This is a genomic window from Burkholderia sp. AU16741, from assembly GCF_002223345.1.
GTDB lineage: Bacteria > Pseudomonadota > Gammaproteobacteria > Burkholderiales > Burkholderiaceae > Burkholderia > Burkholderia sola.
This window is the reverse complement of the sequence record NZ_NKEZ01000011.1, coordinates 455334-570676: the sequence shown is the minus strand read 5'-3', so window position 1 is coordinate 570676 and position 115343 is coordinate 455334. Positions and strand designations below refer to the sequence as shown.

The following is a 115343-nucleotide window of genomic DNA, read 5'->3' as shown; positions in this document are numbered from 1 at the left end:
TATCGTCATGCGCTGCCGGGCGAATCGGAGGCGCAGTTCGCCACACGCTGCGCCGAGTCGCTCGAGCAACTGATCCTGCGCGAAGGACCCGACACGATCGCCGCGTTCTTTGCCGAGCCGATCATGGCGTCGGGCGGCGTGATCGTGCCGCCGGCCACCTATATGGAAAAGATCCAGCGCGTGCTGAAGCGGTACGACATCCTGCTCGTGGCCGACGAGGTCATCTGCGGGTTCGGTCGCACCGGCAACATGTTCGGCTCGGAAACCTTCGGCATGCAGCCCGGCATGATCGTCGTCGCCAAGCAACTGTCGGCCGGCTACCTGCCGATCTCGGCGTTGATGGTCAACGACGCGATCTATCGCGCGCTCCTGGCCGAAAGCGAGAAGATCGGTACCTTCGGGCACGGCTTCACGTACAGCGGCCATCCGGTTTGCGCGGCCGTCGCGCTCGAGACGCTGCGCATCTACGACGAAGACGGCGTGCTCGACCACGTGCGCAGCGTGATCCCGCATTTCCAGCAGCGCGTGGCCGATCTCGCCGGGCATCCGCTCGTGGGCGAGGCGCGCGGGGCGGGGCTCCTCGCCGCGGTCGAACTGGTCGCCGACAAGGCGACGAAAACGCCGTTCCCGCCGTCCGAAGGCGTGGCCGCCCATGCCGGCGAGCGGGCGCTGGCGTACGGCGTGATCACGCGCGCGTTGGGCGATGCGTTCAATTTCTGCCCGCCGTTGATCATCACGCACGACGAAATCGACCAGTTGTTCGATGCGTCGAAACGGGCGCTCGACGACACGCTCGCGTGGCGCCGGTCGCTGTCCGCACGTTGAATCAGGAGAACACCATGAGGAATTTCGAACAACCTGGCCGCTCGCTCGTCATGTCGACCGGCGCGATGGCCGCGACGTCGCATCCCGCGTCGACGCTGGCTGCCGTCCGGATCCTGGAATCGGGCGGCAACGCGATGGACGCCGCGATTGCCGCGTGCGCGGTGCAATGCGTCGTCGAGCCCGGCTCGACCGGCATCGGCGGCGACTGCTTCGCGCTCTATTCGCGCGGCGGCGGCGACGACATCGTCGGCTTCAACGGGTCGGGCTGGGCGCCGGCCGCCGCGAGCGTCGAGCGGCTGCGCGCGCTCGGCGTCACGTCGATCGAGCGCCACTCGCCGCACGCGGTGACGGTGCCCGGCGCGGTCGACGCATGGGCGACGCTCGTGCGCGATCACGGCTCGCTGCCGCTTTCCGCGTTGCTTGCGCCGGCGATCCGGCTCGCCCGAGACGGCTATGCGGTCGCACCGCGCGCGGCGGCGGACTGGGCGCATCAGGCGCAACTGCTGTCGCTGGACGCCACGAGCCGCGCACAGATGCTGGTTGGCGGCCACGCGCCGCGCGCGGGCACCGTGCATCGGCAGCCGCTGCTCGCCCGCACCCTCGAGACGATAGCGCAGGCAGGCTCGCGCGTGTTCTACGAAGGCGAGGTCGCGGAGGACATCGTCGCCCGCCTGCGCGGCATGGGCGGCCTGCACACGATGGACGACTTCGCGGCGTTCCATGGCGAATACGTGAAGCCGATCACCGCGCGCTTTCGCGGCTACGACGTGCACGAGTGTCCGCCGAACGGGCAGGGCGTCATCGCGCTGCTGATGCTGAAGCTGCTCGAAGGATTCGACGCGAACGACGATCCGCTCGGCGCCGAGCGGCTGTACCGGGAGATCGATGCCGCGCGCGTCGCGTATGCGCTTCGCGACGTGCTGCTGGCGGACCCGCGCCTTCGGCCGATGGATGTCGAGATGCTGTTGTCGGAGGCGTCCGTCGAATCGCTGCGCACGCGCATCGCGGCGCTGCACGCGATCGGCGCACCGGTCGCGGCGTCGGTGGAGCACAAGGACACGGTCTACATCTGCGTGGTCGACAAGGATCGCAACTGCGCGAGCTTCATCAACTCGCTGTTTCACCCGTTCGGCAGCGGCATCATGTCCGAGGAAACGGGTGTGATGCTGCACAACCGCGGCCAGAGCTTCACGCTCGAAGCCGGCCACCCGAATGCGATCGCGCCGCACGCGAGGCCGATGCACACGATCATTCCAGGTATGGTGACCCGCGACGGCAAGGTGCAGATCGCGTTCGGCGTGATGGGCGGTCATTATCAGGCGATGGGGCATGCGCACTTCCTGTCGAAGGTGCTCGACTACGGCCTGGACCTGCAAACGGCGATCGACCTGCCGCGGATCTTTCCGCGGCCAGGCACCGATCACGTCGAGGTCGAATGCACGATGCCCGCGGCGGTGCGCGAAGCGCTCGCGCGACGCGGCTTCAACCTCGTCGCACCGAGCTCGGCGATCGGCGGCGCGCAGGCGATCCGGATCGACTGGGAGGCCGGTACGCTGATCGGCGCGTCCGACCATCGCAAGGACGGATGCGCGCTGGGCATCTGACACGGGCGTCCGCGTTATCGGCACACGAAAAAGGGGTGACGCATCATGGAGAGGCAGTCAGTCGTGCGCGGAGATGGTGAGATCCGGCGCGAATCGCCATACCGTTCGTCGAAGGAGAACACCTACGCGGGCGTGGTTGCGGACATTCCCGCGCTCGTCGCCGCGACGTTCGGGGCGGCCGAGCGCTACAACAACGGCTCGGTGTTCGTCGCGTGGCAGGCTTCGCCCGCGCTGCTGTTCGAGACGGGTTAAAACTACCTGAAATCGCACGGCGATTCGTCGGCCACGTACCAGCAGGTCACGCTCGCGGCCGACTACGCGCTCAGCAAGCGCACGGATCTCTATGCGACGACGAGCTACGGGCATGCGTCGGGCAGCAACGGCGCGGGCCCCGCGCAGGCGGTGATCGCGGACGCCTACGTCGATGGCGGCAAGGCGACCCAGGAGCTTGCGATCGTCGGCATTCGCCACCGATTCTGATCGAATGCGCCGCGCATCATGGCCGCGGCGCGCCCCACGCGGCCGTCACGTCGCCGCCGAGCCGCCATTCGCCGAACGAGCGGCGCGGGAGGGTTCGGCCTGGACGCTGGACCGAAGGCAGTCTGGCGCCCGAGGCTTTCGCCCGGCTTTCCAGCGTGAGCCGTTGTCGCTCCGATCCGGCAAGCCGCCGGTGCGATGCATGGCGGTCACGACGGCTTCGCATGACATGCAATACGCTATTCTGTCGTCCTCGACCATCCGCCCGATCCGATGAAGCGTCCGTCGTTTTCCACCCAACTCGTCATGCTCTGGGCACTCGTCGCGGCGCTGTGCGCGACGCTGGTCGCGGTCGTCTGGATCACGGCGAGTTCCGCCGAGAGTCAGCAGGTGGCCAGCGCGAAGGCCGCGGGCGCGTCGGCATGCGAAGCGGTCGCGTCGCGTTACAGCGCGTCTTCCGCGTCGGCGGGCGCCGGGCCCGCCCCCGAGCTGATGCACGCGATCCTCGACATCGTGCTGTCCCGTGCGCCCGACATGGAAGGCGGGTTCTGGATGCCCGACGCCGCCCCTGCGGCGAGCGGCTTTCTCGCGTATTCCTTTCCGACCTATCAGGGTAGCGGCGTCAAACACGACGTTCCGGAAGCGGAAACGCCGCTGATCCTCCGCACGCTGCGCGCCGCGGCCGCGACGCATGCCGCGACGGCGAACGTCGTCGAAGGCGCGCAGGATGCCGTGATCGCGGCGGCCTGCCCGGTACGCGGCGGCTCGGGGCTGTACGTGTGGATGCTGACGCGTGCGCGCCCGCCGCTGGGCCGGCACGGTGAGTTGCTGGCAACGGGCCTCGCGGCCGTGCTCGCCGTGATTCTGGCGATCGCGGCGGCGCTGGCCGTGGCGCTGCGCCGATGGAAGCGCAATCTCGCACGGATCGAGAGCGGGCTGGGGCCCGACGGGCGCGAGCATCACCTGCCGTACGTCGGCGAACCCGATCTCGACCGCGTGATCGATGCGTTCAACGAGCGGGCGCGGCGCGCCGACTTGCTGAAACAGCAGGCCGACGAACTGCGCACGCGCCTCGCGCAGGCCGAACGGTTCGGCATGCTGGGCAAGCTGGCCGCGCAGGTCGCGCACGAGATTCGCAATCCGATGGGCGCGATGCGGCTGAAGGCGGAGAACGCGCTGGAGGGCGATGGCCGGCGGCAGCAGGACGCATTGCGCGTGATCCTCGCGCAGATCGAGCGCATCGATGCGCAATTGTCGAGCCTGCTCGCGCTGACGCAGCCGGTGCGCCCGCATGCGACACGGGTCGACGTCGACGCGTGGCTCGCGCAGGCCGTCGACGCGCACCGCGAACTCGCGCAGCGGCAAGCGATCGATCTGACGCTGTCGCTCGCGGGGCAGGGCGAACGGCTCGCGTGGCCGTCGGATTTTCCCGCTTTCGATCCCGACCAGATGCGGCGCGCGCTCGACAACCTGCTGCTCAACGCGCTGCACCACGCGGGCGACGGCGGCGCGGTCACGCTCGCCGCCGAGCGGCGCGCGTTCGCCGGGCGCGACTGGCTGTGCCTCACCGTGTCGGACAGCGGCCCCGGCGTGCCGGCCGCGCAGCGCGAGCGGATTTTCGAACCTTTCGTGACGGGCCGCGCGGATGGCACGGGCCTCGGCCTTGCCGTCGTCCGCGAAGTGGCGGCGGCGCACGGCGGTCACGCGCGCCTCGACGGGGGTGCCGCATTCGTGATTGAAATTCCATGGCAAACATCCTCATAGTCGACGACGACGCGGCCTTTCGCGACAGCCTCGCCGAAACGCTCGCCGATCTCGGTCATCGGGCCGTCGAGGCCGCATCCGGCCGCGCCGCGCTCGGCACGCTGCGCGACGGCGGCGGCAACGGTATCGAATGCATCTTCCTGGACTTCCGCCTGCCGGATCTGGACGGGCTGGCCGTGCTCGCGCAACTGCGCGACGATCCCGCGCTGGCCGCGATTCCGGTCGTCATGCTGACGGCCCATGCGACCAGCGACAACACGATCGAAGCGATGCGGCTCGGCGCATTCGATCACCTGACGAAGCCGATCGGCCGTCGCGACATCGCGCAATTGCTCGAACGCATCGTGTCGGCGAATCAGCCGCCCGCGCTCGCGCCGCCCGACGACGGTTTCGCGGGCGAACCTTCGGCGGACCGACCGCGACTGCTGGGCGTGAGCGCCGCGATGCGCGACGTGCAGAAGCAGGTCGGCCGCGCCGCGATGAGCGACGCGACCGTGCTCCTGACCGGCGAGACGGGCACGGGCAAGGAGGTGGCCGCCCGCGTGCTGCATGCCGCGTCGGCCCGGCATGCGGGGCCGTTCGTCGCCGTGAACTGCGCGGCCATCCCGGCCGATCTGCTCGAAAGCGAGTTGTTCGGGCATCGTCGCGGCGCGTTCACGGGGGCGCATGCCGATCGCGCGGGGCGCCTCGTCGAGGCCGATGGCGGTACGCTCTTTCTCGACGAGATCGGCGACATGCCCGCCGCGATGCAGGCGAAGCTGCTGCGTGCGCTGCAGGAGCGCCAGGTAACGCCGCTCGGCGCGGATCGCACCACGGCAATCGACATTCGCGTCGTGACCGCGACGCACCGCGACCTGGCCGCGGCCGTCGCGAACGGCACGTTCCGCGAAGATCTCTTCTATCGGCTGAACGTCATTCCGCTGCACCTGCCGCCGCTCGCGGAACGTGTGGCCGACATCCTTCCGCTCGCCGCGCATTTCCTCGGCAGCGCGGCGGGCATGCGCGCGCTGCATCTGACGAACGACGCGCAGCGCGCGCTGCTCGATCACCGCTGGCCGGGCAACGTGCGCGAACTGCGCAACGTGATGGAGCGGGCGGCCGCGCTCGCTCCCGGGCCGGCCGTCAGCGCGGCCGATCTAGGCCTGGCCGCCGTGCCCGCGCGCGAATCGGGCGCCGAGGCGGTGCCGGCGCACCTGCTCGACATGCCGCTGCCCGATGCGCTGGCGATGCTCGAGCGCGCGGCGATCCTGCGCGCGCTCGAGCGCGCGAACGGCAATCGCGCGGAGGCCGCGAGGCAGCTCGGGATCGGCCGCCAGTCGCTCTATGCGCGCATGGCGAATCTCGGGATCGAGCGCGACGACTAGTTATCCGTTACGACTGTCGGGAATGCAGACAGGCGGTGACGCGACGTGTCGGGAAATCCGACATGTTGGCCGCGCGTCGTCGTTCGGCGCACGGCCGCGCGGCGCGTCGCGGGTTGGCACGGGTATTGCAAATACCGATGCATCGCAACCCGTCGCCGGAGCCCGTCATGAAGTCGTACCTGCCTGTCGTTCGATCGCGGCCGCCGCGCCGTGCCGCCGTTCGCCGGTCGTATCGCATGCTTTGCGCTGCCGCACTCGTTGCCGTCGCAACGGTCAGCCTCGCGCAGGTGCCGCCCGCGCCGCGCGCGGAAGACCCGGCCGACGCCATGCCGCCGCCGCCTCCTGCGCCTCCTCGGCCGCGCGCGCTTGCGCCTGCCGGGCCAGGAAACGACACCGCATCGGATGCGCTGGTGTCCGGCACGCTGTCGCGCCTGACGATCAATCCGGAAGGCGCCGTCGACGGCTTCGTGCTGACCGACGGCACGCTCGTCCGCCTGCCGCCGCATCTCGGTTCGCAACTGACGGCGCTCGTGCGGTCGGGCCAGCGTGTCACGGTAGCCGGCGAACGACGCGCCGACGACGAAATCCGCGCACGCGTGGTTCGCAACGACGGCACCGGCGCGTCGCTGTCCGATCAGCCGCCCCCGCTCGTCGCGCCCGTGCCGCCCATGCTGCGCGGCGTCACCCTCGCCCGCCTGAGCGTGTCCGGCGTCGTGCGCCGCGTGACGCGCGCGCCGCGCGGCGAGCCGGACGGCGTGATCCTCGACAGTGGTGCGATCGTCAAGCTGACCGTGCCGGCCGCCCAGCAATTCGGCGCGCTGCTCGTCCCCGGCGAGCGCGTGGCCGCGGTCGGTTACGGCACGCGCAACGCCTACGGCGAAGCGTTGCAGGCGACGGCGTTCGGCGCGCCGGGCCATGTCGTGAATCTCTATGACGACGTCGCGCGTTGATCGCGCGACGCTGTTCCCCCCATCCATCGAAAGGAGTCCTGCCATGCATTGGATCGATCCCGCCTGCCTGCCCGAAACGCGCGGCCGCGTCACGCAGTTCCTGCTCAATCCGCACGGAGAAATCGACGGCCTGATCCTGAACGGCGACCTCCAGGTTCACGTGCCGCCGCATTTGGGCCGCGAACTGGTACGCCATATCGCGGTCGGCGACCGCATCCGCGTGCGGGGCGTCAAGCCGCGTCGCGCGGCGATGATCGCGGCCGTGCAACTGACCGGGCGCGACGGCGTCGACATCGTCGACGACGGGCCCGCGCACGCCGCGCCGCCGAAGCCGGCGCACGCCGCTCGAAAACCGATGGAACTGAGCGGCGAAGTCGCGTTTGCGCTGCACGGCCCGAAAGGCGAGTCGAACGGCGCGTTGCTGACGAGCGGCGTCGCGCTGCGGGTGCCGCCGCATGCGGCTGAGGCGCTGCACGATTATCTGCGTCCCGGTGTCCATGTGCAGGCGTGGGGGCACGGCGTCGTCACGCCGCACGGCACGACGCTCGACGTGAGCGAGATCGCCGAGCTCGTCGATGCGGATGCCGAATGATCGCGCGACGGTGAGACGACCATGAGAGCGGCACGCGCGCTCGAAGCGCTCAACTTCTTCCTCGCCGACGTGCAGGCCGGCATCGGCCCGTTCATCGGCGTCATCCTGCTGTCGCGCGGCTGGGGCGCCGATGCGATCGGCTCGGTCATGACGCTGGCCGGGCTCGCCGCGATGGCCGCGACGCCGTTGGCCGGCGCGCTCGTCGATGCGGTGCGCGCGAAGCGGGCGCTGATCGTCGTGGCCACCGCGGTGACGGCGCTTGCGTCGCTGACGATGATGTTCGTCCACAGCTATTCGGCGGTGGCGGCGTCGCAGGTCCTGGCGGCGGTCAGCGGCGCGGTGCTGGCGCCGGCCGCCGCGGGCGTGACGCTCGGCATCGTGCGCCGGCAGGGTTTCGACCGGCAGTTCGGGCGCAACCAGATGGCGAACCATGCCGGTAACGTCGCCGGTGCGGCGCTGGCCGGGTGGCTCGGCTGGCATGTCGGGTTCGACGCCGTGTTCGCGCTCGTCGGCGTGTTCACGGTCCTCGCCATCGTGAGCACGCTGGCGATTCCCGGGCACGCGATCGATCATGCGTCCGCACGTGGCCTCGATCCTGCCGGTGCCGCACCGGGAACGGATGCCGCGCATCCGCATGCGTCGGCCGCGACGTCGACGTCACGTGTCGGCGGCCTGCGCACGCTCGCCGACAACCGGCCGCTGGTGCTGCTCGGCGCATCGCTCGCGCTGTTTCATCTCGGCAATGCCGCGATGCTGCCGCTCTACGGAATGGGCGTCGTCGTCACGCATCGCAGCAACCCGAGCGCGTTCACCGCACAGACGATCGTCATCGCGCAGTTCGTGATGATCGCGGCGGCGTGGCTCGCGCCCCGGCTGATTCGCGCGCACGGTTACTGGCGGGTGTTGCTGTTCTCGTACCTCGTGCTGCCGGTGCGCGGGCTGGTCGCCGCGGCGTGGATGAGCGAAGCGGGCGTGTGGCCGGTGCAGGTGCTCGACGGCATCGGCGCCGGCCTGCAAAGCGTGGTCGTGCCCGCGCTCGTGGTTCGCCTGCTGCACGGCTCCGGGCGCGTGAATGCCGGGCAGGGCGCGGTCGCGACCGCGCAGGGTATCGGCGCGGCGCTCAGTCCCGTGCTGGGCGGCGTGCTCGCGCAACACTTCGGCTATCCGGCCGCGTTCGTCGTGCTGGGCGCCGTGTCGACGGGCTCGCTCGCGCTGTGGCTCGGCCATGCGCGCTCGCTGAGCAGCGTGTGCGGCAAGCCCGCCGATCTATCGGCGACATCGTCGTGACGGCGATGTCGATTCCCCTGCCTCCGTCCACTTGCCCATGAATCCTGTTTCGCTTGCCTGGCTGATTTCCGCGCTCGCCACCGTGGGCGTCATCACGCGTCCGTTCGGTTGGCCCGAGGCCATCTGGGCCGTGAGCGGCGCGCTGCTGCTGGTCGTGTTGAACCTGTTGCCCGCCGCCCAGGCGCTGGACGCCGTCGCGAAAGGCGGCGACGTGTACCTGTTCCTGACGGGCATGATGCTGCTGTCCGAGGCGGCCCGTCGCGAGGGGCTGTTCGACTGGGTCGCGACGCACGTCGTCAATCTCGCGCAGGGCTCGCCGCGGCGGTTGTTCGCGCTGATCTACGGGGTCGGCGTCGTCACCACGGTGTTCCTGTCGAACGATGCGACCGCCGTCGTGCTGACGCCCGCGGTCCTTGCCGCCGCGCGCCGCGCGAAGGCCGACCCGATGCCGCTGCTGTACAGCTGCGCGCTCGTCGCCAATGCCGCGAGTTTCGTGCTGCCGATTTCGAATCCGGCGAACCTGGTGCTGTACGGTGCGCACATGCCGGCGCTCGGCGTCTGGCTTGCGCATTTCGCGGCGCCGTCCGTCGCGTCGATCGCGTGCACGTTCGTCGTGCTGAGGATCGTGCAGCGACGTGCGCTGTCCGGTCATTGCGAATCCGGGCTGCCGGTGCAGCCGCTGACGGGCGGCGGACGCATCGCGTTGGCAGGCATCGCCGCAACGGCCGTCGCGCTGATGGCGGTGTCGGTCGCCGATCGTCCGCTCGGATTGCCGACCGCGCTGGCGGGCATCGTCACGGTCGCGTGCGTGGTAATTCGGGATCGCGCGGCAGGCGTGCCGATCGTTCGCGCGATTTCATGGAGCGTGCTGCCGCTCGTCGCGGGGCTGTTCGTCGTCGTCGAGACGCTCGACCGGACCGGTGCGGTGCGCGCGCTGGCCGGCCTGCTGCGCATGCTGATGCAAAGCGGCGAGCACGTCGCCGCGGGCGTGGCCGGCGTCGCGGTCGCGCTGGTGTCGAACGGGGTCAACAACCTGCCCGCCGGGCTGATCGCGAGTTCGACGATCCACGCCGCGCATAGCCCGCAAACGGTGGTCGATGCGATCCTGATCGGCGTCGATCTCGGTCCGAACCTGTCGATCACCGGATCGCTCGCGACGATTCTGTGGCTGACGGCGATCCGGCGCGAAGGGTTGCAGGTCGGTTTCCGCGAATTTCTCGCGGTCGGCGCGTGCGTGATGCCGCCTGCGTTGCTGCTCGCGCTGGGCGCGCGGTTCGTGGTGGGCGGCTGATGAGCGATGTGCGTCGCGTCAGCCGTCCCGGCCGGCCTAGAACGAGTACGCGAGCGATGCGAACAGGCTGCGCGGCGCGCCCGGCGCGACCCACAGGCTGTTGTACGAGCTCACGTAGGTGGTGCGATTGAACAGGTTGTTCAGCACGACCGAGGCACGCAGGTGTTTGTTGACCTGAACGTAGCCGTTGAGCTGGACGGTCGCGTAAGCCGGCAGCTCGAAGCCGTCCTGCGTGTTGGCCGTGTTGCCGGCGCGACGCCCGACGTAGATGACGCCGGCGCCGGCGCCGGCCTTGTCCGCGAACGGCAAGGTCGTCTCGTACATCAGCAGCGCGCTGCCGCTCAGCCGCGGGACGTCGACGAGGCGTGAGCCGGGCGCCAGCACGGTATCGCGCGTGACCTCGGCGTCGACGTACGCGAAGTTGGCGATGCCGCGCAGGCCGTGGCCGAGATCGCCGCTCCATTCGAATTCGACGCCGCGGCTGCGCACTTCGCCGGCCGCGCGCGAGAAGCCGGCATTCGCCGGATCGGCGGTCAGCACGTTGCGCTTGGTCACGTAGAACGCCGAGACGGTCGCGAGCGAGCGCGCCCCCGCCCATTTCGCGCCGGCTTCGTAGCCGTGGCCCTTTTCGGGATCGAACGCGTTGCCGCCGACGTCCGCGCCGTTGTTCGGCCGGAACGAATACGCGGTGTTCGCATAGAACGACCACGCGGGGCTCATTTCATACACGATGCCGATACGCGGGCTCACCGCGGTCTGCAACTGGCTCGTCGTCACGCCCTTCAGGCGGTTGTCGATCGACTGGTGGAAGCGATCCCAGCGCAGCCCGGCCAGGATCTTCCAGTGCGGCCCGAACGCGAGCGTGTCCTGCGCGTAGACGCCTTGTCCGTCATCGCGTTCGAGCAGGTTGGTCGCGGTGCGCGGCGTCGGCGCGGGCTGGCCGTAGACTGGATCGAAGATGTCGATCGCATACGGCGCCGCGGCGCTCGGCGTGGAGCGCGTGACGAACTGGTCGTAGTTGAAGCGATACGCGTCGACGCCCATCACGAGCGTATGGCCGATGCCGCCCGTGCGGAACGAGCCGGTGGTTTCGACGCGACCTTGCAGGTCGTTCGAGTGAAACGCGACTTGCCGGTAGCGGCGCCACAGCGTGCGGCCGTCCGGCTGCAATGCGAATGCCTCGGACGAGCGCCCCGACAGGTCGGTGTTGCGCTGCGCGACGCCGGCATTGATCGACCAGCTGGAATCGATGCGATGCTCGAGCGTGAACTGGTGGCCCGTGTTGCGCACGTCGTAGTCGCCGTCGCGCGGCTCGCCGAGAAAGCGCGACGCGGGGATCACGCCGAGCTGGCCGTTGACCGCCAGCACGCCGCGGTCGAGCGGCGCGCGCTGACGCGCGCTCTCGAATTCGTAGTGGAGCGTCGTGTCCGCGCCGATGTCCCACGTGAACGACGGCGAGAACAGGTAGCGTTTGCTCGACACCGTATCGCGGAAGCTGCCGTTGTTCTCGTTCATCGCGACGAAGCGGTACGCGAGCGATTTCGTGACGGGGCCGGTCGAATCGAGGGTCTGGCGCAGCGCACCGTAGCTGCCGGCCGACACGCCGACGGTGTTCGCGCGTGTGAACTGCGGCTGCTTCGTCGTATAGCTGATGATCCCGCCCGGATCGCCGCGGCCATACAGCGCGGACGCCGGCCCCTTGAGCACTTCCATGCGCTCGAGGTTGACGGTGTCGCGCGGCACGCTCATCCCGCGATTCCACGAAAAGCCGTTGACCAGATAGTCGGTGCCCGACGTGTTGCCGTCGCCGGCAAAGCCGCGCACCGCGTAGTTGTCCCACAGGCCGCCGAAGTTGTTCTGGCGCGAGACGCCCGCGACCCAGTCGTAAAGATCGTCGCCGCGCGTGGCGGCCACGGTCTGGATCAGCTTCGTGTCGACGCTGCTGACCGCGAACGGAATCTCCATCACGTCGGCCTCGCTGCGCGTCGCGCTCGTCGATTCACGCGTGCGAAACGGCGCCGTCGCGCGTTGCGCGGAGATTTCGATGGTCGGCAGCGACGTTTCCTGCGCGTCGGCGGCGCCCATGCCGGCCGTGCCGACGACGATGGCCATCGGTGCGGCCGCCCAGTTCCTCCTGCTCATACATCTCCTTTTCGTGTCGTTCGCGTTCGGGCACGGCGGGCGGCCTTGCGCCGACATCTGTGTTCCAAACAGTACATTTGCGCGGCAATTTAATGCAAATGAGAGGCATTTGCAATCGTAATTTTGAGATCGGATGAGGGTGGGGAAACGGTGCACGGCACGCAGGCGGTCGATCGGGCGTGAGGGTTTCGAAAAATTCCGAATTACGGGAAATGAATCGTTTCGTGGGGGCGATCGGATAGCGCCTTGATCTCGTTTGAACGGTGTAGATATAAGAAATGTCGGGTAAACGTGTCCCTTCGTGGCTCGAAAAAGTGAAATGGGTTGTTTGACAAATCCCGTAATTCGGGATTACAGTAAAAACACTTCAGCCAAACCCGTCGAGCAGCCGCATGAACATCCCACAGTTGAACAGCGATACCGAAGCAAGAAGCGGGGCGAGCGTCGTGCTCACCACCGCGCGAGACGCCGGCGTCGACGTCTGTTTCGCCAATCCCGGCACGACCGAAATGCCGTTCGTCGGTGCGCTCGACACCGTGGCCGGCGTACGGTCGATCCTCGGGCTGTTCGAGGGCGTGTGCACGGGCGCGGCCGACGGCTATGGCCGCATGACCGGCAAGCCCGCGATGACGCTGCTGCACCTTGGGCCCGGCCATGCGAACGGCATTGCGAACCTGCACAATGCGCGCCGCGCCCGCACGCCGATCCTGAACCTCGTCGGCGATCACACGCGCGAGCATCTGAAGTACGACGCGCCGCTCACGTCGGACATCGAATCGCTCGCCCGTCCGGTGTCGGTGTGGTATCGCAGCGTGGCGCGCGACACCGATCTCGCGACGGATACGGCCGACGCGATTTCGGCCGCGATGGGCGCGCGGCGCGGCGTCGCGACCCTCGTGCTGCCCGTCGATCTTCAGTCGGCCGGCGTGCGCGGTGCGGTGTGGCCCGCCGTCGTGCGCCCGGCCGCGGTGTCGTTCGATGCCGCTCGGGTCGAACAGGTCGCCGATCTGCTGCTCAGCGGTCATCGCGCCGTCCTGCTGATGGGCGCCCGCGCGCTGTCGGCGCGCGGGCAGCGCGCGGCGGCGCGCATCGCGGCGGCCACCGGCGCGACCTGCTTCAGCGAGACTTTTCCTGCGCGGGCGGAGCGCGGCGGCGGCCTGCCGGACATCGACCGCCTGCCTTATTTCCCCGAACCGGCGCTCGCGGCGCTGGCCGGCCGGCGCGTGGTGCTGGCCGGCGCGCTCGCGCCCGTCACCTACTTCGGCTACGAAGGTATTCCGGGCGAACTCGCGCGGCCCGAGGACATCGTGACGCTGGCAACACCGGGCGACGCGGCGGACGACGCGCTGGAGGCGCTGGCCGATCGCATCGGTGCGTCGACGAACGACGAGGGTGTGCATGTCGAGCGCTGGCGCGTGGAGGATGGCCCGCTCACGCCGCAGGCCGTCGGCCGCGTGCTCGCGAACGCGTTGCCCGACCACGCGATCGTGTCGATCGAGGGCGGCACGTGCGGCTATCCGTTCGTGACCGCATCGGCGCGTGCGCGGCGTCACACCATTTTGACGAACACGGGCGGCGCGATCGGCCAGGGCCTGCCGGTGGCGCTCGGCGCCGCCGTCGCGTGCCCGGACCGCCGCGTGTTCGCGCTGCAGTCCGACGGCAGTGCGCAGTACACGATCCAGTCGCTGTGGACGATGGCGCGCGAGCGTTTGCCGATCGTGATGCTGATCGCATCGAACCGGCGCTACGGGATCCTGCAGACCGAACTCGCGCGCAGCGGCTTGCCGGCCGACACGCCGCACGCGAGCCGCCTGACGCAACTGGACGATCCGCCGATCGACTGGCTCGCGCTGTCGCGCGGCTACGGCGTGCCGGCCCAACGCGTGAGCGATGCGCATGCGCTGGTGCAAGCGCTCGACGACGCGCTCGCGCACACCGACGGGCCGACGCTCATCGAAATGCAGTTGTCCTGATCGCGCAACCGGCTCCTTTCTTCAATCTCGACTCTCACCTTTCATCGACATGGATCTGCAACTGCACGGAAAAGCCGCATTCATCACCGGCGGCAGCATGGGCATCGGCAAGGCGGTCGCGCTCGAACTGGCGCGCGAAGGCGTCAACGTCGCGATCGCCGCGCGTCGCCTGGAACACCTGGAAACAGCGGCCGCCGAAATTCGCGCGGCGCTCGCGCCGTTCGGCGACGCGGCCGGCGCAATCCTGCCCGTCACGGTGGACACGACCGACATGGCGTCGATCGACGCGGCGATGGCCGCGAGCGTCGAGCGCTTCGGCCGGCTCGACATCCTGCTGAACGGCGCCGCGCATCCGGGCGGGCTCGTGCGCGCGGAGCTGGAGCACGCCGATCCGCAGGGGTTGCTGCAGGACATCGACATCAAGGTGGTCGGCTATCTGCGCTGCGCGAAGGCGGCCGCACCGTACATGCGGGCCAACGGCTTCGGCCGGATCGTCAACATCGGCGGCCTGACGGGGCGCGGCAGCAAGCAGCTGTCCGGCATGCGCAACGTGGCGATCGTGCACCTGACCAAGACGCTGTCCGACCAGCTCGGCCCGTTCGGCATCACGGTCAACACGATTCATCCGGGCGTCGTCGAGACGCCGCACATCCACGAGCTCTACGAAAAGGAAGCGCAGAAGCAGGGGCTCACCGCCGCGGAAGTCGAGGCCAACTACGTGAAGGTCACGCCGATCCGCCGCGTGCTGCAGCCGGAAGAGATGGGATGGATCGTCGCGTTTCTCGCGTCGCCGAAGTCCGGCTCGATCACCGGCGAGTCGATCGGCTGCGACGGCGGGCTCACGCGCGGCATTTTTCTCTGACACAAGGAGCACTTCATGACCGCAACCGTACTGGTCGCCACCGCCGGGCAAGGCATCCTGCGCTCGAACGACGACGGCAAGACCTGGCATCGCCTCGGGCTCGCCGAACCGATCGAGTTCGACGGCATCGTGCGCGCGCTCGCGGTGTGCCCCGCGACGCCGTCGCGCGTCTATGCCGGCGCCGATTCGGGGCTGTGCATCAGCGACGATGGCGGCGCGCACTGGTTCCGGCCCGACAACCTGCTGAACGGGCAGACGGTCTGGTCGATCGCGATCGATCCGGCGAACCCGGCGGTGCTCTATGCGGGCACCGGCGCGCCGTCGCGCGCAGCGCTTTACAAGTCGAGCGACGCGGGCGTGACCTGGGCGAGAACGGCGCCCGAGTTTCCGGAGTTTTGCTCGGGCGTCAATCGTCCGCGGCTGCTGACGATCTGCGTGGATCCGGACGACAGCCGCAACGTCTGGTACGGCGTGGAGGAGGGCGGCGCGTGGCGCAGCCGCGATGCCGGTGCGAGCTGGACGCGCGTGGACGGCCCCGGCACCGCGATCCGCAATAGCGACATTCATGCGATTGCGATCCTGTCCGCCGCGCAAGGCCGGCCGAAGACCACGGTGCTGCTGACGGTCAACGCGGTGTACGTGAGCGAGGACGACGGCCTGACGTGGGACGGCAAGCTGTCGCGCGACCGCTTCGACGGGCTGTACTACACGCGCACCGTCGTGCAACTGCCGGCGCCGGAAGGCGACCTGCTGATGGCGATCGGCGACGGCACGCCGGGCAGCCGCAGCCGCATCTACCGCTCGACCGATCGCGGCCATGCGTGGCACGAGACGGATCTGCACACGCCGCCGAACTCCACGTTTTGGGCGTTCGGCGTGCATGCGGCCCAACCGGCGCTCGTGTATGCGGGCACCAAGTACGGGCACCTGTTCCGCTCGCGCGACGGCGGCCGGAACTGGACCAAGGAATGGCGCGATTTCAGCGAGATCACGGCGGTGGCATGGACCCCGTTCGAGGCGCCGCTGGCCGCCCACGCGCAGTCGACCCACTGAGCGGAGCAAACGATGACACCGTCCGATATTCGGCAACACGCCGAGCGTGCGAACGCGAGCGGCCTGCCGCTGCCGACGCCGCGCGTGCAGCGCACCCACCTGTCGCTGTTCGTGCGCGACCCCGTTCGCTCCAGCCTCTGGTACGCCGACGTGCTCGGCATGACGGAAACCGCGCGCGACGAGCAGTGGGTGTTCATGTCGTTCGGCCAGAAGCACCACGACATCGCGCTGATTCGCGCGGCGTCCGATGCGGAACTCGGCACGATCGGCCTGCAGCATTACGGCCTCGAAATCGCCGGCGGGCTGACCGAATTGCGCCGCCTGTACGGGATGCTGATTCGCCGCGACGTGCCGATCGTCAAGATCACCGATCACAAGGTCGGGATCGGCGTGTATTTCACGGACCCCGACGGCAACCGGCTCGAATTCTTCTGCGAAATGGTCACGGACGACGAAGAAGGCAAGCGCGTGCTGCATCGATACAACGCGCCGAGCGATCCCGTCCAGCTCGAACCGCTGTTCGACTGAGCGACTGAGTCGCCGCCTTTCCCTCCGCATCATCGACGTTTTATACAGGAATGCAAATGAGCAAGACCGCCAATTTCGAAGGCTTTCACATCCGCAAGTGGTACACGCAGATCGAGGATTCGCTCGCGAACGAAACCGGGCAGCTCGCGGACGGCGAGCCGTTGCGCAAGATCGTGATCGCCGCGGCCGTTCACAACCCGTACGCGGGGCGATTCAGCGAAAACCTCGACGATCTCGTGCGTCCGTCACCCGCGCTCGGCAAGGAGTTTGCGCGACGCATCGCGTCGCTCGCCGACGGCCGTGCGATCGAGAGCTACGGCAAGGCGTGCCTGGTCGGTTCGGCCGGCGAATACGAACACGGCAACGCGTTTCTCACGTCGATCTTCGCGGAGCCGATCCGCGCGGCGCTGGGCGGCGGCAAATCATGGGTGCCGTCGAGCGGCAAGCGCGGCCCGATCAATACGGTGATCGACGTGCCGCTCGCGCACAAGGATGCGCTCTACGTGCGCTCCCACTACGACACGGTGACGTGCCTGTTTCCCGATGCACCGAACGACGACGAAGTGCTGGTGATCTTCGCGTTCGCGACGCGCGGGCGGCTGCATGCACGGCTCGGCGGCCTGAAGGCGAGCGAGATCGTCGGTCGCGACGGTCTGGTCTGAGCGCATGCCGGCCGGGGAGCACATGATGAACACGGCGTCCGTCAACGAGGGATGGATCGACAACGAGGGATTGCGGCTGCACTACGTGAGCTGGGGGCGCGACGATGCGCCGACCGTGGTGATGCTGCACGGCTTGCGCAGTTACGCGTATACCTGGGCGCCCGTCGCCGCTGCGCTGGCCGACCGCTACCGGGTCGTCGCGCTCGATCAGCGCGGACGCGGGCTGAGCGATTGGGATCCGCAACGCAATTACTACGCGGCGGCCTACGTGCGCGATCTCGACGCACTGGTGCGTGCACTCAGCCTGCGACGATTCGTGCTGGTCGGGCACTCGATGGGCGGCGCCAATGCGTTCGTCTACGCGGCGGCGCAGCCGGAACGGCATGCCGAACGGCTCGCGGGCCTCGTGATCGAGGACATGGGCCCCGGCGCGTCGGCCGGCTCGGCGGGTTCCGAGCGCATCAAGCGCGAGCTGCGGGAAACGCCGGACGCGTTCTCGTCGTGGGACGACGCACGCGCGTTCTGGCGACGCCAGCGGCCGAACATCGCGGAATCCGCGCTCGATTCGCGCATCGCGCACTCGCTGAAAAAAGGCGAGCACGGCCGGATCGTCTGGCGACACGACGCGCAAGGGATTGCGGCCGCACGGCTGGCCGCGACGCCGGAGCAGCTCGTCCATCTGTGGCCGCTAATCCTCAACCTGCACGTACCCACGTTGCTGTTGCGCGGCGGCGACTCGGATTTCCTGTCCGCCGACGTGGCGGCCGAGATGGCGGCCGCCAATGCGGAAATCGAGCGGATCGACATTCCCGGCGCGACGCATTACGTGCACGACGATCAACCCGATGCGTTCAATCACGCATTGCGATCGTGGCTCGATCGTCTCGACGATCCTGCATGGCGCAGCGGAGGCGCGGGCGAATGAAAGCGAACAACCGGAACCGGACGTCGGTCGCGATCGTCGGCGCGGGCCCGAACGGCGTCGCGATGGCGAATCTGCTCGGCCTTTATGGCGTCGCGACGGTGATCATCGAGAAGGCGGCGGACGTCGTCGATTTTCCGCGCGCGGTCGGCATCGACGACGAAGCATTGCGGATGTTCCAGACCGCGGGGCTCGCCGACGAATTGAGCCGCGACATCATCCAGAACGTGCCGTTGCGCATGTTCAAGGCGAACGGCGAATGCTTTGCCGACATCCGCCCGTCGATGCGCGAATTCGGCTGGTGGCGGCGCAACATCTTCATGCAGCAACTGGCCGAACACACGCTGCGCGCCGGGCTGGCGCGCTATCCGCACGTATCGTTGCGGACTGGCGAGGAAGTGGTCGGTGTCGAACAGGACGACCGATGCGTCACGTTGCAGGTGCGCGATGCCGACGGCCGGCAGTATGCGCTCGACGCCGACTACGTGGTGGCGGCCGACGGCGGGCGCAGCCCGATGCGCGACTGGCTCGGCATCAAGCTGGCCGGCACGACGCACCCGATCAAATGGGTCGTGGTCGACGTGAAGAACGCCGGGCTCGAGCAGCCGTGCACGGCGCTGAACTGCGACCCGCGCCGCCCGAACGTGTGCATCTATCTGCCGTTCAATTTCCGGCGCTGGGAGTTTCTCGTATTCCCGCACGAGGACGCGGAGGCGATCGCCCGGCCCGAATCGATCCGCGCGCTGATCGCGCCGTACGTCGACGACGTCGATCGTATCGAGATCGTGCGCGCACGGACCTATACGCACCATTCTCGCGTGGCCGAGCGCTTCGTGGCGGGCCGCGTGGCGCTCGTCGGCGACGCCGCCCACCTGAGCCCGCCGTGGATCGGCCAGGGCCTGAACGCGGGCTTGCGCGACGTCGGCAATCTCGCGTGGAAACTGGCGGGCGTCGTGAACGGCACGCTGGATCCCGGCGTGATCCCGACCTACGAATCGGAGCGACGCGACCACGCGAAGGCGATGATCGATCTCGCGGACACGTTCGGCGCGATGCTGATGCCGACCAACCGGGTCGTCGCGTTTCTGCGCGACCGGTTCCTCGGGCTCGCGCGGTATGCGCCGGGCCTGAAGGACTACGTGCTGCAGATGCGCTTCAAGCCGATGCCGAGCTATACGCGCGGCGTCGTGCTGCCGGGCGCGCCGGGCGACGCGGCGGGCAGGATGATCGCGCAGCCCGACGTCGAAACGGCCGACGGCGTGCGGCGCAAGCTCGACGACGTGCTCGGCCCATGGTTTTCGATCGTCGGCTGGCAATGCGATCCGCAGGCGTGCCTGAGCGACGACGATCGCGCGTACTGGACGGCGCTGGGCGGGACCTTCGTTCAGGTCAATCGCTCGCGTAGCGGGACGGGTCGCGCACGGCGCGTGACGAGCGCCCACGACAGCGTGTGCGTCGAGGATGTCGACAACGCGCTGGCGGCATGGTTCGACCGGCATCGCGGCCCGCTCGTGGTCGTGCGCCCCGATCGCTACGTGGCGGCGCAGACGGACGCCGCCGGCATCGCAGGCGTGACCGCGGCGTTCCAGGCGTTCGCACCGCGACAACGGGAGACCGCGGATGTTGGTTGAGCAACGCACCTATACGCTGGTGCCGGGCGGCGTCGCCGAGTACCTGCGGCTCTATGCGGAGTGCGGCCGCGCTGCGCAAGAGCACGCGCTCGGCACGATGGTCGGCTGTTTCGCGACGGAAATCGGACCGTTGAACCAGCTCGTCTATCTGTGGGCGTTCGATTCGCTGGACGATCGGGCGCGACGTCGTGCCGTGCTGATGGCCGATCCCGAGTTCAGGACGTTTCGCGGCAAGGTCCGGCATCTGCTCGTCCGGCAGGAAAACCAGATCCTCCGACAGGAAATCGGCGGCCTGCTGCGCGCACCGCCGCCGGCCGCGTGACGCGGTCGCCGTGCCGGCCCATCGTGCAATCTCTACCGAGGTATCCGTCTTGATCCCGTTTACGCCGCTGACTTCCCGCATGACGCCTGATGCGCAACGCGATTACGCGTCGCTCCATCTATATATCGACGGCCGGTTCCTTCAGGCCGACGGCCGGCGCACGCAGCCCGTTCTCGATCCGGGAACCGGCAGCGTGCTCGGCGACTTGCCGCATGCGACGCCGGACGATCTCGACGCCGCGGTGCGCGCCGCGCATCGTGCGTTCGCGACGTGGCGCCGCGAGTCGCCGCTCGCGCGCTCGGATATCCTGCGCCGCGCGGCTGCGCTGGTGCGCGAGCGTGCGCCGGCGATCGGCCGCCACATCACGATGGATCAGGGCAAGCCGCTTCGCGAGGCGATCGCCGAGGTCGTGTCGTCCGCCGAGCAGCTCGAATGGCATGCGGAGGAGGGGCGTCGCACGTACGGCCGTGTCGTGCCGTCGCGCTCGCCGGACGTCGCGCAGATGGTGTTGCGGGAACCGATCGGAGTGTGCGCGGCGTTCTCGCCGTGGAATTTTCCGTTCAGCCAGGCGATGCACAAGATCGCGGCCGCGCTTGCGTCGGGCTGCACGCTGGTGCTGAAAGGGCCGGAGGAATCGCCGAGCGCGATCGTCGCACTCGCGCGCATCTTTCACGATGCGGGCCTGCCCGCGGGTTGCCTGAACATCGTCTGGGGCGTGCCGGCCAACGTGTCCAGGCAACTGATCGAGTCGCCGCTCGTGCGCAAGATCTCGTTCACGGGTTCGGTGCCGGTCGGCAAGCAACTGGCGGCGCTCGCCGCGTCGCACATGAAGCGCATGACCATGGAGCTGGGCGGGCATGCGCCCGTGCTGGTCTGCGCGGACGCGGAAATCGAACGCGCGGCGGCGATGCTGACCGCGTACAAGTTTCGCAATGCCGGACAGGTTTGCGTGTCGCCGACGCGCTTCTTCGTGCAGCGCCCGGTGTTCGACCGGTTCGTCGGCGCGTATCTCGAGGCGGTCGACAAGATTCGCGTCGGCTACGGGCTGGAAGAGGGGACCACGATGGGGCCGCTTGCGCACGCACGACGCGTATCCGAGATCGACGCGTTCGTCGCCGACGCGAAGGCGAAAGGGGCGGAGATTGCCGCGGGTGGGACGCGCTTGCCGGGGGCGGGGCCAGGGCACTACTTCGCGCCGACGGTCGTGCTGGGCCCGGCGCGCGACACGCGGCTGATGAACGAGGAGCCGTTCGGTCCGATCGTCGGGATCGTGCCGTTCGACGCGCTCGACGATGCGCTCGACGAAGCCAACCGCCTGCCGTTCGGCCTCGCGTCGTACGCGTTCACGACGTCGGCGCGCGATGCGCACCGGATCGGCCGGGCGCTCGAGGCCGGCATGGTCAACATCAATCACTTCGGGATGGGGCCGGCGGAGATCCCGTTCGGCGGCGTGAAGGACAGCGGTTTCGGCAGCGAGGGCGGCACGGAGACGTTCGACGGTTACCTGGTCACCAAGTTCATCACGCAGATGAACTGACCGTGCGCACGTGGGCGACCGGGCACGGCATCGTGCGCGATGCCGCGCGCATGCTCAGGTCGCGTCGCCGATCTCGGCGGTGGCGTCGATCAGGAGCTTGCCGAGCACGTGTTCGTCGAACAGCGCGAAGTGTTCGGCGCGAAAGACCAGCGACAGGCTGCTGTTGACCTCGCCGCTGCTGGCGGTGCGAATCGGCGCGGCGATGCCGACGAACCCGGCGTCGAGCTCGCCGCGCGAGATCCAGTATCCGGCCTCGACGATCTGCTGGCAGGCGCGCCAGAACTGCGTCCAGTCGGCCGCGAACTCGCCCAGCTCGGCGTTGTGCCGTTCGTGCAGGCGCTTCAGCCGGGCGCGCGACATCGCGGCGACGATCACTTTCGACGAAGCACCCTGGAACAACGGCATGATGCGGCCGCGGCCGAAGCCCAGTTGCAGATTCTCGGCGCCGGTTTCGTGCATCACGTTGATGATCTGCTCGTCGAACAGTGTCGACACGAGCGCATCGCCGCCGGTGACGTGAACCAGCTTCTGGATCACGGGCTTCGCCGCGGTGAGCGTCGGGTCCGACTGCCGCATGTTGTAGTCGAGATGAATGATGCGCGGGCCCAGCGTATAGCGGCCGTTGGTGCCGACGAGCAGGCCGACCGATGCCAGTTCCTTCACGTAGCGATAGCACGTGGTGCGCGAAAAGCCCATGTGTTCGGCGATTTCCTCGGCGGTCATCGACGTCGCGGACGAAGAAAAGACGTCGAGGATGGACAGCATTTTGGTGAGGCTCGACATGACGTAATCCGGGCTCAGACGGCTTGCGGCTATGGAACGTAAACGGCGAAGGCGGTTTCGGGTTGCCGCGCTGCGGCACGGCATGTAGCGCCGCGGGCGACAGGCCGTAGTCTAACTTAAGTCGTGCGGGCGGCAACGGGAACCGCAACCGCATCGATGCATATGCGGTCAGCATGCCGGCCGTGGCCAGGTGGTGCGTTTCGACGCCGATTGATAGGGATTCCTATTTTGAGCGATGCAATCGCACTGCATCGATGTCGCTGCCGCGCCGGTCGGTTCACGCGCGCATCGGCCGGGAAAATTCGATGAGGAGAAGCAGATGAAGGGGTGGCTCAGGATGGTGGCATGGTGCGGCTGCGGTGCCGTTGCACCGACATTCGCGCAATCGAGCGTGACGCTCTACGGTTCGCTGGACACGGGCGTGACCTATACGAGCGACGTGGCGTCCGCGCCGCGTGGCGGGCGTCAGCTCGCGTTGCAGGCCGGCGTGTCGCGCAACGACGTGTGGGGCCTGACGGGCAGGGAGGATCTTGGCAGCGCGAACTATGCGGTCTTTCGGCTCGAAAGCCAGTTTCAGACCTCCGACGGCGCGCTGACCGTGCCGGGCGCCGCGTTCGGTTCGCAAGCGTACGTCGGGCTCGGCGGCGACTGGGGGACCGTGACGCTCGGGCGCCAGTTCGATTTCGTCGGCGATCTCCTGCCGGCGTTCGCGATCGGCGCGAACACGCCGGCCGGTTTGCTCGCGTGGGGCTTGCCGGCGAACGCGTCGGCGGGCGGCGCGCTCGACAACCGCGTGTGGGGCGTTCAGGTGAACAATGCGGTGAAGTACGTGAGCCCGACGTTCGGCGGTGTGGCGTTCGGCGGCCTGTGGGGCTTCGGCAACGTGCCCGGCACGGTCGCGCGCAGCAGCGTGCAAAGCGCGATGCTGTCCTACACGCAAGGCGCGTTCAGCGCCGCGCTGGCTTATTTCGGCCAGCATGACGTAACTGCCGGCGGCAATCTGCGTAATTTCTCGGGCGGTGCCGGCTACAACGTCGGGCCGTTTCGCGTCTTCGGCATGGTGTCGGACGTGCGGATCAGCGCGGCCGCGCCGCTGCGGGCCACCACCTATGACGCCGGGCTGACCTATGCCGTCACGTCGTCGTTGCAGCTGGGCGGCGGCTTCCAGTACCAGCAGCGCGGCGGCGACGTCGGCTCGGCCAACCAGGTCACGTTGAGCGCCGACTATTCGCTGTCGAAACGCACCGGCCTTTACGCGGTATTCGCACGCGGGCACGACAGTGCGTATGGCGCGCAGGTCGAGGCGGCGCTCGGCGGGGCGGCGTCCGGCTCGACGCAGACCGCCGTTCGGCTCGGGTTGCGGCATCAGTTCTGACGACGCGCGAGAAACACGGGCTGTCGCGTCCGTCGCGCGAGAGCCCGTGTTTTCCCACTCGGTTCAGAAGCGATGCATCATCCCGACGCGCAGCGCCAACTGGTTGCGGCCCGACGATTGTCCAGCGGTGCCGAGCACGTGCGCGTAGTCGAAGTCGGTGCCGGTATGGCCGGTCGCATGCTGGTACGCGCCCTGGACGTACGTCGAGGTCCGCTTGCTCAGATCGTAGTCGAGCATCATCGACACCTGGTGCCAGTTCGGCGACGCATCGCCCGCCGCCGTCGCGACGTGTGCATGCGTGTAGGTATAGGCGGCGCCGAGCCAGACGTCCGGCCGGAAGAAATACTGGCCGTTGACCTCGAAGTTGTCGAATTTCCACGCGTTCTGCGAGCCTGCGGCCGGCTGGTTCGCGAAGTAGAGATTCGATTCGGGGTCGGTCACGTCGACGTGCGAATACGCGGCGGACAGCGTCAGCTTGTCGCTGAACTTGTACGATGCGCCGGCATCGATGTTCTGCTGCGAGCGGCCGCTGAAGACGGTGTCGTCGCTCGACAATGCCCCGCCCGCGGTCGCGCCGCCATGGTTGGCCTTCAGGTACGCGACGGCGGCGGAGAACGCACCCGCCTGGTACTGCACGGCGGCGCTATAGACGCGGTTCCGCGCGAAGCCGCCCGCCTGGTTCGCGAGCCCGTAGAGCACTTCGCCCTTGAAGCCGGCGTAGGAAGGCGACACGTACTTGACGCTGTTCTGGATGCGGTAGTCCCAATCGGCGTTGTCGTTGTCGTACGGGTGCGCGCCGAAATCGCCGAGCCAGTTGCCGGTGGCCGTGAACGGGCTCCACATGTCGAGCGTGGGATCGTACTGGCGGCCGAACGTGAGCGTGCCGAACCGGTCGGAATCGAGGCCGACGTAGGCCTGCCTGCCGAACATCCGCGACGTCACGCCGAGCGCACCGTTGCTCGCGTTGAAGCCGTTCTCGAGCTGGAACAGTGCTCTCAGCCCGCCGCCGAGATCCTCGGTGCCTTTCAGCCCCCAGTTGCTGCCGACGGTATCGCCGCTGACCATCTGGTAAGCCTTGCTGCCGCCCGCGTTGCTCGTGAAATTGACGCCTTCGTCGATCAGGCCGTACAGCGTCACGGTGCTTTGCGCGTGGGCCGTCAGGCCGAATCCCATCGCGCTCGCGGCCGATACGGCCGCCATCATCTTCTTCATCGTCGATCTCCAGGTGTGGCGGCCCACGCGGCGTGGTGCGATTTCAGACGGCATACGCCAGCATCGGACGCGTTCAGTGGGTCCGCTTGTCGTTAGTAAAACGAAATATAAAATTTGAAGAAAAGAGGTCCGCGCGACTGGGCGGACCGAATGACGAACCGCGCAGGGTGCGCGGTTCCGCGTGGCGTCGGCGCTACAGCATCCGCCGCAGCACGTCGTTTTCCGGGTTGCGGTCGAAGAACCGGTGTTTCAGCGCGCCAAGGACATGCAGCACGATGAGCGAGAGCAACGTATAGGCGAGCGTCTTGTGCAACCACTGAAACGCCTCGAACCAATGGTCGTTCTTCGGCAGCAGCTCGGGTACGCGGAAAAAGAAGAACGGCACGCCGTCGCTCTGCGTATACGTGCTGGACATCGAATAGCCCATCAGCGGCACGATGATCGCGAGCGCATACAGCAGGTAGTGGCCGATCTTGGCGAGCTTGCGGTCGAGCGTCGGCAGCGTGGAAGGCAGCGGCGGCAACGGCTTCATCGAGCGAATCGCCAGTTGCGTGACGATCACCAGCAGCGTGAGCACGCCGAACTCCTTGTGCGTCGGGTAGTACCAGTCGAACTTGGCCGGCAGGTTGTCGTCGAGCCGGACCATCGTCCAGCCGGTCCACAGTTGCGCGCCGATCAGGATCGCCCTGACCCAGTGCAGCAGCCGAAGCGCGAGCGGGTATTTCTCCGCGGGGAATGCAATGGCCTGGTTGTCCATTTGACTTGTCTTCCTTTGAAACGACACTGCGACAGGCGGGATGCCGATCGTCGATTTCGACGTCCCGCGGCGATCTTCGTCGAACCGAGGCCGGATGGCGATACGCACGGACCTTCGACGAAAGGCCCGTGCGCCAGGCTGTTTCGCGAGGTCAGGCGATCGCGCGCGAATCCGCGCAGCACTCCTGCAATGCCTCGCGCAGCGTCACGGCCATGAAGTCGGCTTCGCCTTGCTGCAGCGTCAGCGGCGGCGACATCACCAGCTTGTTCGCGATCGCGCGCACCAGCACGCCGCGCCGGCGCGCGGCATCGGCCACGCGGGCGGCGAACCCCTTGCCCGGATCGAGCGGCGTGCGGCTGGCCTTGTCGGTCACCAGATCGAGCGCCAGCATCAGCCCCTTGCCGCGGACGTCGCCGACGGTTTCGAAGTCGGCCTTCAGCGGCAGCAATTGTTCGAGCAGGCGCTGCCCGACCCGTGCCGCATTGCCCGGCAGATCCTCGGCCTCGACGATGTCGAGCACCGCGAGCGACGCGGCGCACGCGAGCGGATGCCCGCTGTACGTATAGCCGTGCATGACCACGTGCGAGAAGCCCGCGCCGTGTTCGATCGCGTCGGCGATCCGCCCGTTGTACAGCGTCGCGCCGAGCGGCACGTAGCCGGCGGAAATGCCCTTGGCGACGCACAGGATGTCGGCGGCGACGCCCCAGCCGCGGCTGCCGAGCAGGCTGCCGGTGCGGCCGAAGCCGGTGACCACCTCGTCGGCGATCAGCAGGATGCCGTTGCGGTCGCACACGGCCCGCACGCGCGCCCAGTAATCGGCCGGCGGGACGATCAGGCCGCCCGCGCCCTGCACCGGCTCGGCGACGAACGCGGCAATGGTCTGCGGGCCGTGGAACGCGATCGTTTCCTCGAGCTGCCGGATGCAGTGCTCGACGAGCTGGTGCGGATCGTCGCAATTCCACGGATTGCGATAGAGCCACGGCGTGTCGAGCAGCACGCAGCCGGGCAGCAGCGGGCCATGATTGTAATGGTAGACGCCGTTTCCGCCGATCGACGTGCCGCCCATGTGCACGCCGTGATAGCCGTTGCGCAGCGACAGGAATTTCGTGCGCGACGGCTCGCCCGCGGCGACCCAGTACTGGCGCGCCATCTTGAGCGCGGTCTCGATCGCGTCGGAGCCGCCGCTGCCGAACATCACCCGCTGCATGTCTTCCTGCGCGAACATCGCGCACAGGCGGTCGGCCAGATCGTAGACGCGCGGATGGGCGACGCCGTCGAAGGTCTGGTAGTACGACAGCTCGTCCATCTGCCGCGCGATCGCGCTTTTCACTTCCGGGCGGTTGTGGCCGACGTTGACGTTCCAGAGTCCGCCGACGCCGTCGAGCATGCGGTGGCCGTCGACGTCGTACACGTAGTTGCCGTCGCCGCGCTCGATGATCACGGTGGGCGTCGTATGCCCGGCGGCCGCCGAGCTCATCGGGTGCCAGAATCGTTTTTGACGCTTTTGATAGTCCATGGTGTCTCTCGTCTCTCTTACGAAGTGCTTGAACAGGGGGCGGCGCGGTGTGCGCCGCAGGATCACAGGGCTGCGGTGACGATCTTTTCCTCGAGGTACGAATCGAGCGCGGCCTTCGACAGGTCGCGCCCGATCCCGCTTTGCTTGGTGCCGCCCCACGGCAGGCGCGCGTCGATCGGGCTCCACGCATTGATCGCGACCGCGCCGACGTCGAGCCGCTCGGCTACACGGTGCGCGGTGCCGACGTCCTGCGTCCACACCGACGCGGACAAGCCGAACGGCGTGTCGTTGGCGATGCGAACGGCGTCGTCCTCGGTCTCGAACGGCATCACCATGCCGACCGGGCCGAACACCTCGTCGCGGGCGATCCGCATGCCCGGATGGACACCGCCCAGAATCGTCGGGCGCATGAAGCAGCCGCGCGGCGGCACCTGTTCGTCGCCGGCGAGCATCACCGCCCCTTCGGCGAGCGCGCCGTCGACGAGCGCCCGGACGCGCGCGAGGTGGCGCGGGTTGATCAGTGCGCCCATCTGCACGCCTGGCTCCGAGGGCGGACCGACGCGCATCGCGCGGGCCGCGTCGGCAAGCCGTTCTTCGAGTGCCTGCGCGATCGAGCGGTGCGCGAGCACGCGCGAGCCGGCCGCGCACGTCTGCCCCTGGTTCGCGAACATGCCGGCCATCAGCGACGGAATCGCACGGTCGAGATCGGCATCCGCGAACACGATTTGCGCGGCCTTGCCGCCGAGTTCGAGCGTGACGCGCTTGAAGGTCTTCGCTGCCACGCCCGCGATCGCGCGCCCGACTTCGGTGCTGCCGGTGAAGCTGATCTTGTTGACGAGCGGGTGCGCGACCAGCGCGGCGCCGACTTCCGCGCCCACGCCGTGGACGATGTTGACCACCCCGGCGGGAAGGCCGGCTTCGCACACGAGTTCGCCGAGCCGGGCGACGGCCAGCGGCGCGTCCTCCGACGGCTTGATGACCACCGGGCAGCCGGCCGCGAGCGCCGGCGCGAGCTTCCACACCGCGATCATCAACGGCGCGTTCCACGGGATGATCAGACCGGCGACGCCGACCGGTGCGCGCCGCGTGTAGCTGAGCGTCGGGCGGCCCATGAAGCCGTCGGTCGGAATCGTGCGGCCCTCGAGCTTGTCGGCCCAGCCGGCGAAATAGCGCAGCGTGTCGATGCACATCGGGAGGTCCATCATCCGCATCTCGGCAAGCGGGCGCCCTTGTTCGACGGCCAGGCATTCCGCCAGCGCGTCACGGTCGCGCTCGACCAGGTCGGCCAGCCGAAGCAGCCAGCGGGCCCGGGCCGGGCCGCCCGCGCGTGCCCACGCGTCGCCGTGCAGCGCGGTGTGCGCGGCACGCACCGCGCGATCGACGTCTTCGGCGGTCGATGCGGGCACGGCGGAGACGTAGTCGCCGGTCGCCGGCGCCAGCTTTTCGAAGGTACGGCCGGCCGCTGCGTCGCAATGCCTGCCGTCGATCAGATTCTGAATTTTCATCATGGTGTTCCGTGTTTCCGAGGGGCGAATCGTCGGGCCGAACGGGTGAGGGCGATGGCAACTGCCCGCGGCGCGGCTTCGACGTCGCATTCACTGTATGTCGATGAAAACGCCCGCCTTGTCCGCTATCGGCAATCGTTGCGGCGCGAGCGGGATAGGGAATACCCGCGCCGGCGCGACGCATGGCGGGTCGCGTCGGCAGCGGGAAATGCTCGGGGAGGGCGCAACGAGACGACGGTGCGGCGCGGCACCGTCCGGACGGCGGTTACTGGGCGGCGCGCCCGAGTTCGCGATACAGGTCGGGGTCGCTGCGCTTCAACCGCAGCGCGGCGCGGATGCCGAGCGCGCCGACGGCGACGAGGAAATACGGAAACATCGCGACGAAGGTCGAATCCGATCCGCTCAGCACGGACAGGTTGCGCACGACCAGCACGAGGCACGCGCCCAGTGCGATCACGCTGACGAGCGGCGCGATCAGCCGATGCACGACGCCGGCGTCGCGGTGATCGCGCGCGAAGAACGCGATCACCGACGCCGCCACCAGGATCTGCACCGCGATGATGCCGATCGTGGCCAGCGCGCTCATCCACGAGAACACGACCGCGAACGGATCGAGGCGGAACGCGGCCGACCCGACGATGGCCGCGAGCGCGATCGACGTCTGCACCTTGCCGGCGACGTCCGGGCAACGATGCACGGGGCACGTATGGCCGAGCTTGCGCCACAGCACGCGTTCGCGGCCCATCGCGTAGAAATAGCGCGTGATCGTGTTGTGGAACGACAGGATGGCCGCGAACAGGCTCGTGACGAGCAGCACGTTCATCGCGTCCGTCGCGATGCCGCCGAGCAGCCGGCCGCTGACGGCAAACCAGAGATTGGCCGGATCGCGCGCGGCCTGCGCGGCGATCGCGCGCTCGCCCCACGCCTCGACGATCGCCCACGACGACAGCGCGTAGAACGCCATGATGAGGATCACGGCGAGGTACGTGGCGCGCGGAATCGTGCGCTTCGGGTCGCGCGCCTCCTCGGAGAAGATCGCCGTCGCCTCGAAGCCCATGTACGAGCCGAGCACGAACACGAGCGCGGTGCCGAGCCCGGGCGCGAACACCATCGCGGGGCTGAACGGTTTCGCGCTGAAGCCGCCGGCGCTCGCGCCGTGCACGACGATCGCGAGATCGAGCAGCATCACGATCGCGATTTCGCCGATCATCAGCATGCCGAGCAGCCGGCCGCTGAACTCGATGCGACGCGCGCCGCAGAAGTGGACCGCGACGACGCACGCGAGCGCGAACGCCCACCACGGCACGTCGACGCCGTAGTGCCGCTGGATGCTGTCGTTCAGGAAGAAGCCGAACATGCAGTAGATCGCGATCTGCACCGCGTTGTACGCGACGATCGCGACGAACGCGCCGCCCACGCCGGCGGGGCGTCCGAGTCCGTTGGCGATGTACGCATAGAAGGCGCCTGAATTGGAGATGTGCCGGCTCATCGCGGCATAGCCGATGCTGAAGATGAGGTACATGATGCCCGCCAGCACGAATACGCCGGGCACGCCGGGGCCGTTGCCGAGCGAGAATGCCGCGGGCGTCGCGCCGACCATCGCGGTGAGCGGCGCGGCCGCGGCGACGACGAAGAAGACGATGTGGGAGAGTCCGACGGCGTTCCTGCTGAGCCCCGCTTCGGACCGGGGTGACGATTCGTTCATGAGTAGTCCCGCTGGCCGGATCGTCCGTCAGGAGTCGACACCGGCATGCCTGATCGATAGCCCCGTGCCGCGCGCCGATCCTGACGCGCCGGCAAGCGATGCCGACGTTCGCCGACGACACGGGTGTGCGCTTGGACGGCCGCTCGATGCGGTGCAGCGAGCATGCGAGCAGGGCCGACGACAAAAATTTACGGTGCCGAAAAAACGGGCGTTGTCCGTAATCGGCAATCCGCATGCGCGGCGGCGGCAGGGGATTACCCGCATGCGGCGCCGCCATGCGCCCGCTGCGGGCTCAGCTCAGGCGCGGCGTATGCGACGGCAGCTCGTGGAAATGCTGCTGGTAGTAGGCGGAGAAGCGTCCGAAGTGGCAAAAGCCGAATTGCGCTGCCGCGTCGCCGATCCGTATCGTGTCGGGCGTCGTCATCAGGAAGCGGCGCACGGCGTTCAGCCGGATCGAGCGGAGGTAGGCGGTCGGCGTGGTGCCGACCACGTTCTGGAAGCTGTATTGCAGCGTGCGGCGGCTGATCCGCAGATGGTGACAGAGATCGATCACCGTCGGCACGTCGTCGGATTCCAGCGCGATTTCCTGGCTGCGGCGCACGATGTAGCTTTGCGTCGAGGCCGACGGCAGCGCACCGGCATCCGGGTCGTCGGGTTGCACGAGGTCGAGCAGGATGCCGACCAGACTGTGCGCGAGCACGCGTTCGTCGAACGCATCGCGGGCGGTGAGCGAACCGCTGTCGAGCGCCTGGCCCAGTACGCGTTCGAGGCCGTCCAGTGCGTTGCGGTAGCGCGCGGGCGAGATCGGCAGCACGGGCTGCTTCAGGAAACGCGCGGGCAGGTTCGCGAGTTCATCCACCTCGCGATCGGCCGCGAGCGTGCGGTCGATCGTGAAGGCGAGCACCTCGGTGTCGCACGGCAGATGGGCGACGAACTCCTCGCCGCCGCGCAGCGTCAGCAGGCTCGGGCGCTCGACGGTGCGCCCCTGGACCACGGGCGCGACCGCACTGGCGATCGGCAGCGCGAAGCAGAGCCGGTCGCGCGGCGCGAGGCCGTGCTGCATCACGCGCTGGTTGATGCGTTCGCGAAAGACGTGAAAACGCTGGCCGGCGACCTGGCGCAGCGTGGTCGTCGCGGTGCCCGGACTGATCTGGTCGTAGTGCTGCGACCAGTTCACGATCGCCTGGGAATGGAGGAACACATCCGAGAAGCACAGTGTTTCAGCGCGCAGGTTCATGGCGTGGCGAATGCATCCCGTTTCAAATTCGATGCCGGCCGAAGCCGGCTCATGCTGCCGGCGCGGGCAGCGCGATCGCGCCATGCGCGCGCGGCCCGGATGGCTTCCGAACGCGCGGTGCAATGCGGTCAGTCCTGCCGACGATCATATCCAGAAAAAAACACCGCGTGACGCGATCGAAGAGCCTGCGGGCGCTGGTCGAGCGAACACCCCCGCGGAAGGTGACGGAGCGTAACTAAATCGAAAGAAATGCGGGGGTGCCGGGCGATATCGGCCAGCGAATGTCGTTGACAACCATATTTTTTATTAATCTCATTATAAGGGATTGAGTTTATTTATGAGGTGGGGTTTACATAGGGTGTCCCGCGCGACCTGGTAACGTGGGCTTCATGGTCAAGGCGATCGAGAGGGGTCTAGAATTTATTACAAAACTGACGAATGAAGGCCGACAACCTGACACAGGCGGCATGCAACGGCTCGCCTCGTGTTAACTACCAATAAATCCCGAAATACGGGATTTGTATAATTGTCCCGCCACGCCTCGCCTGTTCGTGACGCATGTCCACATACCGGGAGCGGTCCATGTCCGAGTCACCCCCTGCCATGTTGTATCGTCGGATCGCGCTGCGCGTGATTCCGTTTCTGTTCGTCTGCTACGTGATCAATTTCGTCGATCGCGTCAACATCGGTTTCGCCAAGCTGCAGTTCCTGCAGGACCTCGGCTTGAGCGAAGCCGTATTCGGCTCCGCGACGGCCATCTTCTTCATCAGTTACGCCGCCTTCGAGGTGCCGAGCAACCTGGTGCTGGCGCGCATCGGCGCGAGCCGCACGCTGATGCGAATCATGGTGCTGTGGGGCCTGTGTACCGTGGCGCAGATGTTCGTGACCGGCAGCGTGTCGCTGTACGTGGTGCGCTTTCTGCTCGGCGCCGCCGAGGCCGGCTTCTTTCCGGGCCTGATCCTGTACCTGTCGTACTGGTTTCCGGATGCGGTGCGCGCCCGCGTCAACAGCGTGCTGCTGCTTGCCGTGCCGGTCGCGGGGATGATCGGCGGACCGCTGTCCGGCTGGATCATGGCGCACCTGCAGGACACGATGGGGTTGCGCGGATGGCAGTGGCTGTTCCTGATCGAGGGATTGCCGGCCATCGCGCTCGGGCTGGTCGCGCCGCTGATGCTGAGCGACCGGCCGGAGCGGGCGGCATGGCTGTCGCCTGCGGACCGGCAGGCGCTCTTGCGCGATCTGGACGCGGAGCGCGCGTCGGCCGTCGTCGGCCATGACCGGGCGGGCGTGCTCGACATCGTTCGCAACGCGCGCGTGCTGGGGCTTGCGGCGATCTATTTCTGCGTCTACGTCGGGATGGGGACGGTGACGTTCTGGTCGCCGACGGTGCTGAAGGCGGCCGGGGTGGCGAGCGTCACCGGAATCGGTTGGTTGTCCGGACTGATTTCCGTGTTCACGATGATCGGCAACGTGGCGATCGCATGGAGTTCCGACCGATACGGCGAGCGCCGCTGGCATACGGTGGCCTGCATGCTCGTCACCGCGTGCAGCCTGCTGCTGCTGCGCTTCTCGGTCGGCCATGTAGGGATCACCGTGGCCTTGCTCGCGATCGCGCAGCTGTGCGCGTTCACCGTGCCGATCGTGTTCTGGACGATTCCGGCTGCCCAGCTGACAGGCCGGGCGGCGGCAGCCGGCATCGCGGTGATCAGCATGCTCGGTTCGCTCGGCGGCGCGTTCAGTTCGTGGCTGGTCGGCGTCCTGTTCGCACGTACGGGCGCGCCGTATGCAGGGTTCGCGGTGGTCGCGGGGCTGCTGGTGGTCGGCTCGGTGCTGGTGACGAGCCTGGTGCCGCGCACGCTGCCGTCGCGCCGCACGGCGAGCGAACGGGCCGCGTGGCAGGGCGTTGAATAGCGCGTAGCCGAGGCTGCGCGTTCGCCGACGCGTGTCCGCGCCAGCGCACGCTCAATCCGGATCGGCTTTCAGCCCACCCTCGATCCACCGCGCTTCGGATGCGCGAAGGTGCGCGCGAATGGCCGTCTGGGCCGCGATCGGATCGCCGGCCTGCAACGCGAGGAGCACGTCCTCGTGCTCGCGCACGGCGGCGGTCCACGTTTGCGGATTCTCCGCGTGGCCGCGCATCGCGGTCGCGATCGGGTCGTGACGGCTGTCGAACAGCTCGCCGACGAAGCGGGTGAGCACCGAATTGCCGGCGGCTTCCGCGATCAGCATGTGGAACTGCCGGTCGGCTTCGACCGGTGATTTGCCGGCTTCCGCGAGCCGCTTCATGCGCTGCACCGTGCGGCGCAAGCGCTCGAGCATCGCCGCCGTCATCCGCGCGGCGGCCAGCGCGGCGACGCTGCCCTCGACGGCCGCGCGCGCCTGCATCAATTCCGACGGACTGTCGCCGAGCGTGACCATCGTGCCGACAGCGTCGGCCGCCGTGTCGCGCACATAGACGCCGGAGCCCATCCGGATTTCGATCTGGCCGCCGATTTCCAGCGCGATCAGCGCCTCGCGAAGCGACGGGCGCGATACGCCGAGCGTCAGCGCCAGCTCGCGCTCCGGCGGCAGCCGCTCGCCGATGGCGAATTCGCCCTGACGAATCAACGCGACGATCTGGGCCGCGACCGATTGGTAAAGCCGCTTGGGTTCTGTCGATTTCATCCGATTGATAGGGATCGATGCGCTTTGGGCGAAAGCGCGTGTCGCGGAGTCTATCACGCTTGCCGCATCGCCCCGTGTGGCGGCGCGTTCCTCCGGATGTCCGGGTTTTCACTATTGGTAAGATCGGATGTGAATAGTTAAATTGGCTTGACCAAAAGTGGTTTGATTGCTGTAATTCATCCAAATTGGACTGACCGGATAGTGCCGAGGTCGATCCACCCCAAGGAGACGCAATGGCAATGCCTCGCAATCTGCCCGGTCAGGCCGCGCACGACGAAGCGGACCGGGAGATCCTGCGCCTGGACGGGATTCGCAAGCGCTTCCCCGGCGTCCTCGCGCTCGACGGGATTCGCCTCGACTTGCGCCGCGGCGAGGTGCATGCGGTGTGCGGCGAGAACGGCGCGGGCAAATCCACGCTGATGAAAATCATCAGCGGCCAGTACCTGCCCGACGACGGCGTCGTTCACTATCGCGGCGCGCCGGTGCGGTTTCGTTCGGCTTCCGAAGCACAGGCGGCCGGCATCTCGATCATTCACCAGGAACTCAATCTCGTTCCGCACCTGAGCGTGGCGGAGAACCTGTTCCTCGCGCGCGAGCCGCGGCGCGGGCCGTTCGTCGATACGAAACGCATGAACGCGGATGCGGCGCGCTGCATCGCGCGCATCGGCCTGAACGTGGCCCCGACGACGAAGGTCGGGGTGCTGTCGATCGCGCAGCAGCAGATGGTCGAGATCGCGAAGGCGCTGTCGCACGACGCGCGCGTGCTGATCATGGACGAGCCCACGTCGTCGCTGACGGAAGCGGAGACGGTGCAGCTCTTTCGCATCATCGAGGAACTGCGCGCGGACGGCGTCGCGATTCTGTATATCTCGCACCGGCTCGACGAAATGGCGCAGATCGTCGATCGCGTGACGGTGCTGCGCGACGGGCGCCACATCTCGACGGACGATTTCGCCGACGTGAGCATCGACGACATCGTCGCGCGCATGGTCGGACGCACGCTCGACGACGCCTATCCGTCGCGGCAATCGGTGCCGACCGACGAGGTGCTGCTCGACGTGCGGGACCTGCGCCGCGACGGCGTGTTCGGGCCGGTGTCGTTCGCGCTGCGCCGCGGCGAGATCCTCGGTTTCGCCGGATTGATGGGCGCGGGGCGCACCGAGATCGCCCGCGCGATCTTCGGCGCGGATCGCATCGACGGCGGCACGATCGCGCTGCACGGCCGGCCCGTGACGATCCGTTCGCCGCGCGAGGCGATCCGGCACGGCATCGCGTATCTGTCGGAGGACCGCAAGAAGGAGGGGCTCGCGCTGCCGATGCCCGTCGCGGCGAACCTCACGCTCGCGAACGTGCGCGGCATCACGTCACGTTTCGGGTTCCTGCGCTTCGACGACGAACTCGACGTCGCGCGCCGCTACGTGCAGGACCTCGCGATTCGCACGCCGTCCGTGCACCAGCGCGTGCGCAACCTGTCCGGCGGCAACCAGCAGAAGGTCGTCATCGGCAAATGGCTCTACCGCGGCTCGAAGATCCTGTTCTTCGACGAGCCGACACGCGGCATCGACGTCGGCGCGAAATTCGCGATCTACGGGCTGATGGACCGGCTCGCGGCCGACGGCGTCGGCGTGGTGCTGATCAGTTCTGAACTGCCCGAACTGCTCGGCATGACCGACCGGATCGCCGTTTTTCACGAAGGTCGATTGACCGCATTTCTCGATACGAAACACACCAGTCAGGAGGAGATCATGCACTACGCGTCGGGGCGTTCCCATGCTTGAAATGACATCCGATCGAAGCCAGGCCGACGAGCGGGCGGCGCGACAGCGGCGGCGCGACCTGATCCAGAAGTTCGCGGCGCTGGGCAGCCTCGTCGTGCTCGTGTTCGCGTTCTCGATATCGAGCGCGGCGTTCTTCTCCGTCGACAACCTGATGACCGTCGGCCTGCAGGTCACCTCCATCGCCTATCTGGGCGTGGCCGCCACCTGCGTGATCATCACCGGCGGCATCGACCTGTCGGTCGGCTCGGTGCTCGCGCTGGCCGGCGTCTGTGCCGCGCTGCTGGTCAAGGTCGGCGTGCCGGTGCCTGTGGCGATGGCGGCCGGCATCCTGGTCGGCGCGCTGTGCGGGCTCGTCAACGGCATCTGCGTGACGCAGATGGGCCTGCCGCCGTTCATCGCGACGCTCGGCATGATGCTCGTCGCGCGCGGCATCGCGCTGCAGATCACGGGCGCGCGGCCGGTATCGGATCTCGGCGACGCGTTCGGCGCGCTCGGCAACGGCGCGCTGCTGCGGATCTCGCACATCGGCGCGGACGGCTTTCCCGACACGACCTTTCCCGGCATTCCGTATCCGGTCGTGATCATGGTCGTGCTGTTCGTCGTGGTGTCCGTGCTGTTGTCGAGAACGTCGCTCGGCCGTCACATCTACGCGGTCGGGTCGAACGCGGAAGCCGCGCGGCTGTCGGGCGTGAACGTGCAGGGCGTGAAGCTGTTCACCTACGTGCTGTCCGGTGCGCTCGCGGGCGTGACCGGCTGCGTGCTGATGTCGCGGCTCGTCACCGGGCAGCCGAACGAAGGCGTGATGTACGAGCTCGACGCGATCGCCAGTTCGGTCATCGGCGGCACGTCGCTGATGGGCGGCGTCGGCACGATCTCCGGCACGGCGATCGGCGCGTTCGTGATCGGCGTGCTGCGCAACGGCCTGAACATGAATGGCGTATCGAGCTTCATCCAGCAGATCATCATCGGCGTCGTGATCCTCGGCACGGTGTGGATCGACCAGTTGCGCAACCGCCGGCCCTGACCGGCAGCAAGCAGTCCCTACCAACGAGAAGCGGAGCGAGACATGAACAAATCCATCCTGCTGGCGGCATCGGCGTGCGTGTTCGCGGTGTGCAGCAGCGGCGCGTATGCGGCGGGCGGCGAGATCGCGGTGATCGTCAAGACGGTCAATTCGAACTACTGGCAGAACGTGCAGAAAGGCGCGAAGGCGGCGCTCGACGGCGCCAAGGGCTACACGATGACGTTCCAGGGGCCGGCGGCCGAATCCGACATCAGCGGGCAGGTCAACATGGTCGACAACGCGGTCACGCGGCATGTGGCGGCCATCGTGCTCGCGCCGTCCGATCCCGATGCGCTCGTGCCCGCGATCAAGAAGGCGTGGGAAGCGCACATCCCGGTCGTGCTGATCGACTCGGCGATCGCGGACGCCGGCAAGCCGTACTACCAGGCGTTCCTGTCGACCGACAACGAGAAGGCGGGCGCGCTGTGCGCGAAGGCGCTGATCGACCGCGTCGGGCAGTCGGGCAAGATCGCGATCATGTCGTACGTGCCGGGCGCGGGCTCCGAGGTCAGCCGCGTCGGCGGGTTCCGCAAATACATCGAGAGCCATTCGAAGCTGCAGATCGTCGGCCCGTACTACTCGCAATCGCAGATGGCGACCGCGCTGAACCAGACGACCGACGTGCTGTCGGCGAACCCGGACCTGAAGGGCATCTTCGGCGCGAACGAGCCGACCGCGGTCGGGATGGGCCGTGCGCTGAAGCAGTCGGGCAAGGCGGGCAAGGTGGTGGCGATCGGATTCGACGGCAACGAGGATCTGCAGGGCTTCGTGCGCGATGGCACCGTGCAGGCGATCGCCGTGCAGGGCTCGTGGCAGATGGGGAACCAGGGCGTGCGCACCGCGCTCGACGTGATCGAGCACAAGCCCACGCCGAAGCTGATCGATACCGGCGTCGTGATGGTCGACAAGCAGAACCTCGATTCGCAGGCGGCGAAGAACGTCCTGTACTGATCCCTTTTCCCCGTATCCAGTCACGCCTCATGAACGCACACGATACGCGCACCTTGCCGCGCAGCGGGCTGACGGTGTCGGCGCTCGGCCTCGGCTGCTCGCAGCTCGGCGGCCTTTATCGGCCGATGGCGGCCGCCGACGCCGCCGCGCTCGTCGACGCCGCGTGGGCGGCCGGCCTGCGCTATTTCGACACCGCGCCGTACTACGGCTACACGCTGTCCGAGCGGCGCGTGGGGGCGGGGCTCGCCCCGCGCGAGCGCCGCACGTTCACGCTCAGCACGAAGGTCGGGCGGCTGATGCGCGCCGACGCGAGCGTGCGCCCCGGCGACGACGGCTGGGCCGAGCCGCTGCCGTTCCGGCCGGTCTACGACTACAGCTACGACGGGATCATGCGCTCGCACGACGACAGCCGGCAACGGCTCGGGCTCGCGCGCGTCGACATGCTGTACGTGCACGACATCGGCGCGATGACGCACGGCGATCGTCACGCGCACTACTGGGAGCAGTTGACGCGCGGCGGCGGGTTTCGCGCGCTCGACGCGCTGCGCTCGGGCGGCGAGATCGGCGCATTCGGCCTCGGCGTGAACGAATGGGAAGTGGCGGCCGACGCGCTGAACGAAGCGGCGCTCGATGCGGTGCTGCTGGCCGGCCGCTACACGCTGCTCGAACAGACGGCGCTCGAACCGCTGCTCGACGCGTGCGCCCGTGACGGGACGGCAATCGTGATCGGCGGCGTGTTCAATTCCGGCCTGCTCGCCGGCAACGGCAAGTTCAACTATGCGGACGCGAGCGCCGACGTGATCGACAAGGCGACGCGGCTCGGCGCGCTGTGCGAGCGCTTCGACGTGCCGCTTCCCGCCGCCGCGCTGCAGTTTCCGTTCGGCCATCCGGCCGTCGTGTCGTGCGTGGTCGGCGCGCGCAGCGTGGCGCAGTTGCAGCAGAACATCGACTGGTTCGAGCGCCCCGCGCCGGCCGAACTGTGGGACGCGCTGCGCGACGAAGGGCTGATCGACGCGCACGCGCCGGTGCCGGGAGCACGCGCATGACCGCACGGATCGACGCCCATCAGCACTACTGGCGCATCGGCGCGCGGGCCGGCTGCTGGCCGCCGGCCGAACTCGATGCGATTCACCGGGATTTCGGCCCCGCCGATCTGGCGCCGCTGCTCGATGCCGCGCGCATCGATACCACCGTCCTCGTGCAATCGTTGCCGAGCGAAGCCGACACGCGCTTTCTGCTCGATCTCGCGGCTGACACGCCGACCGTCGGCGCGGTGGTCGGTTGGGTCGACCTGAAGGCCGACGACGCACCGGCGCGGATCGCGGCGTTTGCATCCGCACCGAAGGCGCGCGGCCTGCGACCGATGCTGCAGGATCTGCCCGACGACGCGTGGATCGACGATCCGCGGCTGGATCGCGCGGTCGCCGCGATGCTCGAGCATGCGCTGAGTTTCGATGCGCTGGTGATGCCGCGCCATCTCGATGCGCTGCATGCGTTCGCGCGACGCCATCCGGAGCTGCCGATCGTGATCGATCACGGCGCGAAGCCGTTCATCGAGCGCGGCGAATTGCAGCCGTGGTTGTCCGCGATGAGCCGGCTCGCGCGCCTGCCGAATCTTCATTGCAAGCTGTCCGGCCTGTGGACCGAAGCGGGGCCGTCGGCCGGCGCCGATGCCGCCCGCACGCGCACGCGGCCGTACGTCCACGCGCTGGCCGAGCTGTTCGGGCCGACGCGCTTGATGTGGGGCAGCGACTGGCCGGTGCTGCGGCTGGCGTCGGCGTGCGGCGGCTACGGCGAATGGCTGGCCGCGTGCGAGGACGATTGCGCGCGGTTGCTCGGCGCCGCGGCGCTGGATGGCCTCTTCGGCGGCAACGCGCGCCGCTTCTACCGGATCGACACCGCACGCCACGACGAATGAACCAGAACGAAAGGAACCCGACATGCTCAGCGTGATTTGCGAATCCCCCGGCGTGCTGCGCGTGCAGCATCGCGAACCGCCCGTGCGCGGCAGCGGCGAAGTATTGTTGCGCGTGCAACGGGTCGGCATCTGCGGCACCGACCTGCACATCTTCACCGGCAACCAGCCGTACCTCGACTATCCGCGCGTGATGGGCCATGAGCTGTCGGCGGTGGTCGTCGAGGCGGAAGCCGAGTCGGGGCTCGCCGCCGGCGACGCGGTGTACGTGATGCCGTATCTGTCGTGCGGGCATTGCATCGCCTGCCGTCACGGCAACACGAACTGCTGCGTGAACATCAAGGTGCTCGGCGTGCATCGCGACGGCGCGTTGACCGAATACCTGAGCGTGCCCGCGCAGTTCGTTCACAAGGCCGACGGCATTTCGCTCGACCAGGCGGCGATGCTGGAATTTCTCGCGATCGGCGCGCATGCGGTGCGGCGCGCGGACGTCCGCGCCGGGCAGCGCACGCTGGTCGTCGGCGCCGGGCCGATCGGCATGGCCGCGATGATCTTCGCGAAGCTGCGCGGCGCCGACGTCACGTGCCTCGACACGCGGGCCGACCGTCTCGCGTTTTGCCGGCAGCATCTGGCGGTCGATGCGGCGGTGGAGGTGGGGGAAGGCGACACGGAGCGTCTCGCGTCGTTGACGAACGGCGAGTATTTCGATGCGGTATTCGACGCGACGGGCAATCTCGATGCGATGAATCGCGGTTTCGAATTCGTCGCGCACGGCGGCAAATATACGTTGATCTCGATCGTGCGCGGGCACGTCGCGTTTTCGGATCCCGAATTCCACAAGCGGGAGACCACGCTGCTCGCGAGCCGCAATGCGACGGCCGAGGATTTCGCGACGGTGCTCGACGCGATGCGCGCGGGGCGCATTCCGGACCGCGCGCTGAACACGCACCGGATGCGGCTCGACGAGGTGCCGGACGCGCTGCCGCGTTTGCTGGATGCGGGGCAGACCGTCGTGAAGGCGCTCGTCGAATGCTGAGCGATCGAATCCGTCGTGCGGAGCGCATGCGATGACGCCACCGATCCTGCAGTTCGGCACGAGCCGCTTCCTGCTCGCGCACGTCGACCTGTTCGTCTCGCAGGCGCTGGACGACGGCAACGCGATGGGCGGCATCGGCATCGTGCAGACGACCGGCAATCCGGCCAGCCGCGCTCGCATCGACGCGCTGCGCGCCACCGGTCGCTATCCGGTACGGATTCGCGGGCGCGAGCGCGGCGGCGTGGTCGACGAAGTCGTCGAGTGCCACGCCGTACATCGTGCATGGGACGCCGAGCGCGACTGGGCGGAGATACGCGACGCCGCGATCGAGACGGTGCGCGTGATCGTGTCGAACACCGGCGACGCAGGCTATCGCGCCGATCCGCGCGACACCGCGGACCTGCTGGCCCGGCCCGAGCACCCACCGCACGGTTTCCCGGCGAAGCTGCTCGCGCTGCTGCATGCGCGCTGGCAGGCGCGGCCCGATGACGGCGTTTCCATCCTGCCGTGCGAACTGGTGACGAACAATGGCGACACGCTGCGCGACATCGTGCTGGGCCTCGCGCGCCAGTGTCGGCTGCCCGACGCGTTCGCCGACTATCTGTGCAACCGCTGCGTATGGATCAACTCGCTCGTCGACCGCATCGTGTCCGAGCCGCTTCATCCGGTCGGCGCGATCGCGGAGCCTTATGCGCTATGGGCGATCGAACGACGTGCGGGCATGGCGCTACCGTGCACGCATGCTCGGATCGTCGTCACCGACGATTTGCGCAGCCACGAGCGGCTGAAGCTGTTCTTCCTCAATCTCGGGCACAGCTGGCTCGCGGAGCAGTGGCTCTCGGCAGGGCGTGACGCATCGGAAACGGTGCTGGACGCGATGAACGATGCGCGGCTGCGCGATGGTCTCGAAGCCGTGTGGCGCGATGAAGTCGCGCCGGTGTTCGTCGCGCTGGGGTTGCGGGAAGCCGCGGAACGCTACGTCGACAGCGTGCGCGAGCGCTTTCTCAATCCGTTTCTCGCGCATCGCATCGCCGATATCGCGGTGAACCATCGCGAGAAGGTGGCACGGCGGATCGAGCCGCTGCTCGCACTCGCGGATTCGCTGGCGCTGCCGGCCGAACAATCGCGGTTGCGGCAACTCGTCGCCCGCCATGAGCTGGCGGCCGGCGCTCCAGGGGCCGGCATCGCAACGACAGGAAGAGGTACATCGTGACACAACCGGCAATCGTGATCCTTCACGGCAACGACAACGTCGCCGTCGCACTCGACGCGCTGGCGCCCGACGTGCCGATCGACGTGCGCGGCGCACCGCTGCGGCCGGCGGCCGCGGTGCCGGCCGGCCACAAGGTCGCCACCGCGCCGATCGCGCGCGGCGACGCGATCGTCAAATGCGGGCAGCCGATCGGCGTCGCGCTGCGCGACATCGCCGCGGGCGAGCACGTGCACGTGCACAACGTCGGGATGCCTGATCGGCATGCGCGCGAGGATGGGCCTGCGGGCGACACGCACGACGTTGCGGCGGATCGCCGCGACACCTTCGACGGATTCGTGCGGCCCGACGGCAGCGTGGGGACCCGCAACTACGTCGGCGTGATCGCGAGCGTCAACTGTTCGGCGAGCGTCTGTCATGCGATCGCCGATGCATACCGGCACGGCGCGCTCGATGCGTTCGGTCACGTCGACGGCGTCGTCGCGATCACCCATCAGAGCGGCTGCGGGATGTCCGCGAGCGGGGACGGCATCGAACTGCTGCGGCGCACGCTCGTCGGCTATGCACGGAACCCGAATTTCGCCGGCGTGCTGCTCGTCGGCCTCGGCTGCGAGGTGAACCAGGTCGGCGCGCTCGCGGAACGGCTCGACGCGGCGGCGCCCGGCACCGTGCGCACGCTGGTGATCCAGGACGAGGGCGGCGTGCGCGACACCGTGGCCAAAGGCGTGTCGATCGTGCGCGAGTTGGTGGAGGCGGCCGACGGCGCGCGTCGCAGCGTCGTGCCGGCCTCGCGGCTGACGGTCGGCCTGCAGTGCGGCGGGTCCGACGGCTACTCGGGCATCACCGCGAATCCGGCGCTCGGCGCGGCCGTCGACCTGCTGGTCCGCAACGGCGGCACCGCGATTCTGTCCGAGACCCCCGAGATCTATGGTGCGGAGCACTTGCTGATCGCGCGGGCGGCCTCGCGCGACGTGGCCGAGCGCCTGCTCGGCCGGTTGCAGTGGTGGGAGCGCTACGTCGCCGACAACGGCGGCGAAATGAACAACAACCCGTCGCCCGGCAATCTCGCCGGCGGAATCACGACGATTCTCGAGAAATCGCTCGGCGCGGTGTCCAAGGGCGGCCGCTCGCCGTTGCGCGCGGTCTACGACTATGCGGAGCCGGTGCGGCAAGCCGGGCTCGTGTTCATGGACACGCCCGGCTACGACCCGGTGTCGGCCACCGGGCAGATCGCCGGCGGCGCGAATCTCGTGTGCTTCACGACGGGCCGCGGTTCGGTATTCGGCTCGAAGCCGGTGCCGACGATCAAGATCGCGACGACGAGCGGCCTGTTCGAGCGGATGCAATCGGACATGGATTTCGACAGCGGCGGGATCGTCGCCGGTTCGCTCTCGGTCGACGAAGCGGGCGAGCGGCTGTTCCGGCTGATGCTCGACGTCGCCTCCGGGCGGCGATCGCGCAGCGAGGACAACGGCATCGGCGAACGCGAATTCGTGCCGTGGCTGCGCGGCGCGGTCATGTGACGCGCGAGGCGACGTGCGGCCGCGCGCGCAATCGGACAGCGAAGGAGAAGCCGCGATGGAAACCAGCATGAGCGAGCCGGCGATCGGCGAAGCCGGTCACGACGGCTCGCTGTCGGAACTGGAGAAGGGGTTGCTCGGCGAAGCGCTGCGGTTGCTCGCCGAGACGCGGGCCCGTGCGCTGGAGCTCTGCGTGGAGGTCAGCCGGCGGCAGGGCGCCGCCGCGCCGGACGTTCACGATTTCAACCTGCCGACGATCATCGAACTGCAACGGCGCTTCGGTACGCGATCCGGCCCGGACGGCGCCGGCATGGCAGCCTCCGGCCGCCTCGCGTAGCCGAAGCCGAAGCCGCCCGTGGGCGGCGCCGTTGCAGGAACGATCTTCGCTGCCGGTTACGCCGCCGACAGCTTGATCGACACGCCCGTCGCCGTGTAGACCGGCGTGGCCTTGAACCCGTCGACCGTCACCGTCGCGAACTTCGCGGCACCCGCCGCACCGTCGATCAGCGCGATGGTGTCGCCTGCCTTCGGTGCGTAGCCGTTCACGAATTTCACGTGCAGCGTGCCGCCCGTGACGGTGAGCGGGCCGCCCACGCGCAGAAGCCCACCGCCGTTGCCGTCGATGTCGAGTTCGAGCGTCGTGTTGTCGAGCTGCGTGTAGCGGGTGGCGATCGTCACCGGCGCGGCCGCCGCGATCCGCACGCTGCCGCCCGAGCCGACGTACACGTCGCCCGTGCCGAACGCCGTCGGCGACGCGGCCGCCAGCGTGCCGCCGCTCACCTGCGTGCCGCCGGTGTAGGCGTTGTTGCCCGCCAGCGTCAGCGTGCCGCTGCCTTGCAGCGTCAGCTTGCCGGCGCCCGCGACGTCGTTGCGCCACAGGTCGGCGGCATTGAGCCCGCCCTGCGACGCATCCATCGACACGATCACGTTGCCGTTGAACGCGCCGTAGCCGTCGGCGGCCGTGAACAGGTTCAGGCGGCCCCAGCCTTCCGCATCGTCCATCACCGGATAGCCGGACGACAGTTCGGTCGTCTTCAGCACGACGCGTCGCTGGTCGGCGCTCAGATACGGGAAGCGCGTCTGCAGCAGGATCTCCGCGCCCTTCGGCACGACCGGCGGTGCGTTCGTCGATTCGATCGCGCTGAAGCCGAACGTCATGCGGCGCAGGAACGCGGCTTTGTTCGCCGTGTAGTCGGCGAACCGGTCGGTGGCCGTCGTGCCGGAGCGCGCGAATGCGGAGAACGTCGTGGCGCTCGTCCCCGTCAGTTGTTGCAGCGTCTGATGGGCTTGCGTGTAGGCGGCTTGCGCGTCGCTGGCATACGCGGTCAGGTTCGCCGCGCTGACGGCCATCGCGAGCATGCGCCCGCCGATCACGTCGAGCGGCGAATGCATGCCGGCGAGAATCCGGTTCTCGCCGAGTTCGAGGCCGCGGCTGACCATTTCCTGGAAGCGTTCCGGCACGAGCCACGCCATCGTCGTCGCATCGCGCATCGCTTCGGCCGTGTGGCCGCTGATGAAGCCGCCGTCGGTCGCGGGCGTCGTGCTTTCGGCCGGCACGAGCGTCGGCGCGACGACCACGCTGGAGCTCCAGCGGTACGGGCGCGCATATTTGAAGAAGCGCTTCGACGGTTCGGTCGATGCGTTGTTGCCCATTTCGTTGAGCAGGTCGACGACCTTCCCGAAGCTGGCGTTGCCGCTGCTGCTGCCGACGCCGACGTTGTTGCCGGAGTCGTTGTACAGCACGGTCGTCGCATCGGCGGGCACGCTGGTGATGCTGGTCGTCTGCTGGGCCGCGGTGCGCCATGCGGCGGTGAGCGGGCCCATGCCGTCGGTCACGCTGTATCCCTTGCCGCGCCGGTCGTCGTAGTACGCGGCATCGGCCTGCTGCGGCGTGCGGGCGGTCGTCGCATTGACCACGTACTGCACGTTGGCCGACAGCACCGCATCGTTCAGGATCGTGCCGCACGGCACGCCGCTGTTCGGCAGGCCGGAGCAGGTCGACGGCGAGATGGCCGGGAACGCGCCGTTCGCCGGCGCGCTCACGCCCGCGTCGACCAGCATCGTCGCCGGCTGCCAGAGATCGAGGAAACGGCTCAACACGCGCACCGCGGCGTTGGTCGAGAGCGTCGCATAGCGCGCATCGCCGCGCTGGTTGGTCGCGATGTTGTCGACGAAAGCGGGCGCGCTCGGGATCGGCGCGCTGTCGACGAAGCCGGGGTCGGCGGGCGGCGCCGGAACGGCCGCGGCGATCGTGGCGGTCGGCGCGACGTCGTCGCCGCCGCCGCAGGCAGCCAATACGAGCGCACTCGACAATGCCGCGACGTGCAGCGGGAAACGGCTTGGTGACGCAAACATGCACAACTCCATCCTGAGGGTAGAAGACGGAGGATTGTGGTGAGCGATCGTTACACGGTCGTTACGGAATTGTTTCGCGTCGTACGCAGCGGGCGAAAATTCCCACTATCTGGTTAATTTCCTGTACTGAACATGACGGACGCCGGAATCGATGCGTCGTCCGTCACCGATACAGGGTGGCGGGAGCTGGCTTACGCGCTTGCCGTGCGCGTGTCCAGCCGGAACAGCGAGACGGCCTCGGCAAGCCGGTTCCCCTGTTCCTCGAGCGATTTCGAGGCGGCCGCTGCCTGCTCGACGAGCGCCGCATTCTGCTGGGTGACCTCGTCCATTTGCGTAATGGCGAGATTGACCTGCTCGATGCCGCGGCTCTGTTCGCTCGACGCCGCGGCGATCTCGCCCATGATGTCGGTCACGCGCGAGATCGCGTGCGTGACCTCGCTCATCGTGTCCCCCGCGGTGTTCGCGATATGCGAGCCGTCCTGGATTTTCCGGACCGATTGCGAGATCAGCTCGCGAATTTCCTTCGCGGCGCTCGACGAACGCTGCGCGAGACTTCTGACTTCGCTCGCCACCACCGCGAAGCCGCGGCCCTGTTCGCCGGCGCGGGCGGCCTCCACGGCCGCGTTGAGCGCGAGGATGTTGGTCTGGAACGCGATCCCTTCGATGATCCCGGTGATCTCGGCGATCTTGGCGGAACTCGAGCTGATGTCGGTCATCGTGTCGACCATCAGGCCGACCGCCGAGCTGCCGCGCTGCGCGACCTCCGATGCGTTGTTGGCCAGGCCGCTTGCCTGTTGCGCATTGTCGGCGTTCAGGCGCACGGTGGACGTCAGTTGCTCCATGCTCGACGCGGTTTCCTGCAACGACGCGGCCTGCTGTTCGGTGCGGGAGGACAGGTCCTGGTTGCCGGACGCGATTTCGCCGGCGCCGGTCGCGACGTTGCCCGATGCGGTACGGACTTCCGAGATCAGGCGGATCAGGTTCGCCTGCATGTCGCGCATCGATGCCAGCACGCTGCCGGCCGGCGCGGCGCCGGTCGCGGATTCGGCGCCGAGATCGCCGGCGGCGATATGGCCGGCGATATCGCTGAGCACGGCGGGCTCGGTGCCCAGCGCGCGCAGCAGGCCGCGGGTGATGAAGAGGCCCGAGAGCGCGGCTGCTGCTGCGGCGGCGATGCAGATGGCGATCAGCATCAGTCGGCGCGAGGTATAACGGTCGTCCGATTCCTTCACCAGTTGGTCGGCCCGCGAGCGCGAGTACTTCGCATACGTGTCGGTGGCCGCCACAAGCTGCGCCAGCAGCGGTCGACACTGTTCGTTGATCATCGTGATCGCCTGGTCGCGCCGGTTGTTCGCCGCCGCGTCGACGATGGCGCGCGCCACGGGGCCGTACTGCGTCTCGATCGCCCCGATTTGCCGAACCAGTTCGCGAGACTTGTCGGACGCGCCGCTTCCGTCGCGGACCGCATTCGTCAGTTCGCTCATCAGCATGCCGACTTCGCGGTCGGCCTGCAGCGCCGCTTCCTTCTCGAGGTCCGCATCGCGCGGGCTGGCCGCGAGGACCTGGTTGCGGGCGGCGATCGCGCGCCGGTCGACGGCGAAGCGAATCTTGTCCGCCAGGTTCGCGCGGGCGTTGGTGCCGTTGACGTAATTCTCGAAGGCATCGTTTGCGTTGCCGAGCGAGATGATGCCGAGGAGCGAGACGAGCACGACCAGGCATGTAAGAAGTCCGAAAGCCATGGTCAGCTTCATGCGAACCGTCAATCGTCGATCATTCATAGGAGGAATCCAGTTGGGAGTATCAAATAGATTTCCTGATTAACGGAATGGAGAACGAACAGTTTAGGACGGGCTCTCCGGGCAATCGTTTGCGTGTTGCCTGACGTCAAAAAAAATTCGACCGCGGTCCGCGTTCGTCACGCCGAGCGCGCGAACGGCTCCGGATCCGCACGCTACAACCGGTATCCATGTTCGCGCTTCGCGCGATAGCGCGTCTTGCGGCCTCCTGCGTGCCGCCGTCCTGCCGGCATCGCTCAACTTCCCGCCTCCGGTGCCGTTAAACGGATCAGGGTCGCCCTGTTCAGCGATCCAGTTCAATCACGCGGTAACGGAGACCGAAGTCATCATGCTGTCATCAATTCGCGCACGGATACTGGCGACGTGTGTCGCCATCGTAGTGACGGCGCTGGCCGTCACCGGTGGGCTCGTCTATTACGTCGTCAAGACCCACAACGACGAGGCCATCGACCAGAATCACAAGTCGATCCTCGCCGGCCACGCGCTGGCGATCGACGAATGGGTGGCCAGCCGGTCGCGCGAAACCCAGGCGCTCGCGGATACGATCACGATCGGCGAGGGCGACCCGGTGCCGGCGTTGAAGCTGCTCGGCAAGTCGGGCGGCTTCGAGGTGCTGACGCTCGGCCTGCCGGACAAGACGGCGTTCTCGAACGTGCCGCTCGCGCCCGGCTACGATCCGACCGGGCGGCCCTGGTACAAGCAGGCCGTCGGCGCGGGCCATCTGGTCGTGACGGCGCTCTACCGCGATGCGACGAGCGGCAAGCCGGCCGTCGCGTTCGCGGTGCCGGTGGTGCGCGACGGCGCGGTGAAGGGCGTGCTGGCAGCCAGCCTGTTCATGGAGAGCGTGAGCTCGATCGTGACTTCCGTTCACCCGACGCCGGCGAGCTTCGCGTTCCTGGTGGACAAGGGCGGCCGCGTGATCGCGTCGGCCAAGACCGACCTGATCATGAAGCCGGCCACCGGTCTGTCGCCGGAACTCGATGCCGATCGCCTCGGCGCGCTGCAGACGGCGTCCGCGCCCGTCGCGGTCGATATCGACGGCGCCGCCAAGCTGATGCGCGCACAACCGATCGCCGGCACCGACTGGTCGCTGGTGCTCGCGCTCGACAAGGGCGACGTGACGGCCGGCATGCGCGCGGTCGCGACGACGACGCTGTTGGCGATCGTGATCGTGGCCGGCATCGCCGCCGCGCTCGTCGGCGCGATGACGAACGCGGCCTTCAAACGCATCCTGATGGTGCGCGACGCGCTCACGGACGTTTCGAGCGGCAGCGGCGACCTGACGAAGCGCTTGCCCGCCGACGGCGCGGACGAAGCCGCGCAGATCGCGCGAGCGTTCAACGCGTTCGCCGAGAAGATCAGTGCGATCCTGTTGCAGATTCGCGAGTTCAGCACGTCCGTCAACCTCGCGAGCGCCGAGATCGCCCAGGGCAACCAGGATCTGTCGGCCCGCACCGAACACGCGGCGTCGAGCCTGCAGGAAACGGCCGCGGCGCTCGAGGAGATCGCGGGCACGGCCCGCAATTCGGCCGATGCGGCGAGCCAGGTGAACCGTCTGGCGGAATCGGCGTCGGATGTCGCGCTGCGGGGCGGCACGGTCGTGCGCGACGTCGTCTCGACGATGAACGACATCACGCAGGCGTCGGCAGAGATCGCCAACATCGTCGGCGTGATCGACGGCATCGCGTTCCAGACCAACATTCTCGCGTTGAACGCCGCCGTCGAGGCGGCCCGCGCGAACGAGCACGGCCGCGGCTTCGCGGTCGTCGCCGGCGAGGTGCGTGCGCTCGCGCAGCGCAGCGCGCAGGCCGCGCGCGAAATCAAGCAACTGATCCACTCGTCGGTCGAGAAGATCGAGGGTGGCTCCGGGCTCGTGCAGACGGCCGGTGCGACGATGGACGAAATCGTCGACGGCGTGCGCAACATCACGAGCGTGATCGCCGAAATCAGCGTGGCCGCGAAGGAGCAGAGCACGGGGCTCGAGCAGGTGAATCAGGCGGTGTCGCAGCTCGACGATACGACGCAGCAGAACGCGGCGCTGGTCGAGCAATCGGCGGCTGCCGCGACGTCGCTGCGCGAGCAGGCGGCCCGGCTCGCGCAGACGGTCGGCGAGTTCAAGCTGGCGGAGCGTGCGGTGCCGGCGTGATGGCCGGGTGAACCGGGCCGGCGAGCGCCGGCTTCGTCCGCCGCACCGGGGAGCAGGGTGGCGCCGCGCGGCCGGCCCGGCCGGCATGCCCGCCGGCAACGGGCAGGATCGCGCCCGTTGCCGGCGCCGGTCCGCGGAGGCGTCGCTCACGCCGTGGCTGACCGCGATCGATCGCGGGCGGGCAGGCCGATATCGCTGTCGTGTCGTTCAGGCAAGCAGCCCGCGTGCCGCGAGATTCGCGTACAGCGCGCGCACGCCGAAGGTCCACGGCGCGATCTCCGTGCAAAGCCGCACGGTGTTGACGAGTGCGCCGAGCGCGGGCGTGGAGATCGTGACGCGGTCGCCGAGGTGATGCGTGAATCCGCCGCCGGGCGCGTCGCGATCCTGGATCGGCGAGAACATCGTGCCGAGGAACAGCATGAAGCCGTCCGGATACTGATGATGCGCGCCGCAGGTCTGCGCGACGAGGTCGGCCGGGTCGCGGCTGATCTCGCGCATGTGGCTGATGCCGTCGAGCACGAAGCCGTCGTCCGCGCCGTCGACGCGCAGCGACACGCTGCATTGCCGCACGCTGTCGAGCGTGAAGCCGTCGTCGAACAGCCGCACGAACGGGCCGATCGCGCACGAGCCGTTGTTGTCCTTGCATTTGCCGAGCAGCAGCGCCGAGCGGCCTTCGACGTCGCGCAGGTTCACGTCGTTGCCGAGCGTCGCGCCCACCGGCCGGCCGTCGCTGGCGACCGCCAGCACGATCTCGGGCTCCGGGTTGTTCCACACCGATATGGGCAGCAGCCCCACGTCCGCGCCGAAGCCGACCGCCGACATCGGCTGCGCCTTGGAGAACACCTCGGCATCCGGGCCGATGCCGACTTCCATGTATTGCGACCACGCGCCGCGGCGCTCGAGTTCCGCCTTCAGGCGCAGCGCGGCTTCCGAGCCCGGCACGATCTTCGACAGGTCGGTGCCGATGGTCGTGGCGATGGTGTCGCGCACCTCCCGTGCTTTGGCCGGATCGCCGCCGGCCTGTTCCTCGATCACACGCTCGATCAGGCTTACGGCAAAGGTGACACCGCATGCCTTGATCGCCTGCACGTCGCACGGCGCAAGCAGGTGCGTCACGCCCGGCGTGCCGTCCAGCGCCGCCTGCACCAGCGGCTCGACGCGCCCGAGCGATTCGCCGGCAGCGGTGCGCGCGATGGCGAGCGCATCGGCGCGGTCGAACAGGTCGGCGGTGGTCGGCACGGTGCGCGTGATGTCGAACACTTCGCCGCCGCGCACGGCGACGACGCTCGGGCCCGCGTGGGCGCCGTCGTGCCGCCAGACGCGGCCGATCAGCAGCGCGTGGTCGAGGTCGTGCGGCAGGCAGTCGGAAACGGAAGGAGTACGCATGGTCAGCTCGGCAAGAGTCGGGGGCGGTGGGGTCAGTGCGAATGGCGCGGATTGCCGCGCTGCTCGATCACCTTCAGGTACAGCGTGGCCGGTTCGAGGCAGCCGCCGGTGGACAGCTGGCCGACGAACCGGCGATAGAGTTCCTGCCACGGCGTTTGCGCCTGCGGCACGGTGAAGCTGGCGGTTTCGCGGCGGCGCGCGAGTTCGTCCTCGTCGACGAGCACGTCGACGCTGCGGCGATTCAGGTCGACGCGCACGCGATCGTTCGTGCGCAGCAGCGCGAGGCCGCCGCCGACCGCGGCTTCCGGCGACACGTTGAGGATCGACGGGCTGGCCGACGTACCGCTCTGGCGTCCGTCGCCCAGGCACGGCAGCGACGTCACGCCGCGCTTCACCAGTTCGGCGGGCGGCGCCATGTTCACGACTTCGGAGCTGCCCGGGTAGCCGACCGTGCCGCAGCCGCGGATCACGAGGATGCAGCGCTCGTCGATGTTCAGCGCGGGATCGTTGATGCGCGCGTGATAGTCCTCGGGGCCGTCGAACACGATCGCGCGCGCTTCGAACGTATTCTCCGCGCCCGGCTCGGAAAGATAGGTCCGGCGGAACGCGTCGCCCACCACCGACATCTTCATGATCGCGCTGTCGAAGAAGTTGCCCGACAGCACCATGAAGCCGGCGCCATGCTTGAGCGGCGCGTCGGGCGTGCGGATCACGTCGCGGTCGGCGTCCTGCGCGGTGTCGGCGATCTCGCCGATCGCGCGGCCCGATACGGTCAGGCAGTCACGCCGCAGCAGGCCGGCCGCGTCGAGCTGGCGCAGCACGGCCGGCACGCCGCCGGCGCGGTGGAAGCTCTCGCCGAGGTATTCGCCGGCCGGCATGCAGTTCACGAGCAGCGGCACCGATTCACCCAGGCGCTGCCAGTCGTCCAGGCTCAGTTCGACGCCCATGTGGCGCGCAATCGCGATCAGGTGCGGCGGGCAGTTGGTCGATGCGCCCAGCGCGGAGGCCACGACGATCGCATTCTCGAATGCCGCGCGCGTCATGATCGTCGACGGGCGAAGGTCTTCGCGGACGAGCTCGACCGCGCGCTTGCCGGTCGCGTAAGCCATCTGGCCGCGCTCGCGATAGGCGGCGGGAATGCTCGCGCAGCCGGGCAGCGACATGCCCAGCGCCTCGGCGAGGCTGTTCATCGACAGCGCGGTGCCCATGGTGTTGCAATGGCCGATCGACGGCGACGAAGCCGTGGTCAGCTGCATGAAGCCTTCGTAGTCGATCTCGCCCGCCGCGAGCAGGTTGCGCGCATGCCAGATCACCGTGCCCGAGCCGACCCGCTTGCCCTCGTGCCAGCCGTCGAGCATCGGGCCGCCCGACAGCACGATCGCGGGCATGTCGACGGTGGCCGCGGCCATCAGGCACGCGGGCGTGGTCTTGTCGCAGCCGGTCGTCAGCACCACGCCGTCCAGCGGAAAGCCGTGCAGCACCTCGACCAGCCCGAGGTAGGCGAGGTTGCGGTCGAGCGCGGCGGTGGGCCGGCGGCTCTGCTCGGCCAGCGGATGCACGGGGAACTCCATCGGAATGCCGCCCGCGTCGCGGATGCCGGCCTTGGTGCGCTCGGCGAGCTCGATGTGGTGGCGGTTGCACGGCGCGAGGTCGCTGCCCGTCTGCGCGATGCCGATGATCGGGCGGCCCGACTGCAGTTCCTCGCGCGTCAACCCGTAGTTCATGAAGCGCTCGACATAGAGCGCGGTCATGTCTGCGTGCGCGGGGTCGTCGAACCATTCCTGGCTGCGCAGGCGGCGAGGGGTGTGTGACATGGCAGGCTGTCTCCTGAGGACCTTTTTCATTTTGCGTGCCGGATGATACCGGTAACATCGCTTGGATGTTAGCACGGGTTTTTTGCGTCACGGAAGGGATTTCGTGCGCGCGTGGCGAAGGCGTGGGGTAGGGGCGGTACGAGGCCGCACGCGTCGCGTACTGGAATGCGCGCGGCCGTCGGCCCGTCAGGCGCTTTCCCGCGCGATGATCGTGTAGTCGATGCGAATGCTTTTCGATTCGGTGCGCTCGCCGCCGTCGCGCGCTTGCAGCGCCGCCAGCAATGCTTCGCCGGTGCGCAGCCCGATGCCGTACGCGTCGACCGATACGGTCGTGATGGTCGGGTGGCAGCACGTCGCGACTTCGAAGTTCCCGAAGCCGGCCACGGCGATGTCGGCAGGCACGGCGAGCCCGCGCCGGTGGCACTCCATGATCGCGCCGAATGCGGACATGTCGCTCACGCACATCACCGCGTCGGTATCCGGCCATTGCTCCAGCAGCGCGGCCATCGCGGGCCCGCCGTGGCTCATCGTGATCGGCGATTCGCCCAGCCGCACGACGCGCGGTTCGCCCAGGCCCAGCGCCTTGATCTCCGCCTGGTAGCCCTTGAGCCGGTCCAGGCCGCGGCGATCCAGCTCGCTCGCGCCGACCAGAAAGCCGATGCGCCGATAACCGCGCTCGGCCAGGTGGCGCACCATCGCACGGGCGGCGCGCACGTTCGAAAAGCCGACGGCGGTGTCGATCGGGCGCGTGGGCAGGTCCCACATCTCGACCACGGGAATCGCCGAGCGCTCCAGTACCTTGCGCGTCGCGTCGGTGTGCTGCGATCCCGTCAGCGCGATGCAGCGCGGCTGGTGTCGCAGCATCGATCGCACGAGCCGTTCTTCCCGTTCCAGGTCGTAGTCGGTATCGCCGAGCAGCAGTTGCAGACCGTGCGGCTCGAGCGCGTCGGTGAGGCCGCGCACGGTGTCCGAGAAGTTGGAGCTCGACAGCGACGGCACCAGCACCGCGACGAATTCCGAGCGCCCCGACGACAGCGCGCCGGCGGCGGCATCCGCCACGTAGCCGAGCTGGTCGATGGCCTCGCAGACCCGTGCGCGCGTTTCGGCGGCCACGCTGTGGCCGGCGAGCACGCGCGACACCGTCATCTTCGATACGCCGGCGAGGCGCGCTACGTCGGACATGCGGGGCGGCCCGGCGGGCCGGACGGCGGTGGGACTGGGCATCGGAATCGCGATCAGGGGAAGGCCGGAAAGGCTACATCATACCGGTGCGGCATACCGCGCAGGCACGGTCGCGGCGTGCCCGTCGCGATGAGGGCCGTACTAGGGAAACCACGCGTTCGGCGGCACTTGTACGCGCGTATCGCAGTATGCTACCTTCAGTTTTGTTACCGGTATCAGCATGCCGATCGCTCCCGTCGCATCGTCGGCTTTTTTTTGCCACCGGATGTTATCGGTAACATCGATGCGCGAAGCGCACGCGACGGTACGAAGAAGATCGACACAATCAGGAGACAGACCGATGCCATCCCTTACGCAGGCCGCTGCCGCACCGGCCGCGGCCGACTCGTCCGAAGACGCCCTTTACCGCAAGGTCATGCGGCGCATCCTGCCGTTGCTGCTGCTCTGTTACGTCGTGGCTTACCTGGACCGCGTCAACGTGGGCTTCGCGAAGCTGCAGATGCTCGACGACCTGAACCTGAGCGACGGCGTCTATGCGCTCGGCGCCAGCATCTTCTTCTGGGGCTATTTCCTGTTCGAGATGCCCAGCAACCTGTTGCTGCACCGCTACGGCGCGCGCTTCTGGATCGCGCGGATCATGATCACGTGGGGCATCGTGTCGTCGTCGATGGCGTTCATCGTACCGCTCGCGCAGTTCTTCCACGTGCAGACGACCACGATGTTCTACACGTTGCGCTTCCTGCTGGGGCTGTGCGAAGCGGGGTTTTTCCCGGGCGTCATCCTGTACATGAACTACTGGTTCCCGGCGCGGCGCCAGAGCGTGGCGATGTCGGGCTTCCTGGTCGCGATCCCGCTGAGCCTGACGCTCGGCAGCGTGCTGTCCGGCTGGCTGATGGAGCAGACGCACGGCCTGTCGGGCATGAGCGGCTGGCAATGGATGCTGCTGCTCGAAGGGCTGCCGTCGATCGTGGTCGCGTTCATCGTGCTGGCCTGCCTCGGCGACGGGCCGCAGACGGCGAAGTGGCTGTCCGCCGACGAAAAAGCGGTGCTGTCGCGCAACCTCGAATCCGAGGCCGCGCACAAGTCGCACAGCATCGGCGCCGCGCTGCGCAGCCCGCGCGTCTGGCTGCTCACCTTCATCCTGCTGACGTTCAATACCGGCTTCTACGGGCTGGCTTTCTGGCTGCCGTCGATCATCCGCGCGTCGGGCGTGCGCAGCCCGCTGCACATCGGTGTGCTGACGGCCATTCCGTACCTGACGGCGATCTTCGCGATGGTGTGGAACGCGTCGCACTCGCGCAAGACCGGCGAACGCCGCCTGCATGCGGCCATTCCCGCGCTGATCGGCGGCGTGTTCCTGATCCTGAGCGCGGCGTTCGCGCAGAACGTGGCGCTGTCGATCGTATTCCTGACCATCGCCACGTGCGGCATCCTCGCGCTGATGCCGATCTACTGGACCTTCCCGGGGCAGATCCTGTCCGGCACGGCTGCGGCCGCCGGCATCGCGCTGATCAACTCGGTGGGGAACCTGTCCGGCTTCACGGGCTCGATGATCACCGGCGTCGCCAAGCAGATGACCGGCAACATCAACAACGGGACTTATGCGCTGGGCGCCTGCCTGCTGGTCAGCTGCGTGCTGATCGCGTCGATTCCGCGCGACATTCTGCGGCCGCCGGCGGGGCGGTAGGGCGTTCGCGCGACGTGACGTCCGGCCGGGGCTGGGGCATCGCGTCGCCCCGGCACCGGATGCATCGCGTCACGTGGATTGATCTCGTGTGAGTTCGCTCGACCATCACACACGGAATTCCGGATACCTCCGGCCAGTGACGCCCTGCGCGCGACGCCGCTTTCTCGTGAGCGGCCGTCATGCGTCTTCCAGTGCGAAGCGCACTTTGCCCCCGAGCGTACGCAACCGCTCGACCGGTTCGTTCGAGAACACGAAACGGACGTACTGCTCGCCGTGTGCGGCACCCCATCCGGTCATGGCCGTCGCACACACGCCGCGGCGGAGCAGCCGCTCCGACATCTGCGATCCGGTCAGGCCGAAATCGGACACGCGCAGCAGCATCGACCAGCCGCCCGCCGGCATGCCGAACGGGAGCCCCGACAGTTCGGCGGCGACCGCATCCCGCCGTCTCTCGAGTTCGCTCACATAGCCAGGCAGATCGGATGCGGAGTGTTCGAGCGCCACCGCCGCGGCCTCCTGGGCAATGCCGACCGGCACCACGACATTGGCGAGCGACACGGCCACAAGATCCGGAATCAGCCATTCCGGCGCGACGATCCAGCCGACCCGCCAGCCAATCATGCGCAACTCTTTCGACGCGGCGCCGACCGTGACCGTACGCTCGGCCATGCCGGGCAGGCCGGCGGGATGGATGACCTCGCGTCCATCAAAGAGCAGCCGTTCCATCGCGCTGTCGAGGATCAGCAGCAGATCGTTCTCCACACACAGGCTCGCGATCAGTTGCCAGTCGGACGCATCGAAGAACCCGCCCGAAGGCATCGACGGAGACATCAGCAGCATGGCCCGCGTTTTCGGGCCGATTGCTGCGCGCAGCGCGGCCTGGTCCAGCTTCCATTCGCCGCCCGGCGTGAAGGTGAATGGGACTTGGCGCGGCACGCCGCCCGCCAGGCGGACGCGGTTCAGCAGACCTGCGTACGTCGGGTCGGTGACGATGACTTCATCGCCCGTCTCGACGGTGGCGAGCAGCGTGTTCAGAATGCCGGAGAGCCCGCCCGCCGACACCACCACCTGGTCGGCCGTGAAGCGCTGCCCCGACAGCGCCGACACGTGGGCGGCAGCGCTCGCGCGCAGCCGGTCCTGACCGACGAACGGCAAATAGGAGTTGGCCGAGTCTCGCTGGATGGCCTCTCGGGTGAACGCGAGCGCCTCGGAAGTGGGTGGGATGTCGGTGTCGAGATTTTCGAGTCGCAAAAGGTCGACGTCGGCATGATCGGCGATCGAACCCATGCGATCGACGCCGATGCCGGCAATGTGCTGCAGGCGCACAGGACGGTGGTGGCGCATCGAGCCTCCGGTTTTGTTACAATTTAATAGATAATATATGCATGGTGGTAGGAATGAACTTTGAAGTCAAGGAGGATCGCTCGCTGGCCGATCGGATCGCTGCCGCCTTGGCGGACCGCATCATCTCGGGCGTCATCGCGCCGGGGGAGTGGCTGCGTCAGGACCACATCGCGGCGGAGTTCGGCGCGAGCCATGTGCCGGTACGCGAGGCGTTCAGACGGCTGGAAGCGCAGGGGTTGGCCGTGGTGGAGCCGCGGCGGGGCGTGCGGGCGGCGCCGCTCGAGTCGGCGGACGTGCTTGAAATGGCGAAGATGCGCGCTGCTTTCGAGGCGCTGGCGCTGCGGGAGGCGATGCCCGCTCTTGATGCACATGCGCTGGAGGAACTCGATGCGATCCTCGATCAGGAGTCGGCGGCGCACGGCATAGCTGTGCTCGGCACGCTGAACCTGAGGTTTCATCGCGCATTGACCGCGCGGTGCGGGATGCCGCGGCTCGTCGCCGCGATTGGCGACATGCATCGGGCCAGTTCACGGCATCTGTATGCGACGTGGCAGCAACTGGACTGGCAGGACCGCTCGAACGACGAGCATCGGGACATCGTGCAGGCGATACGCGATGGCGATGTGGACGCGGCGTGTGCGGCGCTGTCCGCGCATATTCTGGCGGCGGGCGATGCGCTGGCTCAGGCGTTGAGTAGGCGGTAGGGATGCAGGTCGCGCCGGGCGCACCGACCGGTGCGAAAGGCTGGTTTGCGCAGGGGCTGGCGGTTTCTCCGGGGAGGTGACGGTCAAACGTGTCGGGCGGCTGTCCGGTCGTTCGTCATTCGGACTTTGGTTGTCGACAATCGGCCAACAAACACCGTGTGGCCTATCGCGTCAATCGAGATGCCGAAGATGGCGATACCAGAGAGCCTTGTTTGATTTGGGGTCAACAAGGGAGAGAATTAGGTCGCCTTGCACGAAGTCGATATCGCCTTTCTGGAAGCTGTTCTGAACGATGTCGGCTTGCCATATCTCGTGATAACCCTTCTTATCTGAGCGACTTATGACGATATAGCCTTCTCCACTCGCCTCGACTGTTTCGTACTTCCATGAAATTTCTGGCAGATTCGGTGGTGAGGCAAACGGCGGGGCGTCCATGTCGGTAGCCGTTAGTGGAGGACAAGGCGCAGCTGGTCGGCTCAAGCTCTTGAATACACCATCTTTCCGGTAAGCGAACCACTGACACTCTGATGGCCATGGGTTCGCCCGAAGAATTTTCGCCTGGAGTGCATCGGGGAAACGCGCCAGTTGCCAGTCACCCTCTATTTCACGTTGGCTGGCAGGGCGTACCAATCGCGACGAATCAGTCTGGGAAAACGACGTGCACGGCAACGTGCACACGATAAAAAATGCGATGCTTTTCGCGAGCATGGATGATTTCCTGACGACACGGGAAAAATATATAAACGGCTGCTTTCGACAAATCTGAGGTCTGCTCAGGTCGGATTATGCGTATCGGACACGCGATGTTCACCAAACCTGAGAGGTCAAAAGCCCACGGATGGCCTCCATTGGACATTTTCCGGGAACGGCGTGCCTTTGAGAAAGGCTAGGAAGACTTCCAGAACCTGATCAGATATGAACCATTCATCTGCACGCATCAGGATGCTTCCCGCTCGGAAGACAAGGAGCGTGCCATCTGGGCGCACTGGGGAAGGTCTATCGTGGAATGCTCTCCATCGTTGCGACGCGTTGACTTCGAAACGCTCGATCAGGCAACTAACGCCACCGCCGGCCACCTGAACATAGTTGCCTTCTGGATCGGTCAACGACGCATAAGATGACTTCCCGTAGCTTCTCAAAGTCCGGATCCCCTTTGTGATTTGGGCTGGACTAGGAGTGGTGATCCCCGCCTTACCCTCAGCTTCGAATTTCATCGGTTCATTGCGAGGCATCTCGATCAAATTTCGCATCCTACCAGCGCCCTGACTCCGCGGCGAATGTCTGCTACCGGCGAATCCGACCGACCGCTTCGGGTCGTTCAGAGCCGTTCGCGACCGCAAAACAAACCCTGTTTTCACGACTACGATCGTCTGCAAGAGCGCATGCTTTGCACGACGCTTTACGTTGCCCGCAAGCACGGCGATGACAATCCGTGCAGTGACATCTTCATTTTCGATCAACCGCTTACGACACCCTGCGCCGCATCCCCCGCACCTGCAGCCAAATGGCGGATATCAGGAAATAAAGCGCACCCACTCCCGCGTAACCCGCGATCTTGACGATCGCCGGCGGCATCGGCGCGTGGCTTTGCAAAATGAAGAACAACCCGGCCAGCGCCGATTGCGCGCCGCTCAGCACCATCACCCACTGCGCACCGGCATGCTTCCACCGCCGCACGGCGGTGCCGAGCTGCAGCGCGCCAGACAGAATCGCCCACACGCCGAACACCGCGAGTACCGCCGGCAGGCCCGCACTCAACGCCGGAAATACCGCCAGTGTCGTGACGACGCTGATCGCGACGTTCACCGCCTGCGTGCGGTTTGCCGCCATCCCGCCGCTGCGGGACAGGTCGACGAAATTGGCGAGCGCATCCCAGGCCGGATAAACGACCAGCAGGACCGCGGCGCCGGCCGCGCTCTGCCGGCCGACGGAAAACGCCAGCGCGACCCAGATCAGCGAGAACACTGCCCGGGAAAAGTAATACCGTTTCAGCCAGTGTTCGTCGGCAGGCGCATGGAATTCGGGGTAGCGATCAGTCATTTGTATTCCTTTTGCATTGAACTCGTTCCGGCCGGCATGCAGCATGTCCGCAGTGCGGATTCGGGGGCGGCGCCGGCCGGATCTCCAGTGCACCGAGTATCGCAATGGTCCGCGCCTGCCGCCATCGGTCAGATGTCCGATGGCGAAGGCCACAGGCGGCTTGCACCGACGAGGGCCAACATCGCACCGGCTTGGCCACGGCGCGCCGCCGGCGCGCATGCTCATGCACGCCGCGACGCCGTCGCGTATGATCGTTTTCCCGCCCTCGCGAATGTCTGCGCCCACCCGATGCCCGACGCCGAAGCCCGCCACGCCCCGCTGCGCATAGTCGACGCCGTACGCGCGCTGGCCTTCATCGGCGACCTCAGCATGGGCCAGCCGACCGACCATTCGCCGCGCACCGCCTGGCTGGCGGCGCAGCTCGCGCACGCGGCACGATTCGATGCCTCGGTGTGCGACACGGCTCGCGAGGTGGCGCTGTTGCGCTGGTCGGGCTGCACGGCGAACGCCGCGGGCTTCGCGCAGGTATTCGGCGACGACATCGCGATCCGCGCCTCGATGCTCGAGAGCCGGCCCGGCGTGGCTGAAGCGGTCGGCGGCGCGGGTGCCGCGCTGATCCCGCTCGCGCAGATTCATTGCGAAGTCTCGGGCGAGGTGGCGCGAATACTCGGTCTGTCCAGCGCGACGGAAACCGCGCTGCGGCACATTTTCGAAACCTGGGACGGCAACGGGCTGCCTGCTCGGCTCGTGCGCGAACAGGTGCCGCCCGCCGTGTCGATCGTCGCGCTGGCGGGGGACCTCGACGTGCTCAGCCGCACGTACGGCATCGAGCAGGCCCTCGAATTGATCGGTCAACGCGCGGAGTCACGCTATCCGGCCGCGCTCGTCGAGAAGGCTACGCGCGACGCACCGCGCTGGCTGGCGGCGCTCGAGCACATGGCGCCCGCCGACCTGGATGCCGCATTGGCCACGCCGGACATGCAGGGCGCGACGTCCGCCGAATTGATTGCGGACGTCATCGATCTGAAATTGCCGTGGATGACGGGTTTTTCGCGTTCGGTCGCCGCGACGGCGGCCGCGTGCTACGGCCGTCTGTCGCCGGACGAAGCCGCGCGCGAACGCGTGTACCGTGCCGGACTGATTCATGGCATCGGCCGGGCCGCGGTGCCGAACGACGTGTGGAATTTGCCGACGCGGCTGCCTGCGAGCGCATGGGAAAAGGTGCGACTCGTGCCGTACTGGACCGAGCGCGCCGGCAGGCAGACGGGCGCGCTCGGCGAAGCCGCGATGCTTGCGTCGTATGCGTACGAGCGGCAGGACGGTTCGGGCTATTTCCGCGGCGCGCGCGATGCGGCGCTGACGCTGGAAGCGCGCGTGCTGGCGGCGTCGCTGGCGTGGGTCGCGTTGCGCTCGGCGCGTCCGTGGCGCGCGGCGTTGAGCGATGCGGCCGCCGCCGGCCAGTTGCAGGAAGAAGTTGTGTGCGGCCGGCTATGCGGCGAAGTGGTGGCCGCGCTCGTGACGGGCGAGGCGCCCGTGCTCCGGCGCATCGCCACGGGCGCGTCGGCCGCTGGCCCGCGCCTGTCCGCACGGGAAATCGACGTCCTGCGGGCGATCTCCCGTGGCGCGAGCAACAAGCAGGTCGCACAGGCGCTCGCGATGAGTCCGAGCACGGTGCGCACCCATGTCGAGAAGGCGTTCCGCAAGCTCGAATGTTCGACACGTGCCGCGGCGACCCTCAAGGCGTCTACGCTAGGGCTGCTCTGATGCGCATTCGCTTTCGTATGTACGCGGACCGCCGGTCAGGCCGGCGCGAGCTTTGACGCTCCGCCTGTCCGGTGGTTTATCCCGCGTATCCCAGATGGCGGTTGCCCCATTCAAGTCGGCCAGTCGTTCATCCGTTGCCTGCAATCGGGGGCTGTAGCCCCGGTGTCGGCCCAACCGTACCCCAACGCCGCGATTGCGAAGTAGACGGCACCGACTGCCTCGCAGGAAAGCAGCGCGCCCGCCAGCGCCGTTCGCGCTCCACCCGAGATCGCTTGCGCCGGCGTGCCGGCGTGCTTCCCGCGATGCATTGCTGCGCCAATCCGAAACAGCCCCGACACGATAGCGAGCACGCCGAACGCACGCGGCAGGCCGTTCGCCAATGCAACGATGAAGATCTGACGTACGGACATTGCAGTGATCCTCCCGGTCCGGTATTCGCGTGACGATTGCCTATCCTGACACCCGACCTTTCGCGGCGCTATCGGACAAGTGACCGATGGCGCCGGCCGAAACCGCTGCATGGCGGCGCGCGATCGCCGCTACGACACGCGTGATAACACATCCGTGACTTGCCGATCAGGCTCGATATCGGTGAACGCATCGATATCGGCCATGACGTCTGCCGTCTCAGCGGCAGCGAATGCGGCGTCCAGCGCCGCGCTGTCCTTGAAGCGGCACATCGCCACGACGATCAATTCGCTATCCTCGCGTGCCGGAAAGAAAGCGTCGATATAGTCGAGCCCGTACGGCTTCCAGGACTTTTCCACCAGCGGAATGTGTTGTTCGACGTAGTAACGGGCATCGAATCGCGTGCCCGCGGCTCGGCGATAGGAAACGACGAGATACATGAAGAACCTCCAGGTCGGACTGATACGCCGATGAGTGTCGATACGGACGGATAGGGGCAAATACGGGCGATCAAGGCCGTTTGCGTTCAGGGCCGAAGCCCGGACGGGCGGCGGCGCGCATCGACGTATGCGCGGCGGGCGCGCGTGCAAGCGAGATGCCTAGCGCGGCACCCACCGCGAGGAATACCGAGATCGACAGCAGTGCGACGATGAACGCGTGCGCGATGGCCGCCGGATCCTGGCGCGTGCCGAGCGTCGTATAAAAAATGCCGCCGATGATCGCCACGCTCAGCGACGTGCTGACCTGCAGCGTCGAGCTGGCGATGCCCGCGATCATGCCGGACAGCGCCGGTGCGACGCGTCCCGTCACCATGCGCATCAGCGTCGGCAGCGCGAGACCTTGTCCGAAACCGATGACGAAGAGCACGACGGCGAGCGGCGCGGCAGCAAGCGGCATCCCGATCGGCGTGGCATCGATCAACCACGCGAGGCCGACGAGCCCGGCGATCTCCAGGCTCATGCCGAACGGATTGACGTAAGCGCCGATGACACGCGAGCAGAAGGGCGTCGACAACGGGCCGAGCAGGAACCCGACGCCGAACGGCAAGAACACGAGGCCTGCGCTCAGCGCGTCGACGTGCAACGCATTCTGCAGATACACCGAGAACAGCAGGAAGAACGCGCCGATCGAGTACAGCAGCAGCGCGATCAGCAACGCGCGGCCCAGCCCCGGCGCGCGCAGCGCGGCCGGATCGAGCAGCGGCGCGCCGCCGCGGCGGCCGAGCCGGCGCTCGTAGTGCCAGAAGAACCCGGCGAGGGCGGGCACCGCGAGCAGCGACACCCATGCCCGGACGGGCCAGCCTGCTTCGCGCCCCTCGATCAGCGGCACGATCAGCGCGCCCAGCGTCAGCATCGACAGCGCGGTGCCGCCGAGGTCGAGCTTGCGCGCATGCTGCGCACGCGTTTCCTTCAACAGTCGAATGCCGAACAGGACGACCAGAATCGCCAGCGGCAGGTTGACGAGGAAGATCGTGCGCCAGCCCAGATTCAACAGGTTCAGCGAGATCAGGATCCCGCCCAGCGCCTGCCCGACCACGGCGGCGAGGCCGAACACCGCGCCGTACAAGCTGAGCGCGAGCGGCTTTTCCGATTCGGGGAAGATCGCCTGAATCGAAGCGAGCGCCTGCGGCGCCATGATCGCGGCCGTCACGCCCTGCAACGCGCGGCCGACGATGAGCGTCCACGGCGAACTCGCGAGACCGCACAGCGTCGAGGCGATCGCAAAGCCGATCAATCCGAGGAAAAACACGCGGCCGCGGCCGAACAGGTCGCCCAGTCGGCCGCCGGTGATCAGCGTCACCGCGTACAGGCCCGCATACGATGAAATGACGAGTTGCTCGGCCGACGACGAGGCGCCGAGTTCCGCGCGGATCGACGGCAGCGCGACGTTGACGATGAAGAAATCCAGCGGCGGCAGGAACGCACCGACGAGCAGGACCGCAAACATGGCCCAGCGACGCGGGTCGGGCGATACGGGGTCATTCCGTGACATGGACGGCTCTCCATACGGAACCGTTCGGTTCCAAACTGGGTAAAAAAATATCAGTCGAGGATGCGCATCGTGCGGTCGACCAGCGCGAGCATGTCGGGCTCGGACATACCGGTTTTTCCCAGCACGCGCATGCCTTCGATCTGGCAGACGAGCAAACGCGCCAGCACCTGTTCGTCCTGCTCGGCGATTTCGCCGCTCGCCTGGCCACGGACGATCGCACCGGCATAGAGCTGTTGCAGCCGCCGGAACATGCGCCCGGTGCGTTCCGCGACATCCGCGTCGCGCGCGGCCAGTTCCGTGGTCATCGCGACTGCGAGACAGCCGCGCCGGCCCGCCTCGCCGACGGACAGACGCGCATAACGCAGCAGCGAATCGCGAATCGCATCCTTCACGGCACCGGGTTGCGACAGGATGTCGGCGGTCGCCTTGAGCCCGTCGGCCATGTACAGGTCGAGCGCCGCCAGCAGCAGCGCCTTCTTGTCGCCGAACGCCTTGTAAAGGCTGCCGCGCGACAGGCCGGTGCCGGCGATCAGGTCGGGCAGGGACGCGCCTTCATAGCCGCGGTCCCAGAAAACGTCCATCGCGTCGCGCGCGGCATCGCCAAGTTCGAATTCGCGGGGACGGCCCACGCCAGCCGGATTTGCCATTGGTCGGTTTCGCAAACGATGCGGTGCCTGAAGTTGGATGGATTATATGGACCGATCGGTTCCGATGTCAACGTGCGTATGTCGACTAGGCGCGGCGATGGCCGTCCTCGCGGACGGCCCGGATTCATCCGATCAGTCGAGCCCGCCCTGGCACGGATTACGGCACGGCCGCGGCCGCCGTGTGGGGCGGTAGCGCGTTCGCGCGACGTTACGTCGGCCACGGCTGGCACACCGGCTGCTCTGGCCACCGATGATGGTGGTACGCGACGCACGCGAGGCTCAAACCCGGCTGCCGCGCACCTGTCGCTCGCCACCGAACCGGTCACGCGCCCGACAGCCCGACGCACACCGGCGGGGCTCGATCGGCCCACGGCGCGGCGCGTTCGAGCTGGGCAGCAAGCGAGAACAGCAAGGACTCCGCGCCGAATGCCGCCGCGAACTGGCTGCCGATCGGCAAACCGTGTTCGTCCCGGTAAAGCGGCACCGACATCGCGGGCTGCCCGGTCGCGTTGAACCACGCGGTGAACGGCGAAAACCGATGCGACCGATCGATGACGTCGCTCAACGATTGCGCGTCGTCCATCGTCGCGAGTGCGGCCGGCGCGAGCGGCGGCATCGCGAGCGTCGGCGTCAGCAACGCGTCGTAGCGTTCCATCAGCCGGCCGAACGTCCTGCCCAATGCATGGATCCAGTCGACCGCACTCGCGTATTCGGCGCCGCTCACGTTGCCCTTTTCGCGCAGGATGATGCGGGTGCGGGGCTCGATTTCGTCGTCGCGCACCGGCGTGCCGCGCTGGTCGCCGACCGTATCGAGCAACGCGCGCGTTTGCGCGCCGATGATCGTAAACACGCGGTCATAGAAAACGGCCGAATCGACGGGGCTGGCGAGCGGCTCGACGTGATGGCCGAGCGCGCGCAGCAACCCGACGGTATGGTCCAGCGCGGCCCGGCATGCCGGATCAAGCGGCCAGGGCGACGCCCGCTCGATCACGGCGATTTTCAGCGGCCGGGGATCGCGCTGCGTGGCCGAGAGAAACGTGTCGGCCTGATGCGGCGACGCATACGGCGCGCCGATATCGGCGCCGGCGGTCAGGTCGAGCAGCGCGGCGCTGTCGCGAACCGAGCGCGTGATCGCGTGGTTGATGCCCATGCCGGCCCATCCCTCGCCGATCATCGGGCCATTCGGCGTTCGGCCGCGCGTCGGTTTCAGCCCGAATACGCCGCAACAGGAGGCGGGCACCCGCAGCGAGCCGCCCCCGTCGTTGCCGTGCGCGAACGGCAGCACGCGGGCGGCCACGAGCGCCGCCGCGGCGCCGCTCGAACCGCCGGCGCTCACGTGCGGATGCCACGGATTGCGCGTGACGCCGAAACGCGCCGATGACGTGCAATAAGACGTGCCCAGTTCCGGCGACAACGACGTGCCCGCGATCGGTATGCCGGCCCGCCGCAGGCGCGCCACGAGCTCGCCGTCGAAGTCCGGCCGGTGGTCGCCGAACAAAAACGATCCGTTCGACATCCGCGCGCCGCGCACCGGCATGAACAGGTCCTTGATCAGCGTCGGGACGCCGGCGAGGATGCTTTCGCGTCCGGTGACGGACGCGGCGGCCTGTCGCGCCGAGTCGTCGAGTCGTTCCGCCACGGCATTCAGCACGGGGTTGAGCGTATCGAGACAGGCGAGCACGGCGTCCAGCAATTCCGTGGGTTGCACTTCTTTCGCACGTACGAGCGCGGCGAGCGCGATACCGTCGTGCGTGGCGATGAGCGTCTGGAAATCTGTCATGGATGGGATCGTTCAAGAACAGGAAAACGTGAATGGGTCATTCGTCGTCGCGACGGCGAAGCGCCGGCAACAACCACAGCAACGCCGTGAAGGCCGTGCCCGCCGCAACCGCGAACACAGCCGCGCGCAACCCGCCGAATGCGTGCGCACAGCCCAGCACGACGAGCGGGCTGACGAACTGGCCCAGATAGAGCGCGGCCGTGAAACCGCCCAGGCCGCGACCGCGCATCGCGAGCGACAGCGTGCGCATCAGCGGCAGGATCGCATTCGGCACCAGCATGCCGCCGCCGAAGCCGTGAATCACGACCGCCACGACGATGGCCGGCACCGTTTGCGCACGGGCCAGCAGCGTCAGGCCTGCCGCGAGCAGCGCCAGGAGCACGACGTTGACGAAGCGGCGGCCGAGCGCATCGCACAACCAGGGCCACGCGATCGAACCGGCCAACGTCGACAGCAGGCCGACGCCCGCGACCGCGCCGATCATCGTCGACGAGCGCTGGCCGATGTCGACCATCAACTGCGGCATCTGCACCGGCACCACGAAGGAACCGATCATGCCGATGCAGATCAGTCCGTAGCCGGTCGCGAGCGTCGGCACGAGCCGGTTTCCGGCCGGCGGCGTCGCGCTGTCGGCCGGCACGGCGGGCTGAGCGTCGCGCAGCGGCTCCCACAGCACGGCCGCAATCGCCGGCACGAGCAGGATCGGCAGCAGGTAGAGATAGAACGGATAGCGCCACGCGTGCTCGCCGGCCGCGCCGCCGAGCACGAAAAACACCGTGCCGACGATACCGATCGTGACGACCTGCCGGTTCACGTAGCGCACCCGTTGTTCGCCATGCCAGTAATCGCCGATCAGCGTCGTGCAGCAGGTCATCACGCACGCCTCGGCCGCACCGAGCGCGAGCCGGCACACAAGGATCGCGGCGAGGCTGTCGAGCCACGCCGGCGCTGCGCCGACGACTCCGTACACGAGCGTCGCGAGCAACAGCAACATCTTGCGTCCGACCCGATCGGCCAGCCAGCCGGCGAGCGGCGCGCACAGCGCGATCGCGAGCGCGGGGCCCGTCGCGACGAGCGGGATGAGCGCCGCCAGCCGCGGGTCGGCCGGCCCGAATTCGGCCGCGAGTTTCGGCAGGATCGGCGCGATCATGACCGCGCCCATCACGGTGAGACTGCTGCCGAGCAGCAGCACGGCGCCCTGGCTTGCACCGGCCCGTCGGGCGGCATGCGTATAAGAGGACGCGGATTGCGTTGAGGAAAGCGGATTCATCGACGACTCCCGAATCGGAACATCAGAACGACAGCGCGGCACGCAGCGCGACCTGGTAGCCCTGCGCGCGGTTCTGCGCGCCGAATTCCTTGTACGCATGCAGCCAGAACGCGGGCTTGCCCGGCTCGACGTAGCTGATCGCCGGGCCCAGCGCATTCACGCTTGAGCGGTTGCCGTCGACGTTCGGGCCGTGGTCGTTGGTCAACTGCCGCTCGATGTAGCCGCCGAGGCCCGCCGTGAACGGGCCGATGTGCTGGCCGAGCGCGAATTCCTGGCGAAACCCGGTGCCGCTGCGATAGTTCGTCGCGCGGTTGGTCGTGTTCTGATCGAGCTCGATGCTGGTCGAGATTTCCAATCCGCTATCGGTGATGTAGGTCGCGCCGATGATCGGCGAGAAGGTCCAATGGTTGACGCCCGGATTGAAGAGGCGGGTGACGCGATACGCGCCGGTCGGCGCCTGCACCTGCAGGGCGACGTTGACGAACAGGTTCGGCGAGGCCCATGCGAGGATCAGCGGCTGGAAGTCCGCGTCGCCGATGTTGGTCGGAGCGGCCGACATCGCGAGCGTGCCTACCGGCGTCGGCACGTTCACGTGCCCGTTCATGTTCAGGAACGGCACGATCGCGCCGAAGCCGACCTTCGCGCCGAACAGCTTCGCGTTCGTCATCCGGATGTACGCGAGGCTCCACGACGCGACCGTCAGCGAGAAGTCCGCGTTGCCGCCGTTGCGGATCGTACGGGTCGAGTAGTACGCGAAGCGGGTGGCGAGCGTGCCGTTCGGCGTGGGCGGCGGCGTGATGCCCGCGCCGAAATCGAATACGCCGAACGGCGTGATCGGGCCGTCGTTTTCGAGCGCATGGGCGTGCTGGCAGGCGAGCGTGGCCGCCAACGTGCCGATCGCGACGGCGGTGGTGCGTGTGCGGCAGCGCCGCACGCCGTGCGGACGTCTGAGGATTTCCATCGTGCCGTTCCCCGTACAGTTGAAATGTGTACGGAGTCTAGGAACGTCAAAATCCGGGGCGTTATCCGCTTTTGGTAATTATCGCGGCGCGCGTTTGAGCGTGTCGGACGGCAGCTCGCCGAACAGTTCCCGGTAGTGCGACGCGAACCGGCTCAGGTGCCAGAAGCCCCAGCGGCACGCGACGTCGCTGACCGACGCGCTGGCCGGGGAATGTTCGCGCAGTTCGCGGCGCACCGCGTTCAGCCGCAGCACGCGCAGATACCACGCGGGGTGGGTGCCGAGGATTTCCTCGAAGCAATACTGCAATTTGCGCCGGCTCGCACCGACTTCTCGACACACGTCGAGCACCGTCAACGGCACATCGGGCCGCGCCGCGACGAGTTCGCGCACGCGATCGACGACGCGGTGCCGCGCGGACGGATCGAGCCGGACGGGGCGGCCGGCCGCCTCGGTCGCGTGCATGAGTTCGACCAGAATGGCGTCGCGCAGCGACTTGCGCGTGTGCGGCCGGGCGAGCGGGCGCTCCGGCGTATCGGCCGCCTCGAAGCCGGCCACGAGCAACGCGGTCAGCGCGTCGTGGCGGGCAGAGGGCACCCGCAGGATGCGGGTTTCGCTCGACGATACGCCGTCGCCGTTTTCGTCCCGGTCGCCGAGCCACGCCAGTTGGCGCAGCGTGGCGTTGGGCACCGTCAACAGCACGACGTCCTGATGGTCGGGCGTGCGCAATTCCGGCAACGAGGTGCCGCCGGAGACGAGCAGGGCCTTGTCGCGCAGCGGCGCGCCGCCGCAGAAGCCGGCGCCGGCGGTTTCCAGCGGGATGCTGAACGACGTCCTGCCGGCGCATTGGTCGCCGCGCTTGAGCAGCGCGCGGTTCACGCGTTCGCGCAGCAACTGCATGCCGTCGAAGCGGATTTCGTGCAGTGTTCCGCGGAACGGCCCGGGCGACAGTTGATCGAGCCGGATCGACCAGCCGTGCGTGCATTCCGCGTGGGTGTCGACATCCTCGCTGGCGAAGCGCCGGATCAACGGCGGCGCGTCAGGCGCGGTGTCGGCAAGGCCTGCGGTGGACGGCAGCGGAGCGGAATGCATGGTCGAGTGGGGCGATGGACGAGGCGTCCGCCGACAATGCGCACACAAATTCCGGTTGGCAATGCGTTTTTACCCGTGGCTGCGGGCGCGGTTCCACCTGGGACGACGGGGCGACGCGTCGGGCACGCATGATTCGGCGTCGCGCCCGCGCCTACCGTTTCGCGGCGCCCGAACTCGCCAGGACTGACCAGCGGGCGCGGGACGCGCAACGGAAAACCGAACGCGCGGCGACGCCGGTTCAGTCGAGCCCGCCCTGGCACAGATACTTGATCGACAGATAATCGTCGAGCCCATAGCGCGAGCCTTCGCGACCATAGCCCGATTCCTTCACGCCGCCGAACGGCGCGGCCTCGCTCGCGAGCGCGCCTTCATTGATCCCGACGATGCCCGTTTCGAGCCGCGCCGACACGCGCGCGATGCGCCGCACGTCCTGCGTATAGAAATACGCGGCGAGCCCGAACGGCGTGTCGTTCGCGGCATCGACCGCTTCGTCTTCCGTATCGAAGCGAAACAGCGCGGCGACCGGGCCGAAGGTTTCCTCGCAGGTGAGCTGCATGTCGGCGGTGGCGTCGGCGAGCACCGTCGGCGCGTAATAGTTCGCGCCGAGTTCGGTCAGCCGCTTGCCGCCCGTCAGCACGCGCGCGCCGCGTTCGACGGCATCGCCGACGTGCCGCGCGATCTTGTCGACCGCGCGCGCGTTGATCATCGGGCCGATCTGCGCGGCCGGGTCGGTCGCCGGCGCGACCTTCAGCGCGGCGACGCGCGCGGCGAGCTTCGCGGCGAACGCGTCGTAGACGCCGGCCTGCACGTACACGCGATTCGGCGACACGCAGGTCTGCCCGCCGTTGCGGAACTTGGCGGCCATCAGCCCGTCGACCGCGGCGTCGAGTTCCGCATCGTCGAACACGATGAACGGCGCATTGCCGCCCAACTCCAGCGACAGCTTCTTCAACGTCGCCGCCGATTCGCGCGCGAGCAGCTTGCCGACCGGCGTCGAGCCGGTGAACGTGATCTTGCGCACACGGCCGTCGGCAAGCCAGTCGGCCGCGGCTTCGACGCCGCGCTCGCGCGACGCGGTGATCAGGTTCAGCACGCCGGCCGGCACGCCGGCTTCCTGCGCGAGAAACGCCAGCGCGAGCGCGGTCAGCGGCGTGTCCTCCGCCGGCTTCGCGACGACCGTGCAGCCGGCCGCGAGCGCGGGCGCGATCTTGCGCGCGATCATCGCGAGCGGGAAATTCCACGGCGTGATCGCGGCGACGATGCCGATCGGCTCCTTCACCGCGCTGAGCCGCTTGCCGCGCTGCTGCTGCGGGATCAGGTCGCCGTACGTGCGCGTCGATTCCTCGGCGAACCACAGTACGTACGACGCGCCGTACGCGACTTCGCCGCGCGCTTCGGCCAGCGGCTTGCCCTGTTCGCGCGACATCAGCTTCGCGAGATCGTCGGTGTGCGCGACGATCGCCGCGTGCCATGCGCGCAGGATCGCGGCGCGTTCGCGCGCGGGCGTCGCACGCCACGCGGGCAGCGCGCGGGCCGCGGCGTCGGTCGCCGCGCGCGCGTCGGCGGCGGCGCTGTCGGGTGCGTGGGCAACGGTCTCGAGCGTGGCCGGATCGGTGACGGCGAAGCGGCGGCCGTCGAGCGCATCGCGCCAGGCGCCGTCGATCAGGTTGGCGGTGCGAACGAGTTCGGTTCGGGACAGCGTAAGCGGCATGACGGTTCCTTGAATGAGGCGGTTCGACGACGCTGGCGGCCCGGCGCGGGCGCGACTCCCCCTGCGCGGACAGCGGTCTGCCGCGTGACGGGGCGACGCACGCCGGGTGTCAGTGACGTTCGCCGAACAGCGATTCGAGCGGGTAGTGCCGTTTGACGAACGGCGATTTGATGATCACGTAACTGAAATACTTCTCGATGCCGATGTTCTGCTCGAGCAGCCCTTCGACGATCGTCTGGTAATGGCTCACGCTGCGCGTGATGAACTTCAGCAGATAGTCGTAGCCGCCGCTCGCGAGGTGGCATTCGACGATCTCGTCGACGTTGCGGATCGCCGCGACGAAGCGGTCGAAATCCTCGCGCCGGTGGTCGGCCAGCGTGACCTCGGTGAACACGACCTGCACGTCGCCGAGTTTCTCGAGCTGGATGTGCGCGCCGTAGCCGCCGATGTAGCCGGCCTTCTCGAGCCGCTTCACGCGGATCAGGCATGGACTGGGCGACAGCCCGACCGCATCGGCCAGCTCGACGTTGGTCATGCGGCCGCGCTTCTGCAACTGGGAGAGGATGCGCAGGTCGATGCGATCCAGCTTGCTGTCCGTCATGTTCACGTGAGAAGGCAAAAATGGAATGTCCGGTTACTTTAGAGTCGAACGATGGCGGCCACAAGCCCGGCTTTCCCTTGGCCGCTCAGGCCGGCTGCGCGTGCGCGGCGTCGAGCGCGCGCAGCACGCCCGCGTCGGCCAGCACGTCGTCGAGCGTCTTGCGCACGCGTTCGAACAGCAGGTCGAATTCGCCCGCGGTGAAGCTCAGCGCCGGCGCGAAGCCGAGCACGCCGTCGCCGAACGCGCGGAACACCACGCCGTTCGCGTACGCGGCGGCCGCGATCTTGTCGGGTACGTTCAGCGCCGGGTCGAAGCGCGTCTTGTGCGCCTTGTCGGCCACCAGTTCGAGCGCGCCGAGCAGGCCGACCGAGCGTGCGTCGCCGACGAGCGGATGCGCGCGCAGCGCATCGAGCCCCGAGGCGAAGCGCGGCGCCAGCGCCTGGCCGTTCGCGAGCAGCCCGCCTTCGTGATAGAGCTTCAGCACCTCGAGGCCGATCGCCGCGCTCACCGGGTGCGCGGAATACGTATGGCCGTGGCCGACCACCGGCGAATCGGCGCGCTCGCCCGCGATCCCTTCGTAGATTTCGTCGGACATCAGCACCGCGCCCATCGGCGCATAGCCGGCCGTCAGGCCCTTCGCCACGGTCATCAGGTCCGGGTCGACCTGTTCGGCCTCGCAGGCGAACAGCGGGCCCGTGCGGCCGAAGCCGGTGATCACCTCGTCGGCGACGAACAGGATGCCGAGGCGCTTGCACGCGTCGCGCATCGCCTTCAGCCAGCCGGCCGGCGGCACGATCACGCCGCCGGAGCCCTGCACCGGCTCGCAGAAGAACGCGGCGACGTTGTCCGCGCCGAGTTCGGCGACCTTCGCTTCGAGTGCTGCGACCGACGCGGCGATCAGTGCCTGCGGATCGTCGCCGAGCGGATGGCGGTACGGGTAGGGCGACGGAATATGGTGCTGGTCCGCGCGCGGCAGGTCGAAGTGGCGATGGAACGCGGGCAGCGCGGTGAGGCCCGCGCCGACCGACGACGAACCGTGATAGCCGCGTTCCAGCGCGATCATCTGCTTCTTCGACGGGCGGCCGGTGGCGTTGAAATAGTGCGTGATGAAACGGATCGCCGAATCGACCGCGTCCGAGCCGCCGAGCGTGAAGTACACGCGGTTCAGCGACGGCGGCGCGAGCGCGGCGAGCCGCTCGGCGAGTTCGATCGCCGGCTGCGAGCCGAAATGGAAATAACCGGTCGCGTAGGGCAGCTTCGCCATCTGGTCGGCGGCGGCTTTCACGATGCTGTCGCGGCCGTAGCCGACGTTTACGCACCACAGGCCCGAGAACGCGTCGAGCAGCGTGTGGCCCGCGGCGTCGCGCAGGAACACGCCGTCGGCGGATTCCAGCACGGTGACGCCGCGCGCCTCGTGCGCACGGTAATTGACGACGGGATGGATCAGGTGTTGACGATCGGCTTCGATCAGCGCGGCTTGGTTCATGGGGAGGCGGGACTCTCGTCAGGTGTCAGCGGTGAGTTCATGCTAACGGGCGAGAAATCCGCATGCGTCTTCAATTTGAGGCCCGAAACGTATGCGCGCGGCGTTTGTGCGGGGCGCTTCGGCATTTTCTGCTGCGCGCCCGGCGGGCCGGGCGCGCGTGTCAGGTCAGTAGCCGCGCACGCGATCGACGACGCCGATCATCGGCTGCCCCGCGCGATGGCGGGCGAGGTTCGCGAGCACCGCGTCCACCGCGGTGTCGGGCCGCGTCGCGCTGGCGATGTGCGGCGTGATGCGAATGCGCGGATGCGTCCAGAACGGATGGCCGGCGGGCAGCGGTTCGGGATCCGTCACGTCGAGGATCGCGCTGTCGAGGCGGCCGCTCGCGAGCGCCGCGAGCAGCGCGGCTTCATCGAGCTGCGGGCCGCGCCCGACCTGCACGAGCGACGCGCCGGCCGGCAGCGCGTCGAACACGCGCGCGCCGAGCAGCCCGCGCGTGCTGTCGGTGAGCGGCAGCAGGCAGATCAGGATGTCGGTGCGCGCGAGGAACGCGTCGAGCGCCGCATCGCCTGCATAACAGTCGACGCCGTCGAGCGTGCGCGGCGTGCGGCTCCAGCCGGCGCACGGAAAACCGAAGCGCCGCAGCGTGTCGAGCACGGCCTGGCCGAGCGTGCCGAGCCCGAGCACGCCGACGCGCCGCGACCCGGCCGCGCGCACGGGATGCTCGCGCCACACCTGGTCGCGCTGCTGCGCCGCATAGTCGAACAGGTCACGATGGATCGTCAGCACGGCCTGCGTCACGTATTCGACCATCCCTTCGACGATGCCCGGCTCGATCATCCGCACGACGGGGATGTGCGAAGGCACGCGCGACAGGTCGAACTGATCGATGCCGGCGCCGACCGAGAACACGACCTCGAGATTCGGCAGCAGCGCGACCGGGTCGTCCGGCGGCTGCCAGGCGGCGAGATAGCGGACGGCTTCGGCGTCGCCGAGGTCCGGCCAGATCCGGAACGGCAGATCGGGTGCCTGTTGCGCGAAGCGCGCCGCCCACTGCGCGCCGCGCACCGGGTCGGCCTTGTAGAGAAAGCTCATCGTGCGCTCCGCTCAACCGAGCGCCTGGTTCACGATCGCGAACGCGCGCAGCGCCGGATCGCGTTCGGGCGTCGCGCCGCGCGCCATCGCGACGACGGTGTCGACGCGCGGCAGCCCGAGCCCCTGCAGCCAGTCGGACAGCCCGCTGTCGCCCGGCACGTCGAGCCGCACGAACATGCCCTCGTGCAGCGCGAGCCAGTGGCTGATCAGCGCCTGCGCGCGCAGCGCATCCGGCGCGATCACCGGGCCGATCACGTGGCCGCGGCCGAACCGGCGGAACAGCGCGAAGCCGAGCAGCTCGCCGTCGCGGTCGAGCGCGATCCCGTTCGCGACGTCGAGCAGCGCTTCGATCACCGCGCCACGTTCATAGCCGGCCGCGCGCGACGCGAGCGCGGCGAGGCGCGGCCCGTCGTTGGTGCCGAGCGGGCGCAGGCGCTCGCCCGGCGGCAGCGAGATCAGCGGAGGCTGGAACGCGGCGCCCTGGTGCTGATCGATCGTATCGATCACGTCGAAGCCGAATTTCGCGTACAGCGGCTCGCCTGCCGGCGTCGCATGCAGAAAAATGGTCCGCGCGCCGAGGCTGTCGACCACGCGGGTCATCAGCTCGCGCCCGATGCCGCGGCCCTGGCGCTCGGGCGACACGATGACCATGCCGAGCGACGCGTGCGATTCGTCGAAGCGCCAGCCGAACGCGGTGCCGACGACGCCGGTTTCATCTTCGGCGACGAAGCCGCCGCCGAGCTGGAACGCGAAGCGCCAGTCGTCGAGCCGGTGCGGCCACTTGACCGCCTCCGACAGTCGATGGGCGGCGGGCAGGTCGGTTTCGGCGAACGGGCGATAGATGAGCGTGCGGGAAGGATTGAGGTCGGACACGCCGGACTCCGGATGGGTGGGAATGGTCCGGTCACTCTGCCAGCGCGGTGGCGGCACGGATAGGACGATTCGCCTGTTTTCCGGCGGCGGCGGGCGCGCCCGCGAGATCGATGCAAACCGGCTCGGTCGGCGCGAACGAACGCGCGGATCGTGCTGGCGAGGCCGGTCAATCCGGCCACGCATGCTGTGGAATGCCACTACGATCAATGCACGGCGGCACCGCCGTTTGTCGAACGGCGCACCGGCCGACGGGCGCCGCCGCGCTCGCACGGCACCCGTCGGCCGGCCCCGCCGCCGCGCGCCCGATCGCGCCGCAGATCGTGCTGCATGGGGCGGGCAACACGCGGCGATTCTGCGTTTTGAGCGGCGCCGAACGATGCGCGAACGACTTTTTGCCCTGATTCAATTTCGTTAAACCCAGCCCATCCCCGGCCCTGCCGGGGCTTCACACCGACAGGACGTCACCATGATCCAGTTTGAACCGAAGTACATCACCTTCGACTGCTACGGCACGCTGACCCATTTCCGGATGGCCGAGACGGCGCGCGAAATCTATGCGGACCGGTTGTCGCCGGCCACGATGGAGGCCTTCGTGCGCGCGTTCGCCGCCTATCGGCTCGACGAAGTGCTCGGCGCGTGGAAGCCGTACCGTGACGTCGTGGTCAACGCGATCCGCCGCACCTGCGCGCGGCTCGGCGTGAAGTTCGACGAAGCCGAGGCCGAGCTTTTCTATCATGCGGTGCCGACGTGGGGCCCGCACCCGGACGTGCCGGCCGGGCTGTCGCGGCTGGCGTCGAAGTACAAGCTGGTGATCCTGTCGAACGCGATGGACGAGCAGATCATGAGCAACGTCGACAAGCTCGGCGCGCCGTTCCACGCCGTGTTCACCGCGCAGCAGGCGCAGTCGTACAAGCCGCGGATGCAGGGCTTCGAATACATGTTCGACAAGCTCGGCTGCAAGCCCGAGGACGTGCTGCACGTGTCGTCGAGCCTGCGCTACGACCTGATGACGGCCGAGGATCTCGGGATCAAGCACAAGGCGTTCGTGAACCGCGGCCACGAGCCGGGCACGCCGTTCTACAACTATTACGAAGTGTCGGACATCGGTCAGCTCGCGACGCAGCTCGGGCTGTAAGCCGCCTGCGTCGGCCAGGCTATCGAGCGCCGGGGCGCGGCCGCGATGCCGTCGCGTCCCGCTGCGTACGATCAGCGTACTGAACGAGGGTAATTACCGATACGGAGTCGTTCAAGGCGGGGGCCGCCCAGGCCGATATATGTACCGAACGGTTAATATTTCGAGGCCCCTCGCATGAAGTTGTCCACCAAACTGCTGATGCTCGTCGGCGCGGCGCTGCTCGGCGTCGTCCTGCTCGCCGCGTTGTCGCTGCACACGTTGCGCGACGCGCTGATCGACAGCCGCCGCGAAGAGATCGTGATTCTGCTGACCAAGGCCGAGCATCTGGTCGATTCGTATCGCGCGATGCAGACGAGCGGCGCGCTCACGCAGGAGCAGGCGCAGCAGCAGGCCAAGGCCGCGCTGTCGGCGCTCAACGCGAATTCGAAGAGCTACTTCTGGGTCACGACGTCCGATGGCGTCAACCTCGTGCACCCGAACGCGAAATTCATCGGCACGCGCGCGAAGGGCAACCGCACGACCAGCGGCATGACCGACAGCGAGGCGTATCGCGCGGGGATGGCGCAGGCGCATTTCGCGCTCGTCGACGTGCTGGTCAAGCGCAGCCCCGACGCGGACCTGGAGCCGAAGCTGCAGGGCGTGGTCGCGATTCCCGACTGGAACTGGTGGATCGGCACGGGATTCTTCTACGACGACATCAATGCGGCGTTCACCCGGCTCGCGATGGTGCTGGGCGCCGTCGCGCTCGGCATCGCCGCAGCGCTCGCGGCCATCGCATGGGGCGTGCTGCGCAGCGTCAAGCGGACGCTCGGCGGGGAGCCCGCGCATGCGACGCAGATCGCCGCCCGCATCGCGGCCGGCGATCTGGACGTGCAGTTCGATACGGCGCATGCCGCGCCCGGCAGCCTGCTCGTCGCGCTGGGCGACATGAAGGCGCGGCTGACCGACACCATCGCCGAAATCCAGACCACGACCCACTCGATCGCCACCGGCACCGGCGAGATCGCGCAAGGCAACCTGGACCTGTCGCAGCGCACGGAGCAGCAGGCCGCGTCGCTGCAGGAAACGGCCGCGAGCATGGAGCAGATCACGTCCACGGTCAAACAGAACGCCGACAACGCGCGCCAGGCGAATGCGCTCGTGGCCCACGCGAAGGATGCGACCGAACTCGGCGGCGCCGCCGTGCAGGCGGTCGTCGAAACGATGCGGCAGATTTCGGATGGATCGGTGCGGATTGCCGACATTACCGTCGTGATCGAAAGCATCGCATTCCAGACCAACATTCTCGCGCTCAACGCGGCGGTGGAAGCCGCGCGGGCCGGCGAGGAGGGGCGCGGGTTCGCCGTCGTCGCGTCGGAAGTCCGCTCGCTCGCGCAACGCAGCGCCGCGGCCGCGAAGGACATCAAGGGCTTGATCGACGCGTCGGTCGAGCGGGCCGGCAACGGCAGCCGGCTGGTCGAGACGGCCGGCGAGCGCATGACGGAGATCGTCCGGTCGATCGACCGGGTGGCCGACATCATGGGCGAGATTTCGGCGGCATCGGCCGAGCAAAGCACCGGCATCGAACAGATCGGGCTGGCGGTCGCGCAAATGGACGAAGTCACCCAGCAGAACGCCGCGCTCGTCGAGCAGGCGGCCGCGGCTGCCTCGTCGCTGGACGAGCAGGCGGCGCGCCTGCGAGCCGCCGTGTCGGTATTCCGGCTCGCCGCGTGACAGTTTCGCGCCGGCCGCTCGCGGCCGGCGCGTCATCCTGCCGCCTGGGCGCCGCGCGGGCGCCCGGCCGGCGCGCGCGCCGAGAGGCCGGTGACGCACGCGTCGCCGCTCGCGCACGCGGCGCCTGACGGCCGCACGAACCCGGTTTCCGCAGTCCCGTCATCTTCCCGTCTTCCCGCCAGGCCGTTCCGATCGAGCGGCTTTCTTCTGAACTTTCCTGCGCGACATCCCGTCGCGATCCCCACCGTCGACGCCTGTGCACGCGGCGATCTGCCGCGTCGTACCGCTCGCTTCAGCCGTCGTCGGCATGCGGACACGCATTCGACACAAACGTGCGGTTTGCGTGAGCCAAACGCGCGCCGGATGCCGAACGGGCAATTTTGTCGGCGCAATCTGCGGCGGCTGCGGCTTTACGATTTCCTTCATCGACACGGGTGCGGCAGCCGCCGCGACACGCGGCCGGGCACACGGTGACACGGGCGCGCACGCAGCAATTCATGCTGCACGGGCGGCACAAAACGGTCGATTCGTATCGTGCGGGCCGCCCGAATCGCGACAAACCGCATTTTGGCGATGCTTAAATGAATTGCATGTGTACGACGTTGCGCCCGCCACCAGCAAGCGGACGCGGCGGGATTGAACAACCACGCTGGACCCTTGGACCCACTTTCCACAGTCAGGAGCAGTTCGGATGAGCGACGATATCGACAATGGCGGCAAGGGCGGCTTGACGCGCCGCGACATGATGAAGGTCATGGCGGCGGGCGGCATGATGGCCGCCGGTGCCGGCGGACTGCTGATGACCCCCGGCTCGGCATTCGCCGCACCCGCGCCGAAGCGCGGCGGCAAGATCCGGGTCGCGAACGAAGCCGGCTCGACGGCCGATACGCTCGACCCGGCCAAGGGCTCGACGGGCGCTGACTACACGCGCTTCTTCATGTTCTACAGCGGCCTCACGCAGCTCGATGCGAGCCTGACGCCGCAGATGAACCTCGCCGAGTCGCTGCAAACGACCGATGCGAAGACGTGGATCATCAAGCTGCGCAAGGGCGTCACGTTCCACGACGGCAAGCCCGTCGGCCCGGCAGACGTGGTGTTTTCGCTGATGCGCCACAAGAACCCGGCCACCGCGTCGAAGGTCAAGACGCTCGCCGAACAGTTCTCGGATGCGAAGGCGACCGGCCCCGACGAAGTCACGCTGACGCTCGCGAGCGCGAACGCCGATCTGCCGGTGATCCTCGCGACGCCGCAGCTCGTGATCGTCAAGGACGGCACGACCGATTTCTCGACCGGTATCGGCTGCGGCCCGTACAAGCTGAAGTCGTTCAAGCCGGGCGTGTCGACCGTCGGCGTGCGCAACGACAGCTACTTCAAGCCGGGCAAGCCGTATCTCGACGAGATCGAGCTGATCGGCATCAGCGACAGCGCCGCGCGCCTGAACGCGCTGCTGTCGGGCGACGTGCACCTGATCAACGCGATCGATCCGCGCTCGACGCAGCGGGTCTCGTCGACGCCGGGCTACGCGCTGAAGGAAACCAAGTCGGGCCTCTATACCGACCTGATCATGCGCAGCGACAACCCGATCGTCGCGAACCCCGATTTCGTCGAAGGGATGAAGTACCTGTTCGATCGCGAGCAGCTCCGCACGGCGGTGTTCCGCGGCTACTCGGTGATCGGCAACGACCAGCCGATTCCGCCGGGGCATCGCTACTTCAACGCGTCGCTGCCGCAGCGCGCGCACGATCCGGACAAGGCGAAGTTCCTGTTCCAGAAGGCGGGGGCGCTCGGCGCCACGCTGCCGCCGATCTACGCGACGTCCGACGCGAACGGGTCGATCGAAATGGCCGTGCTGCTGCAGCAGGCCGGCCAGAAGATCGGGCTGAACCTGCAGGTCAACCGCGCGTCGCCCGACGGCTACTGGTCGAACCACTGGATGAAGCATCCGCTCACCTTCGGCAACATCAATCCGCGTTCGAGCGCCGACGTGCTGTTCACGCAGTTCTTCAAGTCGGATGCGCCGTGGAACGAGTCGGGCTGGAAGAACGCGAAGTTCGACCAGTTGCTGCTTGCCGCGCGTTCGGAAACCGACGACGCGAAGCGCAAGCAGATGTACGGCGACATGCAGGTGATCGTGTCGCAGCAGGGCCGGGTCGGCATTCCGGCGTTCATCAGCTTCCTCGACGGATACGACAAGCGTCTCGCGGGCCTCGGTTCGATCCCGACCGGCCCGATGATGGGCTTCACGTTCGCGGAGAACGTGTGGTGGAACGCATGACGTTGTCGCTGGCCGCCGTCGCGCGGCCGGCGCGGACCCCCGCGCCGGCCACGCGCGGTTTTTTCCGGAGTCTCGCTCCATGAACCGAATCCTCATCGGGCTGATCGGCCGGCGCATCGCGGTCACCGCGCTGACGCTGCTGATCGTGTCCGCGATCATCTTCACGATCACGAACCTGCTGCCGGGCGACGCCGCGCAGGCCGCGCTCGGCCAGTCGGCGACGCCGGAGACGGTCGCCGCGCTGCGCCAGCAGTTCGGTCTCGACATGCCGGCGCACGTGCGCTACCTGCACTGGCTCGGCGGGCTGCTGCACGGCGATTTCGGCCGGTCGCTTTCCGGCGACATGCCGGTGTCGGAGCTGATCGGCGGGCGCCTGCCGAAGTCGCTCACGCTGGCGGCGATCACGACCGCCGTGTCGGTGCCGATCGCGCTGCTGCTCGGCATCCTCGCGGCGGTCAAGCGCGAGTCGGTGGTCGACCGCGTGATCAGCCTCGGCACGCTGTCGCTCGTCGCGACGCCGGAGTTCCTGATCGCGACCGTCGCCGTGCTCGTGTTCGCGGTGAAGCTGCACTGGCTGTCCGCGCTGTCGTACAGCGGCCCGATCGAGAGCCTGCACGATTTCCTGCGTGCGTATGCGATGCCGGTGCTGACGCTGTGCGCGGTCGTGATCGCGCAGATGGCACGCATGACGCGCGCCGCGGTGATCGAGCAGTTGAGCGCGTCGTACGTCGAGATGGCCGTGCTCAAGGGCGCGAGCCCGGCTCGCGTCGTGCTGCGCCATGCGTTGCCGAACGCGATCGGCCCGATCGCCAACGCGATCGCGTTGAGCCTGTCGTATCTGCTCGGCGGCGTGATCGTCGTCGAGACGATCTTCAACTATCCGGGCCTCGCGAGCCTGATGGTCGACGCCGTCAGCAACCGCGATTTCCCGCTGGTCCAGGCGTGCACGCTGATCTTCTGCGTCGCTTACCTGACGCTCGTGCTGCTCGCCGACCTGTGCTCGATCGTGTCGAACCCGCGACTGCGCACCTGAGTGTTTCGTCTTTCTTCCGAGATGCCGCCCATGCAACCGATCGAACCCGTACAACGCAGCAGCGCGCTGCCGCCCTCCGGCGACCCGCCCCTGGGGCGGGGCAGCATGCCGCCTGCCGCGCCTGCCCCCGAACAGCCGCGCAAGCGTCGCGCCGCGCGCATCGCCTTGACCACCGGCGGCCGCGTCGGGCTCGCGATGGCCGGCCTGATGCTGTTCGTCGCGGTGTTCGCGCCGCTGATCGCGCCGCATGACGTCGGCACGATCGTCACGCCGGACGTGTTCGCGCCGTTCAGCGCGAAGCTGCCGTTCGGCTCCGACTTCCTCGGCCGCGACATGCTGAGCCGGATCCTGTACGGCACGCGGCTGACCGTGCTGCTCGCGCTGGCCGCGGTGCTGCTCGCCGCGGTGACCGGCACGACGCTCGGGCTGCTCGCGACGGTGTCGGGCCGCGCGGTCGACGAGACGATGAGCCGGCTGCTCGATGCGCTCACGTCGATTCCGTCGAAGATGTTCGCGCTGATGTTCGTCGCCGCGTTCGGCTCGTCGCTGCCGCTGCTGGTCCTCACCGCCGCGGTCAGCTACATGCCCGGCTCGTACCGGATCGCGCGCGCGCTGGCCGTCAACATCAGCACGCTCGAATTCGTGCAGGTGGCCAAGGCGCGCGGCGAAAGCGCGCTGTACATCGCGTGCGTCGAGATGCTGCCGAACATGATCCACCCGATGCTGGCGGACACCGGGCTGCGCTTCACGTTCGTCGTGCTGCTGCTGAGCGGCCTGAGCTTTCTCGGGCTTGGCGTGCAGCCGCCTTACGCGGACCTCGGCTCGCTCGTGCGCGAGAACATCGCGAGCCTCGGCGACGGCTCGGCCGTCGCGATCATTCCCGCGGTCGCGATCGCGATCCTGACGGTGGGCGTCAACCTGATGATCGACGGCCTGCCGCATCGCGGCCGCCGCAAGGGCGCGGCCGGCGCCGCCGGAGGACACTGATGCGACACGAATCGAATCCGCTCGTCGAGGTGCGCGGGCTGCGCGTGGTCGGCGGCCGGCCCGGTGGCGAGGAAACGACGATCGTCCACGGCGTCGACTTCGAGATCGGGCGCGGCGAGGTGCTCGCGCTGATCGGCGAATCGGGCTCCGGCAAGACGACGATCGCGTTGTCGCTGATGGGCCATGCGCGCACCGGATGCCGGATCGCCGGCGGCTCGGTGAAGCTCGACGGCACCGACGTGTGCACGCTGTCCGCGGCGGCGCTGACCGCGCTGCGCGGCCGCAAGGTCGCGTATATCGCGCAGAGCGCGGCTGCCTCGTTCAACCCGTCGCGCACGATTCTCGACCAGGTGATCGAGAGCGCGCTGATCCACAAGACGATGACGAAGCGCGACGCGCAGGCGAAGGCGATCGAGCTGTTTCGCGCGCTCGCGCTGCCGGAGCCGGAGACGATCGGCAAGCGCTATCCGCACCAGGTGTCGGGCGGGCAGCTGCAGCGGCTGATGGCCGCGATGGCGCTGATCACCGATCCGGAGCTGGTGATTCTCGACGAGCCGACCACCGCGCTCGACGTGACCACGCAGATCGACGTGCTGCAGGCGTTCAAGAACGTGATCAAGCGCTACGGGATGAGTGCGGTGTACGTGTCGCACGACCTGGCCGTGGTCGCGCAGATGGCCGACCGGATCGTCGTGCTGAGCGACGGCGTAATCCGCGAGGCGGGCGACACCGAACAGATCCTGCATGCGCCGACGCACCCGTACACGCAGAGCCTGATCGCGGCGGTCACGCCGAACGACGCCGAACGCACCGCGCAAGCACAGGCAGCGGAGCCGGCCGCGCCGGCGCCGCTGCTCGACGTGCGCGGCGCGATCGCCGGCTACGGCGGCCGCGCCGCGAACGGCTGGCCCGCGAAGGTGATCCTGCACGAAGTCGACCTGCGCATCGGGCGCGGGCAGACGGTCGGCGTGATCGGAGAATCGGGTTCCGGCAAGACGACGCTCGCGAAGGTGATCGCGGGCCTCGTGCCGGCGACCGGCGGCACGATCCTGCTCGACGGCGAGCCGCTCGCGCGCGACATCGCCAAGCGCACCAAGGAGCAGCACCGCCGCGTGCAGATCGTGTTCCAGAACGCCGATACCGCGCTCAACCCGGTGCACACCGTCGAGCGCACGCTCGCACGGCCGCTCGCGTTCTACCACGGGATCAAGGGCGCGCGCGCACGCCAGCGCGTCGCGGAACTGCTCGAACTCGTGCGGCTGCCGCCGGCGGTGGCGTCGCGGCGGACCGGCGAGCTGTCGGGCGGGCAGAAGCAGCGCGTGAACCTCGCGCGCGCGCTCGCGGCCGAGCCCGACCTGATCCTGTGCGACGAGGTCACGTCGGCGCTCGACACCGTGGTCGGCGCCGCGATCATCGAACTGCTGCGCGACCTGCAGGCGAAGCTCGGCGTGTCGTACGTGTTCATCACGCACGACATCGCGAAGGTGCGCGCGATCAGCGACGACATCGTCGTGCTGTATGCGGGCCGCCGCGTGGAGACGGGCAGCCGCGACGCGCTGTGCGCGCCGCCTTATCACCCGTATTCGCATTTGCTGGTGTCGTCCGCGCCGGAGTTGCGCGCGGGCTGGCTCGACGCTGCGGCCGAGCGTTGCCACCGGCCGCTGGTGCCGATCGGCGAGCGCGAGAACGACGCCGAGCTGTGTCCGTTCCTGTCGCGCTGCGCGATGCGCGTGGACGGCGTGTGCAACCGGACGGCCCCGTCGCTGCGCACGCTCGGCAACGGCGCGCAGGTGCTGTGCCATCGCAGCGAGGAAGATCTCGCGAGTTTCCAGGCGGAGCCGGTTCCCGCGGATGTCGCGCCGGTGCGGCTGTAGCGCGTGGCGCGCGAATCGTTCATCGCGCGGTGCGGTGGACGGCCCGCCGCATAGTCTGCCGCGGCGGTCGCGCAAAACGGCAATTTGCACGCGTGCCGCGCGCGAATACGCGGCAACTGCGGTTTTTGACGGTGATTAAATGATTCTCATTGAACGATCGCCGATCGTCGTTGCGGAAATGCTCGAGAAGGATCCGATGAAACTGGAATCGTACTGGCTGGATACCCGCCCCGCGTTTCGCGACGGCAGCGTTGGGCCCGTCGAAGGGCGCGCCGACGTGGTCGTGATCGGCGGCGGTTTCACCGGCTTGTCGGCGGCGCTCGCGCTCGCGCAGCGCGGCGTCTCGGTGGTCGTGCTGGAGGCCGCGCAGGTTGCGGGCGAAGCGTCCGGCCGCAACGGCGGCCAGTGCAATACGGGTGTCGCGCAGGACTACGCGTCGCTGGCGGCTCGCATCGGCGCTGCGCAGGCGAAGCAGTTTTATCTCGCGTACGAAAGCGCGGTGAAGAGCGTCGAGACGATCGTGACCGAACAGGCGATCGACTGCGATTTCCGGCGCGCGGGCAAGCTCAAGCTCGCCGCGAAGCCGCAGCATTTCGCGGGGCTCGCGAAGACGTTCGATGCGTTGCGGCGCGACGTCGATCCGGACATCGAACTGATCGAACCGCCGCGGATCCGCGATGAAATCGCGTCCGACGGTTTCCACGGCGGGCTCCTGCAGCGCAACGGCGCGCAGATGCACATGGGCAAGTTCGGCGTCGGCCTCGCGCAAGCGGCCGTGCGTGCCGGCGCACGCGTGTACGAGCACGCGGCCGTCACGCAGCTCGACCGGCTCGACGGCGAGCGCCACCGCGTCACCTGCGCCCGCGGCACGATCGTCGCCGATCGCGTGCTGGTCGCGACCGGCGCATCGCAGCACGGGCCGTTCGCGTGGTTCCGGCGGCGCATCGCGCCGGTCGGCAGCTTCATCGTCGTGACCGAGCCGCTGCCGGATGCGCAGCTGAACCGGCTGTTTCCGCACCGCCGCGCATACGTGACGTCGCGCCAGATCGGCAACTACTTCCGCGTGACGCCCGACAACCGGCTGCTGTTCGGCGGCCGCGCACGTTTCGCGATGTCGAGCCCGCGCTCCGACGCGAAGAGCGGCGACGTCCTGCGCGCCGGCATGGCCGGCTACTTCCCGGAACTGGCCGGCGTGCGCCTCGACTACTGCTGGGGCGGCCTCGTCGACATTACCGCCGACCGGCTGCCGCGCGCGGGCCAGCACGACGGGCTCTATTACTCGATGGGCTACAGCGGCCACGGCGTGCAGATGTCGGTGCACATGGGCCGCGTGATGGCCGACGTGCTGTATGGCGCGGCCGCGTCGAATCCGTGGCGCGAGCTCGAATGGCCGGCGATACCCGGCCATTTCGGGCACGCGTGGTTCCTGCCGCTCGTCGGCGCGTATTACCGGATGCAGGATTTCCTGCATTGAAGCAAGCGCCGGGAGAACTCGACATGACAGTGCAATTCGTGGGCTCGCCGCGTGTCGCGCGGCCCGTGTCGCCGGCGATCGGCGACGTGCTGCGCACGATCGATGCATCGTTCGCGCAGCCGCTGAACCTCGACACGCTCGCGGCGGTGGCCGGGTTGAGCGTGTCGCGTTTCACCGCGCGCTTTCGCAGCGAAACCGGGCTGTCGCCGCACCGGTATCTGTGTCTCGTGCGGATACGGCGGGCGCAGGACCTGTTGCGCGCCGGTCTCGCGCCGTCGGTCGTCGCGACCGACGTCGGCTTCTTCGATCAGAGCCATCTGTGCCGGCATTTCCGGCGCGTGCTCGGGATCACGCCGCGCGATTACGTGGTCGCCAGAACGGGCGGCGCGCCGGTGCGAACGCCATCGACGCGCTTGCGCGGCGAACGCCGCGATGCGTCGTGTCACGCGGCGTAACACGTGCATGGACGACATGCCCCGCTGAGGATGTCCGGCAGGCGAGCCGGCGAACGACGATTTCCGATATCGCGTGACCGCTTTCGAACGAATCCGTCACGCACTGCACAGGAGCAGAAATGACCGCAGTTTTCGTGTTGCACCGGGCCGACGGCGCACCGTCTTCCACCGCGTTCCGCAAGCAGGCGTTCGGCGCGAGCGATCCGTTCGCGTCGCATCGCGAGATCGCGTGGGAAGGCCCCGACGCGATGGCCGCGGGGCGCATCGGCTTCGTCGGCGAACTGGACGTGCCGAGTTTTCCGCACATCGAAACCTTCGTCGTCGTCGAAGGCGAACTGACGCTCGAAGCGGCCGGGGCCGCGCCGCTGGTGCTCGGCCCGCGGCAAGGCGTCGTGATCGGCCGCGGCACCGCGCTGCGCATCGCCGCGCAATCCCCCGTGCTGCTGACGTTCTGCTCGGCAGCGTGCGAGACACCGACGAAACGAGGCCTCTTCGCGCTGCACGCCGACGCGAACTTCAAACCGTCCGCCACGCTGCCGGCCGACGTGCTGCTCGGCCCCGCGCCGCAATGCCGCAGCGACAACGTGTTCACCGACGACGGCGCCGGGTACTGCGCGGGCACGTGGGATTCGACGCCGTATCACCGGATCGTCCGGCCGCATCGCGCGAACGAGTTCATGTTCCTGCTGGACGGCGGCGTCCGGTTCGCGGCGCCCGACGGCAGCGTGCAGGCGCTCGGTAACGGCGACGCGCTGTTCGTGCCGCGCGGCGCGTCGATCGGGTGGGAAAGCAGCGAACGCGTGGCGAAGTTCTACGTGATGCAGAACGTCAAACCCTCCACCGAACGAGACTGAGCATGTCCCCTCCGCTGCGCCATATCGAAACCTTGTCCACGCCGCCGGCCGCGGCCGACGTCGTCGTGATCGGCGGCGGCATCATCGGCGTCTTCACCGCCTACTACCTGGCCCGCCGCGGCATATCGGTCGCGCTCGTCGAGAAGGGGCGCATCGGCGCCGAACAGTCGAGCCGCAACTGGGGCTGGTGCCGCCAGCAGAACCGCGACGCGCGCGAGTTGCCGATGGCGAGCAAGAGCATCGATCTGTGGGAACGGTTCGCCGCCGAATCCGGAGAAGACACCGGCTTTCATCGCTGCGGGCTGCTGTATCTCAGCAACGACGAGGCCGAGCTGTCCCGCTGGGCCAGCTGGGGTGAATTCGCGAAGACCGCGGGCGTGACCACCTACATGCTCGACAGCAAGCAGGCCGCCGAGCGCGGACGGGCAACCGGGCGGCAATGGAAGGGCGGCGTGTTCTCGCCGACCGACGGCACGGCCGATCCAGGCAAGGCCGCGCCGGCCGTGGCCGCCGCGCTGATCAAGCTGGGCGGCAGTGTCCACCAGCACTGCGCGGCGCGCGGCATCGAGCTCGAAGGCGGCCGTGTCGCCGGCGTCGTCACCGAGGCCGGCGTCATCAAGACCCGAACGGTCGTGATGGCCGGCGGCGCATGGGCGTCGTCGTTCTGCCGCCAGCTCGGCATCCGGTTTCCGCAAGCGTCGATCCGTCAGTCGATCCTGAGCGTGTCGCCCGTCGATACGCCGCTGCCGGGTGCGATGTACACGTCCGGCGTGTCCATCACGCGCCGCTGCGACGGACGCTACGCGTTGGCGATCAGCGGCCGCGCGCGCGTGGACCTGACGCCGCAGTTCCTGCGCTTCGCGCCGCAATTCGTGCCGATGTTCGCGAAACGCTGGCGCAATCTGCTGCCGGGCGGCCTCGAAGGCGTGCGCGGCGGTCATGAAACGTTGAAGCGCTGGCGCCTGGACGCGCCGACGCCGATGGAAGCCGTGCGCATTCTCGATCCGAAGCCCGACATGCCGACGGTCGCCGAAACGTACCGCCGCGCATCCGAACTGTTGCCCGAATTGCGCGAGGCGAAGATCACGCATGCGTGGGCCGGATACGTCGACAGCACGCCGGACGGCGTGCCGGGCATCGGCGAAGTGCCGGGCGTGCCGGGGCTGATCCTCGCCGCGGGGTTTTCGGGGCACGGCTTCGGGATCGGCCCGGGCGCCGGGCACCTGATCGCCGATCTCGCGTCCGGTGCGGAGCCGTTCGTGGACCCGACGCCGTACCGGCCCGGCCGGTTCAGCGAGTCCGCCTGGGGCAAGGTCGCGGATTTCTGATGCAGGGCGCGTCGCGCCGATGCGGGGGGGCGGCCTGCGGACGACGTGCTTCGATCCGGATCGCGGGCAAGCGACCGGTCGGCGCGGCGGACGTTCGGCAGCCTGGCAGCGCAGTGCGGTGCGGTGCGATGGACAGCTTAGGAGTGCCTGATGCGTTTCAGTTCCTACTGGCTCGATACGTCGGAGCCATTCGTGAGCAGCTCGCCGGCGTTGCATGACGGAAATTGCGACGTGGTGGTGGTCGGCGGCGGGATCACCGGTTCGGCCGCCGCGCTGGCGCTGGCCAAGAAAGGCGCGCGCGTGATCGTCTGCGAGGCGGGCACCGTCGGGCAGGCGGCATCGGGACGCAACGGCGGCATGTGCAACAACGGCTTCGCGCAGGATTACGCGTCGCTGTCGCAGCGCCTCGGCACGGAACTGGCCAACCGGCTCTATCTCGCGTTCGACGCGGGCGTCGACACGGTCGAGCGGCTGGTCAGGGAGGAGTCGATCGATTGCGATTTCGTCCGCCGCGGCAAGCTGAAGCTCGCGGCGAAGCCCGAGCATTACAACAAGCTCGTGCGCAGTCAGGCGCTGCTCGCGGCGAGCGTGGACCCCGACACGCGCGTGGTCACGAAGGCGGAGCTGCGCGACGAGATCGGCTCGGATCGTTATCACGGCGGGCTGCTGTTCGGCAAGAGCGCCGGGATGCACGTCGGCCGTTACGTGCGCGGCCTCGCGCGCGCCGCGCAAGCCCGCGGCGCGCATATTCTCGAGCATGCGCCGGTGCTCGGCCTGCATAGGCAAGCGGGCGGCGCGTACGCGGTGCGTACGCCGCTCGGCGAGATCCGCGCGCGCCAGGTGCTGCTCGCGAGCGGCATTTCGCAGGTGGGGCCGTTCGGCTGGGTTCGCCGCCGGATCGTGCCGGTCGGCGCGTTCATCATCGTCACGGAGCCATTGCAGAACGACCTGCTCGACCGCTTGCTGCCGACGCGCCGGATGGCCACCGACACGAAGAACTTCGTGAATTTCTTTCGCGTCACGCCCGACAACCGGATGCTGTTCGGCGGGCGCGCGCGTTTTGCCGCGTCGAATCCGCGCTCCGACGAAAAGAGCGGGGCGATCCTGCGGCAGCAGATGGCCGCCGTGTTTCCCGAGCTGGCCGACGTACGCATCGACTACTGCTGGGGCGGGATGGTCGACATGACGGCCAACCGGCTGCCGCGCGCGGGCGAGCGCGACGGCGTTTACTACTCGATGGGCTATAGCGGCCACGGCACGCACATGGCCACGCTGATGGGCACGTTGATGGCCGAGATCATGGACGGACGCGCCGATCTGAACCCGTGGAAAGGTTTCGACTGGCCCGCGATTCCGGGCCACTTCGGCAAACCGTGGTTTCTGCCGTTCGTCGGCGCCTGGTATCGACTCAAGGACACTCTTCAATGAATTCCCCTGTTGTTCACCTGATGCAAGCCGGCCGGCTGGATCGCTTCTTCATCGACGGCGACTGGGTCATGCCCGAAGGCGGCGATCGGTTTGCCGTCATCAGCCCGTCCACGGAGGGCACGCTGGGCGAGATCCCGCTCGGCAGCGCGCGCGACGCCGATCGCGCGGTGCAGGCCGCGCGCCGTGCGTTCGAACGCTGGTCCGCGACTTCACCGCAGGAACGCGCGGCGTTGCTCGACCGCATCCATGCGCTGATGCTGGCGCGCGCCGAGTTGTTCGCCACTGCGCTCGCGCTGGAGATGGGCGCGCCGATCGGCTATGCGCGCGGCGCGCACGTGCCGCTCGCGGCCGAACATATCCGCGTCGCACGCGACAACCTCGCGCGCTACCCGTTCGTCGAACGGCGCGGCACGACCGCGGTCGCGCGCGAGCCGATCGGCGTATGTGCGCTGATCACCCCGTGGAACTGGCCGATCTACCAGATCACCGCGAAGGTCGGGCCGGCGCTCGCGGCCGGCTGCACGGTGGTGCTGAAGCCGAGCGAGCTGTCGCCGCTCAGCGCGCTACTGTTCGCGGAAGTGGTTGCCGAGGCGGGCGTGCCCGCCGGCGTATTCAACCTCGTGAGCGGTAGCGGCGAAACGGTGGGCGCCGCGCTGTCGTCGCATCCGGAGGTCGACATGGTGTCGATCACCGGCTCGACGCGCGCCGGCGTGCTCGTCGCGCAGGCGGCGGCGGCGACCGTCAAGCGCGTCGCGCAGGAACTGGGCGGCAAGTCGCCGAATATCGTGTTGCCGGATGCGGACCTGTCGCGTGCGATCCCGCCCGGCGTGGCCGCCGCGTTCCGCAACATGGGGCAGTCGTGCAGCGCGCCGACCCGCATGATCGTGCCGCGCGCCGTGCTCGGTGACGTCGAGGCGCTGGCCGTCGCGACCGCGCAAACGCTCGTGGTCGGCGATCCGTTCGACGAAGCCACGACGCACGGGCCGCTCGCCAATCGCGCGCAGTTCGGGCGCGTTGCGCAGATGATCGACGTAGGCATCGACGAACGCGCGAAGCTGATCGCAGGCGGCCCCGGCCGGCCCGCGGGGCTCGACCGCGGCTTTTATGCGCGGCCGACGATTTTCTCCGAGGTGCGCACCGACATGGCGATCGCGCAGCAGGAGATCTTCGGCCCGGTGCTCGCGATCCTGCCTTACGACACCGTGGACGAAGCGGTCGCGATCGCGAACGATACGGTCTACGGGCTCGGCGCGCACGTGCAGGGTCCCGACAAGGAGCGTGCACGCGCGGTGGCCGCGCGTATCCGCGCCGGCCAAGTGCACTTGAACTACCCGGCATGGGACCCTCAGGCGCCGTTCGGCGGATACAAGCAGTCGGGCAACGGCCGCGAGTACGGGATCGAAGGGATGGAGGAATACATGGAAACCAAGTCGATCGTCGGCTATTACGACTGACGCAGCCACGGCGCGCGATTCGCGCCGGCAGTACAGTTGGAAGCCCGCTACATTCCGAAGGTGCCGAAATTGGACAATCCCGTCATCCCCGACTCGTCGCTGCATGCGCATCACGCGCACTGGGCGAAGCTGCGCCGCGACCTGCATGCGCATCCCGAGTTGCGATTCGAAGAACACCGGACGGCCGACGTCGTCGCCCGCGAGCTCGAGGCGCTCGGCTATGCGGTGTCGCGCGGGCTCGGCGGCACGGGCGTCGTCGCGAGCCTGCCCGGTGCGGATCCGCGCCGCGGCATCGTGTTGCGCGCCGATCTGGATGCGCTGCCGATCCACGAAGCCAACGACTTCGCTCACGCGTCGTGCACGCACGGGATCATGCACGCGTGCGGCCATGACGGCCATACCGTGATGTTGCTCGGCGCCGCACGCGTGCTGAAGGAACTGCCGCAGTTGCCCGGCACCGTTCATTTCGTGTTTCAGCCGGGCGAAGAGGGCGGCGCGGGCGCGCGCCGGATGATCGACGACGGGCTGTTCGAGCAATACCCGACGGAAGCGGTGTTCGGCATGCACAACTGGCCTGGTCTGCCGGCCGGGCATTTCGGGTTGCGCACCGGCGCGATCATGGCCGCCGGCTCGCGCTTCAGGATCACGGTGACGGGCAAGGGCGCGCACGCGGCGCAGCCGCATCTGGGCATCGATCCGGTGCCGCTCGCATGCTCGATGGTGCTGCAGTGCCAGACCATCGCCGCGCGGCACAAGGATCCCGTCGACCCGGCGGTCATTTCCGTCTGCATGTTCCATGCGGGCACGACGGACAACGTGATTCCCGACACCGCCGAGCTGCGCGGCACGATCCGCACGCTGTCGTCGGCCTTGCAGCAGAAGCTGCAGCGCGACGTGCGGCTCGCGTGCGAAGGGCTCGCGGGAGCCTATGGCGCGCAGGTCGACGTGGAGTTTTTCCAGTACTACCCGGCGACGGTCAACACGCCGGCCGAGACGGCGCTGTGCGAAGCGGTGATTCGCGACACGTTCGGCGACGCGCGCGTCGATCGCGACGTGCCGCCGAACATGACCTCCGAAGATTTCGGCTTCATGCTGGAGGAACGGCCGGGCGCGTACGTGTTGATCGGCAATGCGCAGGACGGCGCGAGCGCACCGGCGCTGCATCACCCGAAATACGACTTCAACGACGAGATCATTCCGGCCGGCGTCCGCTATTGGGTCGCGCTGGCGCAGCATTACTTCGCGCGATCGCCGTGATGCGTCGGGCGGCGTGGAAACCGGTCGACGTCCGGTCGTCGGGCGCACGCGCCAATCGGCGAGATCCGGGCATCTCGAACATCGGGACGCAAACGTCGATTTGCCGTCCCTTCGATATGAGCACGCCGCATTTTTCTTGCGTGCCGCATTGCAAAACAACACCGTTTGGAAGGACTGCTTGATGCAACAGGAACACGAAATGAACGAGGCCGGCGCGACGTCGGCGCTTCACTACCGCGGATTCACCGCGGCGGACGTCCCCGCCGCCCATGCGCTTTCCACGGCGCTTCGCTGGCCGTTCCGGGCGGAAGACTGGCAGTTTTCCGCGGAAACGTCGACCGCATTCGCGGCCGAGGAAAACGGCGTCGTCATCGGCACGGCGATGTGCTGGAAGTACGGTGGGGATCGCGCGGCGATCGGGCATGTGATCGTCTCCGACGCGCATCAGGGCCGCGGAATCGGCCGCAAGCTGATGGAGACGCTCCTCGACGAACTGGGGCCGCGCATCACGTTCCTGCACGCGACGCCGGCCGGTCGGCCGCTCTACGAGAAACTGGGGTTCACCGTGTGCGGCTCGCTGGGCCAATATCAGGGGAACGTGGATCGGCCCGCCGCCGTCGCGGTGCCCGACGGCGAGCGTCTGCGTGCGGGTTCGCCGACCGACTGGCCACGTCTGGTCGAACTCGACGCGCGTGCGTCCGGCCTCGAGCGCGAAGCGCTGTTGTCCGCGTTGCAGGCGCGGGGAGAAAGCGTCGTGCTCGAACGCGACGGCGAGATCGTCGGGTTTTCGGTGCTGCGGCGCTTCGGTCGCGGTTACGTGGTCGGTCCGGTGGTCGCGCCGCGTTCGAGCGACGATGCGCGCGCGAAGGCGCTGATCGGCTATTGGCTGACGAAACGCGACGGCGAATTCGTGCGTATCGATGTGCCCGACGGGAGCAGTTTGCCGGACTGGTTGAGCGAACAGGGACTGAAGCAGGTGGATACCTGTTCGAAGATGGTTCGCAACGCGCCGGCCGCGGCACACGAGGGCGCGGCCGACCCGATAGTCGGACTGTACGGGCTGGTCAGTCAGGCGATGTTGTAGCCGTCGGCCGCCGCCGCGCCCGGCGAATTCAGCGCGCCCGGCCCAGTTGCTCGTCGATCGTGCGCGTCAGCGGCGACTGGACGTCGCCGGTATGCCGGGTCTGCACGGGCTCGATCAGCACGATCCAGCATTCGTCGTCGGCGACCGGATTGTGCGGCGTGCCGCGCGGCACGAACAGGCGATTATATTGACGCCGCCGCTTCGCTGCCAGATGTCGGGATGCCGCGAAATCCGCCGCGCACGCGGCGATGCCACCCCGTGGCCGCGTCGCCGGCGACGGCCGGGTGACCGGATGGACGAACCGGCCGCGCGTGCGGCCGGTGCAACCGCTTGGCGACTGCCTGCTCTGCCGCCCGATGCACGAACGCTCGGCATCGCCCTCAACGCACGAGCGCGGCCACGAAGTCGCGATACGTCCGCAGCGGGCGGCCGAGGATCGCGGTCAGCCGTTCGACGTCGCCGGCCTCCGGCACCATCCCGTCGCTGACGTAGCGCTCGGCCATCAGCCGCATTTCGTATGCCATCCATTTCGGCATGAATTTCGCGAAATTGTCTTCGAACGGCGTGGGATCGTCGCCGCCATAGGCAACCGGGCGCCCGAGCGTGTCCGACCAGATCGACGCCAGTTGCGGGCCGGTCAGCGTGTCGGGCCCCACCAGGTTGAGGGTGTCGACCGGCAGCTTGCCCGGCGCATCGTGGCGGCGGATCAACTCGATCGCCGCGACTTCCGCGATGTCGCGCACGTCGACCATCGCGACGCCCTTGCCGCCGATCGGCATCGGGTACACGCCGTGCCCGACGATCACGTCCTTGACCATCGCATCGTTGTCCATGAAATACGAGGCCCGCAGGATCGTCGCGCTGAAACCCGTCTGCTCGATCATCCGCTCCGCGCCGGATTTCACCGCGAAGTGCGGCACGTTCACGAAGCGGTCGGCGTGCAGGACCGACAGATAGACGACGCGCTCGATGCCCGATTCGCGGGCGAGGTTCAGCGCGATCAGCGCCTGCGTGAATTCGTCGCCCGCCACGCCGTTGAGCAGGAATAGCGCGCGTACACCGGAGAAGGCCGCCCGCAACGCGTCGACGTCGAGCATGTCGCCCTGCGCGACGGTCACGGCCGCGGGAAAGTCGGCCTTGGCCGGATCGCGCACCAGCACGCGCACGTCGGCGCCACGATCGACAAGTTGGCGGACGAGCTGGCGGCCGATACGGCCGGTGGCGCCGGTAACGAGAATGGTCATGATGTTCACTCCTGAGATAACGATGGGATTGACTGCACACGTAAGTTAGGTGATCCACATACGATCCGGAAGGTGTGATAAATAGACGTGTCGTCTCACTGGTGGAACACATGGACCTGCTCGCTCTCGCCGATTTCAATCTCGTCGCCCGCCATGGCAGCTTCGGGGAGGCCGCACGGGTCGCCGATCGCCCGAAGGCGACGCTGTCGCGCCGTGTCGCGGAACTGGAGAACAGCCTGTCGCTGCGTTTGTTCGAGCGCGGCTCGCGCGGCGTGAAGCTCACGCAGGAAGGGCGCGCGCTCTACGAGCGGACGGGCGCGTTGCTCGCGGAGCTGGCCGACAGCGCGTCGGCGATCGCAGCGGGGAGCGAGCGGCCGCGCGGCCGGTTGCGCATCAGCGCGCCGATGCTGTTTTCCCAGTTCGCGATGGGGAAGCTGGTGGCGACGTTCGCGCTGAAATACCCGGACGTTCGGCTGGAGGTAACGACCGAAGACCGGCCCGTCGACATGATCGAGGAAGGGTACGACCTCGTGATCCGCGTGAACCCGGACCCCGACGAAAGCCTGATCGGGCGCGTGATCCTGCGCGACCGGCTGGTCGTCGTCGCGAAGCCCGCGCTGGCGCGGCCCGGCGGCGACGCGCCCACGCCGGCACCGGCCGTGGTGCGCGGCGCGAACGACACGCGCACTGCATGGGAGGTCGCCGGGCCGGCCGGGGCCGCGCGCATCCCGGTCGAACCGGTGGCGCGGCTGTCGTCGCTGAGCATGGTGCGCGATACGGTCCGTCTCGGCCTGGGCGCCGCGTGCCTGCCGATATCGCTCGTGGGCCGCGACCTGGACGCCGGCACGCTCGTCAGTTGGGGCGACGTGCCGGGTTCCGATATCGCGCTGTGGGCGCTGTATCCGTCCAGGCGATTATTGAGCGCGCGCGTGTCCGCGTTTCTCGATCACCTGAAGGACGCGTTTCCGTCGGGCGAGCCGGAAGAACTGGCGGCGTATATCGAACCCGGGCAGTGAAACGGCCGCGGTCGCGGCAGCGCACGCGCGTGGCCGCGACGTTCCGAGCGGGATGCCGTCGGAACCGGCGCCGCGCGTGCTGCCGTCGGTCCCGGTCGAACCGGCGCTTTCACACCGGGTCCGTCTGCGCGCAACACACGCGGTTCCTGCCTTCGCGCTTTGCGCGGTAGAGCGCCATGTCCGCCTGGTGCGACAGCGCGAGCATGGACGCATGCCGCGTGCGCCGGCCGGTCGCGCAGCCGATGCTGACCGTGAAAGCCGGCACGGTTTCCGCAAACCCGTCGAGCCGGTTGCGTTCGACTTCGCGGCGAATCGCTTCGGCAACCTGTGCGGCGCCGTTTTCATCCGTATCGGGCAAGACCGCGACAAATTCCTCGCCGCCGTAGCGCGCGGCGAGGTCGCCGCGCCGCCGCGTATGCGCGCGGATGCATTCGGCGAGAAAGCGCAGCGCGGTGTCGCCCTGCGCGTGCCCGTGCCGGTCGTTGTACTGCTTGAAGTGATCGGCGTCGATGAACAGCACCGACAGGGTGCCGCCGCTGCCGCGCTGCAGCCGCTCCCATTCATCGGCCAGCGCGGTATCGAGCGCGCGACGGTTGCGCAAGCCGGTCAACGGATCGGTACGCGTGAGATCGGTCAGCAGCGTCTGCTTGTGGAAGTTGTCGCGCAACGCGAAGGCCAGCAGCCAGACCACCGCGCAGAACAATGCGCAGATCACGGATGCCGACACGCCGACCGCCCACGACAGGCGCCGGATGCCGGCCAGCACGTCGTCTTCGGCCGGCGCGACGACCGCGATCAGCGGGGTGCCCGGTATCCGCTGGTAGGTATAGAGCCGCACGGTGCCGTCGATGCTCGAACGCGCGGGATAGAAGCCCGATTCGCTGTTCACCATCCGCTTGAAGGATGTCGAGCGACGCAGGCGTTTCATCTGGCCGTCGTTCAACGACGGGTTTCTCGCGAGGATCGTGCCGTCCGCGCGTACGATCGCGCTGACCCCGTTCGGCCCGACGTCCAGACGGGACAGCAACTGCTCGAAGTAAGCGAGATCGACGGCGACGACCGCGATTCCGTCGAACGTATGATCCGGCCGCTCGACGCGCCGCGACAGCGCGATGGACTCCTTGCCGCCGCGCGAGCGGGCGCGATAGGGCTGGGACACGTAGAGCCCGACGTCGTCCGCATCGCGATGGACCTTGAAGTAGTCGCGATCGCTGAAGTCCCAGCGGTGGACCGTGCCGCAACACCCGTCGATCAGCCGGCCTTGCCTGTCGGTCACGCCCATGCCGGTCATGTATTGCGCCGCGGTGCGCTCGAACAGCAGATCGTGCCGCAGCCCGGCGTCCATGCGCTGCACGGCCGGCTTGCCGAGATCGGCCGCCAGCGCGAGCAGCGCGGTGTTCGACGTGTCGACCGTCCTCGATATCTGGCTCGCGAGCACGGCGACGACGTTGCGCGACGTCTCGTGCGCATGCTCGATGATTCCGCTGCGCGCGACCCACAGCGTCACCGCGCTGATCGCGAGCGCCGCAAGCGACATCAGCGTGCCCAACGCGCCGACGACGAACGGGTGGCGTCCGGCCCAGTCGGCGATTTTCTCGATCGAAGTGAATGCGGGCATGCTCGCGCTCGTTTTGAGACGCCGGCTGCACGTGCGCCGGCGCGGGTCCAATTCTGGTTAACGGCACGGTTAATGAAAAATCGAGGCCGCCCGTCGACAGCCCATCGACGACCGCGGCCCGACGCGACGACGCAAACGTGTGCGGCCATGCGGCGGGACGGCCCGAGCGCGGCCCGGCCCCACGCAGATCACGTCGATTGATAACCGGACTGCATCAATCCTTCCAAAAATCGCACTTATCGTTTGATCGATCCCGCGCCAACATGCCGGAAAACGACAATCGACCAGCCCCTCCCGCGTATTCCAGGATTTTCAGGAGACACCCAGATGCACCCCTCGTCCAGCCTTCCGGCCGAACGCTCGAAGGCCGCCGCGATCTTTCGCGTCACGGCCGGCAATTTTCTCGAGCAGTTCGACTTCTTCCTGTTCGGCTTCTACGCCACGCAGATCGCCAACGTCTTCTTCCCCGCGCAAAGCGAATTCGCATCGTTGATGATGACCTTCGCCGTGTTCGGCGCCGGCTTCCTGATGCGCCCGCTGGGCGCGATCGTGCTGGGCGCGTACATCGACGAGGTCGGCCGCCGCAAGGGCCTGATCGTCACGCTGTCGATCATGGCGAGCGGCACCATCCTGATCGCGTTCGTCCCCGGCTACGCGACGATCGGGCTGCTCGCGCCCGTGCTCGTGTTGATCGGCCGCCTGCTGCAGGGTTTCTCCGCGGGCGCCGAACTGGGCGGCGTGTCGGTCTATCTCGCCGAGCTGGCGACGCCCGGCCGCAAGGGCTTCTTCACGAGCTGGCAATCGGCCAGCCAGCAGGTGGCGATCGTCATCGCGGCGGCCCTCGGCTTTGCGCTCAATCAGTGGCTGAGCACGTCGCAGATCGCCGCCTGGGGATGGCGCGTGCCGTTCTTCGTCGGCTGCATGATCGTGCCGTTCATCTTCCTGCTGCGCCGCAACCTGCAGGAAACCCAGGAGTTCAAGGCCCGCCAGCATCGTCCGGGCATGAAGGAAGTGTTCGCTACGCTGGTGCAGAACTGGGGCGTCGTGATCGCCGGCATGATGCTGGTCGCGATGACCACTACGAGCTTCTACCTGATCACCGTCTACGCGCCGACCTTCGGCAAGACCGTGCTGCACCTGAGCACCGCCGACAGCCTGCTCGTGACGCTCTGCGTCGGCGTGTCGAACTTCGTGTGGCTGCCGATCGGCGGGGCGCTGTCCGACCGGATCGGCCGTCGGCCGCTGCTGGTCGGCATGACGATGCTCACCGTGGTGACCGCCTATCCGGCGCTGTCGTTCCTCGCTCACGCGCCGTCGTTCGCCAACATGCTGCTCGTCCTGCTCTGGCTGTCGTTCATGTACGGGATCTACAACGGTGCGATGGTCGTCGCGCTCACCGAAGTGATGCCGGTGCAGGTGCGCGTCGCGGGCTTCTCGCTCGCGTACAGCCTCGCGACGGCCGTGTTCGGCGGTTTCACGCCGGCCATCTCGACCGCGCTCATTCACGCGACGGGCGACAAGGCCGCACCGGGTTACTGGATGAGCTTCGCCGCCGTGTGCGCGCTGCTCGCGACGTTCGCGCTCTATCGTCACCGCACGGCGACGTTGACGCCCGCGCATTGATGTCCGGCCCATCCGCAACGTTCATCCCCACCCACGCATCCGCACGACCCCGACCATGAGAAACCTGTTCCTGAAATGCTGCGCGACCGCGCTCGTTGCCACCGCGGCGGTGGCGGCCAACGTCCAGGCCGCCGAATTGCACGTGATGAGTTCGGGCGGCTTCACCGCCGCCTACAAGGTGCTCGGCCCGCGATTCGCGTCCACGACGGGCAATACGCTCGCGACCGCGCTCGGCCCGTCAATGGGCAAGTCGCCCGAAGCGATTCCGAACCGGCTCGCGCGCGGCGAGCCCGCCGACGCCGTGATCATGGTCGGCTACGCGCTGGACGATCTGATCAAGCAGGGCAAGGTCATCCCCGACTCCCGCGTCGATCTGGCCGACTCGCGCATCGGCATGGTCGTGCGCGACGGCGCGGCCAAGCCCGACATCAGCACCCCCGAAGGGCTCAAGCAGGTGCTGCTGCACGCGAAGTCGATCGCCTATTCGGACAGCGCGAGCGGCGTGTATATCGAGCGCGAGCTGTTCAAGAAGCTCGGCATCGAGGAGCAGGTGAAGTCGAAGGCGAAGATGATTCCGCGGATTCCAGTGGCGTCGGTCGTCGCGAACGGCGACTACGAAATCGGCTTCCAGCAGGTCAGTGAGCTGCTGCCCGTCAAGGGCGCGGCCTTCGTCGGCAAGATTCCCGAATCGCTGCAGTCCGTCACGCGCTTCGCCGCCGGCATCCCGGTCGGCGCGCAGCATCCGAAGGAAGCGAAGGCGTTGCTCGACTATCTCGCGTCGCCCGGCGTGCAGGCCGACGTGAAAGCGACCGGCCTGGATTCCGTTTCCGCGCACTGAGCCCGATCGACGGGAGGGCGCGCATCAGATCGTCTTCCCGTCGCGAGCGCCGCCGCCGTCCGCCGCGGCGCTGTCTTCATCGGCCGCGTCCGGCAACGCCGGCCCGGCCGCCGCGAGCCGCTGCACCAGACGCGTCCGGTCGCACGCACCTTCCCACATCGACACGAAAATCACCGCGCACGTGTTGCTGATCACGCTGGTCAGCGCGCGCGCTTCGGACATGAAGCGATCGATGCCGACCAGCAGCGCAACCCCGGCGATGGGCAGGTCGGGCATCACCGCGAGCGTCGCGACCAGCGCGACGAGCCCGCTGCCGGACACGCCGGCCGCGCCCTTGGACGTGACCAGCATGATCGCGAGCATCGTCGCGACCTGCGGCGCGGAAAGCGGGACGTCGCAGGCCTGCGCGATGAACAACGCCGCGAGCGTCAGATAAATCGCGGTGCCGTCCAGATTGAACGAATAACCGGCCGGCAGTACCAGCCCCACGACGCCCTTGTCGCAGCCGAGCGCTTCCAGCTTGACGATCAGGCGCGGCAGGACCGGCTCGGTGGACGAGGTCGCGAGCACGATCAGCAACTCTTCGCGCAGATAGCGCAGGAGCCGCCACAGCGCGAAGCCGTGCAGTCGCGCGAGCGGGGCGAGCACCAGCGCGACGAACAGCGCGCAGGCCACGTAGAAGCACACCATCAGCTTCGCGAGCGAGCCGACCGAGCCGATGCCGAAGCGGCCCACCGTGAACGCCATCGCGCCGAACGCGCCGAGCGGCGCGAGCCGCATGATCATCGCGAGCACGCGAAAGACGACCTGCGCGATGCCGTCGATCAGCGCAAGCACGGGCCGGGCGGCGCGCGGATGCGCATTCAGCGAGAAGCCGAACAACAGCGAGAGCAGCAGCACCGGCAACACTTCGCCGGTCGCGAACGCGCCGAGCATCGTGTCCGGAATCACGCCGAGCGCGAACGCCACCAGGCTGCGCGGCTCCGCATGCTTCGCATACGGCGCGAGGATGCTCGCATCCAGATGACGGACGTCGACGTGCATGCCGGCGCCCGGTTGCAGCACGTAGGCGGCGGCGAGCCCGAACGCGAGCGCGGCGGCCGTCAACAGATAGAAGAGCGCGAGCGCCCGCGCGATCGTGCGGCCGATGGCCCGCCCGTTCGACAGCGACGTGATGCCCGACACGATCGTGCAAAAGACGATCGGCGCGATGGTCATTTTCACGAGCGCGACGAATGCGTCGCTGAGCGGCTTGAGCATCGCGCCCGCCGCCGGCCACACGTGACCGATGCCGATGCCGAGCATCATCGCGAGCAGGACCTGCACGTAAAGCGATTTGAACAGCCGGGTCCACCTCACGATGCCGCCTTCCTTGGTTTCCGTTCCGTCGTCGTCATGCCGATGTACCGTCGCCGTCGGCGCCGCCGCGCTTCGCGTCGACGATCATCCGGTGAAACGCCTCGGCAGCCGGCGTCAGCGAGCGCCCGCGCCGCTTGACGATGCCCACGCGCCGTTTCACGGCCGGCTCGACGAGCGGCACGCTCGTGAGGACAGGGTGGTCATACCCCGGCATCGCCATCGACGGCACCGCGGCGACGCCGAGCCCGGCCTCGATCAGCCCGAGCAGCGTCGTGACGTGGCGCGCCTCGCAGACGCTCGGCTTGCGCGGCGCGACGGCCGCCAAGGCTTGGTCGAGCAGCAGGCGGTTGCCGGACGTCTTGTCCACCGACACGTAATCGTGCTCGTAGAGTTCGTTCCAGGTCACGCGCTTCTTGCGCGCGAGCGGGTGGTCGCGGCGACAGGCGGCGACGAACCGTTCCTGGAGCAGCACCTTGAACTCGACCTCCGCCTCCTGGCTGCCGATGAAGCTCACGCCGAAATCCGCCTCGCCGCTGATGACCGCGCCCAGCACTTCGTTGGCGCTGGCGTCGAGCAGCTTCACCCGGATGCGCGGAAAGCGCTGATGATAGCGGGCGATGATGGGCGGCAGGAAGTAGTAGGCGACCGACGGCACGCACGCGATCGTCACATGGCCCAGGCGGCTCGACGACACGTCGCGGATGCCGAGCAGCGCGGCGTCGAGATCGTCGAGCAGTTGTTCGGCGCTCTGCGCGAACACGCGGCCGACGGTGGTGAGCGCGACGCGGCGCGTGGTGCGTTCGAACAGCCGCACGCCGAGCGCGTCCTCGAGCTTGTCGATCCGGCGGCTCAATGCGGGCTGGGAGAGGCTGACCGCTTCGGCGGCCTTGCGGAAACTGCCCGTTTCCACGACCGCGCGAAACGCCTGCAAGTCCGTCAAATCGAAATTGATGCCCACCGGCCACTCTCCGCCACTCAGATGCGCAGCATTTTGCATGATTCCGGCGGGGTCAGGCGTGTCGCGGCGTCCATGCGACGGCGTTGGCGTGGCGCGACACGACCGGGCGTTTCACCGGCCAGACGCTGAGCGCGCTCACGCTGGCGGTGCCGCCGGGTTCGGCCACGCTGGTCACGCTCGGCGCCGCCGATTTCGCGTCGATCCTGCCGACGGGGTCGGGCATTCCGAACAGCGGCAACCTGTCCGTGCTGGTCGGGCGGCTGCTCGCGGTGGTGCGCATGGCGACGTCGTTCGGCGTGGCCGGGCGGCCGTGGGTGCGGCAGAACTGGAGCGCGACCGGCAAGGACGAGGACGGCGGCCTGATGCGGGTGTCGTTGCCGGTGCGCGTCGGCGATCACGGGCTCGACAACAACGGCACGACCGGCTACTACCTCGGCGACGACTACGGCACGTTCTACGCGGCCCACGGCTATGCGCCGAGCCTCGGCACGCTGCGCCGGCTGCTGTCGTCCCGGGCGGACGGCATGGCCGCGCGGCTCGCGCAGGCCGTGCGCGAGCTGCCGCGGCGGCGCCTCCGGCGCCGAACCCCTACGTGGTCACGGATGCCACCTACACGCTGCCCGCCGAGGTTCCTGCAGCTGTGTCGCGTGGCGATCCGTCAGTCGGCGACGATCGAAATCGTCGCCGACTGACGGGGGCCGATACATTCACCCCGCCGTCACCTGGATCCGTCGCGGCTTCGCTTCTTCGCGCCGCGGGATGCGCAGTTTCAGCACGCCGTCGCGCAGTTGCGCGTCGATTCGCGACACGTCGACATCCGGGCTCAGCGTGAATGCGCGCGAGAAGTGCGGATGCTGCACTTCACCGTGTTGCAGACGCAATCCCGGTGGCGTCGGAACGACGGCCTCCGCGTCGATGGCGAGGCGGCCGTCGTGCACGCGAACGTCGAGCTTGTCGCGCGGCACGCCCGGCAGGTCCGCGTACAACGTGATGCCGTGCGCATCCTCGACGATATCGACGGCTGGCGCAATCCGCGTGCGCGGCGTGTCGCGCCGAGCCGGCTCGCGGTTCGTCACGGCCGTTCGCGTATCGGCCGGACGGGTGGTCAGTTCAGTGGTGTTCGTGTCACTCATGATGTCCTCCGTCATGCGTTCGTGACGCCGTGCTGTTTACTGGACGGTAATCGCCCGCGGCTTCGATGCTTCCGACTTGCCGACGCTGATCGTCAGGCAGCCGTTCGCATAGCGCGCGTCGATCTTGTCGGGGTCCGCGTGCTGCGGCAGTTCGACCACGCGGCGGAACGCGCCCATGAAGCGCTCGCTCGCGTAGATGCGCCGCTCGTCGTCGGTCGCGCCATCGTCCGGCGGCGTGCGCTCGCCGCTGATCGTCAGCAGCCGGCGATCGACGGAGATGTCGAGCTTCGCGGGGTCGAGACCCGGCGCGAACGCGACGATCTCGACCGTGTCGTCGGTGCTGCCGATATTGACCGGTGGAAATGCACCGGGACGCGGGGCGCGCAGACTGGTCGGAAAACCCGTGAACGCGCTGGCCATCTGCCGTTGCAGGCGGTCGAATTCCGCCAGCAGATCGGTGGGGAAGAAGATATCGCTCATGACTGGCTCCTGGGGGTGCTCCCTGCGAGGGAACGAACCGGACCACGCGCTCCAGTTCGTCCATCCGCGACAGGGTCGCTGACTAACAAATCGAAACACGCAGCGCGTCAACCGCGACTGCCTTGAGCGATACCTAAAATAGGATACGGCGCGTGAATTTCAAGGGGAGGGGCGGCGGCATTCCGTCGATACGTGCGTGTGCCCTGTGGGAAATCGTCGTCGGAGCGGCCGGCATGGTCGGCGTCGAGATGGCCGGGTCCGACATGCCGACGTTGCGCGGATCGGAGCACGGCGATAGAAGGCGGAATTTGCAATGGCACGCTGGAAAAGACGCGGCGGCGTCCCTGCGCCGTCGCGTCCATCCGTTCAGCGCGACGGCCCGGACGGCGGCTTCACTTCGGACAGGTCGTCCTCGCGAACCTCGGCCTGACGCACCGTGGTGCCGTCGTCGCCCGTTTCGGAAATATCGGTTTCGAAGGTCTGCTGCCCATCGTCGCGCTTCTCCGCGGGCTGCTCCTTACCTGTCTGCTTGTCTGCTTGTGGCTGTTGATGTGTCATCTTGCTCTCCTGGTCGCAACCTGGGATGTTGCGCACCGTGTACGCGAGCAAGGCGCGGGCCACGCGGACGCGGCGCCCCGGCCGGCTCGTGACGAAAGCACGATCACGTCGACGCAACGCTTTACGCGTCTGTCAGGTTTTACGCGTCTTTCAGCCAGGGCATTTCCACGGGCGACACGACCAGTTGCCGGAATTCGCGTTTCAGATCGAAGATGAACCCGACCAGGATCATGGAGTCGGCGTAAGGAATCGGAAAGACCTGCGGATTTTCCGGCGTACGCAGCGGACGCTCCGGCGTGTCGGCTGTCGCCGCGGCGTTTTCGCGAACGCTTTCCAGGTCGTCTGCCATGGCCGGGCCACCGGCTTTCAGCACACGGCTACGCAGCTCGCTGAAGGGTTCGATGCGCGCGGCGTCTTCGTGATATTCGGGCACTTCATAAACGAACCAGGACATTGTCGTCTCCCATGTGAAGGGGCGCTATTCTAACTCCGACAAAAGCGGCCCGATCGGAGTCGAAACATCGATTCGACCCCTTCAAGTTGATAATACGCATTATGTCAACTATCATTCGATAGCTTCTGTGCCTGCGGTCGCCGAGGCTCGAACAACGCCTCCCATACAACCGCAAGATACTTTACGAAATCACCTTTGCAGTCGTGTCATGCGATCTCCTTCGCCCGACGTCCATTGGACATTTAATGACGCCACGTTAGGAATGGAAGATATCAAAGCGTGGGAAATTAATTTTATGGCCTGCGAATCGACAACAATCGATATCAATATTCAATAACGAGAAGTTTCAACGATCCACTTAATTCGACCTCTGATTGCGCACTCTCCTTACACAACGTGCCACGACGAGAAAACCACAAAGTGTCGTTGCGACACGCCGGCCATGCGTCGTCCGCGTGACCCACGTCGCCACGATCATTTCAAATTCCTCACCAAATCCTGACTTGGTTAGCAACGGCGAAATGAAAAATTAATTATCAAGAAAATATCTTGTAATTATAAAAACGACCTCCTAGCATCCCCCTGCTGTTCGCGACATGTCTTGTTTAAAAGTCATTACTTGATGCATTCCTCGAACAAACCCACTCATAACCTGGGGAATTACATGAAGAAACTGTCTCGACTGCTGCCCATCACCGCGATTACCGTCGCGAGTCTCAGCGCTTTTGCCCAGGCCGGCGACCAGCCGGCCGCGGTCGACAAGGCGCTGCAACTGATCCAGCAGAACCCGGCCGCCTTCAGTGTGGCTACCGGCGGCACGGCCCGCACGTTGAAGTTCGCCGGACCGCAAGCAGGCGCCCCAACCGACGGCGACCAGTTCCGGGTGCGCGACGTGATCGTCGATCCCGACGGCACCGAGCACGTGCGCTTCGATCGCTTCCATGCGGGCCTGCCCGTGATCGGCGGCGACGTGGTCGTTCATTCGAGCAACGGGCAGTTGAAGCAGGCCAGCGTGACCCAGCTCGCCCCGATCAACCTCGCCGGCACGATCGGCAAGGTCGGGAACCGCGCCGTGGTCCGCAACGCACCCGATGTCGGTGCGACGCGAGCCAGACACATCGCGGCCGCGCGCTTCAACTCGGACGTGCGCCGCGTCGACGATGCGGAACTCGTCGTGTTCGCACGCGACGTCACGCCGACGCTGGCCTACGCGGTGCGCGTCTACGGCAAGTCCACCGACACGCACGGCGACGCCGTGCTGTACTACGTCGACGCACGCACCGGCGCCGTGCTCGACGCGCAGGACCTGATCAAGACCGCCGCCGCGACCGGCACCGGCCGCTCGCTGTACTACGGCAACCTGACGCTCACGACGGACCAGACCGGCACGAACGCGTACCGGATGCTCGATCCCGGCCGCGGCGGCGGCTCGGTCTACGACGGTCGCGGCCTGACCTCGGACGAAGTCGAGCAAGCGACCGACCTGCCGATCTTCACGAGCAGCACGAACGTGTGGGGCAACAACACGACCACCGACCGGCAGACCGTCGCGGCGGACATCGACTACGGGCTCGCGTTGACTTGGGACTACTACAAGACCACGCACAATCGCAACGGCATCTTCAACGACGGTCGCGGCGTGAGGAGCTACGCTCACGTGGTGTTCAATACCGGCAGCGGCACGACCGGCGCGAACGCGGCGTGGCTGTCGTCGCGCGTGATGGCGTACGGCGACGGCGAGCCGGGCACGCGCCTGCCGAAGCCGGTGGTGTCGGTCGACGTCGCCGGGCACGAGATGAGTCACGGCGTGACCGAGGCCACCGCCAACCTGAACTATTCGGGTGACGCGGGCGGCCTGAACGAGGCGACGTCCGACATTTTCGGCACGCTCGTGAAGTTCTACGCGAACAACCCGAACGATCCCGGCAACTACGTGATCGGCGCGCGTGTGGTGAGCGGCGGGCTGCGCAAGATGTACAAGCAGGATCTCGACGGCCGGTCGTTCAGCTGCTACCCGTCCGGCGGCTTCTCATGGTCGAATCCGCGCCACGATCCGCACTTCACGTCGGGGGTCGGCAACCGCTTCTTCTACCTGCTGTCGGAAGGGCCGTCGGTGCCGTCGACCGACACCGGCCTGTCGAGAGCGCAACTGGTCTGCAACGGCGACACGACGTTCAGCGGGCTCGGTCGCGACAAGGCCGGCAAGATCTGGTACCGGACGCTGACCGTATACCTGAACGCCAACTCGAGCTACCCGAACGCGCGGCGTGCGTCGATCCAGGCGGCGAACGACCTGTACGGCGCGAACTCGGCCGAAAGCGCGACGGTCGCGCGCGCGTGGAGTGCTGTCGGGGTGAATTGACGGCGCTTGCGTGAACGTTGAACGCCGGAGGTCGCGTGACGGTACTTCGCTTCGGAGGAAAGCGATTCGGTCGTGGTCACGCGGCGCTCGGTGAATGACGGGAAAGTGCCGGCCGACCGCCTGCACGTGCAGACGGTCGGTCGGGGGGACGGTGCGTTCTTGCGGTCGGACACCCGCTCCGGGGGCCGCTCATGTTCCAGACGCCGGGAGATTCCTTCGTCAACGGTCCGCTGCCGCGCCTACGTCTTCCGGCGCAACCCGCGTCGCCCCGCACCGCGACCCGACTATGGCTGCCCGCCCCCGCCCGACGCGCCATAGATCTGCCCGGTGACGTAGCTCGCGCGCGACGAAAGCAGCTCGACATAGATCGACGCGATCTCGGCCGGTTGTCCCGGTCGCCCCATCGGCACCTGCTCGCCGAATGTCTCGACGTTGTGCGTCGTCTGTCCGCCGCTGACCTGCAACGGCGTCCAGAACGGCCCCGGCGCGACGCCGTTGACGCGGATGCCGCGCTGGATCATCTGCTTCGCGAGCCCCTTCGTGAAATTCGCGATCGCCGCTTTCGTCATCGCGTAGTCCAGCAGGTTCGCGGACGGGTCGTACGCATTCACCGACGTCGTATTGACGATCGCCGAACCGGCCGGCATGTGCGGAATGGCGGCCCGCGTGATCCAGAACATCGCGTAAAGGTTGGTGCGCAGCGTCCAGTCGAACTGCTCGGTGCTGATGTCGAGAATCGATTCGTGGCTCTGCTGGCGGGCCGCGTTGTTCACGAGGATGTCGAGCCCGCCGAGCGCGGCGACCGCCCGCTCGACGAGCCCGTTGCACGCCCCTTCGCTGCGGATGTCGACCGGCAGCGGCACCGCCTTGCGTCCCGCGCTGCGGATCAGCTCCACGACTTCGCGCGCATCGGGCTCTTCGTCGGGCAGATAGACGATCGCGACGTCCGCGCCCTCGCGTGCACAGGCGATCGCCACCGCGCGGCCGATGCCGGAATCCCCGCCGGTGATCAGCGCCTTGCGGCCGTCGAGGCGGCCGCTGCCGCGATAGCTGCGTTCGCCGTGATCGGGGCGCGGCGTCATGCGGCCCGCGAGGCCCGGCCACGGCTGATGCTGCTGCGGAAACGGCGCATGCGGATAGAGCGTACGCGGATCGCGCGGCGCGGTATCGCCGGCGTCGGGCGGGACGCCGCCCGTTTGCGCGATCGTCGGCAGGGCGACGCTGGCGACCAATCCGGCCGTCGTGCCCTGCACCCATTTGCGACGCGATTCGGAAACTTCGTCTGATGACATGGTGGACTCCGGTGCGTGGATGTCGAAACGGAACGAGACGCGGCGATTCGGCCGGCATGCGCGCTACAGCGGCCGTGGCCGATTTCCGGAATCGTCGGGCGCGTCGTGCTCTTCGGGCCACGGCTTGCCGGCCGGATCGCGCGCCTCGGTCTGGCGCGGGTCGTCCGGCACGACCTTGCGCGCCTGATCGTCCGGAATCGTGTCGAGTTCGCCGCCGCCGGGCGCATGGCCGGGGCGCGTGGTCGATTCGCCGCCGGGCGTCGAGTGGCGCCGGTCCGGCGTGTCGGCTGCCTCGCGTGCCGCGTCGGGCGACGCGGGGTCCTGCCGTTGACTGTCGCGGGTCATGAATTTCTCCCTCTCCGGATGCTGATTGCGTTGCACCGCATCGCGCCGCAATGGGCGGTGCGGCGGCCCACCACGCTTCCAGCAAGGGACATGCCGTCGTCGGGCTGTCCCGCCCCACTGCCGCCGGAGGCCGCCGCTAAAGAAATTACAAGCGACGCGTGATCCGGCGCAGTGTCGGCAACACACGTGGCCACCCCGCTGCGAAAGCGACATGCGGCACGCGCGATGCTCCGAAGCGATATGCCGGCTGCGCGCCGGCGCCCTTTCGACGCCAAGGAGGACGATCATGAGCGCGACGCACGTGACAAACGCGACACCGAATGACGACGATATGACCGACACGCCGGATATTCCGCCGCCGGCGCCCGACGACGGGCGCCACGACGACCTGCCCGACTTGCCGGACCCGACCGAAGTGGGCGAAGACGGCTAGCCGTTCGCGCAAACCGCGCGGCAGGTTACGGTTTTTCGACTCCGCCGGCCGACGCTCCGCGCTTCACCGCGTGCGTCGCCTTTCGTGCGCGACCTCGCCGGGCGGCACCGCGTCGACGTCCTGCAGCGGCTCGCCCGGAATGCGACGCTTCGTGGACTGATCGACCGGTAAATCCGGTGCCTGCTCGCCGCCGCCGCCCTCGGCATCGAGTTGCTGCTCGGCCCGCTGCCAGTATTCGTCGGCTCGGCCGTCGGGCGCGCCGTCCACCTGCCACAGCCGATATGCACGCTCGCGAATCTGCGTTTCTCTCTCTTCGTTCATGTCGTTCTCCCTGTTTGCCATGGCAATCACCGATCCGGCCGCGACGGCGCCGATACCGCACCGAGCGTCGACGACATCGCACCGTCGGCGGCGGTCGCCAGATCGCCCAGAGCAACGATGCCGACCAGCCGCTTCTGCCGGTCGACCACCGGTACGCGACGAATCTGTGCGTCTTCCATCTTCTTTTGCACTGCAGAAATGTCCTCGTCCTCATAACACCAGTTCGCGGGTCCGCTGACGACGCCCTCGACCGCCTCGTCGGGCGGCACGCCCATCGACACCGCGCGCACGACGATGTCCCGGTCCGTCAGCATCCCAATCAGCCGCGTGCCGTCGCATACGGGCAGCGCGCCGACGTTCAGATCGCTCATCAGCCGGGCCGCCTCGCGCAGGCTCTGCGTCGGGCCGATGGTCGCGGCGTCGCGTGTCATCACTTCCGATACACATGTCATGTTTCGCTCCTTGGTCAACCGCCCATGGCGGCCTGCTGCACGAGCATCGCGCGTTCCGGCGGCCGCGCGCGTCAGTTCGCCGTCGAGCAGCGGACCGACGTCAGGCCGGCCGACTCGACGATCCGCATCAGTTGCTTCAGCATCACGTCGGCGCCGGTCGCTTCGCGCCACTGCACGAACAGTTCTTCCTCGCGCACCGCGCGCGCGGCCGCTTCGCAAAAGCCTTTCGTCCGGTATGTGAAACCCGCGTCGCGCAGCTTCGCGGCCAGTTGTTCGCGCACCGCCGAGCCCGGCGGGTACTCGATCGTGACCAGCGCGGTCCTGACACGCAGCAAACGCCGCTCGACGAACCGCAGCGGCCACACGACCAGCAGCGCGAGCACCAGCCCGAGCGCGCCGAGCGCCAACTGGCCACCGCCGATGCACAGCCCGATGACCGTCACGAACCACAGCGTCGCCGCCGTGGTAACGCCGGACACCAGGCCGTCGCGATGAAGAATCGCGCCGCCGCCGATGAAGCCCATCCCGGTCAGGATGCCGAGCGGCAGCCGCATCAGGTCGAGCACCGAGAACGCGCCCTCTGGTTTGCCCGCCTGCAGCAGCAGCGCATTGACCTGCAACATCGACAGGCACGCGGCGAGACACACGAGGATCGTCGTGCGCAGTCCGGCCGTCTTGCCGGATTCGCTGCGGTCAAGGCCGATCAGCCCGCCCGCGACCAGCGCCAGTGCGATCCTGAAGAGAACGTCGTGCCACTGCAGTGCGACCGGCATCGGTTCCATGCGCCCTCCCGTGCAAATCATCATGTGCCTGGGCGCGAACGCCCCCGACGACGCTCGGCGGTCGCAAGGATCGGGCCTGCTTCCGGAGGATGGCGGCACGTGTAGCGAGTCGAAGGGAATTGTAGAAAGGCGTGTTGCGTCAGCACCCTGCCTCGGTGGCGGAGGTGCAGGCTGTGTGCGCGGAATGATCGCGTGTCGCCGCTCGGGACGACGGTGACTGACTGCCGCCAGGAAGATCGCCGGAGCCATCACCGGCGTGCACGGTCGCACGCGCGTGCAAAGGCACCCCGTGTCTTCTTTCTCCGTATCCGATCAGATACGAACATCGTCTCCACCACCCTTCCTTGACGATCCGTTCCCGATCGGGTACGAAATGACGTTACCGTTATGGAAATCATCCCTTCGTTCCCGAACGAATACGAACTACTACCCAATCCGGCGAGTTATGCAATACTGTTCCCGATCAGATACGAAGCACGGAGAACGTCATGTCGGAATCCCAATCCGTCGACACGATCGGCGCGCTCGCCCACTTCATTCGCGCGGCGCGAATCCAGCAGGGGTTCACCCGGGACGAACTCGCGAACGCGACCGGGTTGTCGCCGAAATTCATCAGCCAGGTGGAAGCCGGCAAGCCGACCGCGCAAATCGGCAAGGTCATGCTGCTGCTGAGCGAGCTCGGCGTGCGGCTGTACGCCGAGTCGTCGATCGAGATCTCCGAGGCCACCGCGCTGAAGGCCGCGCAACGCCGCAGGAGCAGCTATGGCGGCTAGAACGCTGATCGCGTCCGCGAACGGCGTGCGCATGGGCACGCTGACCGACGACAAGGGGATCTGGTCGTTCGCGTACGACCCGCAATGGCTTGCGTCGCCGGCCGCGTATCCGCTGTCGCCGGCGTTCGCGCTGCGCACGGACGTGTTCACCGACACGTCGACCGATCGTCCGGTCCAGTGGTTCTTCGACAACTTGCTGCCCGAGGAAGGCATGCGCACGTCGCTCGCGCGCGAGGCGAAGGTCGATGCGGCCGACGCGTGGGGCCTGCTCGCGTACTTCGGCCGAGAATCGGCCGGCGCGCTGACGCTGCTGGCCGACGGCGAGCACGAAACGCCTGGCGGCCTGCAGCCGCTGCCGCTCGACGAGCTCGAGCGCCGGATCCAGGCGATGCCCGAGCGGGCGCTGACGGCCACCGCGCCCAAGCGCATGTCGGCGGCCGGCGCGCAGCAGAAGCTGCTGCTGGTGCTGCGCGGCGACGCGCCCGACTATGCGCTGTTCGAGCCCGTCGGCAGCGAACCGTCGATGCACCTGCTCAAACCCGACATGCGCGCGGCCGGCTATCCGCATTCGGCGATCAACGAGTTCTTTTGCATGCGGCTCGCGAAGAAGATGGGGCTCGACGTGCCCGACGTGCATTTCCTGCGCACGCCGTCCGCCTGCTACGTGATCGACCGGTTCGACCGCGACGTCGCATCCGAACCGGCCGGGCGCGTGCATACGATCGACGCGATGCAACTGCTCAACTACGACCGCGGTTTCAAGTACCAGCGCGCCAATGCGCAGGAACTCGCCCGCGCGATCGACCGCACCAGCACGCGCGCGCTGACACGCCTGTCGGTGTTCCGCTGGACCGTGTTCAACGTGGTGGTCGGCAATGCCGACGCGCACCTGAAGAACCTGTCGTTCTTCGTCGACGCGCGCGGCTACCGGCTCGCGCCGTTCTACGACATCGTCAGCACGGTCGTGTATCACACCCCCACGCACCGGCCCGACCATCGCGGCGATCACTGGCCGCACTGCGAGTTGACGATGCCGCTCGGGAATGCGACGCGGTTTGCCGATATCGACGCGAATGCACTCGTCGCATTCGGCCAGGCGCTCGGGCTCAGGGAGAAAGCGGCCGCCATCGAACTGCAGCGCTTTCTCGAACCGCTCGATCGTCACGTCGATCAGACGCTCGATGAAGTGCGAAACATCGCGCATCCGGACGCCGGGGAAATGCGGTTGCTGAATTCGATCGTCGCGATGCCGCTCGCGGAAATGGGGCGCGCGCTGCGGCCGACGCGCGGATAGCCTGCCGCACGCGAGTATCGAACCGCCGCCCGCTACCCGCTCGGCGGCCGGCCCGGCGAACGCCTGGGCGTCAGCGGCGCACGGCAAAGGCATCGACGCCCGTCGCCGCCGCGGACCACGCCCACAGCCGCGCCGCGTCCTCCGGATCGATCGCATGCGGCCGTACGCCCGATTCCTCGTTGCCGCGCGTCACCGTCGCGACGTCGCAATCCTCGCAATAGACCCCGCCGAGATCGGCAATGCGCGGCGACGTCGCCGCCCAAACCTGGGTGGCTGCCCCCTGCGCAGGCGTCTTGAACGTCGGATCGATCGGCACGCCGTGTTCGTCGATCCAGCCCTGCGCCATCATTTCCTCGCGCGTCAGATGACGCTGCAGCGGCGTCGCGATCTTGCCGGGATGCAGCGAATACGCGCGGACGCCGAACGGCGCGCCGAGCACGTCGAGCTGCACCGCGAACAACGCGTTGGCGGTTTTCGACTGCCCGTACGCGAGCCATTTGTCGTAACCGCGCGCGAAATCGATATCGTCCCAGCGGATCGGCGACAGCCGGTGCCCGAGCGACGACACCGCGACGACGCGCGCGCCGTCGCCGTGCGCGAGCGACGGCCACAGCCGGTTGACGAGCGCGTAGTGACCGAGGTGATTGACGGCCATCTGCGCTTCGCGACCGTCGCCGACGCGGGTTTCGGGGCACGCCATGATGCCCGCGCTGTTGATGACGACATGCACGTTGCGCCGTGCGTCGACGAACCGCGCGGCGAATGCGGCCACGCTCGCGACGTCCGCGAGATCGAGCGTCGCGATCTCCACGCCGGCGATGCCGCGCGTCGCTTCGTGCGCGGCCTCGGCGCTCCGTGCACCGACGACGACGTGCGCACCGGCCTGCGCCAGCGCACGCGTGGTTTCGAGCCCGAGACCCGAATGGCCGCCCGTGACGATGGCGGTCTTGCCGTGCAGGTCGAGACCGGCCAGTACGTCGGTCGCCGTCGATCCAGCGTCGAATCCGGAATGAAGGGGGTGCTGCCTGCTCGTCATTGAAGGCTCCTGAAATGATGCACGAAGCGCGCGGCCGCCTGTCGGCCGCGTCACTGCACGAGATCATTCTCGGGCCGCGCATCCGGACTGTGAATGCAATAGAATCCGGTTTTTCGTCGAGATCGTCCGGGGATTGCGCGTGGATCCGCTATCGGAAGTGCTGTCGCTGCTGGAAACGCGCGACTCGTTTTTCACCGGCCTGCGGGCCGGCGGCCCGTGGGCGATCGACCTTCCGCCGCCCGACGGGATCAAGTTCAACGCGGTGGTCGAAGGCACTTGCTGGCTGACCGTCGACGGTGCGGGGCCGCCCGTCCGGCTGCGCACGGGGGACTGCTTCCTGCTCGCCGCGCCGCGGGCATTTTCGCTGGCGAGCGATCCATCGGTCACGCCGGTGCCGGCCGCCGACGTGTACCGGCATCTCGAACGCGGGATCGCGCACTACGGCGAACCGGCCGACTGCTTTCTGATCGGCGGCCGCTT

General features: G+C 67.9%; 101 protein-coding genes and 1 pseudogene (2 of these 102 cut by a window edge). 56 read left to right on the top strand and 46 right to left on the bottom strand.

Translation table 11 applies throughout. The annotated features are described in order from the left end of the window. The 9 genes from CFB89_RS31570 to CFB89_RS31530 all read left to right on the top strand — a co-directional run. Positions 1-825, top strand: partial view of an aspartate aminotransferase family protein gene (locus CFB89_RS31570; protein ID WP_089471378.1) — the 3' portion only. Its footprint begins 546 nt before the window's first position; only the last 825 of its 1371 coding nucleotides appear in the window; its start codon lies off the left edge, out of view; its stop codon occupies positions 823-825. 14 nt (positions 826-839) lie between these two features. Then, positions 840-2429 (top strand): gamma-glutamyltransferase family protein, encoded by a 1590-nt coding sequence (locus tag CFB89_RS31565; RefSeq protein WP_089471715.1) that lies wholly within the window; start codon positions 840-842, stop codon positions 2427-2429. A gap of 45 nt (positions 2430-2474) precedes the next feature. Further along, on the top strand, positions 2475-2681 hold the full coding sequence (locus CFB89_RS35130; protein WP_179233569.1) for a hypothetical protein: 207 nt from the start codon (positions 2475-2477) through the stop codon (positions 2679-2681). A gap of 498 nt (positions 2682-3179) precedes the next feature. Next, a complete protein-coding gene (locus CFB89_RS31555) occupies positions 3180-4670 on the top strand; it encodes a HAMP domain-containing sensor histidine kinase (RefSeq protein WP_089471377.1) in 1491 nt (496 codons plus the stop codon). Beyond that, positions 4652-6034, top strand: a complete 1383-nt coding sequence (locus tag CFB89_RS31550) for a sigma-54 dependent transcriptional regulator (RefSeq protein WP_089471376.1) — start codon at positions 4652-4654, stop codon at positions 6032-6034. The genes CFB89_RS31555 and CFB89_RS31550 overlap by 19 nt, the downstream gene beginning before the upstream one ends. Positions 6035-6270: 236 nt before the next feature. Then, positions 6271-6984: a hypothetical protein gene (locus CFB89_RS31545; RefSeq protein ID WP_256979813.1), complete on the top strand. Its 714-nt coding sequence runs from the start codon at positions 6271-6273 to the stop codon at positions 6982-6984. A gap of 43 nt (positions 6985-7027) precedes the next feature. Further along, the gene (locus tag CFB89_RS31540) at positions 7028-7576 is read left to right on the top strand and encodes a hypothetical protein (protein WP_089471375.1); all 549 of its coding nucleotides are present in this window, start codon (positions 7028-7030) and stop codon (positions 7574-7576) included. A gap of 21 nt (positions 7577-7597) precedes the next feature. Next, positions 7598-8863 (top strand): MFS transporter, encoded by a 1266-nt coding sequence (locus CFB89_RS31535; RefSeq protein ID WP_089471374.1) that lies wholly within the window; start codon positions 7598-7600, stop codon positions 8861-8863. A 37-nt stretch (positions 8864-8900) separates the two neighbouring features. Further along, the gene (locus CFB89_RS31530; RefSeq protein ID WP_089471373.1) at positions 8901-10154 is read left to right on the top strand and encodes an arsenic transporter; all 1254 of its coding nucleotides are present in this window, start codon (positions 8901-8903) and stop codon (positions 10152-10154) included. A 36-nt stretch (positions 10155-10190) separates the two neighbouring features. On the opposite strand, the gene CFB89_RS31525 is transcribed toward CFB89_RS31530, so the two are convergent. Then, entirely contained in the window at positions 10191-12296 is a 2106-nt protein-coding gene (locus tag CFB89_RS31525) for a TonB-dependent siderophore receptor (protein WP_089471372.1), read from the bottom strand. A 392-nt stretch (positions 12297-12688) separates the two neighbouring features. Here CFB89_RS31525 and CFB89_RS31520 point away from each other — a divergent pair, with 392 nt between their 5' ends. The 9 genes from CFB89_RS31520 to CFB89_RS31480 all read left to right on the top strand — a co-directional run bounded on the left by CFB89_RS31520 (position 12689) and on the right by CFB89_RS31480 (position 21786). Further along, a complete protein-coding gene (locus tag CFB89_RS31520; protein WP_089471371.1) occupies positions 12689-14269 on the top strand; it encodes an acetolactate synthase large subunit in 1581 nt (526 codons plus the stop codon). 49 nt (positions 14270-14318) lie between these two features. Beyond that, on the top strand, positions 14319-15131 hold the full coding sequence (locus tag CFB89_RS31515) for an SDR family NAD(P)-dependent oxidoreductase (protein ID WP_089471370.1): 813 nt from the start codon (positions 14319-14321) through the stop codon (positions 15129-15131). Between the two features lie 15 nt (positions 15132-15146). Continuing rightward, positions 15147-16184 (top strand): sialidase family protein, encoded by a 1038-nt coding sequence (locus CFB89_RS31510; RefSeq protein ID WP_089471369.1) that lies wholly within the window; start codon positions 15147-15149, stop codon positions 16182-16184. A 12-nt stretch (positions 16185-16196) separates the two neighbouring features. Further along, on the top strand, positions 16197-16712 hold the full coding sequence (locus CFB89_RS31505; RefSeq protein WP_089471368.1) for a VOC family protein: 516 nt from the start codon (positions 16197-16199) through the stop codon (positions 16710-16712). A 56-nt stretch (positions 16713-16768) separates the two neighbouring features. Next, positions 16769-17374 carry an amino acid synthesis family protein gene (locus CFB89_RS31500; RefSeq protein WP_039356026.1) on the top strand — a complete coding sequence of 202 codons (606 nt, stop codon included), beginning with the start codon at positions 16769-16771 and terminating at the stop codon, positions 17372-17374. 25 nt (positions 17375-17399) lie between these two features. Next, a complete protein-coding gene (locus CFB89_RS31495; RefSeq protein ID WP_179233568.1) occupies positions 17400-18299 on the top strand; it encodes an alpha/beta fold hydrolase in 900 nt (299 codons plus the stop codon). Then, on the top strand, positions 18296-19927 hold the full coding sequence (locus tag CFB89_RS31490) for a bifunctional 3-(3-hydroxy-phenyl)propionate/3-hydroxycinnamic acid hydroxylase (RefSeq protein WP_089471366.1): 1632 nt from the start codon (positions 18296-18298) through the stop codon (positions 19925-19927). Before CFB89_RS31495 ends, CFB89_RS31490 begins: the two co-directional genes overlap by 4 nt. Further along, positions 19917-20249: an NIPSNAP family protein gene (locus CFB89_RS31485; protein WP_089471365.1), complete on the top strand. Its 333-nt coding sequence runs from the start codon at positions 19917-19919 to the stop codon at positions 20247-20249. Before CFB89_RS31490 ends, CFB89_RS31485 begins: the two co-directional genes overlap by 11 nt. A 79-nt stretch (positions 20250-20328) precedes the next feature. Continuing rightward, on the top strand, positions 20329-21786 hold the full coding sequence (locus CFB89_RS31480; RefSeq protein ID WP_179233567.1) for an NAD-dependent succinate-semialdehyde dehydrogenase: 1458 nt from the start codon (positions 20329-20331) through the stop codon (positions 21784-21786). A gap of 54 nt (positions 21787-21840) precedes the next feature. Here the strand turns inward: CFB89_RS31480 and CFB89_RS31475 are convergent, their stop codons facing one another. After that, entirely contained in the window at positions 21841-22569 is a 729-nt protein-coding gene (locus CFB89_RS31475; protein WP_089471363.1) for an IclR family transcriptional regulator, read from the bottom strand. 319 nt (positions 22570-22888) lie between these two features. Here CFB89_RS31475 and CFB89_RS31470 point away from each other — a divergent pair, with 319 nt between their 5' ends. Next, positions 22889-23944 (top strand): porin, encoded by a 1056-nt coding sequence (locus CFB89_RS31470; RefSeq protein WP_089471713.1) that lies wholly within the window; start codon positions 22889-22891, stop codon positions 23942-23944. 63 nt (positions 23945-24007) lie between these two features. On the opposite strand, the gene CFB89_RS31465 is transcribed toward CFB89_RS31470, so the two are convergent. The 6 genes from CFB89_RS31465 to CFB89_RS31440 form a co-directional block, all read right to left on the bottom strand. After that, positions 24008-25156 (bottom strand): porin, encoded by a 1149-nt coding sequence (locus CFB89_RS31465; RefSeq protein WP_089471362.1) that lies wholly within the window; start codon positions 25154-25156, stop codon positions 24008-24010. 193 nt (positions 25157-25349) lie between these two features. Beyond that, positions 25350-25913: a cytochrome b gene (locus tag CFB89_RS31460; RefSeq protein ID WP_089471361.1), complete on the bottom strand. Its 564-nt coding sequence runs from the start codon at positions 25911-25913 to the stop codon at positions 25350-25352. Positions 25914-26064: 151 nt separating this feature from the next. Beyond that, positions 26065-27429, bottom strand: a complete 1365-nt coding sequence (locus tag CFB89_RS31455; protein WP_089471360.1) for an aspartate aminotransferase family protein — start codon at positions 27427-27429, stop codon at positions 26065-26067. Positions 27430-27491: 62 nt separating this feature from the next. Then, a complete protein-coding gene (locus tag CFB89_RS31450) occupies positions 27492-28937 on the bottom strand; it encodes an aldehyde dehydrogenase (RefSeq protein ID WP_089471359.1) in 1446 nt (481 codons plus the stop codon). Between the two features lie 262 nt (positions 28938-29199). Continuing rightward, on the bottom strand, positions 29200-30639 hold the full coding sequence (locus CFB89_RS31445) for an APC family permease (protein ID WP_089471358.1): 1440 nt from the start codon (positions 30637-30639) through the stop codon (positions 29200-29202). Between the two features lie 292 nt (positions 30640-30931). Next, positions 30932-31876: a helix-turn-helix domain-containing protein gene (locus CFB89_RS31440; protein ID WP_089471357.1), complete on the bottom strand. Its 945-nt coding sequence runs from the start codon at positions 31874-31876 to the stop codon at positions 30932-30934. A 582-nt stretch (positions 31877-32458) separates the two neighbouring features. Here CFB89_RS31440 and CFB89_RS31435 point away from each other — a divergent pair. After that, positions 32459-33787: an MFS transporter gene (locus CFB89_RS31435; protein WP_089471356.1), complete on the top strand. Its 1329-nt coding sequence runs from the start codon at positions 32459-32461 to the stop codon at positions 33785-33787. Positions 33788-33838: 51 nt separating this feature from the next. Here CFB89_RS31435 and CFB89_RS31430 read toward each other — a convergent pair whose 3' ends face one another. Then, the gene (locus CFB89_RS31430) at positions 33839-34540 is read right to left on the bottom strand and encodes a FadR/GntR family transcriptional regulator (protein WP_089471355.1); all 702 of its coding nucleotides are present in this window, start codon (positions 34538-34540) and stop codon (positions 33839-33841) included. Between the two features lie 233 nt (positions 34541-34773). Here CFB89_RS31430 and CFB89_RS31425 point away from each other — a divergent pair, with 233 nt between their 5' ends. From CFB89_RS31425 to CFB89_RS31385, 9 genes are read left to right on the top strand one after another with little or no spacing between them, the layout of a single operon-like run. Then, positions 34774-36318, top strand: coding sequence for a sugar ABC transporter ATP-binding protein (locus CFB89_RS31425; RefSeq protein WP_089471354.1), 1545 nt, complete (start codon positions 34774-34776; stop codon positions 36316-36318). Further along, positions 36311-37342: an ABC transporter permease gene (locus CFB89_RS31420; RefSeq protein ID WP_089471353.1), complete on the top strand. Its 1032-nt coding sequence runs from the start codon at positions 36311-36313 to the stop codon at positions 37340-37342. The genes CFB89_RS31425 and CFB89_RS31420 overlap by 8 nt, the downstream gene beginning before the upstream one ends. A 42-nt stretch (positions 37343-37384) precedes the next feature. Further along, positions 37385-38332 carry an ABC transporter substrate-binding protein gene (locus CFB89_RS31415; protein ID WP_089471352.1) on the top strand — a complete coding sequence of 316 codons (948 nt, stop codon included), beginning with the start codon at positions 37385-37387 and terminating at the stop codon, positions 38330-38332. A gap of 29 nt (positions 38333-38361) precedes the next feature. Next, positions 38362-39378 (top strand): aldo/keto reductase, encoded by a 1017-nt coding sequence (locus tag CFB89_RS31410; RefSeq protein ID WP_089471351.1) that lies wholly within the window; start codon positions 38362-38364, stop codon positions 39376-39378. Continuing rightward, on the top strand, positions 39375-40250 hold the full coding sequence (locus CFB89_RS31405; RefSeq protein ID WP_089471350.1) for an amidohydrolase: 876 nt from the start codon (positions 39375-39377) through the stop codon (positions 40248-40250). The genes CFB89_RS31410 and CFB89_RS31405 overlap by 4 nt, the downstream gene beginning before the upstream one ends. 22 nt (positions 40251-40272) lie before the next feature. Then, on the top strand, positions 40273-41283 hold the full coding sequence (locus CFB89_RS31400; RefSeq protein ID WP_089471349.1) for a zinc-binding alcohol dehydrogenase family protein: 1011 nt from the start codon (positions 40273-40275) through the stop codon (positions 41281-41283). A gap of 31 nt (positions 41284-41314) precedes the next feature. Continuing rightward, entirely contained in the window at positions 41315-42496 is a 1182-nt protein-coding gene (locus CFB89_RS31395; RefSeq protein ID WP_089471348.1) for a D-mannonate oxidoreductase, read from the top strand. Then, on the top strand, positions 42493-44016 hold the full coding sequence (locus CFB89_RS31390; RefSeq protein WP_089471347.1) for a UxaA family hydrolase: 1524 nt from the start codon (positions 42493-42495) through the stop codon (positions 44014-44016). Before CFB89_RS31395 ends, CFB89_RS31390 begins: the two co-directional genes overlap by 4 nt. A 55-nt stretch (positions 44017-44071) precedes the next feature. Further along, a complete protein-coding gene (locus CFB89_RS31385; RefSeq protein ID WP_089471346.1) occupies positions 44072-44350 on the top strand; it encodes a hypothetical protein in 279 nt (92 codons plus the stop codon). A 56-nt stretch (positions 44351-44406) separates the two neighbouring features. Here the strand turns inward: CFB89_RS31385 and CFB89_RS31380 are convergent, their stop codons facing one another. Together CFB89_RS31380 and CFB89_RS31375 are read right to left on the bottom strand one after the other, a co-directional pair. Next, complete coding sequence (locus CFB89_RS31380) at positions 44407-46368, bottom strand: phosphatase PAP2 family protein (RefSeq protein WP_089471712.1); 1962 nt, start codon at positions 46366-46368, stop codon at positions 44407-44409. Between the two features lie 191 nt (positions 46369-46559). After that, a complete protein-coding gene (locus CFB89_RS31375) occupies positions 46560-48146 on the bottom strand; it encodes a methyl-accepting chemotaxis protein (protein WP_089471345.1) in 1587 nt (528 codons plus the stop codon). A 346-nt stretch (positions 48147-48492) separates the two neighbouring features. On the opposite strand from CFB89_RS31375, the gene CFB89_RS31370 reads away from it, so the two are divergent. Further along, the gene (locus CFB89_RS31370) at positions 48493-50310 is read left to right on the top strand and encodes a methyl-accepting chemotaxis protein (RefSeq protein WP_089471344.1); all 1818 of its coding nucleotides are present in this window, start codon (positions 48493-48495) and stop codon (positions 50308-50310) included. 207 nt (positions 50311-50517) lie between these two features. Here the strand turns inward: CFB89_RS31370 and CFB89_RS31365 are convergent, their stop codons facing one another. From CFB89_RS31365 to CFB89_RS31355, 3 genes are all read right to left on the bottom strand, one after another. After that, complete coding sequence (locus CFB89_RS31365; protein WP_089471343.1) at positions 50518-51696, bottom strand: fumarylacetoacetate hydrolase family protein; 1179 nt, start codon at positions 51694-51696, stop codon at positions 50518-50520. A 32-nt stretch (positions 51697-51728) separates the two neighbouring features. Next, positions 51729-53510, bottom strand: a complete 1782-nt coding sequence (locus CFB89_RS31360) for an IlvD/Edd family dehydratase (protein ID WP_089471342.1) — start codon at positions 53508-53510, stop codon at positions 51729-51731. Positions 53511-53696: 186 nt separating this feature from the next. Beyond that, positions 53697-54734, bottom strand: a complete 1038-nt coding sequence (locus CFB89_RS31355; protein WP_089471341.1) for a LacI family DNA-binding transcriptional regulator — start codon at positions 54732-54734, stop codon at positions 53697-53699. 298 nt (positions 54735-55032) lie between these two features. On the opposite strand from CFB89_RS31355, the gene CFB89_RS31350 reads away from it, so the two are divergent. Further along, on the top strand, positions 55033-56379 hold the full coding sequence (locus tag CFB89_RS31350; protein WP_089471340.1) for an MFS transporter: 1347 nt from the start codon (positions 55033-55035) through the stop codon (positions 56377-56379). A 177-nt stretch (positions 56380-56556) separates the two neighbouring features. Here the strand turns inward: CFB89_RS31350 and CFB89_RS31345 are convergent, their stop codons facing one another. Then, positions 56557-57723, bottom strand: coding sequence for a pyridoxal phosphate-dependent aminotransferase (locus CFB89_RS31345; protein WP_089471339.1), 1167 nt, complete (start codon positions 57721-57723; stop codon positions 56557-56559). A gap of 53 nt (positions 57724-57776) precedes the next feature. Here CFB89_RS31345 and CFB89_RS31340 point away from each other — a divergent pair, with 53 nt between their 5' ends. Further along, a complete protein-coding gene (locus CFB89_RS31340; RefSeq protein ID WP_256979812.1) occupies positions 57777-58427 on the top strand; it encodes a GntR family transcriptional regulator in 651 nt (216 codons plus the stop codon). Positions 58428-58598: 171 nt separating this feature from the next. On the opposite strand, the gene CFB89_RS34625 is transcribed toward CFB89_RS31340, so the two are convergent. From CFB89_RS34625 to CFB89_RS31330, 3 genes are all read right to left on the bottom strand, one after another. Next, positions 58599-59135: a hypothetical protein gene (locus tag CFB89_RS34625; RefSeq protein ID WP_144030184.1), complete on the bottom strand. Its 537-nt coding sequence runs from the start codon at positions 59133-59135 to the stop codon at positions 58599-58601. 116 nt (positions 59136-59251) lie between these two features. Further along, entirely contained in the window at positions 59252-59641 is a 390-nt protein-coding gene (locus CFB89_RS31335; RefSeq protein WP_089471337.1) for a hypothetical protein, read from the bottom strand. Between the two features lie 250 nt (positions 59642-59891). After that, on the bottom strand, positions 59892-60467 hold the full coding sequence (locus CFB89_RS31330; RefSeq protein WP_089471336.1) for a DUF308 domain-containing protein: 576 nt from the start codon (positions 60465-60467) through the stop codon (positions 59892-59894). 288 nt (positions 60468-60755) lie between these two features. Here CFB89_RS31330 and CFB89_RS31325 point away from each other — a divergent pair, with 288 nt between their 5' ends. Beyond that, a complete protein-coding gene (locus CFB89_RS31325; protein WP_089471335.1) occupies positions 60756-62231 on the top strand; it encodes an HD domain-containing phosphohydrolase in 1476 nt (491 codons plus the stop codon). Between the two features lie 110 nt (positions 62232-62341). Here CFB89_RS31325 and CFB89_RS31320 read toward each other — a convergent pair whose 3' ends face one another. The 13 genes from CFB89_RS31320 to CFB89_RS31260 all read right to left on the bottom strand — a co-directional run bounded on the left by CFB89_RS31320 (position 62342) and on the right by CFB89_RS31260 (position 76141). Then, positions 62342-62641 (bottom strand): hypothetical protein, encoded by a 300-nt coding sequence (locus CFB89_RS31320; RefSeq protein WP_256979811.1) that lies wholly within the window; start codon positions 62639-62641, stop codon positions 62342-62344. 129 nt (positions 62642-62770) lie between these two features. Next, positions 62771-63079, bottom strand: a complete 309-nt coding sequence (locus tag CFB89_RS31315; protein WP_089471334.1) for an EthD family reductase — start codon at positions 63077-63079, stop codon at positions 62771-62773. 70 nt (positions 63080-63149) lie between these two features. Beyond that, positions 63150-64631 carry an MFS transporter gene (locus CFB89_RS31310; protein ID WP_089471333.1) on the bottom strand — a complete coding sequence of 494 codons (1482 nt, stop codon included), beginning with the start codon at positions 64629-64631 and terminating at the stop codon, positions 63150-63152. Positions 64632-64681: 50 nt separating this feature from the next. Next, complete coding sequence (locus tag CFB89_RS31305) at positions 64682-65278, bottom strand: TetR/AcrR family transcriptional regulator (protein ID WP_089471332.1); 597 nt, start codon at positions 65276-65278, stop codon at positions 64682-64684. Between the two features lie 322 nt (positions 65279-65600). Continuing rightward, positions 65601-67058, bottom strand: a complete 1458-nt coding sequence (locus CFB89_RS31300; RefSeq protein ID WP_089471331.1) for an amidase — start codon at positions 67056-67058, stop codon at positions 65601-65603. Between the two features lie 37 nt (positions 67059-67095). Then, on the bottom strand, positions 67096-68328 hold the full coding sequence (locus CFB89_RS31295; RefSeq protein ID WP_089471330.1) for an MFS transporter: 1233 nt from the start codon (positions 68326-68328) through the stop codon (positions 67096-67098). Between the two features lie 22 nt (positions 68329-68350). Then, positions 68351-69289 carry a transporter gene (locus CFB89_RS31290; RefSeq protein WP_089471329.1) on the bottom strand — a complete coding sequence of 313 codons (939 nt, stop codon included), beginning with the start codon at positions 69287-69289 and terminating at the stop codon, positions 68351-68353. Between the two features lie 78 nt (positions 69290-69367). Next, positions 69368-70378: a helix-turn-helix domain-containing protein gene (locus CFB89_RS31285; RefSeq protein ID WP_089471328.1), complete on the bottom strand. Its 1011-nt coding sequence runs from the start codon at positions 70376-70378 to the stop codon at positions 69368-69370. A 238-nt stretch (positions 70379-70616) separates the two neighbouring features. Continuing rightward, positions 70617-72089, bottom strand: a complete 1473-nt coding sequence (locus CFB89_RS31280; protein WP_089471327.1) for an NAD-dependent succinate-semialdehyde dehydrogenase — start codon at positions 72087-72089, stop codon at positions 70617-70619. 109 nt (positions 72090-72198) lie between these two features. Continuing rightward, positions 72199-72690 carry an Lrp/AsnC family transcriptional regulator gene (locus CFB89_RS31275; RefSeq protein ID WP_006749694.1) on the bottom strand — a complete coding sequence of 164 codons (492 nt, stop codon included), beginning with the start codon at positions 72688-72690 and terminating at the stop codon, positions 72199-72201. 85 nt (positions 72691-72775) lie between these two features. After that, complete coding sequence (locus CFB89_RS31270; RefSeq protein WP_089471326.1) at positions 72776-74176, bottom strand: aspartate aminotransferase family protein; 1401 nt, start codon at positions 74174-74176, stop codon at positions 72776-72778. Positions 74177-74341: 165 nt separating this feature from the next. After that, a complete protein-coding gene (locus CFB89_RS31265) occupies positions 74342-75268 on the bottom strand; it encodes a glyoxylate/hydroxypyruvate reductase A (RefSeq protein WP_089471325.1) in 927 nt (308 codons plus the stop codon). A gap of 12 nt (positions 75269-75280) precedes the next feature. After that, positions 75281-76141 (bottom strand): GNAT family N-acetyltransferase, encoded by an 861-nt coding sequence (locus CFB89_RS31260; protein WP_089471324.1) that lies wholly within the window; start codon positions 76139-76141, stop codon positions 75281-75283. Positions 76142-76607: 466 nt separating this feature from the next. On the opposite strand from CFB89_RS31260, the gene CFB89_RS31250 reads away from it, so the two are divergent. The 14 genes from CFB89_RS31250 (at position 76608) to CFB89_RS31185 (ending at position 94492) form a co-directional block, all read left to right on the top strand. Continuing rightward, on the top strand, positions 76608-77276 hold the full coding sequence (locus CFB89_RS31250; protein WP_089471322.1) for a haloacid dehalogenase type II: 669 nt from the start codon (positions 76608-76610) through the stop codon (positions 77274-77276). Between the two features lie 174 nt (positions 77277-77450). Beyond that, on the top strand, positions 77451-78989 hold the full coding sequence (locus CFB89_RS31245; protein ID WP_089471321.1) for a methyl-accepting chemotaxis protein: 1539 nt from the start codon (positions 77451-77453) through the stop codon (positions 78987-78989). A gap of 691 nt (positions 78990-79680) precedes the next feature. Beyond that, on the top strand, positions 79681-81264 hold the full coding sequence (locus CFB89_RS31240) for an ABC transporter substrate-binding protein (protein WP_089471320.1): 1584 nt from the start codon (positions 79681-79683) through the stop codon (positions 81262-81264). Between the two features lie 79 nt (positions 81265-81343). Next, positions 81344-82297 (top strand): ABC transporter permease, encoded by a 954-nt coding sequence (locus CFB89_RS31235; protein ID WP_089471319.1) that lies wholly within the window; start codon positions 81344-81346, stop codon positions 82295-82297. Positions 82298-82327: 30 nt separating this feature from the next. Then, positions 82328-83284, top strand: coding sequence for an ABC transporter permease (locus CFB89_RS31230; protein WP_089471318.1), 957 nt, complete (start codon positions 82328-82330; stop codon positions 83282-83284). Further along, complete coding sequence (locus CFB89_RS31225; RefSeq protein ID WP_089471317.1) at positions 83284-85158, top strand: ABC transporter ATP-binding protein; 1875 nt, start codon at positions 83284-83286, stop codon at positions 85156-85158. Before CFB89_RS31230 ends, CFB89_RS31225 begins: the two co-directional genes overlap by 1 nt. 139 nt (positions 85159-85297) lie before the next feature. Continuing rightward, positions 85298-86632, top strand: a complete 1335-nt coding sequence (locus tag CFB89_RS31220) for an FAD-binding oxidoreductase (protein ID WP_089471316.1) — start codon at positions 85298-85300, stop codon at positions 86630-86632. Between the two features lie 23 nt (positions 86633-86655). Then, complete coding sequence (locus CFB89_RS31215; RefSeq protein ID WP_089471315.1) at positions 86656-87087, top strand: helix-turn-helix domain-containing protein; 432 nt, start codon at positions 86656-86658, stop codon at positions 87085-87087. Between the two features lie 119 nt (positions 87088-87206). Beyond that, positions 87207-87941: a cupin domain-containing protein gene (locus tag CFB89_RS31210; protein ID WP_089471314.1), complete on the top strand. Its 735-nt coding sequence runs from the start codon at positions 87207-87209 to the stop codon at positions 87939-87941. A 2-nt stretch (positions 87942-87943) separates the two neighbouring features. After that, positions 87944-89269 (top strand): FAD-binding oxidoreductase, encoded by a 1326-nt coding sequence (locus tag CFB89_RS31205; protein ID WP_089471313.1) that lies wholly within the window; start codon positions 87944-87946, stop codon positions 89267-89269. A 150-nt stretch (positions 89270-89419) separates the two neighbouring features. Beyond that, positions 89420-90697 (top strand): FAD-binding oxidoreductase, encoded by a 1278-nt coding sequence (locus CFB89_RS31200; RefSeq protein ID WP_089471312.1) that lies wholly within the window; start codon positions 89420-89422, stop codon positions 90695-90697. Further along, positions 90694-92151 (top strand): aldehyde dehydrogenase family protein, encoded by a 1458-nt coding sequence (locus CFB89_RS31195; RefSeq protein ID WP_089471311.1) that lies wholly within the window; start codon positions 90694-90696, stop codon positions 92149-92151. Before CFB89_RS31200 ends, CFB89_RS31195 begins: the two co-directional genes overlap by 4 nt. 69 nt (positions 92152-92220) lie before the next feature. After that, positions 92221-93408, top strand: a complete 1188-nt coding sequence (locus CFB89_RS31190; protein WP_089471710.1) for a M20 aminoacylase family protein — start codon at positions 92221-92223, stop codon at positions 93406-93408. Between the two features lie 181 nt (positions 93409-93589). Further along, positions 93590-94492: a GNAT family N-acetyltransferase gene (locus tag CFB89_RS31185; RefSeq protein ID WP_089471709.1), complete on the top strand. Its 903-nt coding sequence runs from the start codon at positions 93590-93592 to the stop codon at positions 94490-94492. Positions 94493-94520: 28 nt separating this feature from the next. Here CFB89_RS31185 and CFB89_RS31180 read toward each other — a convergent pair. After that, positions 94521-94664, bottom strand: a pseudogene (locus CFB89_RS31180) (cupin domain-containing protein); the annotation flags it as partial. A 208-nt stretch (positions 94665-94872) separates the two neighbouring features. Further along, on the bottom strand, positions 94873-95736 hold the full coding sequence (locus tag CFB89_RS31175; protein ID WP_089471708.1) for an SDR family oxidoreductase: 864 nt from the start codon (positions 95734-95736) through the stop codon (positions 94873-94875). Between the two features lie 110 nt (positions 95737-95846). Between CFB89_RS31175 and CFB89_RS31170 the strand changes: the two genes are divergently transcribed. Then, positions 95847-96752 (top strand): LysR family transcriptional regulator, encoded by a 906-nt coding sequence (locus CFB89_RS31170; protein ID WP_089471310.1) that lies wholly within the window; start codon positions 95847-95849, stop codon positions 96750-96752. A gap of 109 nt (positions 96753-96861) precedes the next feature. Here the strand turns inward: CFB89_RS31170 and CFB89_RS31165 are convergent, their stop codons facing one another. Then, positions 96862-98370: a diguanylate cyclase gene (locus tag CFB89_RS31165; RefSeq protein WP_089471707.1), complete on the bottom strand. Its 1509-nt coding sequence runs from the start codon at positions 98368-98370 to the stop codon at positions 96862-96864. Positions 98371-98697: 327 nt separating this feature from the next. On the opposite strand from CFB89_RS31165, the gene CFB89_RS31160 reads away from it, so the two are divergent. After that, on the top strand, positions 98698-99993 hold the full coding sequence (locus CFB89_RS31160; protein WP_089471309.1) for an MFS transporter: 1296 nt from the start codon (positions 98698-98700) through the stop codon (positions 99991-99993). A gap of 55 nt (positions 99994-100048) precedes the next feature. Continuing rightward, positions 100049-100831, top strand: coding sequence for a substrate-binding domain-containing protein (locus CFB89_RS31155; RefSeq protein ID WP_089471308.1), 783 nt, complete (start codon positions 100049-100051; stop codon positions 100829-100831). Positions 100832-100855: 24 nt separating this feature from the next. Here the strand turns inward: CFB89_RS31155 and dctA are convergent, their stop codons facing one another. Further along, entirely contained in the window at positions 100856-102190 is a 1335-nt protein-coding gene (gene dctA, locus CFB89_RS31150; protein WP_089471307.1) for a C4-dicarboxylate transporter DctA, read from the bottom strand. A 34-nt stretch (positions 102191-102224) separates the two neighbouring features. Continuing rightward, positions 102225-103148 (bottom strand): LysR family transcriptional regulator, encoded by a 924-nt coding sequence (locus CFB89_RS31145; RefSeq protein ID WP_089471306.1) that lies wholly within the window; start codon positions 103146-103148, stop codon positions 102225-102227. An 83-nt stretch (positions 103149-103231) separates the two neighbouring features. Between CFB89_RS31145 and CFB89_RS31140 the strand changes: the two genes are divergently transcribed. Further along, a complete protein-coding gene (locus tag CFB89_RS31140) occupies positions 103232-103840 on the top strand; it encodes a hypothetical protein (protein WP_089471305.1) in 609 nt (202 codons plus the stop codon). A 15-nt stretch (positions 103841-103855) separates the two neighbouring features. On the opposite strand, the gene CFB89_RS31135 is transcribed toward CFB89_RS31140, so the two are convergent. From CFB89_RS31135 to CFB89_RS31120, 4 genes are all read right to left on the bottom strand, one after another. Then, on the bottom strand, positions 103856-104281 hold the full coding sequence (locus CFB89_RS31135; RefSeq protein ID WP_179233566.1) for an Hsp20/alpha crystallin family protein: 426 nt from the start codon (positions 104279-104281) through the stop codon (positions 103856-103858). 36 nt (positions 104282-104317) lie between these two features. Next, entirely contained in the window at positions 104318-104761 is a 444-nt protein-coding gene (locus tag CFB89_RS31130) for an Hsp20/alpha crystallin family protein (RefSeq protein WP_089471303.1), read from the bottom strand. Positions 104762-105127: 366 nt separating this feature from the next. Further along, the gene (locus CFB89_RS31125) at positions 105128-105319 is read right to left on the bottom strand and encodes a hypothetical protein (protein ID WP_089471706.1); all 192 of its coding nucleotides are present in this window, start codon (positions 105317-105319) and stop codon (positions 105128-105130) included. Positions 105320-105458: 139 nt separating this feature from the next. Continuing rightward, a complete protein-coding gene (locus CFB89_RS31120) occupies positions 105459-105773 on the bottom strand; it encodes a hypothetical protein (protein WP_027806289.1) in 315 nt (104 codons plus the stop codon). Positions 105774-106437: 664 nt separating this feature from the next. Here CFB89_RS31120 and CFB89_RS31115 point away from each other — a divergent pair. Next, a complete protein-coding gene (locus tag CFB89_RS31115; protein ID WP_089471302.1) occupies positions 106438-108135 on the top strand; it encodes a M4 family metallopeptidase in 1698 nt (565 codons plus the stop codon). A 284-nt stretch (positions 108136-108419) separates the two neighbouring features. Here CFB89_RS31115 and CFB89_RS31110 read toward each other — a convergent pair whose 3' ends face one another. After that, positions 108420-109427 (bottom strand): SDR family oxidoreductase, encoded by a 1008-nt coding sequence (locus CFB89_RS31110; RefSeq protein ID WP_089471301.1) that lies wholly within the window; start codon positions 109425-109427, stop codon positions 108420-108422. Between the two features lie 63 nt (positions 109428-109490). Next, entirely contained in the window at positions 109491-109772 is a 282-nt protein-coding gene (locus CFB89_RS31105) for a hypothetical protein (RefSeq protein ID WP_089471300.1), read from the bottom strand. A 286-nt stretch (positions 109773-110058) separates the two neighbouring features. Between CFB89_RS31105 and CFB89_RS35125 the strand changes: the two genes are divergently transcribed. Then, the gene (locus CFB89_RS35125) at positions 110059-110205 is read left to right on the top strand and encodes a hypothetical protein (protein WP_179233556.1); all 147 of its coding nucleotides are present in this window, start codon (positions 110059-110061) and stop codon (positions 110203-110205) included. A gap of 63 nt (positions 110206-110268) precedes the next feature. Here the strand turns inward: CFB89_RS35125 and CFB89_RS31100 are convergent, their stop codons facing one another. The 3 genes from CFB89_RS31100 to CFB89_RS31090 all read right to left on the bottom strand — a co-directional run bounded on the left by CFB89_RS31100 (position 110269) and on the right by CFB89_RS31090 (position 111760). Next, positions 110269-110526, bottom strand: a complete 258-nt coding sequence (locus CFB89_RS31100; protein ID WP_089471299.1) for a DUF2934 domain-containing protein — start codon at positions 110524-110526, stop codon at positions 110269-110271. A gap of 26 nt (positions 110527-110552) precedes the next feature. Further along, positions 110553-110978 (bottom strand): CBS domain-containing protein, encoded by a 426-nt coding sequence (locus CFB89_RS31095; protein ID WP_089471298.1) that lies wholly within the window; start codon positions 110976-110978, stop codon positions 110553-110555. A 71-nt stretch (positions 110979-111049) separates the two neighbouring features. Further along, on the bottom strand, positions 111050-111760 hold the full coding sequence (locus CFB89_RS31090) for an MgtC/SapB family protein (RefSeq protein ID WP_089471297.1): 711 nt from the start codon (positions 111758-111760) through the stop codon (positions 111050-111052). 488 nt (positions 111761-112248) lie between these two features. Between CFB89_RS31090 and CFB89_RS31085 the strand changes: the two genes are divergently transcribed. Next, entirely contained in the window at positions 112249-112533 is a 285-nt protein-coding gene (locus tag CFB89_RS31085) for a helix-turn-helix transcriptional regulator (protein ID WP_050017827.1), read from the top strand. Continuing rightward, on the top strand, positions 112523-113827 hold the full coding sequence (locus CFB89_RS31080; RefSeq protein ID WP_089471296.1) for a HipA domain-containing protein: 1305 nt from the start codon (positions 112523-112525) through the stop codon (positions 113825-113827). The genes CFB89_RS31085 and CFB89_RS31080 overlap by 11 nt, the downstream gene beginning before the upstream one ends. A 70-nt stretch (positions 113828-113897) precedes the next feature. Here CFB89_RS31080 and CFB89_RS31075 read toward each other — a convergent pair whose 3' ends face one another. Then, complete coding sequence (locus tag CFB89_RS31075; protein WP_089471295.1) at positions 113898-114863, bottom strand: SDR family NAD(P)-dependent oxidoreductase; 966 nt, start codon at positions 114861-114863, stop codon at positions 113898-113900. Between the two features lie 139 nt (positions 114864-115002). On the opposite strand from CFB89_RS31075, the gene CFB89_RS31070 reads away from it, so the two are divergent. Next, positions 115003-115343, top strand: partial view of an AraC family transcriptional regulator gene (locus CFB89_RS31070; RefSeq protein WP_089471705.1) — the beginning only. Its footprint extends 580 nt past the window's final position; 341 of the gene's 921 nt are visible here — the first part of the coding sequence; it begins with the start codon at positions 115003-115005; its stop codon lies off the right edge, out of view.

Coding starts and splice junctions, on each gene's coding strand:
- CFB89_RS31565 (WP_089471715.1), top strand. CDS start 840: ATGAGGAATTTCGAACAACCTGGCCGCTCGCTCGTCATGTCGACCGGC.
- CFB89_RS35130 (WP_179233569.1), top strand. CDS start 2,475: ATGGAGAGGCAGTCAGTCGTGCGCGGAGATGGTGAGATCCGGCGCGAA.
- CFB89_RS31555 (WP_089471377.1), top strand. CDS start 3,180: ATGAAGCGTCCGTCGTTTTCCACCCAACTCGTCATGCTCTGGGCACTC.
- CFB89_RS31550 (WP_089471376.1), top strand. CDS start 4,652: ATGGCAAACATCCTCATAGTCGACGACGACGCGGCCTTTCGCGACAGC.
- CFB89_RS31545 (WP_256979813.1), top strand. CDS start 6,271: ATGCTTTGCGCTGCCGCACTCGTTGCCGTCGCAACGGTCAGCCTCGCG.
- CFB89_RS31540 (WP_089471375.1), top strand. CDS start 7,028: ATGCATTGGATCGATCCCGCCTGCCTGCCCGAAACGCGCGGCCGCGTC.
- CFB89_RS31535 (WP_089471374.1), top strand. CDS start 7,598: ATGAGAGCGGCACGCGCGCTCGAAGCGCTCAACTTCTTCCTCGCCGAC.
- CFB89_RS31530 (WP_089471373.1), top strand. CDS start 8,901: ATGAATCCTGTTTCGCTTGCCTGGCTGATTTCCGCGCTCGCCACCGTG.
- CFB89_RS31525 (WP_089471372.1), bottom strand. CDS start 12,296: ATGAGCAGGAGGAACTGGGCGGCCGCACCGATGGCCATCGTCGTCGGC.
- CFB89_RS31520 (WP_089471371.1), top strand. CDS start 12,689: ATGAACATCCCACAGTTGAACAGCGATACCGAAGCAAGAAGCGGGGCG.
- CFB89_RS31515 (WP_089471370.1), top strand. CDS start 14,319: ATGGATCTGCAACTGCACGGAAAAGCCGCATTCATCACCGGCGGCAGC.
- CFB89_RS31510 (WP_089471369.1), top strand. CDS start 15,147: ATGACCGCAACCGTACTGGTCGCCACCGCCGGGCAAGGCATCCTGCGC.
- CFB89_RS31505 (WP_089471368.1), top strand. CDS start 16,197: ATGACACCGTCCGATATTCGGCAACACGCCGAGCGTGCGAACGCGAGC.
- CFB89_RS31500 (WP_039356026.1), top strand. CDS start 16,769: ATGAGCAAGACCGCCAATTTCGAAGGCTTTCACATCCGCAAGTGGTAC.
- CFB89_RS31495 (WP_179233568.1), top strand. CDS start 17,400: ATGAACACGGCGTCCGTCAACGAGGGATGGATCGACAACGAGGGATTG.
- CFB89_RS31490 (WP_089471366.1), top strand. CDS start 18,296: ATGAAAGCGAACAACCGGAACCGGACGTCGGTCGCGATCGTCGGCGCG.
- CFB89_RS31485 (WP_089471365.1), top strand. CDS start 19,917: ATGTTGGTTGAGCAACGCACCTATACGCTGGTGCCGGGCGGCGTCGCC.
- CFB89_RS31480 (WP_179233567.1), top strand. CDS start 20,329: ATGACGCCTGATGCGCAACGCGATTACGCGTCGCTCCATCTATATATC.
- CFB89_RS31475 (WP_089471363.1), bottom strand. CDS start 22,569: ATGTCGAGCCTCACCAAAATGCTGTCCATCCTCGACGTCTTTTCTTCG.
- CFB89_RS31470 (WP_089471713.1), top strand. CDS start 22,889: ATGAAGGGGTGGCTCAGGATGGTGGCATGGTGCGGCTGCGGTGCCGTT.
- CFB89_RS31465 (WP_089471362.1), bottom strand. CDS start 25,156: ATGAAGAAGATGATGGCGGCCGTATCGGCCGCGAGCGCGATGGGATTC.
- CFB89_RS31460 (WP_089471361.1), bottom strand. CDS start 25,913: ATGGACAACCAGGCCATTGCATTCCCCGCGGAGAAATACCCGCTCGCG.
- CFB89_RS31455 (WP_089471360.1), bottom strand. CDS start 27,429: ATGGACTATCAAAAGCGTCAAAAACGATTCTGGCACCCGATGAGCTCG.
- CFB89_RS31450 (WP_089471359.1), bottom strand. CDS start 28,937: ATGATGAAAATTCAGAATCTGATCGACGGCAGGCATTGCGACGCAGCG.
- CFB89_RS31445 (WP_089471358.1), bottom strand. CDS start 30,639: ATGAACGAATCGTCACCCCGGTCCGAAGCGGGGCTCAGCAGGAACGCC.
- CFB89_RS31440 (WP_089471357.1), bottom strand. CDS start 31,876: ATGAACCTGCGCGCTGAAACACTGTGCTTCTCGGATGTGTTCCTCCAT.
- CFB89_RS31435 (WP_089471356.1), top strand. CDS start 32,459: ATGTCCGAGTCACCCCCTGCCATGTTGTATCGTCGGATCGCGCTGCGC.
- CFB89_RS31430 (WP_089471355.1), bottom strand. CDS start 34,540: ATGAAATCGACAGAACCCAAGCGGCTTTACCAATCGGTCGCGGCCCAG.
- CFB89_RS31425 (WP_089471354.1), top strand. CDS start 34,774: ATGGCAATGCCTCGCAATCTGCCCGGTCAGGCCGCGCACGACGAAGCG.
- CFB89_RS31420 (WP_089471353.1), top strand. CDS start 36,311: ATGCTTGAAATGACATCCGATCGAAGCCAGGCCGACGAGCGGGCGGCG.
- CFB89_RS31415 (WP_089471352.1), top strand. CDS start 37,385: ATGAACAAATCCATCCTGCTGGCGGCATCGGCGTGCGTGTTCGCGGTG.
- CFB89_RS31410 (WP_089471351.1), top strand. CDS start 38,362: ATGAACGCACACGATACGCGCACCTTGCCGCGCAGCGGGCTGACGGTG.
- CFB89_RS31405 (WP_089471350.1), top strand. CDS start 39,375: ATGACCGCACGGATCGACGCCCATCAGCACTACTGGCGCATCGGCGCG.
- CFB89_RS31400 (WP_089471349.1), top strand. CDS start 40,273: ATGCTCAGCGTGATTTGCGAATCCCCCGGCGTGCTGCGCGTGCAGCAT.
- CFB89_RS31395 (WP_089471348.1), top strand. CDS start 41,315: ATGACGCCACCGATCCTGCAGTTCGGCACGAGCCGCTTCCTGCTCGCG.
- CFB89_RS31385 (WP_089471346.1), top strand. CDS start 44,072: ATGGAAACCAGCATGAGCGAGCCGGCGATCGGCGAAGCCGGTCACGAC.
- CFB89_RS31380 (WP_089471712.1), bottom strand. CDS start 46,368: ATGTTTGCGTCACCAAGCCGTTTCCCGCTGCACGTCGCGGCATTGTCG.
- CFB89_RS31375 (WP_089471345.1), bottom strand. CDS start 48,146: ATGAATGATCGACGATTGACGGTTCGCATGAAGCTGACCATGGCTTTC.
- CFB89_RS31370 (WP_089471344.1), top strand. CDS start 48,493: ATGCTGTCATCAATTCGCGCACGGATACTGGCGACGTGTGTCGCCATC.
- CFB89_RS31365 (WP_089471343.1), bottom strand. CDS start 51,696: ATGCGTACTCCTTCCGTTTCCGACTGCCTGCCGCACGACCTCGACCAC.
- CFB89_RS31360 (WP_089471342.1), bottom strand. CDS start 53,510: ATGTCACACACCCCTCGCCGCCTGCGCAGCCAGGAATGGTTCGACGAC.
- CFB89_RS31355 (WP_089471341.1), bottom strand. CDS start 54,734: ATGCCCAGTCCCACCGCCGTCCGGCCCGCCGGGCCGCCCCGCATGTCC.
- CFB89_RS31350 (WP_089471340.1), top strand. CDS start 55,033: ATGCCATCCCTTACGCAGGCCGCTGCCGCACCGGCCGCGGCCGACTCG.
- CFB89_RS31345 (WP_089471339.1), bottom strand. CDS start 57,723: ATGCGCCACCACCGTCCTGTGCGCCTGCAGCACATTGCCGGCATCGGC.
- CFB89_RS31340 (WP_256979812.1), top strand. CDS start 57,777: ATGAACTTTGAAGTCAAGGAGGATCGCTCGCTGGCCGATCGGATCGCT.
- CFB89_RS34625 (WP_144030184.1), bottom strand. CDS start 59,135: ATGCTCGCGAAAAGCATCGCATTTTTTATCGTGTGCACGTTGCCGTGC.
- CFB89_RS31335 (WP_089471337.1), bottom strand. CDS start 59,641: ATGAAATTCGAAGCTGAGGGTAAGGCGGGGATCACCACTCCTAGTCCA.
- CFB89_RS31330 (WP_089471336.1), bottom strand. CDS start 60,467: ATGACTGATCGCTACCCCGAATTCCATGCGCCTGCCGACGAACACTGG.
- CFB89_RS31325 (WP_089471335.1), top strand. CDS start 60,756: ATGCCCGACGCCGAAGCCCGCCACGCCCCGCTGCGCATAGTCGACGCC.
- CFB89_RS31320 (WP_256979811.1), bottom strand. CDS start 62,641: ATGTCCGTACGTCAGATCTTCATCGTTGCATTGGCGAACGGCCTGCCG.
- CFB89_RS31315 (WP_089471334.1), bottom strand. CDS start 63,079: ATGTATCTCGTCGTTTCCTATCGCCGAGCCGCGGGCACGCGATTCGAT.
- CFB89_RS31310 (WP_089471333.1), bottom strand. CDS start 64,631: ATGTCACGGAATGACCCCGTATCGCCCGACCCGCGTCGCTGGGCCATG.
- CFB89_RS31305 (WP_089471332.1), bottom strand. CDS start 65,278: ATGGCAAATCCGGCTGGCGTGGGCCGTCCCCGCGAATTCGAACTTGGC.
- CFB89_RS31300 (WP_089471331.1), bottom strand. CDS start 67,058: ATGACAGATTTCCAGACGCTCATCGCCACGCACGACGGTATCGCGCTC.
- CFB89_RS31295 (WP_089471330.1), bottom strand. CDS start 68,328: ATGAATCCGCTTTCCTCAACGCAATCCGCGTCCTCTTATACGCATGCC.
- CFB89_RS31290 (WP_089471329.1), bottom strand. CDS start 69,289: ATGGAAATCCTCAGACGTCCGCACGGCGTGCGGCGCTGCCGCACACGC.
- CFB89_RS31285 (WP_089471328.1), bottom strand. CDS start 70,378: ATGCATTCCGCTCCGCTGCCGTCCACCGCAGGCCTTGCCGACACCGCG.
- CFB89_RS31280 (WP_089471327.1), bottom strand. CDS start 72,089: ATGCCGCTTACGCTGTCCCGAACCGAACTCGTTCGCACCGCCAACCTG.
- CFB89_RS31275 (WP_006749694.1), bottom strand. CDS start 72,690: ATGACGGACAGCAAGCTGGATCGCATCGACCTGCGCATCCTCTCCCAG.
- CFB89_RS31270 (WP_089471326.1), bottom strand. CDS start 74,176: ATGAACCAAGCCGCGCTGATCGAAGCCGATCGTCAACACCTGATCCAT.
- CFB89_RS31265 (WP_089471325.1), bottom strand. CDS start 75,268: ATGAGCTTTCTCTACAAGGCCGACCCGGTGCGCGGCGCGCAGTGGGCG.
- CFB89_RS31250 (WP_089471322.1), top strand. CDS start 76,608: ATGATCCAGTTTGAACCGAAGTACATCACCTTCGACTGCTACGGCACG.
- CFB89_RS31245 (WP_089471321.1), top strand. CDS start 77,451: ATGAAGTTGTCCACCAAACTGCTGATGCTCGTCGGCGCGGCGCTGCTC.
- CFB89_RS31240 (WP_089471320.1), top strand. CDS start 79,681: ATGAGCGACGATATCGACAATGGCGGCAAGGGCGGCTTGACGCGCCGC.
- CFB89_RS31235 (WP_089471319.1), top strand. CDS start 81,344: ATGAACCGAATCCTCATCGGGCTGATCGGCCGGCGCATCGCGGTCACC.
- CFB89_RS31230 (WP_089471318.1), top strand. CDS start 82,328: ATGCAACCGATCGAACCCGTACAACGCAGCAGCGCGCTGCCGCCCTCC.
- CFB89_RS31225 (WP_089471317.1), top strand. CDS start 83,284: ATGCGACACGAATCGAATCCGCTCGTCGAGGTGCGCGGGCTGCGCGTG.
- CFB89_RS31220 (WP_089471316.1), top strand. CDS start 85,298: ATGATTCTCATTGAACGATCGCCGATCGTCGTTGCGGAAATGCTCGAG.
- CFB89_RS31215 (WP_089471315.1), top strand. CDS start 86,656: ATGACAGTGCAATTCGTGGGCTCGCCGCGTGTCGCGCGGCCCGTGTCG.
- CFB89_RS31210 (WP_089471314.1), top strand. CDS start 87,207: ATGACCGCAGTTTTCGTGTTGCACCGGGCCGACGGCGCACCGTCTTCC.
- CFB89_RS31205 (WP_089471313.1), top strand. CDS start 87,944: ATGTCCCCTCCGCTGCGCCATATCGAAACCTTGTCCACGCCGCCGGCC.
- CFB89_RS31200 (WP_089471312.1), top strand. CDS start 89,420: ATGCGTTTCAGTTCCTACTGGCTCGATACGTCGGAGCCATTCGTGAGC.
- CFB89_RS31195 (WP_089471311.1), top strand. CDS start 90,694: ATGAATTCCCCTGTTGTTCACCTGATGCAAGCCGGCCGGCTGGATCGC.
- CFB89_RS31185 (WP_089471709.1), top strand. CDS start 93,590: ATGCAACAGGAACACGAAATGAACGAGGCCGGCGCGACGTCGGCGCTT.
- CFB89_RS31175 (WP_089471708.1), bottom strand. CDS start 95,736: ATGACCATTCTCGTTACCGGCGCCACCGGCCGTATCGGCCGCCAGCTC.
- CFB89_RS31170 (WP_089471310.1), top strand. CDS start 95,847: ATGGACCTGCTCGCTCTCGCCGATTTCAATCTCGTCGCCCGCCATGGC.
- CFB89_RS31165 (WP_089471707.1), bottom strand. CDS start 98,370: ATGCCCGCATTCACTTCGATCGAGAAAATCGCCGACTGGGCCGGACGC.
- CFB89_RS31160 (WP_089471309.1), top strand. CDS start 98,698: ATGCACCCCTCGTCCAGCCTTCCGGCCGAACGCTCGAAGGCCGCCGCG.
- CFB89_RS31155 (WP_089471308.1), top strand. CDS start 100,049: ATGAGAAACCTGTTCCTGAAATGCTGCGCGACCGCGCTCGTTGCCACC.
- CFB89_RS31135 (WP_179233566.1), bottom strand. CDS start 104,281: ATGAGTGACACGAACACCACTGAACTGACCACCCGTCCGGCCGATACG.
- CFB89_RS31130 (WP_089471303.1), bottom strand. CDS start 104,761: ATGAGCGATATCTTCTTCCCCACCGATCTGCTGGCGGAATTCGACCGC.
- CFB89_RS31125 (WP_089471706.1), bottom strand. CDS start 105,319: ATGACACATCAACAGCCACAAGCAGACAAGCAGACAGGTAAGGAGCAG.
- CFB89_RS31120 (WP_027806289.1), bottom strand. CDS start 105,773: ATGTCCTGGTTCGTTTATGAAGTGCCCGAATATCACGAAGACGCCGCG.
- CFB89_RS31115 (WP_089471302.1), top strand. CDS start 106,438: ATGAAGAAACTGTCTCGACTGCTGCCCATCACCGCGATTACCGTCGCG.
- CFB89_RS31110 (WP_089471301.1), bottom strand. CDS start 109,427: ATGTCATCAGACGAAGTTTCCGAATCGCGTCGCAAATGGGTGCAGGGC.
- CFB89_RS31105 (WP_089471300.1), bottom strand. CDS start 109,772: ATGACCCGCGACAGTCAACGGCAGGACCCCGCGTCGCCCGACGCGGCA.
- CFB89_RS35125 (WP_179233556.1), top strand. CDS start 110,059: ATGAGCGCGACGCACGTGACAAACGCGACACCGAATGACGACGATATG.
- CFB89_RS31100 (WP_089471299.1), bottom strand. CDS start 110,526: ATGAACGAAGAGAGAGAAACGCAGATTCGCGAGCGTGCATATCGGCTG.
- CFB89_RS31095 (WP_089471298.1), bottom strand. CDS start 110,978: ATGACATGTGTATCGGAAGTGATGACACGCGACGCCGCGACCATCGGC.
- CFB89_RS31090 (WP_089471297.1), bottom strand. CDS start 111,760: ATGGAACCGATGCCGGTCGCACTGCAGTGGCACGACGTTCTCTTCAGG.
- CFB89_RS31085 (WP_050017827.1), top strand. CDS start 112,249: ATGTCGGAATCCCAATCCGTCGACACGATCGGCGCGCTCGCCCACTTC.
- CFB89_RS31080 (WP_089471296.1), top strand. CDS start 112,523: ATGGCGGCTAGAACGCTGATCGCGTCCGCGAACGGCGTGCGCATGGGC.
- CFB89_RS31075 (WP_089471295.1), bottom strand. CDS start 114,863: ATGACGAGCAGGCAGCACCCCCTTCATTCCGGATTCGACGCTGGATCG.